This window comes from Conexibacter sp. CPCC 205762 (genome assembly GCF_030646155.1).
GTDB lineage: Bacteria > Actinomycetota > Thermoleophilia > Solirubrobacterales > Solirubrobacteraceae > Conexibacter.
On record NZ_JAUTDN010000023.1, the window covers coordinates 1 to 84,320 of the forward strand.

The following is an 84,320-nucleotide window of genomic DNA, read 5'->3' on the forward strand; positions in this document are numbered from 1 at the left end:
GCCCGGCGGTCCCGGCGGCGGTCGCGGTCCCGGTGGCGGCGGGCGCGGTCCGGGCGGTCCCGGCGGCGGCGGACGCGGTCCCGGTGGCGGCGGCGGTGGCGGGCGTGGCCCGGCCGGCGGCGGCGCAGGTGGCAATCGCGGTGCCGGAGGTCAGGGCTGATGCTCTCCCCTAAGCGTGTGAAGTTCCGCAAGCAGCACCGCGGCCGTCGCCGCGGGCTCTCGCGCGGACAGGTCAGAGTCCAGTTCGGCGAGTTCGGCCTGAAGGCGATCGAAGAGGGCTGGCTGACCAACCGTCAGATCGAGGCCGCGCGTATCGCGATGACCCGCAAGATCAGACGTGGCGGCAAGGTCTGGATCAACGTCTACCCGGACAAGCCCTACACGAAGAAGCCGGCCGAGACCCGCATGGGCTCCGGCAAGGGCTCTCCGGAGGGCTGGGTCGCCGTGGTCAAGCCCGGCCGCGTGATGTTCGAGCTCGGCGGCATCCCTGAGCCGCTGGCGCGCGAGGCGATGCGCCTCGCCGGGCACAAGCTGCCCGTGAAGACGAGATTCGTGATGCGAGAGGACGGCTGACATGACCGACGCCACTGAGCTGCGGGACATGGATGACGCCGCGCTGACCGAGCACCTGCAGACCGCCCGGCGAGAGCTGTTCGGCCTGCGCTTCCAGCACGCGACCGGCGAGCTGGAGAACACCGCCCGCCTGCGCCTCGCCAAGCGCGAGGTCGCGCGTGCGCTCACCCTCATCCGTGAGCGCGGACTGGAAGCTGACAACAAGGAACTGAGTCGCTAGCGATGGCCGACGAAGAGAACAGAACCGTCGAGGAGACCACCCCGGCGCCCGAGGCCAGCGCGGCCGCGGACACCGCGGCGCCCAGCGCGCCGGCGGGTGAGCCCGTGCCGCAGCTCGCGCCGAAGGAGCGTCGCCAGCAGGCGCGCACCGCCAAGGCCGCCAAGATCGGTACGCGCCCCGCGCAGACGATCGAGGAGCGCCAGGCCGAGCGTGCCGCCAAGCGGGCGAAGAACGCCGCCAGACGCCGGAACCTCCGCGCGAAGGCGCGCGAGGCCGCGAAGGCGACCCCCAACGGGGAGCCGACGCCGCCGCGCGAGCATGGCGAGGGCCGTCAGAAGACGCGCCAGGGGATCGTCACCTCCGACAAGGCTGACAAGACCATCACCGTGCGGATCGACGTCGCTCGTCGTCACCGTCGCTACGAGAAGATCGTCCGCAGCTCGACGACCTTCCACGCGCATGACGAGAAGAACGACGCGAACATCGGTGACACGGTGATCATTCGCGAGTCCCGCCCGCTGTCGCGTCTGAAGCGCTGGCGCCTCGTCGAGGTTGTGGAGCGTGCCAAGTGATTCAGAACGAGACTCGTCTCAAGGTCGCCGACAACACTGGCGCTCGTGAGATCCTCTGCATTCGCGTGCGCGGCGGCTCCCGCCGCAAGTACGCGGGCGTCGGCGACACGATCGTCGCGACCGTCAAGCAGGCCAGCCCGCAGGGCTCGGTCAAGAAGGGCGAGGTCGTGACCGCCGTGGTCGTCCGCACGAAGAAGACGTACGGCCGTGAAGACGGCACGTACATCGGCTTCGACGAGAACGCCGCAGTGATCATCGACGCGCAGAACAACCCGCGCGGCACGCGCATCTTCGGCCCGGTCGCGCGCGAGCTGCGCGAGCGGAACTTCATGAAGATCGTCTCGCTCGCGCCGGAGGTCCTCTGATGCCCGCGCGTATCCGCAAGGACGACCAGGTCGTCGTCATCACCGGCAAGGACAAGGGCAAGACGGGCAGAGTGCTGCGCGTCGACCCCGAGGACGACCGCGTGTACGTCGAAGGCCTGAACATCATCAAGCGCCATCAGCGCCCGACGCCGGGTCGTCCTGACTCCGTCGCCGGCGTGATCGAGCGCGAGGGCGGCATCCACGTCTCGAACGTGGCGCTGCTCGACCCGAAGGACAACAAGCCGACTCGCGTCGGCATCGAGATCCACGAGGGCAGACGCTTCCGCGTCGCCCGCCGCTCCGGCACCCGCATCGACTGAGCCCATCATGCCCGCACGACTCAAAGAACGCTACGTTTCAGAGATCCGCCCCAGACTGGTGGAGCAGTTCGGCTACTCGACTCCGATGCAGGCGCCGAAGATCACCAAGATCACGCTCAACATGGGCGTTGGTGAGGCGAAGCAGGACAGCAAGCAGCTGGAGCAGGCGGAGCAGCAGCTCGCCGCGATCGCCGGCCAGAAGCCGTCGATCCGCAGAGCTCGCAAGTCGATCGCCGCCTTCAAGCTCCGTGAGGGGATGACGGTCGGGCTCAGCGTCACGCTGCGCGACGACCGCGCCTACGAGTTCCTCGACCGTCTGCTGTCGGTCGCGATCCCGCGTATCCGCGACTTCCGCGGTCTGAACCCGAGATCGTTCGACGGCCGCGGCAACTACTCGATGGGTGTCCGCGAGCAGGTCATCTTCCCCGAGATCGATTACGACAAGGTCGATCAGGTCCGCGGTCTGGACATCACGTTCACGACCACCGCGGAAACCGACGACGAAGCCTTCGCATTGCTGACTTCGTTCGGCATGCCGTTCGCGAAGGACGGGCGCCCTGGCGGGGCGGCCGTGACGACAGGGAGCTAACTCCATGGCGAAGACCTCACAGCGTGTCCGCCAGCTGCGGACTCCGAAGTACAGAACGCGCGCGTACACGCGCTGCCGCCGCTGCGGCCGCCCGCGCGCGGTGTACCGCAAGTTCGGCATGTGCCGTATCTGCCTGCGCGAGCTGGCACACAACGGCTACATCCCCGGCATGACGAAGAGCTCCTGGTAAGGGTGGCTGTCGAATGTCGATGACAGACCCCATCGCCGACTTCCTCACGCGTGTGCGCAACGGCGCGCGGGCTTCGCACGAGACCGTGCTGATCCCGTCGTCGAAGCTCAAGCGCGAGCTGGCCCGCATCCTCAAGGAGCAGGGCTACATCGAGGGCTACGAGATCGTCGCTCCCGGCGCGCACAGCCCGGCTGAGCAGATCCAGATCAAGCTGAAGTACACGGGCAACCGTCGTCCCGTCATCCAGGGCATCCAGCGGGTGTCGCGTCCGGGCCAGCGCACGTACGTCGGCCATGGCGAGATCCCGAAGATCCAGGGTGGACTCGGTACGGCGATCATCTCGACGTCCCAGGGCGTCATGACCGGTCACGAGGCGCGCAGCAAGGGCGTCGGTGGCGAGGTCGTGGCGAAGGTGTGGTGAGGCTGGCATGAGTCGTATCGGCCGCAAGCCCATCCCCGTCCCCGCCGGCGTCCAGGTCGCGATCGAGCCCGAGCGGGTCACGGTCAACGGTCCCAAGGGCGAGCTGTTCGAGCGCATCCACCGCGACATCACGGTGGAGCAGGTCGACGGCGAGCTGATCGTCACGCGCCCGACCAACCGCGGCGAGCACCGTGCGCTGCACGGCCTCACCCGTTCGCTCGTCGCGAACATGGTCGAGGGCGTCACGAATGGCTTCGAGAAGAGACTCGAGATCCAGGGCGTCGGTTACCGCGCCCAGCTCAAGGGCAGAGACCTCGAGCTCGCCCTCGGCTACTCGCATCCGGTGCCGATCAAGGCGCCCGACGGCATCGAGTTCGAGGTTCCGGTCCCGACCAGAATCACGGTCAGAGGCATCTCGAAGCAGCTCGTCGGCGAGGTTGCCGCGAACATCCGCAAGCAGCGCAAGCCGGAGCCCTACAAGGGCAAGGGCATTCGCTATGAGGGCGAGTACGTCGCCCGGAAGGTTGGCAAGCGCGCATGACCGTTCTCAGCAAGCCTGCGAAGCGCCTCAAGCGCCGTCGCCGTGTCCGCGCGAAGGTCGTGGGCACGGCCGAGCGGCCGCGCATCTCGGTGTTTCGCTCGAACAAGGGCATCAGCGCCCAGCTCATCGACGACGATCGCGGCCACACGGTCGCGGCCGTCAACTGGATCGAAGCCGACGTGCGCGACCTGCGCGCGACCGAGCAGGCTCGCCGTGTCGGCGAGCTGCTCGCCGAGCGCGCGAAGGCCGCCGGCGTCGAGACCGCGGTCTTCGACCGCGGCGGATACCAGTACCACGGCCGCGTGAAGGCTCTCGCGGAGGGCGCCCGGGAGGGCGGCCTCGCCTTCTAAGTGGCGCCCGACCCGACTCACCAGCTACCTTAGGACCCCATGGCCATCGACCGTTCCGTATCAGCATCCGGACTCGACCTGCAGGAGCGGGTCGTCGAGATCAACCGTGTCGCGAAGGTCGTCAAGGGCGGCCGTCGCTTCTCCTTCACCGCGCTTGTCGTGGTGGGTGACGAGCGGGAGATCGTCGGCGTCGGCTACGGCAAGGCGAACGAGGTCCCGGTTGCGATTCAGAAGGGCGTCGAGCGCGCCAAGAAGAATCTCATCCGGGTCCCCAAGCACGGCTCCACGATCACGCACCCGACGCTCGGCATCTTCGGCTCGGGCCGCGTGCTGCTGAAGCCCGCCTCGCCCGGTACCGGCGTCATCGCCGGCGGCGGCGTGCGCGCAGTGCTCGAGCTTGCCGGCATCCACGACATCCTGTCCAAGAGCCTCGGCTCGCAGAACCCGATCAACCTCGTCAAGGCGACGATGGCCGGCCTCGAGTCGCTCCGTCGCCCCGAAGAGGTCGCGCAGCTGCGCGGTCTCTCGATCAACACCGTCCTCGGCCTGCACATGGGCGAGCCGGTGGGCGAGGATCTCAGAGAGGGCGACGAGGCCGAAGCGGCCGTCGGCGCCACGTCGGAGAGCTAGTTCCATGAGCACCCTGAAGATCACCCAGATCAAGTCGAGAAACGGCTCGAACCAGAGACAGCTCGACACGCTCCGCTCGATCGGCCTGCGCAAGATCGGCCAGACGGTGGAGCAGCAGGACTCCCCGCAAATGCGCGGGATGGTCCATGCCGTCCGTCATCTCGTAAAGGTCGAGGAAGCCGCATGACCCCGCTGAAGGACGAGGCCGAGCGCGAGGAGCGCATCGGCCTCCACAACCTGAGACCCGCTCCGGGTCACCGCAAGCCGCGCAAGCGCGTCGGCCGCGGCGAGGGCTCGGGGCTCGGCAAGACCTCTGGTCGCGGCCAGAAGGGCTACGGCTCGCGCTCCGGCGCGAAGGACCGTGCGCGCTTCGAGGGCGGCCAGATGCCGATCCACATGCGGATGCGCAAGCTGCGCGGCCCGCACATGAAGAAGTCGATGCCGTTCGAGCCGTTCCGGACGCACACCCAGCCGGTCAACCTGACCGACCTGGATGAGCGTTTCGAGTCCGGCGCGGAGGTCACCCTGGACGCGATGCGCGCCAAGGGCCTGGCCACCCGCAAGGGCATCCCGGTGAAGGTGCTCGCCAAGGGCGAGATCACCAAGCCCCTTACCGTCTCCGCCCACGCCTTCAGTGCAGCTGCGCGCGAGCGCATCGAGGCTGCCGGCGGGTCGGTTCAGACGCTCGACGCCTGATCGTCGAGGCGAGCCGTGCTGTCGACGATTCTGAGCGCCTTCACGGTCGGTGAGATCCGCAAGAAGCTCGCGTTCACCGCGTTGCTTCTTGCGCTCTACCGACTCGGCTCGCACATCCCCGCCCCGGGGATCAACTCGAGAGCCGTCGAGGAGATCCAGCAGAACTTCTCCAACGGCGGCATCCTCAACTTCCTCAACCTCTTCTCCGGCGGCGGCCTCTCCCGCATCGCGCTCTTCGCGCTCGGGATCATGCCGTACGTCACCGCGTCGATCATCCTGCAGCTCCTGACGGTCGTCGTGCCGTCGCTGGAGAGACTGCAGAGAGAGGGCGAGGTCGGTCAGCAGCGGATCACGCAGTACACGCGCTACCTGACCGTCGGGCTCGCGTTCGCGCAGTCCATAGCGTATGTCTTCCTGTTCCGCTCGTTCCAGAACGAGGCGGGCACCTCGGTGATCGACAACTTCTCGCTCGCCAAGGTGATGCTGATCGCGATCTGCCTCACGGCAGGCTGCATGCTCGTCATGTGGATGGGCGAGCTGATCACCCAGCGCGGCATCGGCAACGGCATCTCGCTGATGATCCTCGCGTCGATCGTCGCCCGGCTGCCGCAGGGCATCCAGGCGTGGTGGACGAGCCCGGACCCGGTCTTCAAGGTGATGATGCCGTTCCTCGCGCTCGGCGTGATCGCGGCGATCGTCTTCGTGCAGGAGGGTCAGCGGCGGATCCCGGTGCAGTACGCGCGCCGCGTGATCGGTCAGCGGATGACGCAGGGCGGCCAGACGTACCTGCCGCTGCGCGTCAACATGGCCGGCGTCATCCCGGTCATCTTCGCCGCGTCGATCATGGCCTTCCCGCCGACGATCGGCCAGCTGATCAACAAGCCGTGGGCGACCGACCTGGCGAACTTCTTCGACCCGTCGGACTGGGCCTATCTGGTCGGCGAGTCGTTGTTCATCATCATATTCACGTACATGTACACCGCGATCACGTTCAATCCGGTGGAACAGGCGGACAACCTCAAACGCTACGGCGGCTTCATCCCCGGCGTGCGACCAGGGCGACCGACGGCCGAGTTCCTCGACCGCATCCTCGCCCGCCTGACGTTCCCGGGCGCGATCTTCCTTGCGCTCGTGGCGCTGCTCCCGACGATCCTGATCAACCAGACGAACGCCAACTTCTTCTTCGGCGGCACGTCGATCCTGATCGTCATCGGCGTCGCGCTCGACACGATGAAACAGCTCGAAGCGCAGCTGATGATGCGCAACTACGAGGGCTTTTTGAGATGACCCACGGGCCCTTCGGGGCCCGTGAGCGTTCCGGCGCCTGGGGGAGGGCGCCGGATTGCGTTCACATCCTGTAAGTTCCGCTCCTCGTGCGTGAGCTGAACCTCATCCTCTTCGGCCCTCCGGGGGCCGGCAAGGGCACCCAAGCGGCCCGTCTTCAGGACGACTTCCGCCTGCCCTACGTCGCCACAGGCGACATCCTCCGTGCCGCCGTCAAGGACGGCACCGAGCTCGGCAGAGCCGCCAAGGCGTACATGGACGCCGGCGATCTCGTGCCCGACGACCTCGTGATCGATCTGATCGTCGAGCGTGTCAGCGCCGACGACTGCCTCGACGGCTTCATCCTCGACGGCTTCCCGCGCAACCGGCCGCAGGCCGATGCGCTGTCGGCCGCCTTCGAGAAGCTCGACCGGCGGATCACGGCGGTGCTGTTGATCGACGTGCCTGACGAGGATCTCGTCAGACGGATCACCGGTCGGCGCGTGAGCGCGAAGACCGGTCGGCCGTACCACGTCGAGACGGACCCGCCGAAGCATGAGGGCCGTTGCGACATCGACGGCTCGCGGCTGATCCAGCGGGACGACGACAAGCCGGAGGTCGTCACGAAGCGGCTCGAGGTCTACCACCGTGAGACCGAGCCGCTGATCTCCTACTTCGACGAGAAGGGGCTGCTGCGCCGCGTCGACGGCACCCGCAGCCCGACCGAGGTCCACGACCACATCCGCGCCGTGCTCGCGACGCTGCGGCTCGAAGAAGACCTGTGATCGTCAAGAAGACACCGGAGCAGATCGACAAGATGGCCGCGGCGGGGGACATCCTCGTCCGCACGCTCAACCTGCTGCAGGGCAAGATCCGCCCCGGTGTCACGACGCTGGAGCTCGACGCGGCGGCGGAGACGTTCATCCGCTCGCAGGGCGCGACACCGGCGTTCAAGGGTTACCGGGGCTTCCCGGGCTCGATCTGCGCCTCGCCGAACGACATGGTCGTCCACGGCATCCCGGGTCCGTACAAGCTCGAGCGCGGCGACGTCATCTCGGTCGACGTCGGCGTCGTCTACGACGGCTGGGTGGCGGACGCCGCCCGCACCTTCCCGGTCGGCTCGATCTCCGCGATGGCGCAGAAGCTGCTCGACGTGACCGAAGGCTCGCTCTTCCACTGCGTCCCGTTCGTCAGAGCGGGCAACCGCCTCGGCGACGTCTCGCACGCGATTCAGACCTTCGTCGAGGCCGAGGGCTTCTCGATCGTCCGCTCGCTCGTCGGTCACGGCATCGGCCGCGAGATGCACGAGGATCCCCAGATCCCCAACTACGGACCGCCCGGCAGGGGTCCGCTGCTGGAGGAGGGGATGGTGCTCGCGATCGAGCCGATGGTCAACGCCGGCAAGCACCAGGTGCGGATGGCCGACGACCACTGGTCGATCTTCTCGCAGGACGGCTCGCTCGCCGCCCACTTCGAGTTCACCATCGCCGTCACCAGAGACGGCCCGCGCGTGCTGACGCCCTGGCACGAGAGCGGCCGGCAGGCCGCTGCCTGAGCTGCGACGTGCCAGTCGGGGCGAGCCCCGCGGCACCGCCGCGTGAGCGCCCCGGCGCCCTCGACGTCACGGCGCGAGGTCCTTCCGCAAGGTTTGGTACTATCCACCGTCGCGCTCGGCACCGTGACCCGGTTGGCGTGCGTGCTTCGTCCTCGATGCGGTAGCGGCGGCCGACACGGCAGCCAGAGCCGAGTCGATTGGAATCAGCCGAAAGGGATCATGAAGGTACGACCGTCGGTCAAGCCGATGTGCGAAAAGTGCAAGATCATTCGCCGCCACGGCCGCGTGCTGGTCATCTGCTCTAACCCGCGCCACAAGCAGCGTCAGGGCTGACCATGGCTCGTATTGCAGGCATCAACATCCCGCTCAACAAGCGCGTTGAGATCGGGCTGACCTACATCTACGGGATCGGCCGCTCGAGATCGAACGAGCTCCTCGCGAGACTCGGCATCTCGCCCGATACGTACGTTCGCGACCTGACCGAGGACGAGGTCGGCAAGCTCCGCGACGAGATCGACGGCATCACGGTCGAGGGCGATCTCCGGCGCGAGCGTTCGCAGAACATCAAGCGTCTGATGGAGATCGGCTGCTACCGCGGCCTCCGTCACCGTCGCGGCCTGCCCGTGCGCGGCCAGAAGACCAAGACCAACGCGCGTACGCGCAAGGGCCCGAAGCGGATGTCCGTGGCCGGCAAGAAGAAGGCGGGGAAGAAGTAACGTGAGTCCAGCTCCGAAGCGTCCGCAGCGCGGCCGGCGCAGAGTTCGCAAGAACATCCCGGTCGGCCAGGCCCACATCAAGACGAGCTTCAACAACACGATCGTCTCGCTGACTGACCGCGAGGGGAACGTGATCGCGTGGGAGTCGGCCGGTGGTGCCGGCTTCAAGGGCTCCCGCAAGTCGACGCCGTTCGCTGCGCAGGTGACCGCCGACGCGGCTGCGCGCAAGGGCATCGAGCACGGCCTCCAGAAGGTCGAGGTCTTCGTGAAGGGCCCCGGTTCCGGCCGCGAGACCGCGATCCGCTCGCTCCAGGCCGCCGGCCTCGAGGTCACGGGCGTCAAGGACGTCACGCCCCAGGCGCACAACGGCTGCCGGCCGCGGAAGCGGCGGCGGGTCTGAGGTCAGAGGGAGCGGGCGTGTCCGCTGTCGCCGGCGCCGATTCTCCGCGGCTGCCGGCGCCGCACGCCCAGCACCCCTCGAAATAAGTCTTGCTCCGTCGCCGGGCCGGCGCCCTCCGGCCCGCGCGACGCCCGGAAGACCGCCCCGCGGCGGGCGGCGCTCACGACACGACACGATTGGAACCGAACCCGAATGCTTGACTTCCAAGTCCCCCGTATCACCTCAGAGACCGTCGAGGAGAACCGCGGCTCCTTCACGATCGAGCCGCTCGATCGCGGGTTCGGCTACACGTTCGGCAACTCTCTTCGCCGCGTCCTGCTCTCCTCGCTCGCCGGCGCCGCGGTCACGAGCGTGCGGATCGAGGGCGTCGCGCACGAGTTCTCCACGATCGCAGGCGTGAAGGAGGACGTGACCGACATCGTCCTCAACCTCAAGGGCATCGTCTGCCGCATGCACTCCGACGCGACGGAGATCGAGGCGCCGCTGGTCGTCACCGGCCCCGGCGAGATCACCGCCAAGGACATCGACCTGCCCTCCGGCGTCGAGATCCTCAACCCGGACGCGCACATCGCGACGCTCGAGAAGAAGACGAAGCTCGAGGTCTACCTGACGATCGGCCGCGGCCGCGGCTACCGTCCGGCCGAGGAGAACAAGTCGCCCGACCAGCCGATCGGCGTCATCCCGATCGACTCGATCTTCTCGCCCGTGCGTCGTGTCGCGTACGCGGTCGAGCAGGCGCGCGTCGGCCAGAAGACGGACTTCGACAAGCTCACGCTCGACATCGAGACCGACGGCTCGATCGACCCGCAGGCCGCGCTCCGCGAGGCCGCCGAGATCCTGATCTCGCAGCTGGCGATCTTCACCGACGCGGACCGCGTCATCGAGCTGCGCGACACGGGCGGCCTCGGCGCGCTCGAGCCGGGCCTCGCCGGCGGTGTCGGCGGCGTGGGCGCGGCCGGCGGCCCGGGTGGCCGTCCCGCGAACGCGATGGACGACATCCTCATCGAGGAGCTGGAGCTCGGCGTCCGTTCGTACAACTGCCTCAAGCGCGCGGGCATCCAGACGGTCGGGGACCTGATCTCCAAGACCGAGAACGAGCTCAACGCGATTCCGAACTTCGGCAAGAAGTCGATCGACGAAGTCATCGAGACGCTGGAGGCCCGTGGCCTCCACCTGCGTCAGGACTAACGACCAGGTACCCTTACCGATCCCATGCGTCACCAGCGAAACCGCTATCAGCTCAGCCGCTCCTCCGCCCATCGGAAGGCGCTGCTCGCGAACCTCTGCAAGGAGGTCATCGCGCACGAGCGCATCAGAACCACCGAGACGAAGGCGAAGGCGGTCAAGCCGGAGCTGGAGAAGCTGATCACGCTCGCCAAGCGCGGCGATCTGCACTCCCGCCGCCAGGCGCTCTCCGCGCTCGGCCAGGACAAGTACTCGGTCTACAAGCTGTTCGAGGAGATCGCGCCCCGTTACACGGAGCGCCCGGGTGGCTACACCCGCATCCTCAAGCTCGGCCCGCGTCGTTCCGACGCGACCGAGATGGTCTTCCTCGAGCTGGTCTGATCCAGCCCGGGGGCTTGCCTCCGACGAGCGTCACGGTGGCGTGGTGAGCACTGCCCACGTCACCCGGCTGACGCTCGAATACGACGGCACCGGCTTCGCCGGTTGGGCGCGACAGCCCGGCCGGCGGACCGTCCAGCAGGAGCTGGAGCGGGCGCTCGCCGTCGTCCTCCGCCGCGAGCTCGCGGTCACCGTCGCCGGTCGCACCGACACCGGCGTCCACGCGCTCGCGCAGGTCGTCTCCTACGAGGGGGCGCTGGTCGCGCCGCACAAGCTCAACGCGCTGCTGCCCGACGACGTCGCGGTGCTCGACGCGTGCACGGCGCCGCCCGGCTTCAGCGCCCGCCACGACGCCACCAGCCGCGCGTATCGCTATCGCGTGCTGGCGCGCCGCAGCCGCAGCGCCCACCTGCGCGGCCGCGCGCTGCACTGGCCCCACCAGCTCGACCTCGACGCGCTCGACGGCTGCGCGGCCGCGCTCGTCGGCCTGCACGACTTCACCGCCTTCACGCCGACCGAGACCCACCACACGCGCTTCGAGCGCGAGGTGAGGACGGCGCGCTGGGAGCGCCGCGGCGAGCTGCTGGAGTTCGCGATCGAGGCCGACTCCTTCATGCGCAACATGAACCGGGTGCTGGTCGGGACGATGCTGGAGGTCGCCGGCGGCCGCGGGACGGTCGCGCAGTTCGCGGCGCTGCTTGACGGCGCGCCGCGCTCGGCCGCCGGCAAGACGGCGCCGCCGCACGGCCTCTACCTCGCCGGCGTCGGCTACGACGGCCGCCCGGTGCTCGCGCTCGCGGCGGCGCAGGCGGGCGTGGGACGCGGCGCGGCGGACGCGGCCAATACGATGGACTGACGATGAAGATCCTCCTCACCAACGACGACGGCATCCACGCCGAGGGCATCAACGCGCTGCGCAGAGCGCTGGCGGCGCTGCCGGGCGTCGAGCTGCAGGTCGTCGCGCCCGACGGCAACCGCTCGGCGACCGCCCGCTCGATCACGACGCGGCGGCCGCTGTGGGTCGAGGAGGTCGACTTCGAGGACGGCACGGTCGGGCACGCGACCGACGGCACGCCGGTCGACTGCGTGCGGCTGACGATGCTCGGGATCGTCGACGGCTTCACGCCCGACCTCGTCGTCTCCGGCATCAACCACGGCCTCAACATCGGCGACGACGTGACCTACTCGGGCACCGTCGCGGCAGCCTTCGAGGCGCTGTTGATGAGAATGCCGGGGATCGCCGTCTCGCAGCAGTCGACCGCGCGCGAGACCGACTTCCGCCAGGGCGTCGTGTTCGACTTCGACGCCGTCGCGCGCTTCACCGCGCGGCTCGTGCAGGAGCTGGATTCCGTCCCGCTGGAGCCGGGAACGCTCCTCAACGTGAACGCTCCCGGCAGCCATCCGACCGGCGTCGAGGTGACGCGGCTCGGCAAGCGCTTCTACCGCGACGCGCTCGAGCTGGCCGACGAGGAGCATCCGCGCCGCCGCCTCTTCCGCATCTACGGCGACGCCGCGGAGCTCCTCGACGACGAGGGCACCGACATCGCCGCCGTCGCCGCCGGCAAGATCGCCGTCACGCCGATCCACTTCGACCTCACCAGCCATGACGGGCTCGAGCCGCTGCGCGGCGCCGAGCTGGAGCGGCTGATCGCGCCGGCGGCCCACGACGTCGAATGAGCGACGGCGCGGCTCAGGAACCGGCGGCCCGTGCCGCTGAGCTGCGCAGACTGCTGGAGTACCACGGCCGCCGCTACTACGAGCTCGACGACCCCGAGATCGGCGACGACGCGTACGACGCGCTGCTGGACGAGCTGCGCGCGCTCGAACGCGACCAGCCCGAGCTGCTGACGCCGGACTCGCCGACGCAGCGGGTCGGCGGCCAGGTCGTCTCGGAGCTGAGCAAGGTCAGACACAGACGGCGGATGCTGTCGCTCGCCAACGCGCGCAGCGAGGAGGAGCTGCTGGCGTGGGTCGAGCGGATGCGCTCCCACCTCGCGCGCGAGGGGATCGCCGACCCGAGCTTCGACTACGTCGTCGAGCCGAAGGTCGACGGGCTGGCGATGTCGCTGCACTACAGAGACGGCGTGCTGGAGCGCGGCGTCACGCGCGGCGACGGCGAGACCGGCGAGGACGTGACGCACAACATCCGCACGATCGAGGCGATCCCGAAGCGGATCGACGACGCGCCCAGATGGATCGAGGTGCGCGGCGAGGTCTACATGTCGCTGGCCGACTTCGAGGCGCTCAACACGCGCCGTGCCGAGGCCGGGCTGTCGACCTTCATGAACCCGCGCAACTCGGCGGCCGGCACGATCCGCCAGCTCGACGCGCGGCTGGCCGCCGAGCGGCCGCTGTCGATGTGGTGCTACCAGGTCGGCGAGACCGACGGGATCTCCTTCTCCAGCCACCACGAGGCGCTCGACTGGCTGAGCGCGCGCGGCTTCCCCGTCAACCCCGACATCAGACGCGTCAGAACCGCGGCGGCGGTCGTCAGACGCTGCCTGCAGTGGCAGGAGCGGCGCGGGGCGCTGCCGTTCGAGATCGACGGCGTCGTCGTCAAGGTCGACGACACCGAGCTGCAGCGGCGCCTGGGCGTCGTCGGGCGCGACCCGCGCTGGGCGATCGCCTGGAAGTTCCCGCCGACGACCGCCGTCACGAGACTGCTCGGCGTGATGTGGAACGTCGGCAAGTTCGGCACGCTGCATCCGTTCGCGAGACTGGAGCCGGTCCACGTCGGCGGCGTCACCGTCAAGCTCGCGACGCTGCACAACGAGGAGGACCTCGCGCGCAAGGACGTCCGCCCCGGCGACGACGTGATCGTGCTGCGCGCGGGGGACGTGATCCCGCAGGTGATCTCGCCGGCGCCGCACGTCGCCGAGCGCAGCGACCGCGCGCCGGCGCCGAGACCGCCGGCCAGATGCCCGATCTGCGACACGCCGACGGTGAAGGACTCGGGCGTCTTCACGAAGTGCCCCAACCGCGCCTGCCCCGGGCGCCGCTGGCAGCAGCTGCAGACGTTCGTCGGCCGCGCCGGCATGGACGTCGACGGGATCGGCGAGAAGCAGGTCTCGGCGCTGATGGAGGCCGGACTGGTCAGCAGACCGGGCGACTTCTACCGCCTCGACGCCGAGCAGCTGACGAGACTGGAGCGGTTCGGCGAGACGTCGGCCGCCAACGCCGTCGCGGCGATCGCGGCGACGAGGGAACGGCCGTTCGGGAGAGTCCTGTTCGCGCTCGTGATCGAGGGCGTCGGCAGCGTCACCGGCCGCAGCCTCGCGCAGCGCTTCCGCACGATCGAGGCGCTGCGCAGAGCGGATGCCGAGGAGATCAGCGCAACCCCCGGGATCGGGCCGATCGTCGGCGCGCTGATCCACGACCAGCTGCAGGACGAGCGGCTGACCGAGGTGATCGACGACCTGCTCGCGCTCGGCGTGCGGATGGAGGAGCAGGGGCCGGCGCCGGGGGAGGGACCGCTCGCCGGCAAGGCGGTCGTGCTGACCGGCACGCTGCCCACCCTCACCCGCGAGCAGGCGACCGAGCTGGTGCTGGCGGCCGGCGGCCGCGTCACCTCGTCGGTGTCGAGAAGAACCGACTGGGTCGTCGCCGGCGACAGCCCCGGCACGAAGCTGGAGAAGGCCGAGCGGCTGAGAGTGCCGGTGCTCGACGAGGACGGCCTGCAGGCGCTGCTGCGCGGCGAGGGGACCGAAGATCGAAACAACTGAGCATCGGTACCGTTTGGACTCGGCATGGGAACCGGGCTGATGCAGGGGACGGCCGCCGCGCGCTGGCAGCGCGCGCCGGCGAGATGGCAGATCGCGGGGCTGCTGGCGCTGCCGTACCTGCTGACGGTCGCCGTGCTGCGCGGGCTGACGGTCACGATGCCGACCTACCACGGCGGCGACGAGCTCACCTACCACCTGCCGACGATCGATCAGTTCCACGATCAGCTGCCGGGGGTGGACCTGGTCGACTACCCGGCCGCGCAGACACCGCTCTACCACCTGCTGACGGCGCTGTGGGGCTCGCTCGTCGGGATGGAGCTGTGGCGGCTGCGGATCGTCGGCGTCGTCGCCTCCTACGTCGCCGTGCTGGTGCTCTACCGACTGCTGCGCCGCCACGCCGCGCTCGACGCCTGGCCGGCGGCCGGGCTGGCGCTCGTCTTCGCGCTCTCGCCGTACGTCTTCGGGCAGTCGTTCATCCTCGTCACCGACAACCTCGGGCTGCTGTTCTGCCTGCTGGCGATCGAGCGCTTCCTCGCCTTCTCGCGCGGCGACGGGCTGCCGCTGACGCCGTTCGCGCTCGCCTGCCTGTGGCTCTGCCTCGCGCTGCTGACGCGCCAGTCGTACGTCTGGCTGGGGCTGTTCGGCGGCGTCTGGCTGCTGAGCCGGCCGGGGATCGACCGCCGCCGGATCGCGCAGGGGATCGGGCTGCTGGCGCTCGCGGCGGTCCCCTTCGCGGCGCTCGTGATCGCCTGGAGAGGGATCGTGCCGGTCGGCGGCGACCCGGCCTCGTGCGGCCTCTGCGCGCCCGAGCAGGGGCGGCTCGGCTGGCGTGACGCCTCGCCGCTGCGGGCGCCGCTGTTCACGCTCGCGGTGCTGGCGATCTACGGCCCGCTGCTGTTCTGGCGGCCGGCATGGGACGCGCTGCGCGCTGCCGACCGCGCGACGCTGCGCTCCTGGGCGCGGACGGCGCTGATCGGCTTCGGCCTCGCACTGCTCGTGCTGCTGATCGTGCCGCTCTCCTACGGCAAGGGCGACGAGGGCTTCCTCTGGCGCGTCTCGCGCAGCGGGCCGCTGCTGCTGGACAGCTCGTGGCTGTTCTGGCTGCTGGTGCCGCTCGGCAGCGCCGTCGCCGCGCTCGGCCTTCGCCGCGCCGGCTGGCGCTCGCTGCCGGCGGTCCTGTTCGTCACCTTCCTCGTCGCGCAGCTGGCGACGCGGCTGCCGTACCAGAAGTACTTCGACCCGTTCGTGCTGCTCGTCTGCCTGCTGGCGCTGCGCCGCAGCGACCTGCGCTCGTGGCGTGACGCGCTCGGGCCGGTCGCGATCGTCGCGCTGTCGCTGCTGTACGTCGGCGCCTTCGCCGCCGGGCTGATCCTGGTCGAGTCGTAGGCCGCGGGGCCGCGCCGTCAGCTGGCGCCGGCGGCGGCGATCGCGCCGCCCTCGGCGACGACGAAGGCGCGAAACGCCTCGACCGCCGGCGCGCGCCAGCGGGTTCTGTCCCAGGCGAGCCCGAGCTGCCGCGCGGCGCCTCTGTCGGCGACCTGCAGGTGCGGCGTCGCCGGGTGCAGCTGCTCGGTGCCGCCGGCGTGCGGCGGCGGCAGCAGGCCGACGCCGAGGCCGGCCTCGACGAGGCCGCGGAGCGTCGCGACGTCGTCGCCCTCGAAGGCGATCTGCGGCGCGAAGCCGGCGGCGGCGCAGATCTCGTCGGTCACGCCGCGGATGCCGTACGCCGGCTTCATCGCGACGAACCGCTCCTGCGCGACCTCGGCGAGGCGCACGCGTCTGCGGGCGGCGAGGCGGTGGCCGGGCGGGACCGCCAGCCGCAGCGGCTCGCTCGTCAGCACGTGCCAGGCGATCGACGGGTCGTCGGGGCGCGGGCTGGTGACGACGAGATCGGCGCTGCCGTCGCGCAGCGCGGTCAGGATCGCGCTGGCGGAGTCCTGCGCCAGCTCCAGCGTCACCTGCGGGTGGACAGCGGCGAAGGCGCGCAGCAGGGCCGGCACGAGCCAGGTGCCGAAGGTGTGCAGGAAGGCGAGCGCGACGGTCCCGCTGCCGCTGGCGCCGGTCTCCTGCTCCAGCTCGGCGCGGCCGGCGTCGAGCTGGGCGAGCGCGCGGCGGGCGTGCTCGAGGTAGAGGCGGCCGTAGCGGTTGAGCCGCAGGCGGCGGCCGTCGCGGTCGAACAGCGGCACGCCGACGTCGGCCTGCACCCGCGCGAGCGCGCGCGACAGCGCCGACTGGCTGACGTGCAGTCTCGTCGCGGCGGCGGTGACGTGCTCGCACTCGGCGACGACGACGAACCAGTGCAGCTCCTCGAAGGTCATCGCCGCGGAGTCATCTCACAGATGCTGCTCACGCATCGGATTGTATTGAATCATGCATTGGACGAATCCTTCGTGCGGGCCTATCGTCGCCTGCCATGAGTGAACCGCCCCGTCATCGCGCCGGCGAGCCCGGCTTCCGGCGCGCCGCGGTCGCCCTCTTCGCCGCCGGCCTCGCGACCTTCGCGCTGCTGTACTCGCCGCAGGGGCTGCTGCCGCTGCTGTCGGAGCGGTTCGACGTGACGCCGGCCGCCGCCGCGCTCGTGCTGGCGGTGACGACGGCCGCGCTCGGGCTCTCGCTCGTGCCGGCCGGCTGGCTCGCCGACACCTACGGCCGCACGCGCGTGATGGGCTGGTCGCTGCTCGTCTCGGCGCTGCTCGGGGTCGCCTGCGCCGCCGCGCCGAGCTTCGCCACGCTGCTGCTGTTGCGGACGCTGCAGGGAATCGCGCTGGCAGGGTTGCCGGCGGTCGCGATGGCCTATCTGGCGGAGGAGATCCACGGCTCCTCGCTCGGCCTCTCGATCGGGCTCTACATCGGCGGCAACGCGATCGGCGGCATGTCCGGCCGGGTCCTCTCCGGCGTCTTCGCCGACACGGGCGGCTGGCGGCTCGCGTTCGCCGGCGTCGGTGCGCTCGCGCTCGTGTGCGCGTTCGTCTCGATCAAGCTGCTGCCGGCCTCCCGCCACTTCCATTCGCGGCCGTTCAAGCCGGCGCGGCTGGTGCGCGGGATGCGCGTCCACCTGACCGAGCCCGGCCTGCTGCGGCTCGACGCCGTCGGCGCGCTGCTGATGGCGACCTTCGCCGCCGTCTACAACGGCCTCACCTTCCGCCTCGAGGACGCGCCCTACGGCTTGAGCCACGCGGCCGTCGCGGCGATCTTCCTCGTCTACCCGATCGGCTCGTTCAGCTCCGCCTGGGCCGGCCGCCTCGCCGACCGGATCGGCCGTCGCCCGGTGCTGCCGCTGGCGATCGCGCTCGCCGGCGTCGGCCTCGCGCTGACCGGCGCCTCCTCGCTGCCGCTGATCGTGCTCGGCGTCGCGACGCTGACCGCCGGCTTCTTCGCCGGTCACTCGGTCGCCTCCTCGTGGGTCGGCCGCCGCGGCAGCCGCTCCGCCGGCTCGGCCGCGCAGGCGTCGGCGTTCTACCTGTTCGCCTACTACGCCGGCTCCTCGCTCGGCGGCGTCGCCGCCGGGGCCGCCTGGAGCGGCGGCCACTGGACGGCGGTGATGGGCGTCGGCGCGGTCCTGCTGACCGGCGCGCTGCTGATGTCGCTGCGCCTGCGCCGCACGCCGCCGCTGGCCGAGCCGGCGGCGGCGCCCGCGGTCGCTGTCGCGGCCTGAGCCGCTACGCCTGGACGGGCGCCGGCGGCGTCGCCGGGCCGATCACCGACGTGCAGTACATGCAGCGGTTCGCGTCGGTCGGGATCAGCGAGAGGCACTCGGGGCAGGCGCGCACGTTCGTGTCGCCCTCGGCCTCCGGCTTCTTCAGCAGCCGCTCCAGCGGCAGCACGACGAGGAGGTAGATCGCGGCCGCGAGGATCAGGAACGAGATCACCGCGTTGATGAAGTGGCCGTAGGCGAACTTGCTGTCGTTGATCGTGAAGCTGAGGTCGCCGAAGTCCGGCTGGCCGCCGATCGCGGCGATGATCGGGGTGATGAAGTCGGACACGAGCGCGGTCACGACCGCCCCGAACGCGGCGCCCATCACGACCGCCACCGCGAGGTCGATGACGTTGCCGCGCGATATGAACTCCTTGAAGCCCTTCAGCACTGCGTGCCTCCCGTCTGGAACTGGACGGGGGACGAAGCTAGCGCTCGACGCGGACTGCACCGGCGACCGAGCCGCTCGGCGCGCCGGTCGTCGTTCTGCCCGGGCTCGTCGCGGGCGCTCTGGCGGCCGGCTTGGAGGCGCGGATCGCGCCGCCCGGCTTCTGCCGCGCGAGCAGCTGCACGATGCGGTCCTCGGCGGCCTTCGCGTAGTAGGTGCTGACGCTGTTGAACATCAGCGAGAACGCGATCGTGTGGCCGTTGCTCGTCGTGCAGTAGCCGGCCAGGCCCGAGACGTTGGAGAGCGTGCCGGTCTTCGCCTGGCAGCGGTCCTGCGCGACCGTGCCGCGCATCCGCTTCGCGAGCGTGCCGCTGCGGCCGGCGACCGGCATCCCGGAGCGGAAGCCCTGCTGCTCGCGGAGGCCGTCGAGCAGTGTCACGACCTGCCGCGGCGAGGTCGCGTCGGCGCGTGAGAGCCCGGAGCCGTCGGCGATCCGCGGGCTGATGTCGAAGCGCTGCAGCGTCTGCCTGACGACGCTCGTGCCGGCGGTCGTCGAGCCGCTGCCGCCGGACTGGGCGCCGACGACCTTCAGCAGCTGCTCGGCGAAGAGGTTGTCGGACGGGACGAGCGTCAGCTTCACCAGCCGCGACAGCGGCGGCGAGGCGACGTAGGCCAGCTCCTCGGCGGCCTCCGGCGCGGTCCCGAGCGCGGCCGCTCTGGCGACCGGCACGCCCGCTCTCTTCAGCGCCGCCGTCAGCTGCTGGGCGGCGAACTGCGCCGGCTGCCTGGCGAGCGCGCTGCCGTTCTCCTTCGCCAGCCCGCGGTTGTAGAGCAGGGCGGACAGCGGGCCGCCGATCCAGACGTCGAAGCCCCAGTTGGTCGAAGGGCCGCCGCGGCGCAGGTCGAACCTCGACTCGTCGCCGTAGACGCGGCCGGTGACGCGCGTGATGCCGGCGTCGGCGACCGCCTGCGCGAGCGCGTCGACGCTCGTGCCCTTGGCGCCGTCGTACTGGGTGAAGGTCGAGCTGCCGAAGGTCGGGTCGCCGCTGCCGCGCAGGTAGAGGTCGCCTCTCCAGACGCCGCCGCCGGTCAGCGTGCCGCGGCCGAGCACCTGCGTGTCGAGCGTCGCGTCGGCGCCGAGCTGCAGCAGCGCGGTCGCGCTCGTGTAGAGCTTTTCGACCGAGGCCGGTATGCGTGGCGTGTCGGCGCGCACCGACGCGAGCACGCGGCCGGTCGAGACGTCCATCACGTAGGCGCCGTTGGCACCGCCTCCACGCGCCAGCTCGCGCGAGATCGATCCGTCCAGCGGGGCGGCGCCGGCAGACGCGGCGGGGACGGCGAGACCGAGGGCGGTGGCGAGCAGAGCGAGACGGCGCATGACTTCTCAGAACAGGCTTCGCGGGGGAAAGTCGCGCTCCTGCGCGGACGCGACCGGTTTCGCCTGCGGAACGTCGCCGTACACTATGGGACAGATATGGGCAGCGTGGTCAGACTGGAAACAGCCAGAGCGGCGAGAACGACGCGCAGACGGCCGGCGAGGCCGTCGAAGACGGCGCTGGTGCTGGGCGGCGGCGGCTTCACCGGCGCCGTCTACGAGATCGGCGCGCTGCGCGCGCTCGATCTGCTGTCGGTCAACAGGTCGGTGACCGACTTCGACGTCTACGTCGGCACCAGCGCCGGCTCCTTCGTCGCCGCGATGACGGCGAACGGGATCACGCCCGAGGAGATGATGCGCGTCGTCAACAGACAGGTGCCGACGCCGTTTCCCGACATCGACCTCAGAACGGTCCTGTCGCTGAACGCGCGCGAGCTGCTGTCCGCCGCCGTCGCCTTCCCGTTCCGCGCCGCCCGGCTGACCGCGCGGACGCTCGGCCAGCTCGGCCAGGTCTCCGCGCTCGACGTCGTGCTCGGGCTGGCCGAGGGGATGCCGTCCGGCCTCTACTCCGGCGGCGGGATCGAGGGCTACGTCCGCAGGGTGCTCGACGACGCCGACCGCAGCGACGACTTCCGCGCGCTCGCGCACGAGCTGTATCTGACCGCGACCGACCTCGACACCGCCGAGCGGGTCGTCTTCGGCCGCGACGGCTTCGACGACGTGCCGATCTCGACCGCCGTGCGCGCCTCGACGGCGCTGCCGATGGTCTACAAGCCGGTCAAGGTCGGCGGCCGCGAGCTGGTCGACGGCGGGATCGTCTCGACCACCAACCTCGACATCGCGGTCGAGGCCGGCGCGAGATTCCTCGTCGTCGTCAACCCGCTCGTGCCGTACGTGCGCTCCTCCGACGACGAGCCGCGGATCTCCGAGATGGGCTTCCCGCAGGTCGGCTACCAGACCTTCAAGCTGATCGCCCACAACCGCCTGCACGAGATGAAGCGGCAGTGGGAGCAGCGCTACCCGGGCGTCGACATCATCCTGATCGAGCCCGACGCGGGCGACGAGCTGATGTTCCGCACGAGCGTGATGGACTACCGCTCGCGCGTCGCGATCGCCCGCCACGGCTTCCGCTCGGTGACGGTGAAGCTGTCGGAGGACTACGGCAGGCTGCGCCGCGTCGCCGCCCGCCACGGGATCCAGATCTCGGCGACGCGCGTCAACAAGGTCGTCAAGCACTTCGCCGCCTCCGAGGCCGACGAGCCGGCCCGCTGGCGCGCGATCCTCGAGCAGACCAGAAGCACGCTGCTGCGGCAGTCGGCCGGCGACTAGAAGGCGGTCCGCGCCGCCTGCACGAGGCGGTCGAGGTGGGCGCTGGACTGGATCGTCGCGCGCACGTGCTCGTCGTCGCCGACGCTGGAGCCCGGCATCACGATCGCGCCGCCGCGGCGCAGGCGGGCGGTGAGCTCCTGGTCGCTGAGGCCGGGGGAGCGCAGCCAGAAGAAGTTCGTCTCGGTCGGCGGCGCGTCGAGCGGCAGCTCGTGCAGCGCCTCCTCCATCCGCGTCCGCTCGGTCAGGACCGCTGTGCGCCGCTGCAGCAGCTGCGGGTCGCAGACGCGGATCGCCTCCAGCACGCCCGCCTGCACCGGCACGCCGACGCCCAGCTCGGGCGCCAGCTGCGCGACCAGCTGCTCGGAGCCGGCGCCGCCGAAGACGTAGCCGCAGCGGAGGCCGCCGAGGCCGTAGATCTTCGAGAAGGAGCGGAACACGAGCAGTCGCGGATGATCGTCCAGCAGCGCCAGCGAGGCGGCGGCGGCGCGCTCGTCGGCGACGAAGTCGACCAGCGCCTCGTCGAGCAGCAGCGAGACGTGCTCCGGCAGCGCGTCGAGCAGCTCCCGCAGCCGCTGCGGCGGGATGTAGGCGCCGGTCGGGTCGTTCGGGTTGCAGAGCGCGATCGCGCGCGTTCGCGGCGTGATCGCGGCCAGCAGCCGCTCCGGGTCATGCCCGCCCGGCACCGGCACCGCCTGCGCGCCGGCGCGCTGCGCCATCAGCGGGTAGAGGCCGTAGGAGGGCCACGGGATCAGCAGCTCCTCGCCCGGCTTGACGAGCGCACGGGTCGCGGAGGAGAGCAGCTGCGCGGCGCCGTTGCCGACCGCGATCCGCGCCGACTCGATGCCGTTGCGGCGGCTGAGCGCGCGGCGGACCTCCTCGGCGGTCGGGTCGGGCGCGAGGTTGAGCGTGCCGCGCGAGGCGAAGGTGACGGCGGCGACGACGTCGGGATGCGGCAGCTCGTGCCAGGTCGTCTGCGACAGGTCGACCGCCTCGACCTTCGCAAGCGCCTTGCGGCGCGCCTCCGCCGAGCGCTCCTTCAGCTCCTCGGTGACCTCTTCGTCGGTCATCCCGGCGAACTGCTTGTAGTACCCCCGCAGGCCCATCGCGGCGATCCGGTCAGAAGCCCATGTTGCCGGCGCCGGACAGCTGCGCGCCGCTGAAGCCGAACAGCCAGACGAAGAAGATCGGCGCGCCGATCGCGCAGCAGATCATGAAGATCCTGCCGATCACGCCCTGGCGCTGGTCCTTGCCGGCGGCGCGGCGGACGAGGATCCATGCCAGGTCGAGCCGCTTGAGCGCCATCAGGCCGAGCAGCAGGCCGCCGATCAGCGTGCCGAAGGAGGCGAACAGGCCGACGCCGATGCTGTCGGTCAGATGCTGCAGGCGGCCGCCGACGAACAGGCACAGCAGCGGCAGCGGACCCCAGAAGCAGAGGTTGATCAGCACCATCAGGAACAGCAGGAAGGCGGCGAAGGCACCGTCGGCGCGGCGGCGCGCCTCGCCGGCCGTCTCCGGCAGCTCTCTGTACTTGGTGGGTCTCGTCCCGGGGCGGCGTGTGATGAACAGGCCGCCGGTATCGCTCGGATCCGTGCGCATCTCTCTCAGATGAGGTTACGCGTTCATTCGTCGTAGAGCGAATCGAACTGCGCCCGGTACTTCTCGTTGACGACCGCGCGCTTGACCTTCAGGGTCGGCGTCAGCTCGCCGGTCTCCTGCGACAGGTCGTGCGGGAGGACGAGGAACTTCTTCACCTGCTCGACCTGCGCGTACTTCGCGTTGGCGGCGTCGAGGTCGGCCTGGATCAGCTCCAGCACGCGCGGTTCGCGCGCCAGCTCCGCGATGTCGTGCGGCAGGCCCTCCTGCTGCTGCGCCCACGGCACGACGACCTCGGCGTCGAGCGTCAGCAGCAGCACGGGGAAGGGGCGCCGGTCGCCGTGCATGACCGCCTGCGAGATCCAGCGCGACTGCTTCATGTCGTTCTCGATGTTCGCGGGCGTCAGGTTCTTGCCGCCGGCCGTGATGATGATGTCCTTCTTGCGGCCGGTGATCGAGAGGAAGCCGTCGGCGTCGAGCGAGCCGAGGTCGCCGGTGTGGAGCCAGCCGCCCTCGACGACGCCGAAGGCCGCGTCGTCGCGCTTGTGGTAGCCGGCGAAGATGTTGGCGCCCTTGACGAGGATCTCGCCGTCCTCGGCGATTCTCAGCTCGACGCCCGGGAACGGCTTGCCGACGGTGCCGAACTTGTGCTCCTCGGCCGACTGGAAGGTCGCCGCCGTCGAGGTCTCGGTCATGCCGTAGCCCTCGAACACCGGCACGCCGCAGGCGTAGAAGAACTCGAGGATCTCTCTCGCGATCGGCGCCGCGCCGGAGACCGCTTGGCGGACGCGGCCGCCGAAGGCGCCGCGGACCTTGCTGAACAGCTCCTCCTCGGCTCTGTCGAACGCCTGCTGGAGGTCGGGCGGGACCTCCTGGCCGCTCAGCTGGAGGTGACGGACGGTGACGCCGACGCTCGACGCGGCGGCGATCTGCTCCTTCGGGTAGTTGCCCGTCACGAGCGTGTAGATCTTCTCGAAGATGCGCGGGACCGACGGCAGGTTGGTCGGGTGGACCTCGTTCAGCTCGACGACGATCTGGAGCGGGTCGTTGGACCAGTACGCGATCGCCGCGCCGACGTCGAACGACAGCAGCTGGATCAGCAGCGCGTAGGAGTGCGCGAGCGGCAGGTAGAGGTAGGTCAGCTCCTCCTCGAGCATGCCGTTGCCCTGCTCGACCATGCTCAGCATCGCGCGGTAGTTGCCGTGTGTGAGGACGCATCCCTTCGGCGGGCCGGTCGTGCCGGAGGTGTAGATGAAGGTGTACGGGTCCGCGGGGCTGACCTGTGCGTAGCGCTGGGCCAGCTCGTCGCGGTCGCGCGCCGCGCCGCGGGCGCGCAGGTCGTCGAGCGTGAGGGTGCCGCCGGCGGCGTCGAGGCGGCCCGGGTCGACGTCGGCCGGGTCGAGCACGATCACGTGGCGCAGGTGCGGCAGTCTGTCGCGGATCTGCTCGATCTTCGCCAGCTCGCCCGCGTTCTCGGCGAAGACCGCGACGGCGTCGGAGTCGGACAGGACCCACTCGCACTCCTGCGGCGAGTTGGTCTGATAGATCGGCACGACGACGGTCCCGGCCTGGGTCGCGCCGAAGTCGGCGTAGGTCCACTCCGGGCGCGTCCGCGCGAGGATCGAGACGCGCTCGCCGGGCTCGATCCCGAGGTCGATCAGGCCGAGCCCGATCTCGTCGGCGATCGTGCCGACCTCGGCGAAGGTGACGTCGGTCCAGGCGCCGTCGCGCTTGACCTTGACGGCGACGCGGTCGCCGTAGCGCGCGACCGCGAGCGACAGCAGGTCGGCGATCGTCTGCGAGCCGGTCGATGCCTCGGCGGCGCTGTGCGTGGCGCTGGCCTCCATCGGTCCTCTCCTCCTGCCGGTTCTGGTGCGGAACTGGGGCGAGGACGATTCTATGCCGGTGTTCTGAGCCGCGCGCGGGTTCCTGGCCGTGTGGCCAATCCCGGCCGTGCGGGCGGCGCGCGGCGATGGCGCGCCGAGCCGCCGGCGGGTGTGCGACCTATCCGGTCGCCAGCGGTGTGGGCGAGGCGGTGACTTGGTACTGCTCGTCGAGGCTGGCGGAGAAGAGCGTTCTGTCGATGCGCCCGTTGTAGATGGGGACGCCCATCTCCAGGCACTTCATGATCACGTCCCGCCGGTCCAGGCCGGCTTCGCGTGCGAGCTCCGTGGGCGTCAGATGATTTGCCATCGGTCCGAGGACCTCCCGTGTGGATGCCGTTGCTCGGTTATACCTCCGCCGGGGGACGGCACCAAACCTGCGTGTCCGAACGGCCGAGGTTGGCACCTAGACGGGGTTTGGCAGGTCGACGAAGCGGTGATCCACGCCGAATCGCTCCGCGACGAGCTCGCCGATCCGCCGGATTCCGAACGTCTCGGTCGCGTAGTGGCCGGCCGCGATGAAGTGGATGTAGTTCTCGCGCGCCTGCGCCATCACGTGCTCCTTCGGCTCGCCGGTCAGGAACGCGTCGAGGCCCAGGTCGATCGCCTCGTTGAGGTCGTTGGCCGCCGAGCCGGAGACGATCCCCAGCTTGCGCACGTAGGCGGGGCCGGCGTCGAAGACGAGCGGGTCGCGGTCGGTCAGCGTCGCGACGCGCGCGAACAGCTCCGCGGCCGCGATGCCGTCGGCGCCGTGGTCGTCGAAGTGGGCGATCGTGCCGATCATCGCGCCCCTGTGGCTGAACGCCGGCTCGATCACGTCGGCGCCGAGGCCGGCCGCGATCAGCGCGTTGTTGCCGACCTCGGGATGGCCGTCGAGCGGCAGGTGGTAGGCGGCGAGGCCGATGTCGTTGCCGAGCAGCGTTCTCAGCCGCTTCGCGTGCGCCGCGCCGATCCGCCGCGGCTCGAAGCCCCACAGGATCCCGTGGTGGGCGATCACCAGCTGCGCCTCCTCGGCGAGCGCGCGCTCGAACAGCTCGAGCTGCGCGGAGACGCCGGTGACGATCTTCGAGACGTTGATCGCGCCGGGGACCTGCAGCCCGTTCGGGCCCATGTCGCGGTAGCGGTCGATCTGGAGCAGGTCGTCGAGGTAGGCGACGATCTCGGCAGCGGGGGCGGACATGGGGGGGAACGTAGCGCGCGCCGCGGGCGCGCGCGAGGCGGCTCTCGGTCCCGGGCGGGCGGTGGGGTCGGCGAGCGCTCGCGGGCGCCGCTGTGGAATACTCCCTTGGGTAGTCATCGGGGCGTGGCGCAGCCTGGTAGCGCGCTCCGTTCGGGTCGGAGAGGTCCCGAGTTCAAATCTCGGCGCCCCGATTACAGAAAAGCCCCGCGAGAGCGGGGCTTTTCGCGTTTTCGGGGAGTGCAGGCGCCATATTGGTCCTGCGGAGCTTGCGCTGGGGCGGCTCAGGAGGTGCCTGCTGGCGGAGGGCTCGATGCCAGATGTCGACCGCCATGTTCAGGTGGGGGTTGAAGACTGGCCCCTCGATCGTCATTCCGACCTTCGCGGCGACGCGTTGTGACCGCTCGTTGTCCGGATGGATGATCGAGATGAGATCGTCGAACCCCAGTCGAGTCGCGGCATCGTCTCGTGCAGCGACGGCTGCTTCGGTCGCATAGCCAGCGCCCCATGACTCGCGGGCGAGTCGCCATCCGAGCTCGGGTCGTTGGGCCAGCTCGGGCAGGAACGTCGGATATGCGACGCCGACGAAGCCGACGAACCTTCCCGCGAGCGGTCCCACGCGGGGCTCTATGGCCCAGAACCCGAAGCCGTGCTGATCCCAGTGCGCGGTGACCGTGGCGAAGAACCCGTTCACTGCATCTGGGTCGACGGGGCGGTTCAGATGCCGGACGACCTCGGGGTCGCGGTTGATCGTCGCCATCGGCTTTTCGTCGCCTGCCTGCCACTCGCGGAGGAGCAGACGCGAGGTGGTGAGAGTCCCGATGCGTTCCACGCCCACAAAGGTAATGCGTTGGCGGTGTCGCTTGTGCGTGAACGGGCTGCGCGCGGGCGTTGATCGAATGAGGATGTTTGTGCGCGAACAGCGGTTGAATACGTCGCAACGGTTCAAGGTAGAATGAAATACAGAATTGCATTTGAACGTCACGGTACGTCAGTTTGTGTGTCGACGTGACGGACAATTGATCTCGAGTCTCAGGGGGATTTCAATGTCGGGCGTTGAGAAGCGTTTGCGCGCTGCTCTGCTTGCGCTGCTGCTGGCGGCAGCGGTTGCCTGCGCGCTGTTCGTCACCGCTCCGAAGGCGTCGGCCGATCGAGCCGACTGCCCTGGGCATGCGGTCTGCATCTGGTCGGGGCCGACCTTCGGCGGCCAGTTGTCGTGGTTCTCCGAGAACGACATAGGCTGCCACCCGCATCCGGACAACACGCCCATACGGTCGGCGTTCAATCGCTCGACGTGGGACGTGCGCATCGGTGGCTGGGGCTACCTGCAGGAGAGCAACTTCAAGGACAACCTCCCCAACATCACCGGAGAGGTCTGCTGGGGGATCTGACAGGGGAGGCGGTCGTATGGCTTCGATTGGGTCGTTGGTCAAGCTGGTGTTCGGTCTTGCGGTGGCGATCGGCGCGGCCGTCGTGCTGGCGGCGCCGGCCGCGGCGGTCGGCGCCGGCGACACCTGCCCCACGCCGGACCCGAACAAGAACCTGATCAACAGCGACGCCGCCGTGATCTACGGAACGGCGAGAAGTGACTTCATCTGCGGCGGACCGAGCGCCAACTTGATCATCGGCGGGGAGCTTGACGACGACATATACGGCGCTGGTGGCAACGACATAATCATCGGCGGCCACGGCACCGACCTGATGGACGGCGGCAGCGGCAACGACTGGCTGCGCGGCGGCACCAACCGTGACTGCTACATCGGCGGTGACGGCAACGACACGGCGAGCTTCGCCGACATGACGCCGGAGTTCGGCGCCTCCAACGTCGGCATCACCGCCGACCTGTCCGCCGCCGACGGCACCGTCAACGGCGTCGCGCCCTCCTGCGACGGGCTGCCCGGGCCGGGCCGCGCCGACGGCCAGGGCGCCAACGAGGAGCTGGCCGACGTCGAGAACGTCGTCGGCTCGGCGTTCGACGACACGATCACCGGATCGGCGACCGGCGCCAGCCACCTCTCCGGCGGCTGGGGCGACGACGTGCTCAACGGCCGCAGCACGGGCACGCAGGACGACCCGATCGACGGTGACGAGGGCAACGACAGCTGCCTCAACAACGGCGCCGCCGTCTCCTGCGGCGCGGGCGGGCAGACGCATCGCCCGTCGGAGGCGTTCGCCGCGGTCGACTCGCACAGTCCCGACGCGGGCGTGATCGCGCTCGGCGCGGAGGGCACGCACACCGACAGCCTCACGCTGACGCGTACCGGCTCGTCGCAGATCACGCTGACCTCCGGCGACCTGCTGGGCGGCACCGCGACCTGCCCGGCCGCCTCGGGACCGCCCTCGACGGTGCTGAACTGCAGCATCGCGGCGCCGCGTTTCATCGTCCTGTGGGGTGGTGACGGCGACGACACGCTGACGCTCGGCAGCAGCTTCCCGGCGGACGAGAGCTTCGATCTCAACGGCGGCCCCGGCAACGACCACATGATCGGCTCCGCGACTGGCGAGGTGCTCTACAGCGGCGCCGGCGGCGGCAACGACACGCTCGACGGCAACGGCGGCGACGACGCGCTGATCAGCGAGGGCGACCCGATCGGCTCGGGCGGCGACACGCTCAACGCCGGCGGCGGCGACGACCAGATCGTCGTCGACAACGCCTGCTCCGGCCACACGCTGTGGGGCGGCCCGGGCAACGACATCATCGGCTTCGCGCGCCAGACGACGCTCGGCGTCGCCGGCGGCACGCCGCGCGGCGTCAACGCCAGACTCGGCGACGCCAGCGGCAACGGGCCGGCGTACGCGATCGACGCTGTCGGCGTCGAGGTCGCGGGCTGTCTCGCCTCGTCGATCGTGGCCGGCGGCGAGACGCTCGAGGGCACCCAGCAGAACGACATCCTCTCCGGCAACAACGCCGGCAACACGATCTGGGCGCGCGCGGGCGACGACACCGTCTTCGGCAACGGCGGCGACGACCTGCTCAAGGGCCAGAACGGCGACGACACGATCCACGGCGGCGACGGCGCGGACAACATCGTCGCCGGCCCCGGCGACGACACGCTCACCGGTGACATCGGCGCCGACACGATCGACGGCGAGGGCAACAACGACACGATCTACGGCGACGCCGGCGACGACATGCTGTTCGGCCTCGACGGCGACGACACGATCAACGGCGACGACGGCAACGACACGCTCAACGGCAACGCGGGCAACGACACGCTCACCGGCGACGCCGGCGTCGACTCGCTGTTCGGCGGCGACAACGCCGACAGACTCCACGCCGCCGACGGCACCAGAGACAGAGAGATCAACTGCGGCGGTAACAGCGATCCCGGCGCCGAGCGCGACAGCCTCGACCCGCTCGCGGTCGGCTGCAACGACTGAACTCACCACCCACCTTCTTGCCACATCCCCAACAGAAGGGTTGCTGCAATGCGCAACGCACCCGCTGTACGAAAGCTGTTCATGAGCGCGCTGGCGGCAGCGGCGCTGCTCGCAGGCGCTCTGGCGATGACGGCCCCGACGGCCTCGGCCGCGCTAAGCGACTGCCCGAGAAACGCCGTCTGCATCTGGTCGGGAACGCTTGGCGGAGGCCAGATGTCGTGGTTCGGCGAGGGCGACACGGGCTGTCACCCGCACCCCAACAACACGCCGATATGGTCCGCGTACAACAGAACGAGATGGGACGTCCGCCTCGGTGACAAGGGCTTCGTCCACGAGGGCCAGTACGTGCCCGAGACGCCCGGCGGCGTCTACGGCGACATATGTTTCGGCGTCGGCTAGCCGGCCGCTGACGGGCGAGCGCGAGAGCGTCATCGCCCGTCACGTGCGCAGCGCGGCGACGGTGCGCGAGGCGGCCAGCAGCGCCACTCCGCCCGCGACGAGCGCCAGCCCGAGCCATACGAGCGGCGCGCGGCTGCCCCACTGCTCGCCGCCGCTGATGCGGCCGGCGAGCACCGGCACGACGACCTGCAGCACGAGCACCGGCGGTCCGATCCGCGTCGCCGGCAGCCGTCGCAGCGCCGACATCTCCGCGAGGAAGCCGGCGGCGGCTGCTGCGGCGGCGGCCAGCGCCCACAGCGCGGCGAGCGCGAGCGCGTCGTCGAGCAGCCGCGCCGCCACCAGCGCCGCCGCGATCGCGGCGAAGGCGTCGCCGGCGCCGGCCGCGACCACGAGCGACCACGGCGCCACCGCGCGGCGCAGCGCCTGCTGCACCCACGGCGCCGCGACCGCCGCCACCAGCGCCGCCGCGAGCAGCAGCAGCGCGGCGCCGTGCATCGGCTGGTCGGATCGCTGCGGTGCGGCGATCGCGATCGCTGCGACGCCCGCGACGATCAGGCCCGTCGCGACGACCTCGCGCCGGCCGACCGCCTCGTGCAGGTAGAGGCGCCCGAAGGCGAGCAGCAGCAGCAGGCCGAGCGCGAGCACCGGCTGCACGAGCGCCAGCGGCGCCAGCGTCAGCGCCGCGACCTGGAGCGGGTAGCCGGCGAGCGACAGCGCGGTGCCGGCGAGCCAGCGCCGTCTGCGCGCGAGCTGGCCGGCGAGCGACAGCCTCAGCGCGTGGTGGCGCTCGACGGCGCGCGCCTCGATCGCCTGCAGCGCGTAGCCGCCCTCGTAGCAGCAGGCCGCGACGCTCGCGAGCGCCATCCCGAGCAGCTCCTGACCCATCGCCTGAGACGATACGGCGATGACGTCCGCGCGAACAGCCGGAAATGGGATCGGGTGCGCCGCGCTGGCCGCGGCGGCGTGGTCGGCGCCGGCCCTGGCGCCGGTCGTCCCCGCCGTCGCGCGTGGGCTGCGGCTGCCGCGCCGCGGCGCCGCGGGCGGGGTCGCGCTGACGTTCGACGACGGACCGCACCCGCTCGGCACGCCGGCGGTGCTGGAGCAGCTCGCGGCCGGCGGCGCGCGCGCGACCTTCTTCGTCGTCGGCGAGCAGGTCGAGCGCCACCCCGAGCTGGCGCGGCGGATCGTCGCGGAGGGCCATGCGCTCGCGCTGCACGGCCACCGCCACCGCAACCAGCTGCGGCTCGCGCCCGCGGTCGTCGCGCGCGACGCGCTGCGCGGCCGTGACGCGGTCGAGCGCGCGACCGGCATCCGCTGCGACGTCTACCGCCCCGCCTACGGGATCGTCTCGGCCGGCAGCCTGCCGGCGCTGCGCCGTGCGGGCCTGCGCGTGCTGCTGTGGTCCCGCTGGGGGCGCGACTGGCGCCGCTCGACCGGCCCCGAGCGGATCGCCGCGCTGACCGCCGCGGCGGCGACCGCCGGTGACGTGCTGCTGCTGCACGACTCCGACGCGTACTCGGAGCCGGGCAGCTGGCGCGACACCGCCGCCGCGCTGCCGCAGCTGCTCGCGCTGCTGGCGGCGAGCGGGCTGCGCGCCGACACGACCGTCGGCGCGCAGCGCGCCTGAGCCCGGCCGCGCTCAGGCGCCGTGCACGAGCCCGCGCGCGATCAGGAACGCGCCGAACGTCGCACTGACCCCGATCGCCAGCTCGCGCCCATGGGCCGACAGCCACCCGTTGCCGCGCTCGACCAGCTCGCGTGTCCGCGCCGGCGCGATCAGCAGGCCGGCCAGCGGCACCTCGGCGAGCAGGAACATGATCAGGTTGAAGACGACGATCAACGCGATCTCGGTCGCGAGCGAGTGGTCCGCGGCGGCGATGTCCTTGAGCGCGATCAGGTATGCCGCGCCCGGCAGGTTGATCGCCATCGCCGCGAGGAAGACCAGCGGCGTCGAGCCGCGCGCGAGCAGTCGCTGCGACCACGGCTCGCGCCGTCCCGCGTCAGGCGGCGGCGCGCTGTGGCGGCGGGCGCGGACGCGCTCGTCGGCATGGGCCGCCAACGCCACCGCCGCCATCACCGCCAGCGCGCCGATCGTCAGGTCGGCGGCGACCGACAGCCCCGATCGGCTCGACGCGAGCGCGCTGCTGCCGCCGAGGCCGGCGACGATCGCGATGCCGAGCGCGACGCTGATCGTCAGCCCGCCCGCCAGGTACGCGGCCAGCAGGCGGACGGGCCGGTCGAGCGTCAGCAGCAGCACGACCACAGCCAGCAGCGTCGGGTAGAGCGCCGCCTCCAGCGCGAGCAGGAGCAATGACATCGTGTCCACCGTTGCACGCGCGCCGCGGCACGGCAAGGCGGCGCACCTGCATCCGGGGCGACGCGCGCTGCGCGCGGGCGCGATACTGAGGACCGATGAGCGAGCCGCGCGTGCTGATCCTCACGGCGTCGGTCGGCAGCGGGCACGACCTGCCGGCGGAGCGGCTGCGGGCCGCCCTCGCCGACCGCGGCGCGAGCGCGGAGGTGGTCGACGCGCTGCGCGCGGTCGGCGGCCCGTTCGAGCGGCTCGTCATCGGCGGCTCGCGCTTCCACACGACCGCGGGCAACGTCGCCTTCGACGTCGAGTACGCGTTCGCCGCGCAGCTGCCGCCGACACGGGCGTTCGCGCAGGCCGCGACCGCGCGGATGGCGGGCCCGGGCCTGCTGCGGCTGATCGCGCAGCGGCGGCCGCAGGTCGTCGTCTCGACCTACCCGGGCGTCAGCGAGGTGCTCGGCCGGCTGCGCCGGCGCGGACGGATCGGGCAGCCGGTCTGCTCGGCGATCACCGACCTCGCGGCGCTGCGCTGGTGGGCGCATCCGGCGATCGACCTGCACCTCTGCATCCACCCCGAGTCGCGCGGCGAGATCGCGCGGATCGCGCCGCGCTCGCGGATCGTCGCGGTGCGCGGCTTCTCGGCGCCGGCCTTCTCCGACCCGCCCGACCGCGCGACGGCGCGGGCGGCGCTGGCGCTGCCGGCCGACGGCCCGGTCGTCGTCGTCTCCGGCGGCGGCTGGGGCGTCGGGGACCTCGGCGGCGCGGTCGCCGAGGCGCGCGCGGCGGGGGCGTTCGCGATCGTCGTCTGCGGTCACGCGGAGGCGGTCCGCGCCGCGCTCACAGACCGCTTCGCCGCCGATCCCGGCGTGCGCGTGCTGGGCTTCAGCGAGCGGCTGCCGGAGCTGTTCGCCGCCGCCGACGCGCTCGTCCACACGACCGCCGGGCTGACGATCCTGGAGGCGATCATGTGCGGCTGCGCGCCGATCTCCTACGGCTGGGGCCGCGCGCACCTGCGTGCCAACGACCGCGCCTACCGCCGCCACGGCCTCGCCCGCGTCGCGCGCGACCGGTCCGCGCTGCGGGCCCAGCTGCGCGCCGCGCTGGCGGCGCCGCCGCCCGCCCGCGACGCGCTCGCCGCGCTGCCGCAGGCCGCTGACGAGCTGCTCGCGCTCGCCGGTCGCTAGTCGCCCGGCGCGGCCGCCGGCGCCGCCGCCCGGCGGTGCCTGACGCCCTGCACGAGCGCGGTCAACGCGACCGCGAGCGCCGCGCCGGAGAGGCCGACGAGGACGGTCAGCGCGTCACCGCGGCTGATGCCGAAGCGGTGCCGCGTCCACGGCAGCGCCAGCGACAGCAGGTAGGTGGCGGCGACGATCCAGAGCCCGTGCAGCAGCACGCCGCGCAGGCGCCGGCCGGTCTCCAGCGTGAGCGCGCCGGCGAGCGTCAGCACGGCGGCGATCGTCAGCACGCTGGCCCCCGGCTCGAGGTCGACGTCGACCGTCCCGACGACCAGCAGGTAGGCCACCAGCGTGCCGAGCAGCGCCGTCATCAGCAGCAGCGGCACCGCCAGCCTGACCGTCGCCGACAGCAGCCGCGCACCCAGTCGCGCCGGCGCGAGGGCGGGCTCCTCCTGCTGCTGCTCCAGCCGCCAGGCGACGTAGCGCCGCACACCCTCCTCGAAGCTCGTCTGCGGCCGCCAGCCGAGCTCGTCCGCGGCCCGTTCGCCGGAGACCGCGACGCCGCCGAAGTCCGCGGCGCGCGCCGGCACGTAGGTGATCTCGCCGTCCCCGACGACCTCGCAGACGGTCTCGGCGACGGCGCGGATCGAGACGTCGCGGTCGCCGACGAGGTTGTAGACGCGGCAGCCGTCGCCGGGCCGTTCGAGCGCGCGCACGACGCCGTCGGCGAGGTCCTCGACGTAGACGAAGCGGCGCGACTGGGCGCCGTCCCCGGCGATCGTCAGCGGCTCGCCGCCGAGCGCCCGCTCGACCATCGACGGCACCACCGCGGCGGCGCGCGCACGTGGGCCGTAGGGGATCCCGAAGCGGAGGATCGTCGTGCGCAGGCCGTACAGCTCAGCGTAGGAGCGGCAGTACATCTCGCCGGCGAGCTTCGTCGCCGTGTAGAGGTGGCCGGGCAGCCCGAGCTGCTCGCGCTCGTCGACCTGCTCGGCAGCGCAGTCGGAGTAGACCCAGATCGTCGAGGCGTAGACGACGTGGGCGACGCCGGCGGCGCGCGCCGCCTCCAGCACGCACAAGGTCCCGCTGGCGTTGAGCCGCTCGGCGGCGGCCGGCTCGCGCACGACCGCTCCGACGTCGGCGGAGGCCGCCAGGTGGACGACCGCGTCGCAGCCCTCCATCGCGGCCCGCAGCTGCGCCGGGTCGAGCAGGTCGCCGAGCACCGTCTCGATCTCTCCGGGCGGGTGGAACGGCGACGCACGGCGGTCGAAGCAGCACGGCGTCAAGCCGGCCGCGGCGGCGCTGTCGAGCACGTGCGAGCCGATGAATCCGGCACCGCCGGTCACGAGCACTCTCATCCCGTCTCCTCGGGCTCTGCTGCGGGGCGGTAGTAGAGCGGCGCGCACCAGTGGTTGGCCGCGACCCAGTCGCTCGTCGGCAGGTCGACCGGATCGCCCAGCAGGCGATGGCAGGGCTGGTCGTAGACCTTCCCGGTCGAGCGCTCGAGGCGGTCGAAGACGACGTACTTGTAGTAGCCGGACTCCATCCCGTCGGGCAGTCGCAGCCGGCCGGGGTGGAGCGGGTCCAGCAGCTCGCGGGCGACGCGGCGCTTCCAGGCGACGATCTGCTCCATCCGCTCGGTCTGGACGACGCCGAGCGCGGCGGTGAACTCGCTGAGGCGGAAGTTCAGCCCTGCGACGACGTGGTCGGGCTTGCCGTAGTTGCGGAAGGCGCGCGCGAACGCGCGCAGGTCGGCGTCGCGCGTGACGAGCATGCCGCCCTCCCCGGTCGAGACCGTCTTGGTGGCGTAGAACGACCACGCGCCGGCGTCGCCGAAGCTGCCGGCGCGGCGGCCGCCGAAGGTCGCGCCGTGGGCGTGCGCGCAGTCCTCCAGCAGGAAGATGCCGTGCGCGCGGCAGTAGCCGGCGATCTGCTCGACCTCGAAGGCGATGTGACCGCCGATGTGGACGAGCACGGCGGCGCGCGGTCTGGTCGCGGCGGCCTTGCGCTCGAAGTCGGCGAACGACATGCAGAGGTCGTCGCGGTTGCAGTCGACGAAGACGACCTCGCCGCCGGAGGCGCGGATCGCGGCCGGCGTCGCCATGAACGTGTTCGAGGGGCAGAGCACGCGCTCGCCGCGGACCCCGGCGTAGGCGAGCGCGGCCAGCGCCGCGCCGCTCCAGCTCGCGAAGGCGACCGCCGGCAGGCCGTTCGACGCCGCCCAGGCGGCCTCGAACCGCTCGGTCATCGAGCCCTCGGTCCACTGCTGCGAGTCGATCACCTCGTCCCACAACGCGTGCAGCCGCTCGCGGTCGCGATGGTCGAAGCCGATCGCGAAACGAGCGTGGTCGCCGACGGGGGCCTCGTCCTCCACGCGCCGAACGTACCAAGCGTCTGCTTTCCGGTCTCCCATGCTTGGCGCGTCGCCGTCATCCAACTGCTCCAACGGCGGCGCGCCCATCGGAGCTGGCGCGTCTGCGCGCTACTGCAGAGCGGCGCCGGTCACCGCGCGCCGCGGCGGAAGGCGACCTCGACGCGGCGGCTGGCGAAGCGCCAGCCGTCGTGAGTGCGGCGGAAGCGGTCGTGGCATTCGCCGACGTACTTCGGCAGGTCGGCGGGGAGCGGCGGGGCGGGGTCGCCGTCGCGGCGGTCGCGGCGGTAGTTGACCATGTAGCTGAGCGCGCGGGCGGTGTCCGGGCCGTCGGCTCCGACGTCGACGGCGACGTTGGTGAAGACGTGGCGGGAGAGGCGTCGCGCGAGCTGCTCGCGTCTGGTGAACCAGGTGCGGATCTGCTCGCGCCCCTCCAGCAGCAGCTCGGTGCCCTCCCAGCGCCCGTCCGGGGTGAAGAGGTCGGCGATCTCGCTCGCGCGGCCGAAGTCGACGAGCTGGGCGTAGACGACGATCAGCCGCTCGCAGGCGCGCTCGTCCAACAGCCGCCCCAGCTCGTCGCCGCGCTCGTCCGCAGGCGGCAGCGGTCGCGGCGCCGTCATCCCGCGCGTCCCGCGGCGAGGTGGGGGACGCCGGCGAGGTGGGCCACGTCGTTGAAGCCGCGCAGCGCCCAGCGCCCGCTGGCGAGTCGCAGCAGGCGCGTGATCGAGCCGTTCTCGGCGTAGAGGAAGGCGAACGGCTCGCTGCCGGTCGCCTGCCGGCAGGCCTCGGCGATCACGCCGCCGTGGACGACGGCGACCGCGGCCGCGTCCGGCCCGGTCTCGCGCGCGACGTGCTCGAGGCCGTCGCGCACGCGCGCACGGAAGCGGTCGTCCGGCTCGGCGTGCGGGATCACGTCCCAGCGCTGGGCCGCGAACAGCTCGCGGACCAGCGCGTCGCGCGCGGCCAGCCGGTCCGCGAACGCCCCCTCCCAGCTGCCGAGGTGGACCTCGCGCAGCTGCGGGACGACCGTCGGCGCGACGGCCAGCCGCGCCGCCAGCGGCGCCGCCGTCTCCGCCGTCCGCCGCATCGGCGTGACGAACAGGCGCGCGGGGGACTCGGCCGCCAGCCGCGCGCAGACGGCCTCCGCCTGCGCGCGGCCGTCGAGCGTCAGCGACGGGTCGGCGTGGCCGTCGAGCGGCGCTCCGGCCTCCGCGGCGGCGGCGGAGCCGTGCCGCACGAGCAGGACCTCGACGGCCCCGGCAGGGCGCGCGAACGGGCGTTGGAAGTCACGTGCCATCGTGCGACGACTCTACGGCCGCGGCCCCGCCGGCCCGATTAGCGGTAGCGCTAGTAGCTGCGGACAGGCCCCGTGGAGAAGATGGTGCGGACCTTGAGAGGAGAGGGAGCGTGATGGGATCGCACGCAGGTGCGCCGCACGGGAGGGATGACGCATGTCCGAGCATCTGACGGCCTCGGCCCAGTCCGCCGCCGTCGACGGTTCGGTGCAGACGGGCGGGACGGGCGGGCAGCCCGACCCGGCCCCTGCCGGCCGCGCCACCGCCGCGAGCTCGCCCGTGCGCGATGCGGCGGCCGCGTTCGCGGCCCGCTACGGCCTGCTCGTCGCCTTCCTGGCGACCGTCGTCGTCTTCAGCGCGGTGCGCTCGTCGACCTTCCCCACCTGGCGCAACGCGGAGTCGATCCTGACGCTCGCGGCGCCGTCGCTGATCATCGCCGTCGGCCTGACGGTCGTGCTCGTGATGCAGGACTTCGACCTCTCCTTCGGCGGCATGATCGGCCTCGCCGGCGGCGCCGCGACCGCCTTCATGGTCAACCACGGCTGGGCCTGGCAGCTCGCGGTCGTCGTCGTGATCGGGCTCGGCGTCCTCGTCGGCGTGCTGAACGGCTTCATGGTCGCCTACCTCGGCGGCAACTCGTTCATCATCACGCTCGCGATGGGGACGGTGCTCGCCGGCGTCGAGTTCGGCCTCACCGACCAGGCGACCGTCTACGACGGCATCCCCGCCGGCTACGTCCAGATCGCCAGCGGCGAGCTGCTCGGGCTCAGCAACCAGATCTGGATCGCGGCCGTGCTGGCGATCGTCGTCTGGGTGCTGCTGGAGCGCAGCGAGATCGGCCGCTTCATGTACGCGATCGGCGGCAACCCGGAGGCCGCGCGGCTCTCCGGCGTGCGCGTGCTGCGGCTGCGGCTGCTCGGCTTCGTCGTCGTCGGCGTCGCTGCGGCCGTCGTCGGGATCCTGCTGACGTCGCAGAGCGCCTCCTACGCGCCCAACGGCGGCACCGCCTACCTGCTGCCGGCCTTCGCCGCCGTCTTCCTCGGCGCCGCCGTCTTCCGGCCCGGCGAGTTCAACGTGCTCGGGACGATCGTCGGCGTGCTGTTCCTCGGCGTGATCCAGACCGGCCTGACGATGCTCGACCTCGAGACCTGGGTGATCAACCTCGTGCAGGGCGGCATCCTCATCACCGCGGTGCTCGTCAGCCGCATGGGGATGGCGCGACGATGAGAGCGCTGGAGCGCGTCGAGGCGCGCGGGATCGTCAAGACCTACCCGGGCGTCGTCGCGCTCGACGGCGCGAACGTGGCCGTCGAGGGCGGCTCGATCCTCGGTCTGCTGGGCAAGAACGGCGCCGGCAAGAGCACGCTGATCAAGCTGCTCGCGGGCGTGATCGCGCCCGACGCCGGCGAGCTGCTGCTCGACGGCGCGCCGATCGAGCTGCACGACCCGCACGCCGCGACCGCGCACGGCTTCGCCTTCGTCCATCAGGAGCTGGCCGACGTGCCGAACCTGACCGTCGCCGAGAACGTCGGCCTCGGCCTCGGCTACCCGACCCGCGGCGGGCTGGTGCGGCGCCGCGCGCTGCGCGCGCAGGCCGCCGCGGTGCTGGCGCGGCTGGAGGCCGAGATCGACCCGGAGACGCCGCTGGCGCGGCTCAGCATCGCGCAGCGGCGGCTGGTGATGATCGCGCACGGGCTCGCCGCCGACGCGCGCCTGTTCGTGCTCGACGAGCCGACCGCGTCGCTGACCGACGACGAGATCGCCCACCTCCACAGAGTCCTGCGCACGCTGCGCGCCGACGGCGTGGCGATCGTCTACGTCAGCCACCGGCTCGACGAGGTCTTCGCCGTCACCGACCGCGTCACCGTGATGCGCGACGGCAGAGACGTCTTCCACGGCGCGACCGCCGACGTCGACAAGCCGCGCCTGATCGAGCAGATCACCGGCACCCGCGGAGCGGTCGAGGCGCGCCCGCGGCGCGTCGCGCCGGCCGGCGGCGAGGAGCTGCTGCGGGTCGAGCGGCTGACGCTGCCCGGGATCGTCGAGGGCGCCGACCTGCGGCTGCACGCCGGCGAGGTGCTCGGCATCGCCGGCCTCGTCGGCGCCGGCCGCAGCGAGCTGGTGCGGCTGATCTGCGGCGCCGACCGCGCCGCGTCGGGCCGCATCGTCGTGCGCGGCAGCGAGCGGCGCATCCGCTCCCCGCGCGACGGGATGGAGGCCGGGATCGTGCTGCTGCCCGAGGACCGCAAGACGCAGGGCGCGGTGCTCGGCTTCTCGGTCCGCAAGAACATCACGCTGCCCGCGATGGAGCGGTTCCGGCTCGCGAAGCCGCTGCCGCTGCCCAGCCAGCGGCGCGAGCGGGCGGCGGCCGGCGACCTCGTGACGCGCCTGCGGATCAAGGTCGCCGACGTCGAGCAGCCGGCGCTGCACCTGTCCGGCGGCAACCAGCAGAAGGTCGTGCTGGCGAAGTGGCTCGACTCCGATGCCGACGTCTTCGTCTTCGACGAGCCCACGCACGGCATCGACGTCGAGGGCAAGGAGGAGGTCTACGACCTCATGGCCGAGTTGGCCGACCAGGGACGGGGAGTGATCTTCATCTCGTCCGAGTTCACCGAGCTGGTGAGCAGCTGCAACCGCGTCGTCGTGATGCGGGACGGACGGCTGGTGGAGGAGTTCGAAGGAGAGGCGATCAGCGACGCCGCGCTCGTGGCGTCCTGTTACAGCCACTAAGTCGCTCAGGCGACGGAGGAGAGGACGATGAGAGGACTCGCGCATTGGCGCCGCGGGCTGCTGCTCGCGGTGGCGGCGCTCTGCGCCGTGACGCTGCTGGCGGCATGCGGCAGCAGCAGCGACGACGGTGACGGTGGAGGGTCGGGCGGCAGCTCGACGCAGACGAAGGGCGAGGGCATCCGCGCCGGCTCCGGCAGCGCCGCCGACAGAGCGGCCGAGGCCGGCGCGCAGGCGGCGAGAGAGACCGGCGAGCCGGTCGAGCTGCCGCAGAAGACGATCGGCATCGTGAACTTCCTGAACGGCATCGAGTCCTCCGACCGGCTCGTCTCGACCAACGAGCTGGCGGCCAGAATGCTCGGCTGGAGAACGCTCACCTGCGACGGCAGAGGCACGCCGACGCAGTTCGTCGCGTGCGGCAACCAGATGCTCGACCGCGGCGTCGACGGGATCGTGATGATCGCGATCGAGCCCGGCCAGGTGCAGCAGGTGCTGACGAAGGCGAGAGCGGCCGGCGTGCCGGTGATCCAGACCGGCGGCGGCGCCGTCCCGGACGGCTACGACGGCAACTACGGCCCGGACGAGTACAAGGCCGGCGAGGTGCTGACCGAGGCGCTGCTGCCGAGACTGGACGCGCTGCCCGGCGACGAGGTCCCGATCGCCGTGCACGACTTCCCGGCCGGCTGGGCGAGAACCCGCACCGACGCGCTGCGCGACGCGCTCAGATCGCAGAGCAAGGTGAAGATCACCGCCGACACCGTCACCGACGGCGCCAACCTCGTGCCGTTCACGCGCAAGACGGTCGCGGACCAGATCACGCAGAACCCCGACCTGAAGACCTTCTGGGTCTCGTTCGACACCGCCGGCCAGGTCACCGGCCAGGTCGTCACGTCGAGATACAAGGGCAGAGCGTTCCCCGACCGTCCGCTGGTCGTCACCTTCCACGCCGACCTCGGCACGATCGAGCTGATGCGCAAGGGCGACATCGACATGACCTCGGAGGTCAACTACGACGCCGGCGTCTGGATCGGCGCCGACAACCTCGCCGAGTTCTTCGCCCGCAGAACGCCGATGATGCAGGAGAACCAGCCGACCTACCCGGTGATCGGCGACCCCTTCACGTACAGAGTCGTGACGAAGGACGAGCTGCCGCCGAGAGGCGAGTACGTCGCGCCGGCCTGGGACATCCCGGCCTACTTCGAAGCGAAGTGGAGAGCGGAGTTCGGGCTCTAGCCCGTCACTGGTGATCCGGTGCTCGCGCTCGTCTACAGCGGAGCGGGGGCGCTCGCCGTCGAGACGACGGCGGCGCCCCTCCCGGATCCCGGCGAGGTGCGCGTGCGCGTCCACTCGTGCGGGATCTGCATGTCCGACGTCTACGGCGTCGCCGGCGTCAACGAGCGGCGCGACGCGGTCCTCGGCGCCGGCGAGACGCTCGTGATGGGCCACGAGGTCGTCGGCGTCGTCGACGACCTCGGCGCCGGCGTCGCGGGGGTCGCGCGCGGCGCGCTCGTCGCGGTCGACCCGATCTGCGGCTGCGGGCGCTGCGCCCGCTGCGCCGCCGGCGAGGAGAACGCCTGTGCGCGGCGGACGATCCGCGGCTGCGTGCCGGCCGCTCCCGGCGGCTACGCCGAGGCGCTCGCCGTGCCGGCGCGCAAGCTGCATCCGCTGCCGCCCGGCACCGCGCCGGAGCTGGGGGCGCTCGCCGAGCCGCTCGCGGTCGGCGCCCACGGCGTCGCGCTCGCCGACCCGCCGGCCGGCGGAGCGGCGCTGGTGATCGGCGGCGGGATCGTCGGGATCGGCGCGGCGCTGGCCGCGCGCCGCCGGCTCGGCGCCGGCGCCGAGATCGTCGTCGCCGAGCCGCGCGCGCACCGGCGCGCGCTCTGCGAGCAGCTCGGCCTCGTCGCCGCGACGCCGCAGCAGGCGCTCGCGCACGAGCAGCGCTTCGAGCTCGTGCTCGACTGCGTCGCGCGCCCGGAGACCTTCGCGGGCGCGGTCCGCGCCGCCCGCCGCGGCGGCGAGATCGTGCTCGTCGGGATCTGGCAGGACGAGATCCCGCTGCCGGTCAGCGAGGTCGTCGCGCGCGAGAGCCGGATCCGCGGCTCGTTCGGCTACACGCACGCCGACTTCGCCGGCGTCGTCGCCTGGCTCGGCGACGGCGGCGGCCGCGACGAGCTGCTGGCGCTCGTCGAGCACCGCGTCGGCTTCGACGGCCTGATCGCCGCCCTGCGCGGCCACGCCGACGGCTCGCTGACGGCCGTGCGGACGCTCTTCCACCCCGACCTCGACCTGGAGCGCACGTGAACTTCGACCTTCCCGACGACGTCAGACAGCTCGTCGCCGTCGCGCGCGACTTCCGCGTGCAGGTGCTCGACCCGCTCGAGCCGGCCTTCCTCGCCGACGGCAACGTGCCGTGGCCGCTGCGGCCGAGACTGCAGCAGCAGGCGCGCGAGCGCGGCCTGTGGGCGATCGACGTGCCGCGCGAGCACGGCGGCCTCGGGTTCGGGCAGCTGGCCGTCTGCGCCGTCCACGAGGAGCTGAACAAGCACCCGATGATGTTCGAGGCCGGCGGCGCGCCCGAGCCGGTCCTCTACCACTGCGGCCCGCACCAGTGGGAGCGCTACTTCGCCGCGGTCGTCGCGGGCGAGCGGCGCAGCGCCTACGCCTTCACCGAGCCCGGCACCGGCTCCGACCTCGGCGCGATCGAGACGCGCGCGGTGCGCGACGGCGACGAGTGGGTGATCGACGGCAGCAAGCTGTTCATCGGCCTCGCCGAGCGGGTCGAGTTCCTGATCCTGTTCGCCGCGACCGACCCTGCCAGAGGCGCCCACGGCATCACCGTCTTCCTCGTCGACTCCGGCACGCCCGGCTACGAGGTCGTGCGCACGATCCCGACGATGGGCGACGCGTGGGAGCCGTGCGAGCTGCGCTTCGAGCAGTGCCGGATCCCCGACGCGCAGCGCCTGGGCCCGGTCGACGAGGGCTTCGCGACCGCCGACGAGCAGCTCAGCCACGGCCGCCTCAAGATCGCCTCCTACCAGCTCGGGATCGCGCAGCGCTGCCTCGACGAGGCGGTCGCGTGGGCGCGGCAGCGGACGACCTGGGGGCGGCCGATCGCCAGCCGCCAGGCGATCCAGTTCATGCTCGCCGACAGCGCCGTCGAGCTGGACGCGGCGCGGCTGCTGGTCTACCGCGCCGCCTGGCGCGCCGACCGCGGCGAGGACGTCCGCGTCGACGCCTTCAAGGCGAAGCTGTACGCGACCGAGATGGCGCAGCGCGTCAGCGACCGCTGCCTGCAGGTGCTCGGCGGGCGCGGCTACGCGAGAGACTCGCCGCTGCAGAGCTTCTTCCGCCAGACGCGGCTGTGGCGGATCGGCCACGGCACCGCCGAGATCCACCGCTGGATGATCGCCCGCGACCTGCTCGGCGCGGCCGCCTCCGAAGGCGGCTCGCGATGAGCGCGGAGGGCGTGCTGGCGGGCAGAGCGGGCGTCGTCACCGGCGGCGCGCGCGGGCTCGGCCGCGCGATCGCGGAGGCGTTCGCCGCCGCCGGCGCGCGCGTCGCGATCGTCGACGTCGCGGGCGCGCAGGAGGCGGCCGCCGAGATCGGCGCCGGCGCGCTCGGGCTGACCGGCGACGTGACCGACCCCGACGGCGTCCGCGCCGCCTTCGCCGAGGTCGCGGAGCGGACCGGCCGCTTCGACTTCCTCGTCAACAACGCCGGCGTGCGCGTGCAGGCGCCGTTCCGCGACCATCCGCTCGACGCCTGGCGGCGGACGCTCGACGTCAACCTCACCGGCAGCTTCGTCTGCGCGCAGGCGGCGGTCGCGCTGATGCTCGCGCGGGGCGGCGGCCAGATCGTCAACCTCGCCTCGATCGCCGGCGCGATCTCGCTGCGCGACCGCGTCGCCTACAACGCCTCCAAGGGCGGCGTGATCGCGCTGACGCAGTCGATCGCCGCCGAGCTGTCCGCGCAGGGGATCCGCTGCAACGCGATCGCGCCGGGGATCGTCGAGACGCCGCTGAGCGCGCCCTACTTCCGCGACGCGCGGATGGTCGGCGCGATCACGTCGAACACGCCGCTGGGACGCTGGGGCCAGCCGCACGAGATCGCCGGGCCGGCGGTCTTCCTCTGCAGCCCGGCCGCCGCGTTCGTCCACGGGCAGACGCTGTTCGTCGACGGCGGCTGGACGGCGCACAAGGGCTACTGAGCAGGGACGGGAGAGAGCGATGTTGGAGAGCGGATTGGGCGGGCGCGTCTGCCTCGTCACCGGCGCGGCGAACGGGATCGGCCGCGCCTGCGCGGAGCTGCTGGCCGGCGAGGGGGCGCGGCTGGCGCTGTGCGACCTCGACGGCGAGCGGCTGGAGGAGGTCGGCGGCGACGCGGCACTGCGGGTCGCGGCCGACCTCTCCAGACGGGCGCAGGTGACGCGGCTGCTGGCGGCGACGCGCGAGCGCTTCGGCCGCCTCGACGTGCTGATCCACTGCGCCGGGATCTACCGCGTCACGCCGCTGCCGCAGGTGACCGACGCCGAGTGGGACCAGCTGCTCGACGTCAACCTGCGCAGCGCCTTCCTGCTGGCGCAGGGGGCGGTCGAGCTGATGCGCGAGGGCGGCGACGGCCGGATCGTGCTGGTCGGCTCGTTCGCCGCCCGCACCGGCGGCCTGCGCGCGAGCGCGCCGTACGCGGCCTCGAAGGCCGGCGTCGAGGGGCTGACGCGCCACCTGGCGCAGTACGCCGGGCCGCTCGGCGTGCGCGTCAACTGCCTCCATCCCGGCTTCACCGAGACGCCGATGACGTCGATCCTCGGCGAGGAGGCGCGTGAGGAGGCGCTGCGGCGGACGCCGCTGCGGCGCCACTGCGGCCCGGCCGAGCAGGCGAGCATGGCGGTCGTGCTCGCCTCCGACCTCGCCGCCTTCGTCCACGGCGCGACGCTGGACGTCAACGGCGGGATGTACATGGCATGAGCCGAGGAGACGAGGACGCGATGCTGCACCCGACCGGCGACCGCACGCTGACCGACCTGCTGCGCGAGCGCGCCGAGGCCGAGCCGGCGCGCACCTTCCTGACGTTCGAGAGCGCCGCCGGCGAGCTGGAGGAGCTGACCTACGCCGCCTTCGCCGCGCAGGTCGAGCGCTGCGCGCGCGGCTTCGCCGACCGCGGGATCGGCCACGGCGACGCCGTCGTCGTGCATCTGCGCAACTGCCCGCAGGTGCTGATCGCGTGGTTCGCGCTGGCGCGGCTGGGCGCGGTCTTCGTGCCGGCCAACGTCGCCTCGACGGTCGCGGAGCTGGAGCACGTGCTGTCGTTCGCGCAGGCGCGGCTGGCGATCACCGAGCCCGGCCTGCTGGAGACCGCGGCCGGCGCGATCGCCGCCGGCGGCCGTCCGCTGCCGCTGCTGGTCGCGCGCGGGGAGGTCGCCGGGCAGGAGCGCTTCGAGGCGCTGCTGGAGGCGGCCGGGCCGCCGCCGGAGCCGGCGGCGCGGGCTGCCGACGTCGCCGAGCTGATCTTCACCTCCGGGACGACGCGCAAGCCGAAGGCGGTGATGCTGACGCACGCCAACTGCCTGCGCGCCGGCCTCGACGCCGTCCACTGCCTGTGGCTGCAGCCGGGCGAGCGCTGCCTGACCGCGCTGCCGCTGTTCCACGTCAACGGCCAGGCGATGTCGGTGCTGGCGGCGCTCACGACCGGCGGCACGCTGGTGCTGCTGGAGGAGTACCGCGCCTCGCGCTTCTGGGCGCAGGTGCGCGCCCACCGCGCGACGCAGACCTGCGTCGTCGCGATGCAGCTGCGGACGCTGCTGGCGCAGCCGCCGGACCCCGCCGACCGCGACCACGAGCTGCGGCGGCTGTTCTACGCGATCAACGTCGCCGACGAGGAGAAGGCCGCCTTCGAGCGCCGCTTCGGCGTCGAGCTGATCAACGGCTACGGCCTCTCGGAGGCGATGACGCTGCTGGCGGTCGCGCCGATCGCCGGCCCCCGCCGCTGGCCGTCGATCGGGCTGGCGTCGCCGGGCCGGCGGCTGCTGCTGCTCGACCCGCAGGGCGAGCCGGTCGCGCCCGGGGAGGTCGGCGAGATCGTCGCCGAGGGCACGCCCGGCCGCGACCTGATGCTCGGCTACTACCGCGACCCGCAGGCGACCGCGGCCGCGCTGCGCGGCAACCGGCTGCACACCGGCGACAACGCCTGGGCCGACGAGGCCGGCTACCTGCACTTCTTCGACCGCAAGAAGGACATGATCAAGCGCGCCGGCGAGAACGTCTCGGCAATCGAGGTCGAGGGCGCGCTGGCGGCCCATCCCGGCGTCGCCGAGGCGGCCGTCGTCGGCGTGCCGGACGCGATCCGCGACGAGGCGGTCGCGGCGGTCGTCGTGCCGGTGGCGGGCAGCGGGCTGACGGCCGAGGAGGTCGTCGCGCACTGCCGCGAGCGGCTCTCGCGCTTCAAGGTGCCGACGGTCGTCGTCTTCGCGCAGGAGCTGCCGAAGACCTCGATCGGCAAGGTCCGCAAGGACGCGCTGCGCAGATCGCTGGCGGGCGATGGGGCCGGCGAGGCGGCGCGCTGACGGCGGGCCGCGCGCCTCAGCGCACTTCGAGGCCGCGCAGCGCGACCGTCGCGAAGGTGTCGGCGACCGCGTCGGCGCTGAGCGGCCCGTCCGGCTGGAACCAGGTGTAGCCCCAGTTGGCCATCGCCAGCACCGCCTTCGTCGCGATCGCCGGGTCGACCGCGACGAAGTCGCCGGCGGCGCTGCCCTCGGCGACGATCCGCGTGACCATCTGCTCGTAGAAGTCGCGCTTGACGACGAGCGCGTTCCAGCGCTCGCCGCTGACGGCGCTGCGCTCCTGCAGGAAGACGGTGACGCCGTCGCGGTGGCGCGCGACGAAGCCGAGCGCGACGCGCAGCGCGCCGCGCAGCTTGTCGGCCGGCCGCTCGGAGGTCGAGACGACCGCCAGCGTCTCCTCGATCAGCTCGTCGATCAGCTGCTCGTGGATCGCGAAGAGGAGGTCCTCCTTCTTGCGCACGTGGTGGTAGAGGCTCGGCTTGCGCATCCCGAGCGCGTCGGCGATCTCGCTCATCGAGGCGGCGTGGTAGCCGCGCTCGCTGAAGATCCGCGTCGCCGCTTCGATGATGTCCGGGCGGACTCTCGGCGGCGCGCTCTCGGATGGCGGCGGGGTCGGGGCGGTGCGGGACACGTCGGCAAGCCTATCGCCTCCCGGCAGATCGACCGGTCGGTAGGGAGCTTGCCTTGTGATGGCGTTAAGGCTAGGCTGGCCTACCGACCGGTAGGACGGTTGGTTCGCTGTCGGAGAGAGAGGAAACGGATGCCGGAGGTCCACGTCCCAGTGGCCCGCGGGGACGGCGCGCTGCGCACCGCCGCCGGGCGCTACCGCCTGATGCGGCTGAGCCGCCGCTTCGAGGAGACGGTCCATGACCAGCACGGGGAGGGCCAGGTGCCCGGCCCGCTGCACCTGTCGATCGGCCAGGAGGCGGTCGCGGTCGGCGCCTGCGCCGAGCTGCGCCGCAGCGACGCCGTGCTGTCGACCCACCGCGGCCACCACCACTGCCTCGCCAAGGGCGCGCGCGCCGATCGGCTGATGGCCGAGCTGCTCGGGCGCGAGAGCGGCTACTCGCGCGGCCGCGGCGGCTCGATGCACGTCGCGATCCCGTCGATCGGCCTGCTCGGCACGAACGGGATCGTCGGCGCCGGCCTGCCGATCGCGACCGGCGCCGCCTACGCGATGCAGGCGCAGGACCGCGACGACGTGACCGTCGCCTTCTTCGGCGAGGGCGCGACCGGGACCGGCGCCTTCGGCGAGGCCGTCAACATCGCGGCGCTGTGGGCGCTGCCGCTCGTCTTCGTCTGCGAGAACAACCAGTACGTCGAGCTGACGCCGCAGGACGTCCACGTCGCCGGTGAGATCTGGCGCCGCGGCGAGTCGCACGGGATCCCCGGCGTGCGCGTCGACGGCAACGACGTCGAGGCCGTCCGCGAGGCCGCCGCGACCGCGATCGCGCGGGCGCGCGGCGGCGGCGGGCCGACGCTGATCGAGGCCGTCACCTACCGCTGGTTCGGTCACTACGCGGGCGACCGCGCCGCCTACCGCGACTCGCGCGAGGTCGACAGCTGGCGCGCCCGCGACCCGCTCGTCGCCGCGCGCGCCGCGCTCGACGACGCCGAGGCCGATGCGCTCGACGCCGAGGTCGAGCGCGAGATCGCCGATGCGCTCGCGTTCGCGCAGCGCAGCGCCGTCACCGGCCCCGGCGCGCTCGCGATCGACCACCTGAAGGAGACGGCATGAGCACGACCGCGACCGAGACGAAGCCGCTGAAGATGTGGCAGGGGATCAACCAGGCGCTGGTCGAGGAGATGGAGCGCGACGAGCGCGTCGTGCTCGTCGGCGAGGACGTCGGCCGGCCCGGCGGGCCCTACGGCGTCACGCGCGGGCTGCAGGAGCGCTTCGGCGAGCTGCGCGTGCGCGACACGCCGATCAGCGAGCAGGTGCTGGTCGGGCTCGGCGTCGGCGCGGGCGCCGTCGGCCTGCGGCCGGTGGTCGAGCTGATGTTCTTCGACTTCGCGCTGATCGCGATGGACCAGATCGTCAACCAGGCGGCGAAGTTCCGCTACTTCTCGGGCGAGTCGCTGCCGCTCGTGATCCGCACGATGTGCGGCGCCGGCGGCCCCAACGGCGCGCAGCACTCGCAGAACTTCGAGGCGTGGTACTGCGCCGTGCCCGGCCTGAAGGTCGTGATGCCCTCCAACGCCGCCGACGCGAAGGGGCTGCTGAAGGCCGCGATCCGCGATGACGACCCGGTCCTCTTCATCGAGACGCTGGGGCTGCTGACGGCGCGCCGCGAGGTGCCGCAGGGCGAGGAGTTCCTGCTGCCGATCGGCGTCGCCGAGACGCGCCGCGCCGGCGACGACGTCACCGTCGTGGCGATCGGGCGGCTGGTCGACCGCGCGCTGGAGGCCGCCGAGACGCTCGCGCAGGAGGGGATCTCGGTCGAGGTGATCGACCCGCGCACGCTCGCGCCGCTCGACGCCGAGACGATCGTCGCCTCGATCGCGCGCACCGGCCGCCTCGTCGTCGCGCAGGAGGCGACGGCGCCGTTCTCGTTCGCCTCCGAGGTCTGCACGCTCGCCGCCGAGCGCTGCCTGCCGCAGCTGAAGGCGCCGCCGGTGCGCGTCGCCTCGCCGTTCGTCAACGTGCCGACGCCGGTGCCGCTGGCGGAGTCGCGCGCGCCGGGCGCCGACGCGGTCGTCGCCGGCATCCGCCGCGCGCTGGAAGGGGCGTGAGCGCGATGGCGATCGAGGTCGTCGTCCCCGATCCGGGCGACCACGAGGAGTTCGACGTCGTCGAGATCATGGTCGAGGTCGGCGAGCGGGTCGAGGCCGGCGACGCGCTGCTGGAGATCTCGACCGACAAGGCGAACATGGACGTCGAGGCGCCGGCCGCCGGGACCGTCGCGGAGGTGCGCGTCAGCGAGGGCGACACCGTCCCCGTGACGACCGTCCTGATGGTGCTCGAGCCATGACCGCGGGCGCCGCGCTCGGGCGCTTGGTGGCCGCGCTGGGCCGTCCGGGCGCGGAGCTGCCCGAGCCGCTGCTGGAGCGGCTGCGCTGCGGCCTGCTGCACGACCTGACGGTCGCGCTCGCCGCCCATCCCGTCGGCGGCGCGATCTGGCCGCTGGTGCGCGACCGCGGGCCGGCGGAGGCGACGCTGCTGGTCGACGGCGGCCGCGTCGCGGCCGAGGCGGCGGCGTTCGCGAACGCGCAGCTGATGCACGCGCGGGCGCAGGACGACACGCACTTCGCGGCCAAGACGCACGTCGGCGCGGCGGTGATCCCGGCGGCGCTCGCGCTCGCGGAGCGGGAGGGCGCCGACGGCGGGCGCCTCGCCGCCGCGGTGATTGCCGGCTGCGAGGTCGCGGCGGCGGTCGGCGAGCGCCACGCGGCGGCCGCGACGGCGCGCGGCTTCCGCGCCTCGCCGGTCTTCGGCACGCTCGGCGCGGCGGCGGCCTGCGCGGTCGTGCTGGGGCTCGACGAGGAGCGCGCCGCGCACGCGCTCGCGATCGCCTCCAGCTGCTCCGGCGGCCTCAACCAGACGTGGGTCGACGGCTCCTCCGAGTACCGCCTCCAGCTCGGCTTCGCCGCGCGCGACGGCCTGCTGGCGGCGCGCCTGGCGGCGGCCGGCGAGCGCGGCGCGCGGCACTGGTACGAGGGCGAGGCCGGCTTCGCGCGGGCCTTCGGCGGCGGCGCGCCCGGCGGCGGTCCGTCCGGCGGCGAGCCGCTCGGCGGCGAGGCGTTCGGCGCGGGCGAGGCCTGTTGCGACGACGACTGGCAGCTCGGCGTCCGCTGGCGGCTGCTCGATGTCACCTACAAGCCGCATCCCGTCTGCGCGATCCTGCAGAGCGCGGTGACCGTCGCGGCGGGGCTCGCGCGCGAGCACGACCTCGACGCGAGCGCGGTCACGGCCGTGCGCGTCGCGCTCGACCCGCGCGACCGCGCCTACCCCGGCACGCTCGACCCGGGGCCGTGGGACCACGTCGCCGCGACGCTGATGAGCGCGCAGTTCTGCACCGCGCTCGCGCTGCGCGACCGCGGCGCCTCGCTGGCGGGGCTGCACGACTTCGACGACCCGCTGCTGGCGCGGCTGGCGGCGGCGACGACGGTGCTCGCCGACGAGCGGATCCCGCCGCTGGGCGCGCGCGTCGAGGTCGACACCGCCGCCGGCGCGACCGTCGCCGCCGAGCTGCTGCCGGACGCGCGCACGTATGGCTGGGACTGGGAGGGCGTGCGCGGCAACGCGCTGCGGATGCTGCCCGAGCTGCCCGTCGACGCGGCCCGGCTGGAGCGGCTCGCCGCCGTCGTGCGCGAGCTGACGGCGCTGCCGACGCTCGCCCCGCTGCTGCGGGAGTGCGTCGCATGAGCCCGCTCGATCCGCGCGAGGACGGCGTTCACCGCCCCGATCCCGCGCGTGAGCGCTGGCGCGAGTCGTGGTACTTCAAGTGGTGGGACTTCGCGCACGCGATCGGCGGCGACACGACGATCGGCTACCGCCCCGCGCGCGGTCACTCGGGCGCCTTGAACGTGCTGTGGGGCGACGCGCTGCCGACGCTGGTCGCGGCCGAGCTGGACCACGCGCCCGACCATGCGCGGCCGCATCCGGTCGCGGGCCTGGCGTACGAGCAGGAGGAGCCGTTCGGCGTCTGGCGGATCCGCTTCGACGGCCGCCTCAACGACGGCGGCGCGCTCGCCGCCTGCGACCCGGCGGCGGTCGTCGCGGCCGGCGACGCGGCCGTGCCGGTCTCCTACGACCTCCGCTTCACGCCCGACCGGCCGGCCTACCGCTACCGCGAGGACCCGGAGTGGGACGGCCTCTTCGACGGCCACGTCGACGAGGTCGGCCGCGTCACCGGCACGGTCACGATCGACGGCGCGACGCACGCGATCGACGGCCGCGGCTGCAAGGACCACTCGTGGGGCGTGCGCGACTGGGCCCGCCCGCACGGCTGGCGCTGGGTCGACATGCTGTTCGGCGACGGCGGGCCGGAGCTGTCGCTGTGGCGGGCGACCTTCGACGGCGAGCGCTGGCGCCAGGACGGCGCGATCTACGCCGGCACGGGCGCGGCGGCCGTCGCCGAGCCGATCGTCGCCTTCGAGGAGACGGTCAGCTGGGCGGAGCGCCCCGGCGCGCCGCGCCCGGCGCGCTGGGAGTTCGCGGCCGCCAGCGCCTCCCACCGCCTCGCGGGCAGCGCGGAGATCGTCTGCGCGGTCCCGCTGCGCTACCCGATCCGCGACGAGCACGGCCGTCGCACGACCGCCTGGATCGACCGCTGCCGTTACGAGGCGCTGCTCGACGACGGCCGCCGCGCCGTCGGCACGGTCGAGTTCCAGCGCCGCGTCTGAGTTGCCGGGCGCTACGGCGTCGCGCCGCGCGGCGCGACGCCGGGCGCGACGATCCCGCCGCCGATCAGCGCCGTGACGTGGTCGCTGTAGGACTCGACCAGCTCCGCGTCCAGGGTCGCGCCGAAGCCGCGCTCCAGCAGCGGGCGGGCGGAGAAGAGGAACTCGCAGAGGCCGACGACGGAGAAGAAGAAGAGCGTCGGGTCGAGCTCGCGCCAGCCCTCCTCGGCGCGGCCCTCGGTGAGCAGCTCGGCGTACCAGTCGCGCGCCGGCAGCGCGAAGCTGCGCGCGATCGCCTCGACGGCGTCGGGCTCGGCGGCCAGCAGGCGCTCGCCCATCAGGCGGTTGACGTAGGGGTAGCGCAGGTAGTTGCGGACGATCCCGGCGACGTGGCGGCGCAGCTTCTCCGACGGCGGGATCGCCAGCGCGGCGAGCCGCTCGATCTCGTCCGAGAGCCCTTCGAGCACGCGCTCCAGCAGCGCGTCGAGCAGGCCGTCCTTGGAGCCGAAGCAGTACTTCACCATCGCGACGTTGACCTCGGCGCGGGCGCAGATCTCGCTCACGGAGGCGATCTGCCCGGCGCGGTCGAGCAGCAGCTCGTGCGCCGCCTGCAGCAGCTTCTCGCCAGTCGCCTCTGCGCTGCCGCGGGGCATGCGCGGCATCTTCGCAGGTCGCTTCCTTGACATCAACTAAACGCTTATTTAGTGTCGCTGGGCATGAGAGAGACCGTCCGCCTCGGCTGCTGGGCAGCCTTCTGGGGCGATACCAGCGCTGCCGTCGACCAGCTGCTCGACGGCGCCGACGTCGACTATCTCGTCGCCGACTACCTGTCCGAGATCACGATGGCGCTGCTCGCCCGCGCCCGCGCGAAGGATCCCGAGGCCGGCTACGTGCCCGACGCGGTCCGCGTGCTGGCGCCGCGGCTGGCGGAGATCAAGGCGCGCGGCATCCGCATCGTCACCAACGCCGGCGCGCTCAACCCCAGCGCCTGCGCGCACGCCTTCCGCGAGGCGGCGGCCGCGGCCGGCGTCGAGCTGCGCGTCGCCGCCGTCGAGGGCGACGACCTCTCGCCGCGGGGCGAGGAGCTGCTCGCCGGCGCGGCGCGCGACATGTTCACCGGCGAGCCGCTGCCGGGCCGCCCGATGACGATCAACGCCTACCTCGGCGCGCGCCCGATCGCCGCCGCGCTCGACGCCGGCGCCGACGTCGTCGTGACCGGCCGCGCGGTCGACTCGGCGGTCGTGCTGGGCCCGCTGATGCACGAGTTCGGCTGGGCCGACGACGACTACGACCTGCTCTCGGCCGGCACGCTCGCCGGCCACGTCGTCGAGTGCGGGCCGCAGTGCACCGGCGGCAACTTCACCGACTGGGACGAGGTCCCCGGCTGGGACGAGATGGGCTTCCCGGTGATCGAGGTCCGCGCCGACGGCAGCGCCGTCGTCAGCAAGCCGGCCAACACCGGCGGGCTCGTCTCGCCCGCGACCGTCGGCGAGCAGATCGTCTACGAGATCGGCGACCCCGGCGCCTACGTGATGCCCGACGTCGTCTGCGACTGGCGCGAGGTGACGCTGGAGCAGGTCGGGATCGACCGCGTCCGCGTCGCCGGCGCGCGCGGCAGCAGACCGCCGGCGACGTACAAGGTCACAGCCACCCACGCCGACGGCTTCCGCGTGATGGCGACGGCGATGTTCAGCGGCCTCGACGCCGCCGGCAAGGCGCGCCGCGCCGGCCAGGCGCTCGTCGCGCGCACCGAGCGGCTGATCGCGGCGGCCGGCCACGGCCCGCTGACGGAGACGTCGGTCGAGGTGATCGGCGCCGGCGACACGCACGGGCCCGATCACCGCGACGACAGCGCGACCGAGGCGGTCGTGAAGATAGCCGCGCGCCACCCCGAGAAGGCGGCGCTGGAGCAGTTCGCGCTGGAGTACGCGCCGATGGCGCTGGTCGCGCAGGGGATGACCGGCTTCTTCGGCGGCCGCCCGCGCCCGGCGCCGGCGATCTCCGTCTACCACCTGCTGCTCGACAAGGCGAGCACGCCGGTGCGGGTCCAGCTCGACGACGACGAGCCGTTCGCGGTCGCGATCGCCGCGGGCGATCCGGAGCTGCAGATCGGCACGCCCGCATTGCGGGACGGCGACGCACGCCTCTCGCTGACCGACGGCGGCGTGACCGTCCCGCTGCGGCGGCTGGCGTGGGCGCGCAGCGGCGACAAGGGCGACCAGGCGAACATCGGCGTGATCGCGCGCCGGCCCGAGTTCCTCGCGCCGATCCGCGAGCAGCTGACCTGCGCCCGCGTCGGCGACCGCTTCGCGCAGTACCTGACCGGCGGCGTGCGGCGCTGGGAGCTGCCGGGCCTGCACGCGCTCAACTTCGTGCTCGACGGCGCGCTCGGCGGCAAGGGCGGGACCTCGACGCTGCGCTTCGACCCGCAGGGCAAGAGCTTCGCCGCGATGCTGCTGGAGCTGCCGATCGCCGTCCCGGCCGAGTGGGACCGCGACGGGCGCCTGACGCGCGGCGCCGCGGCGGCGCCGGCGCGAGCCGCGCGATGAGCCTCCCGCAGAAGGTGCTGGTCGCCAACCGCGGCGAGATCGCGGTGCGGATCGTCGCGACGCTGCGGCGGCTCGGGATCGCCAGCGTCGCCGTCTACCACGCCGAGGACGCCGGCGGGCGGGCGGTGCGCGAGGCCGACGAGGCGGTGCAGCTGTTCGGCGAGACGCCGGTCGGCGCCTACCTCGACGGCGCCGCGATCGTCGCCGCCTGCGAGGCGACCGGCGCGACCGCCGTCCATCCCGGCTTCGGCTTCCTGTCGGAGAACGCCGACTTCGCCGAGCGGCTGGCCGCGGCCGGGATCGTCTTCGTCGGCCCGCCGCCGGCGGCGATCCGCGCGATGGGCGACAAGATCGAGAGCAAGCGGATCGCGCAGGAGGCCGGCGTGCCGACGCTGCCGGGCTCCGACGGCGCCGTCGAGACGGCCGCGGAGGCGACCGCGATCGCCGCCGAGATCGGCTTCCCCGTGCTGCTGAAGGCGAGCGCCGGCGGCGGCGGGAAGGGGATGCGGATCGCGCGCGACGCGGCCGACTGCGCGGAGGCGTTCGAGCGCGCCTCCAGCGAGGCGCTCGCGAGCTTCGGCGACGGCCGCGTCTTCGTCGAGCGCTACATCGAGCGCCCGCGCCACATCGAGGTGCAGGTGCTGGCCGACGGCCACGGCGCCGTCGTCCACCTCGGCGAGCGCGAGTGCTCGATCCAGCGCCGCTACCAGAAGGTCGTGGAGGAGTGCCCGTCGCCGTTCGTCGACGCCGCCACGCGCGCCGAGATGGGCCGCACGGCGATCGCGCTCGCGCGCGCCGTCGACTACCGCTCCGCCGGCACCGTCGAGCTGATCGTCGACGAGCAGCGGCGCTTCTACTTCCTCGAGATGAACACACGCCTGCAGGTCGAGCATCCCGTCACCGAGCTGGTGACCGGGATCGACATCGTCGAGCAGCAGCTGCGCGTCGCCGCCGGCGAGCCGCTCGCGTTCGACCAGCAGCAGGTCCGCTTCGACGGCCACGCGATCGAGTGCCGCGTCTACGCCGAGGACGCCGACGCCGGCTTCGTGCCGGCGACCGGACCGCTGGCGCTCGTGCGCTTCCCGGCCGGCGAGGGGATCCGCGTCGACCACGGCGTCGTCGAGGGGCAGGAGGTCAGCTCCGCGTTCGATCCGATGATCGCCAAGCTCGCCGTCCACGCGCCGACGCGCGCGGAGGCGATCGCGCGCGGCCGCGCGGCGCTGCGCGAGACGGTCCTGCTCGGCACGATCACCAACACCGCCTTCCTCGAACGGGTGCTGGCGCAGCCGGCGTTCGCCGCGGGGGAGACCCACACCGGCTTCATCGACGAGCACGCCGCGGCGCTGCGGTCGCCCGCGCCGAGCGCCGAGCAGGAGCGCTGCCTGGCGGCCGCGGCGGCGCTCGCGAGCCCGCGCTTCGACCGCCGCCACGCCGTCCCCGAGCCGCTCGCGGCGATCGGCGCGTGGAGCAGCTGATGGCGGCCTGCGAGATCGCGCTGGAGGGCGGCGGCACGCACACCGCGACGCTCGCGCAGCTCGGCGCGCGCACGGCGGTGCGGCTCGACGGCGTCGACCGCCCGGCCGCGCTGACGCGCGCCGGCGACGGGTACGAGCTGCGGCTGGAGGATCGCGTCGAGCGCGTCTGGGTCGCGGTCATCGGCGATGTCGTCCACGTCCACGCCTTCGGGCGCGCCTGGACGCTGACGGTGATCGACCCGGTCGAGCGCGCCCGCGGCGGCGGCCCCTCCGAGGAGCTGGCGACGGCGCCGATGCCGGGCGCGGTGATCGCGGTCGCGGTCAGCGCCGGCGACGCCGTCGCGCAGGGCCAGCGGCTGCTGGTGATCGAGAGCATGAAGATGCAGAACGAGATCGTCGCCGCGCGCGACGGCGTCGTCGAGCGGGTGCACGTCGAGGTCGGCGAGACCTTCGACCGCGGCGCCCCGCTCGTCGCGCTCGCGCCGCTCGCAGACGACGACGGCGACGGAGACGAGGACTGATGCAGCGGCTGGAGACCCACGTCGACACGACCTCGCCGACGTACAAGGCCTATCGCGAGCACAACCTCGCGCTCGCCGCCGAGCTGCGCGAGACGCTGCACGCGGCCCGCCACGTCCGCCCCCAGCGGGCGCTCGACCGGCTCGCCGAGCAGCAGAAGCTGACCGTGCGCCAGCGGCTGGAGCTGCTGCTGGACCCCGGCGCGCCGTTCCTGGAGCTGATGTCGCTGGCCGCCAACCGCCACTACGACGGTGAGGCGCCGCAGGCGCTGCTGGTGACCGGCATCGGCGTCGTCAACGGCCGCGAGGTCGTCGTGATCGCCAACGACTCGTCGCTGAAGGGCGGCGCCTGGTACCCGATCACGACGCGCAAGATCGTGCGCGCGCTGACGGTCGCGCGCGAGAACCGCCTGCCGGTCGTGCACATGCTCGACAGCGGCGGCGCCAACCTCCACCTGCAGGACGAGATCTACGCGACCGCCGGGCACATCTTCAAGCAGCAGTGCCAGCTCAGCGCCGCCGGGATCCCGCAGCTGGCGGTCGTCTTCGGCTACTGCACCGCCGGCGCGGCCTACACGCCGACGCTCTGCGACCAGACGATCATGGTGCGCGAACGGGGCGCGATCTTCCTCGCCGGCCCGCCGCTGGTGAAGGCCGCGACCGGCGAGGAGGTCAGCACGGAGGAGCTGGGCGGCGCCGACATGCACACGCAGGTCTCCGGCGTCGCCGACTACGCCGTCGACAGCGAGGCCGAGGCGCTCGCGCTCGCGCGCGACATCGTCGGCGTGTGGGCGCGGCGCGAGAAGGCCGACAGCGACCGCCGCGCGCCCGAGCCGCCGTTCCACGACCCGGCCGAGCTGTACGGGATCGTCCCCGACGACGTCAAGAAGCAGTTCGAGATGCGCGAGGTGATCGGGCGGATCGTCGACGGCAGCCGCTTCCACGAGTTCAAGCCGCACTACGGCGAGACGCTCGTGACCGGCTGGGCGTTCATCTGGGGCTTCAAGGTCGGGATCCTCGCCAACGACGGCGTGATCTTCAGCGAGGCCGCCAACAAGGCGACGCAGTTCATGCAGCTGTGCGACCGCGACGGCATCCCGCTGCTGTTCCTGCACAACGTCACCGGCTTCATGGTCGGGCGCGACTACGAGCGCGGCGGGATCACCAAGCACGGCGCGAAGATGCTGATGGTCCAGGCGAACGTGACCGTCCCGAAGCTGTCGGTCCTCTGCCATGCCTCCCAAGGCGCCGGCAACTACGCGATGGCAGGCCGCACGTGGGACCCGCGCTTCGTCTACGCGTGGCCCAACTCGCGCTCCTCGATCATGGGCCCCGAGCAGGCCGCCGACACGCTCACGCAGGTGCGCGTCGCCGGCCTCAGACGCCGCGGCGAGGAGCCCTCGCCCGACGAGATCAACGCGATCAAGCGCGACGTCACCGCCTACTTCGAGCAGACCTACCACTCGTACTACCTCACCTCCGACCTGCGCGACGACGGCCTGATCGACCCGACCGACACGCGCAACGTGCTCGGCATGTCGCTGTCGGCGGCGCTCAACGCCCCGATCGTGCGCGCGCCCGGCGGCGTGCTGCGGATCTGACCCTCTCTCGACGAAGGAGAACGCTGTGAACGACGTGGTGACCTACGAGGTCTCCGACGACGCGGTCGCCTGGCTGACGATCGACCGCGAGGAGGCCCGCAACGCGCTCTCGCAGGCCGTCCGCGACGGCCTCTGGGCCGGCTTCCGCCGCTTCGCCGCCGACGACGACGCGGCCGTGCTGGTGCTGACCGGCGCGGGCGAGAAGGCCTTCTGCGCCGGCGGCGACCTGAAGGAGATGTCGCAGAACGCGATGCAGGTGCCGCCGCCCGACTTCCTGCCGTACCTGCAGCGGACCGTCAGAACCGACAAGCCGGTGATCGCCGCCGTCAACGGCGTCGCCTTCGCCGGCGGCTTCCTGCTCGCGCAGATGTGCGACCTCGTGATCGCCGCCGAGCACGCGACGTTCGGCATCACCGAGGTCAGAGTCGGCCGCGGCTCGCCGTGGGCGGCGCCGCTGCCGTGGCTGGTCGGGCCGCGTGCGGCGATGGAGATCATGCTGACCGGCGCGCCGCTGAGCGCCGCGCGCGCCTACGAGCTGGGCCTCGTCAACCGCGTCGTCCCGGCGGCCGAGCTGCGCGCGCAGGCGCAGCAGCTCGCGGCCGGGATCGCCGCCAACGCGCCGCTGTCGGTGCGGGCGGCGAAGCAGCTCGTCTACCTCTCCGCCGAGCACGGCTGGTCGGCCGCGCTGGACGCGGCCGACGAGCTGTACGAGCCGGTCTACCTCAGCGACGACGCGCAGGAGGGACCGCGCGCCTTCAAGGAGAAGCGGGCTCCGCGCTGGACGGGGCGCTGAGCGACGCGCGCAGCTCGCCGCGGCGGATCTTGCCGGAGACGGTCTTCGGCAGCTCCGTCGCGAAGCGGATCTCGCGTGGGTACTTGTACGGCGCCGTCAGCCGCTTGGCGTGCTCCTGCAGCTCCCGCGCGAGCGCCTCGCTCGGCTCGTGGCCGGCGGCGAGCACGACGAAGGCGCAGACGATCTGCGTCCGCTCCGGGTCGTCCTTGCCGACGACCGCGGCCTCGACGACGGCCGGGTGCTCGATCAGCGCCGACTCGACCTCGAACGGGCCGATGCGGTAGGCCGAGGAGGTGATCACGTCGTCGTCGCGGCCCTCGAACCAGAGGTAGCCGTCGCCGTCGCGCCAGGCCTTGTCGCCGGTGTAGTACCAGCCGTCGCGGAAGGCAGCGCGGTTGGCGTCCTCGTCGCCGAGGTAGCCCCCGAACAGCCCGACCGGGCGCTCCCGCGGGTCCTCGCCGACGCGCACGGCGATCGCGCCGACCGTGTCGTCGGGCGCGGGGCTGCCGTCGTCGCCGAGCACCTCGACCGTCCAGCCCGGCACCGGCTTGCCCATCGAGCCGGGGCGCACCTCCAGCGAGCGGTAGTTGGCGACCAGCACCGTCGTCTCCGACTGGCCGTAGCCGTCGTAGACGGTGAGGCCGCCGGTGCCCTCGCGCCAGGCGCGGATCACCTCCGGGTTGAGCGGCTCGCCGGCGCTCGTGCAGTGGCGCAGGGCGGACAGGTCGTGGGCGCCGAGGTCGGCCTGCACGAGCAGGCGGTAGAGCGTCGGCGGGGCGCAGAAGGAGCTGATCCGCTGCTCGCTCAGCAGCCGCAGGATCGTGTCGGCGTCGGGCTTGCCGAGCGCGACCTGGACGACCGTCGCGCGCTCGTGGAACTGGCCGTAGAGGCCGCCCCAGGCGGCCTTCGCCCAGCCCGTGTCGGTGACCGTCCAGTGGCGGTCGCCGGGGCGCAGGTCGTGCCAGAAGCGCGCGGTCGCGACGTGGCCGAGGCCGTAGCCCATCGTGTGCAGCACCATCTTCGGGTAGCTGACGGTGCCGCTGGTGAAGAAGAGGATCATCGGATCCTCGCGCGCGGTCGGCTGCTGCGGCAGGCCGTCCGGGTCGGCCTGCGCCAGCAGCGTGTCGAGATCGAGCCAGCCGGCCGCGCCGCCGCCGAGCGCGATCCGGTGGCGCAGGTCCGGCAGCGGCTCCTCGATCGCGTCGAGCTTCGCGACGCCGGCCGCGTCGGTGATCGCGGCGACCGCCTCGCCGGCACGGATGCGGTAGGAGATGTCGCGCGCGGTCAGCTGGTTGGTGCCCGGCATCGGCACCGCGCCGATGCGGATCGCGCCGAGCACGGCCGCGTACCAGGCGGGCACGCGCGGCAGCATCACGAAGACGCGGTCGCCGGGGCCGATCCCCAGCTCCAGCAGCGCCCGCGCCATCCGCCGCGCGGCCTCGGCGAGCTGCGCCGCGCTCTGCTCGGCGACCGTCTCGCCGGCGGGGCCGAGCGACAGCAGCGCCAGCGCGTCGGGCGCCTCGGCCGCCCACCGCTCGACGATGTCGACGGTCGGGTTGAAGCGCTCGGGCACCTGCGGCCGGTAGTCGGCGCGCGCCTGCTCGTAGGAGCTGAGGTTGGGCGGCGCCGAACGGCCGGGCAGCGGCGGCTGGGTCATCGTGCGGTCTCCTCGCATCGCGTGATCCCGCGACGGTAGCGCGCGCGTGCCAGGCCCGCATTGGCGGAATCGACAGTGGCCTTCGGCGCGCCGCTGGGATGGAGTGATCGCATGAGCGAAGCGGGAGCGAGCGAGGGGCCGGCGCGCGACGCCGGCGGCGGGCGCCGGCCGGTCGTGACGACGGTCGAGGAGGCGGTCGCGACGATCGCCGACGGGGCGGTCGTGGGGATCGGCGGCGCCGTCACCGCCGACCATCCGATGGCGCTGGTGCGGGCGCTGGCGCGGCGCGCGCCGCGCGAGCTGACGGTCGTCGCGCCGACCGGCGGGATCGAGGTCGACCTGCTGATCGCCGCCGGCTGCGTGCGCACGGTCGTCGCCTCCTACGTCGGGATCGAGGGGCTCGCCGCCGTCGGGCCGGTCTTCCGGCGCGCCGTGCAGGAGGGCAGCGTCGAGGTCGTCGACCTCGACGAGGCGCACTGCGTCCAGGCGCTGCGGGCGGCGGCGCAGCGGCTGCCGTTCCTGCCGTGGCGCGGCGGGGTCGGGACCTCGTTCCCGCAGCTGAACCGCTCGCTGGTCGCGTTCGACGATCCCGTCAGGGGCGAGCCGCTGCTGGCGATCCCGGCGCTGGAGCTGGACGTCGCGCTGCTGTACGCGGCGGAGTCCGACGCATACGGCAACGCCCAGGTCGCCGGCACCGGCCACATGGACGCGCTGCTCGGCGCGGCCGCCAGACGGGTCGTGCTGCAGGTCGACCGGATCGTGACGAACGAGCGGATCCGGCAGGCGCCCGAGCGGACCTGGTTCTGGGGCGAGACGACGGTCGCCCGCGCGCCGTTCGGCACCCATCCCTACTCGAACGCGGCGCTGACCGCCGACGAGCAGCACCTGCGCGAGTTCGCGCGCGTCGCGCGCGCCGGCGGCGACGAGCTGAGCGACTACCTCGACCGCCACGTGCGCGAGGCCGACCACGACGACTACCTCGAGCAGGTCGGCATCCGCCGGCTCGTCTCGCTGCTGGTGTGACCATGACGACCGAACTCCACGCCGCGCCGCCGTCGACCGACGAGCTGTTCGCGATCCTGCTGGCGCGCGACCTGCGCCCCGAGGACCGCACGATCATGGTCGGCGCGAACATGCCGATGGCGCGCGCCGCCGCCGTGCTCGCCAACCTCACGACGCACCCCGACGCGCGCATCCTGATCGGGCTCGGCGTGCAGTCGCTCGGCGGCGGCGTCCCGCCGCCGGCCGTCCACCCGTTCGTCTTCGACCCGCGCACGCTCGCGGCCGAGGCGCTGATGTTCCAGGGGCGGATCTTCGACGACGTCAGCCGGCCGGACGTCTTCTTCGTCGGCGGCCTGCAGCTCGACCGGCGCGGCAACCTCAACCTCTTCGGGATCCCCGACGGCAACGGCGGCTGGAAGATGCGCGGGCCGGGCTCGATCGCGCTGGCGACGATGAGCACCAACTGCCGCGGCTACTACGTCGTGATGCCGAGCCACGACCCGCGCACGTTCGTGGAGAGAGTGGCGCTGATCTCGGCGCTCGGCGACCGGACCGAGCGGGCGCGGCTGAGACTGCCCGGCGGCGGGATCCGCCTCGTGCTCTCCCCGCTCGGCGTCTTCGCGTTGGACGAGGCGGGCGAGCTGCAGGTCCGCAGCCTCCACGCGGGCGTGACGCCGGAGCAGGTGCGCGCCGCGACCGGCTTCCCGCTGGAGGTCCCCGACGACGTCCCGACGACGCCGCCGCCGACGGCGGCCGAGCTGGCGACGCTGCGCGAGCGGGTCGACGTCGACGGCACGCTGCGGGCGTGAGCGGCGCGCGGCGTCCCGTCGGCGAGGCGGCCGGCGCGCCCGGCGCGGCCGACGCGCCCGATGCGGCCGATGCGGCCGATGCGGCAGACGCGCCGACGCGCCGCCCCCGGATCGCGCCGGTCGCGGCGCCGGACGCGGAGCAGGCGGCGGCGCTGGCGAAGGCGCTGCCGCGCACCGACGGCAGCCCGCTGAACGTCTTCGCGACGCTCGCGCACGCGCCGCGCCTGCTGAGACGGGTCAACGCGCTCGGCGGCTACTTCGCCGTCCACGGCCGCATCTCGCCGCGCGACCGCGAGCTGGTCGTGCTGCGCGTCGCCGGCCGCACCGGCAGCGCCTACGAGGCCGCCCACCACCGCGCGATCGGCGCCTCCGCCGGGCTCGTGCCGGCGGAGGTCGAGGCGGCGCTCGACGGCGACAGCGCGCACCCGTGGGCGCCGGCCGACGCCGCGCTGCTGCACGCGACCGACGAGCTGGTCCTGCGGCGCACCGTCGGCGACGCGACCTGGACGCGGCTGCGCGCCACGCGCGACGAGCACGAGCTGCTGGAGCTGCTCGTGCTGGCCGGCTTCTACGCGCTGCTCGCCGGCGTCATCGACGCCGCCGGCATCGAGCTCGATCCGCTGCCGCCGCGCACGGGGTGAGCGGCGGCGGGGCTCGGGTGCGCGCCGAGTCGTCGGTCAGGCTGGCGGCGGAAGCGGGATCTCCGGCGCCGGAGACGTGTGAGGACGGAGCACGATTCCGAACTCTGCTCTCAGCGCCTCGGCGACGGCCCAGAGCTGCCCGACGGTCGGGTTCGTGCGGCCTGCCTCGAGGTTCGAGATGTACGGCGCGGTGACCTGAAGCCGCTCGGCGAGCTGCGCTTGGGTCACGCCGGCGGCCACACGAGCGGCCCTGATCGCTTCTGCGGCGACCTGGCTCGCGGCGGCGCTGCTGCTCGTCCGCGGCAACGCGACTAGGCCGCCGACGTGGTGCTCGCGCCGCTGATCCTGGTGAAGGGCGGCGGGGCTGGGATGGAGGGACGAGCAGCCGTGGGCGTCGCGGGCGGCTGCTCGGCGGGATTCGTATCCGCGAGCACGTGCGCGACGAGGTCGCCCGCACGGAACGCGCCCGGCAGGTTGCGTGCCCACGCCTCAGCATCGTCGGCCAGGTGGATCTGGCGTCCGGTGACCGCGTCGACGACTGGCAGCTGGTGGTCGAGGACTCCGTGCTTGTCGACGATCGAGACCGTGCGGCGTCCATCGGCGAAGACCATGGCGCACACCGCCCAGCCAGAGCGACCGGACTCTTCGTCGTACACGGGGGTTCGGATCTCGACGACCACCACGCTCGGTGCCTCCTTCGGCTGTCCATCTGATCGGCGAGCTCCCCTCGTCGACCATTAGCTCTTGAGTAAACTACCCGAAATCGGGTCTCATCGTGCGCCGCTCAGAAGTCGCCGGGCAGCGGAAGTACGCGCTTGGACAGCATCTTGCGCGCTCGATCGCTGAACGCTGCGAACCGATCTGCCGCAAGGAAGTCCTTGAGTCCGTGGAACGCGTCGCCGTCGACGAGCGAGTCGAGCGTCATCTGCTCGCCTCTCGTGAGGCTTGTCTCATTGCAGCGGCGACGGTGCGCGAGGAACTCGGACGCGTTGGAACGGTCGTTCGGTCGTGCGAACGCGAACGCGTTGTCGATCAGCGCGAGCCGGCGTCGTCTCGGGTCGAAGCGAAGATTGGCGCGATGGCGGTCCTGCTGTCCGATGAGGGCGTCCCAGAACGCCGCGGCATGCGCCTGGTCCTTCGCCTCGATCGCCCCGGCCCAGTCGGGCCAGCCGTCGCGCCAGTTGACGAGGACGCCGCCACCGACGCCGGGGACGTCGCGCAGGACGGCTGTGGGCACCATGCGTTCCCAGCGATCGCCGAGCGCATAGGCGAGGCGCCAGGCGACCACCTCGTGAACGGGTGCCTCTGATGGATCTTGCTGGTAGTGGCCGCACGTCGGGGAGGACTGGCCCGCGAACGGCTTGAATATCGCCTGACGCCCTGACTCGAACGTCACATGGAAGGTCAGGCTGGCACCTGGGTTGCTGGTGCTGTTGGGAGAGGCGGCTTCGATCGGCTCTCGCAGCATCGACTGCACGCGATGCGGCCGCTCAATGTACTGCTCACGACCGACGCTTCCGAACGCAAACGTTTTGAGCATATGCAGCTACGTCCTGCCGGTGGATCCGGGCTGCTCTAGTCGAAGCTGAGCACCAGCTTGCCGGTCGCCTGACGCGACTCGATCAGCTTGTGCGCGCGGGCGGCCTCGGCGACCGGGAGGATCGTCACGCGCGGGCGCAGGCGGCCGTCGAGCAGGCGCTCCTGGATCGCGTCGAAGGCGCGCTGCGGCTCGGCCGGGTCCTGCTCGGCGACGCGCGCGACGACGAAGCCGCTGATCGTCTGGCCGCGTGGCATCAGCGCGCGCGTGTCGAGCGTCGCCGGCTGCTGGCTGGCGGAGCCGACGACGACGTAGCGGCCGTTGAAGGCGAGCGCGCGCAGGCTGGCCGCGAACAGCGGGCCGCCGACGCCGTCGAGCACCACGTCGGCGCCGCGACCGCCGGTCGCCTCCCGCACCGCCGCGGTCAGCGCCTGCGGGTCCGGCGCCAGCGCGAGCGCGGCGCCGTGCTCGCGCGCGACGGTTCGCTTCGCCTCCGTCGAGGCGGTCGCGATCACCGTCGCGCCGGCCTCGGCGGCGAGCTGCACGCAGAGGCCGCCGAGACCGCCGCCGGCGGCGTGCACGAGCACCGTCTCGCCGCGCGCGAGACGGCCGTAGCGGTGGACGGCGTACCAGCCGGTGACGCCCTGCGTGAAGAGCGCCGCGGCGTCGTGCAGCGAGACCCCGTCGGCGACCGCGTAGACGCGCTCGCGCGGGACGACGACGTGGTCGGCGTAGCCGCCGCCGTGCTCGGTGAAGGCGACGACGCGGCTGCCCGGCGGCGGCCCGCCGGCGGGCCCCGCGACGACGCGGCCGGCGACCTCGAAGCCGGGCGTGAACGACAGCGGCTGGTCGCGGCGGTACTCGCCGCGGCGCACCATCGTGTCGGCGAAGTTGACGCCGATCGCCGCGACCGCGACGTGCACGTCGTCGTCGCCGCGCGGCGGCAGCGGCCCGGTCGTCCAGCGCAGCTCGGCGGGGGCGCCGAAGCGGCGCAGCGCGACGAGCCGGCGCTCGGCCGGCCCGCTGGTCGTCGTCTCGGCCATCGTGGGATCCACCCTCGCAGAGGCGGCCCGCCGCGACGACTAGCGCTCCCGACAGGTCGCGCGCGGCGCGATCCCGGCGATCCTGACCGGCGAGCTGCACGACGAGCGGGAGGAGCGAGATGACGAGCGCCAGTGACGACGCAAGCGGGCCGGCGACGGCGATCGACGTCAGCTCGCTGCACGGCCGCCGTGCGCTGCAGCGGTGGGAGCGGGTCAGCGTCGGCGACGTCTTCGAGCGGCTGACGTGGAGCTATCCGGAGAAGGACGCGATCGTCGCGTGGGAGGGCGCGTGCGCCGACCCGGCGCTGCGGCGCGTCAGCTACCGCGAGGCCGACGCGCTCGCCAACCGGATCGCCAACGCGCTGCTGGCGCGCGGGCTGCGGCGCGGCGACCGCGTGCTGCTGTTCTGCGAGAACTCGGTCGAGGCCTACCTGACGAAGTTCGGGATCGCGAAGGCGGGGCTGACCTGCGTCCCGGTCAATCCGCTGATGGCGCCCGACGTCGTCGCGCACCTGATCGAGCGGACCGAGCCGCGCTTCACGCTCGTCGACGCCGAGCTGTGGCCACGCGCCGCACCGGCCTTCGCGGCGCGCGGCCTGACGCCCGACGTGACGATCGAGATCGGCGGCGCGGCCGTCGCCGGCAGCATCCCGTTCGCCGCCTTCCACGCCGATGCGCCCGCGCACGAGCCGCAGGTCGAGATCCACGGCGACGACATCTGGGAGATCGTCTTCACCTCCGGCACGACCGCGCTGCCGAAGGGCGTGATGGTCTCGCACAGCTACAGCCACCTCGCCGCCTACTCGTTCGCGCTGACGCTGACGCGCGGGCTGCGGATCGAGTGCGACCTGAAGCTGTGCGCCTTCCTGCCGCTGATCTACCACATCGCCGACCAGATCTTCAGCCTGCCGGCGTTCCTCTCCGGCGGCACGCTCGTGATCGGCCGCGGCTACGACCCGCGACAGGTCGCCGCCGCGATCACGAAGGAGCGCGCGACGGCGCTGTGGGCCGGTTCGCCGGCGATGCTCGGCGAGCTCGTCGGCGTGCTCGAGCGCGAGCCGCTGACGCACGACCTGCGCAGCCTCACGACGGCCGTCTACGGCTGGACGGCGGCGCCCCCCGGCCTCGTCGCGGCGCTCAAGCGCCACTGCGGCGAGCAGCTGGTGCTGTGCGAGATCCTCGGCCAGACCGAGGCGATCTCCTGCCACCGCTTCTGGCCGGACAAGTGGCTGGACCTCTTCCACCGGACGGCGCCCGAGCACAACTACGTCGGCGTGCCGAACCCGCTGCTGGCGGCCGACGTCGTCGACCACGAGGGCCGCTCGCTGCGCGACCGTCCCGGCGTCCCCGGCGAGGTCGTCTACCGCTCGCCGGTCGTGACCGCCGGCTACTACCGCGACGAGGAGGCGACGCGCGCCGCCTTCCGCGACGGCTGGTTTCACTCCGGCGACGTCTGCGTCTACGACGACGACGGCCTGCGGATCATGGTCGACCGCTCCAAGGACATCGTCAAGTCGGGTGGCGAGAACGTCTCCAGCCTGCGCGTCGAGGCGGTCCTGCACCAGCATCCCGGCGTCGCGAAGGCGGCCGTCGTGGGGCTGCCGCACGAGCGCTGGGGCGAGGCCGTGACCGCCTTCGTGGTCCCCGCCGCCGGCGCCGAGCTCGACCCCGAGGCGCTGATCGCCTGGAGCCGCGAGACGCTCGCCGGCTTCGAGGCGCCCAAGCGCGTCGTGCTGGTCGAGCAGCTGCCGGTGACCGTCGGCGGCAAGGTCCTCAAGTACGCGCTGCGCGCCGAGAACAAGGAGCTGTACGCATGACGGACGCGATCGACGACGCCCCCGCCCTCTCCGCGATCACCTACGACGAGCTGGTCGTCGGGAAGCGGATCGGGCCGTTCGAGGAGCGGGTGACGGCCGACCTGGCCGGGCGCCTCGCCGGCCCGATCGGCGAACCGAGGACGGTCGCGGCGGCGCCGCCGGCGGTCTTCCCGGTGCTGTTCCTGCGCGCGCTGCGGCGCGGGCTCGGCGGCATCCCCGCGGGCGGGATCCTCGCCAAGCAGGAGCTGGAGTTCCACGCGCCGCTGGCGGTCGGGACGACGGCGCAGGTGACGATGTGGATCGGCGCCAAGGAGGTCCGCCGCGAGCGGCCGTTCGTGACCGTCGAGTTCGACGTGCGCGACGCGCACGGCGTCCAGGCGGTCAGCGGGCGCAAGGTGATCGTGTGGCCCACGGGCCCCGGACAGGAGGCGGGCAGATGAGCGCGCGCGGCGAGTTCCCGAACGTGTCGGAGACGGTCACGCAGGCGTCGATCGACGCCTACGCCGAGCTGTCGGGCGACTTCAACCCGCTCCACGTCGACCCGGTCGCGGCCGCCGCCTCCGAGTTCGGCGGGATCATCGCGCACGGCCCGATCGCGCTCCACGCCTTCCTGCGCGCGGCGACCGACTGGCTCGGCGTCGAGGCGCTGCCGCCGGGCAGCCGCGTCGCGGTCACCTACCGCGCGCCGACCCGCCCCGGCGACACGATCGGCTGCGCGCTGACCGGCGCAGCCGACGCCGACCCGCTGGAGGCGGCCTGCGTCAGCCAGGACGGCACGACGGTCGTGACGGTGCGGGCGACGCTGCCGTAGGCGGCGCGACCGCAGCACCGTCACTAGCGCTTCCGACGATGGCCGCGGGCGGCCGGCGGTCATAGGCTCGCGGCGGGAGCACGACCGAGGAGAGCGCAGACCGTGGAGTTCGAGCCGACAGATCGCTGCAAGCAGCTGCTGGAGCGCGTGCGCGCCTTCATGCAGGAGCACGTCTATCCGCAGGAGCGGGAGGCGGAGGAGGCGCTCGACCGCGAGGTCGCGGCCGGCGCTCCCTACCCGGCGATCCTGCTGGAGCTGCGCGCGCGGGCGAAGGCGGAGGGGCTGTGGAACCTCTTCCTGCCCGACCCGCGCTACGGCGCGGGCCTGACGAACGCCGAGTACGGCGTCATCTGCGAGGAGCTCGGCCGCGCGACGCTCGTGGCGCCCTACGTCTTCAACTGCGCGCCGCCCGACAGCGGCAACGTGGAGATCCTCGCCGAGCACGCGACCCCGCTGCAGCGCGAGCGCTGGCTGGAGCCGCTGCTGGAGGGCGAGATCCGCTCCTGCTACGCGATGACCGAGCCCGAGACGGCCGGCTCGGACCCGACCGGGCTCGCCTGTCGCGCCCGCCTCGACGGCGACGCGTGGGTGCTCGACGGGCGCAAGTGGTGGACGACCAACGCGCTCGGCGCCCAGGTCGCGATCGTGATGGCGGTCACCGACCCCGACGCCGCCAAGCACGCGCGCGCGACGATGCTGCTGGTCCCGACCGACACGCCCGGCTTCGAGTACGTGCGGCCGCTGGCCAACCACGGCCACACCGCCGGCCCCGGCCACTGGGAGATCGCCTTCGACGGCTGCCGCGTGCCGGCCGAGACGGCGACGCTCGGCGCCCGCGGCAGCGGCTTCAAGATCTCGCAGGACCGGCTCGGCCCCGGGCGCATCCACCACTGCATGCGCCTGATCGGGGTCGCCGAGCGGGCGCTGGAGCTGATGTGCCAGCGCGCCGCCGGGCGCGAGATGTTCGGCACGCCGCTGGCCGACCGCCAGTTCGTGCAGGAGTTCATCGCGACCTCGCGGATCGAGATCGACGCGGCCCGCCTGGTCACCTGGAACGCCGCCTGGAAGCTCGACCAGGTCGGCAACAAGCTCGCGCGCGAGGAGCTGTCGATCACGAAGGTGCTGGTGCCGAGCATGGCGCTCGCCGTCGTCGACCGCGCGATCCAGGTGTGGGGCGGCGCCGGCGTCTCCGACGACACCCCGCTGGCGAGCATGTACCGCTACAACCGCATGCTGCGGATCGGCGACGGCGCCGACGAGGTGCACAAGCAGGTGATCGCGCGGATGGAGCTGCGCAAGGCCGCGCAGCTGCCGGCCGACCACTACGTCCGCGACGCCTCCCAGCCGGTCGGGAGCGCGGCATGAGCGGCGGCTACCGCACCTTGCTCGTGGAGCGCCCGCGCGAGGGCGTCGTGCTGGTGACGCTCAACCGCCCCGCGCGGATGAACGCGATCACCTTCGAGATGTTCGACGAGCTGCACGACCTGACGCGCGCGCTGACGAACGACCGCGAGGCGCGCGTCGTCGTCGTGACCGGCGCCGGCCGCGGCTTCTGCGCCGGCCTCGACCTCGACGACGCGGAGACGCTGCCGGCGCTGAGCCCGCACGAGATGATGCTCGGCCAGCAGCACTGGGCCGGCGCCTTCGTCGCGCTGCACGAGCTGCCGCAGCCGGTGATCGCGGCCGTCAACGGCGCCGCCGCCGGCGGCGGGCTCGGGCTGGCGCTCGCGGCCGACGTGCGGCTCGCCGCGCCGGCGGCGCGCTTCAACGCCGCCTTCGTGAAGATCGGGCTGTCGGCCGGCGACGTCGGCGTGTCGTGGTCGCTGCCGCGCGTCGTCGGGCTCGGCCACGCCGCCGAGATCATGCTCAGCGGCCGCTTCGTCGAGGCGGAGGAGGCGGCGGCGATCGGGCTCGTCAACCGCGTCGTGCCGGCCGCGCAGCTGCTGGAGGAGGCGTTCGCGCTGGCGTCGCAGATCGCCGCCAACACGCCGTTCGGCGTGACGCTGACCAAGCGCGTGCTGAACGCCAACGTCGACGCCGGCTCGCTGTCACAGGCGGTCGAGGTCGAGAACCGCGGCCAGACGCTGGCGACACGCGGCGAGGACTTCCGCGAGGCGCTCGCGGCCTTCCGCGCCAAGCGCCCGGCGACCTTCACGGCGCGCTGATGGCCGCCGCACCGACGATCGGGATCGAGGTCCAGGGCGCGACCCTGCGCGGCGCCGGCGAGATCGCCGCCGCCGCCGACGCCGCCGGCCTCGCGGCCGCCTGGACGCCCGAGCTGTACGACCGCTCCGCGACGATCACGCTCGCCGAGATGGCCCACCGCACCAGCCGCTGCACGGTCGGGACGGCGATCGCCTACGGCGTCGGCCGCAGCCCGCTGACGCTCGCGGCCGAGGCGCGCGACCTCGACGAGCTGTCCGACGGCCGCTTCGTGCTCGGCCTCGGCAACGGCACGCGGCGGATGATCTCCGACTGGCACGGCCAGGACCCCGACGCGCCCGCGCTGCGGATGGAGGAGCTGGTCCCGCTGCTGCGCGAGCTGTGGCGGCTGCACGAGCGGCCGGTCGACCACGACGGCCGCTTCTACCGCCTCAAGCTCGCGCCGACCGGCGAGCTGACGCCGCCGCGGCGGGAGCGGATCCCGATCTGGACCGCGGGCGTCAACCCGCGCATGATCGAGGTCGCCGGCCGCGTCGGCGACGGCCTGCTCGGGCACGTGCTGACGACGCCCGCCTACCTGACCGACGTCGTCCACCCGGCGATCGAGAAGGGCGCGCTGCGCAACGACCGCTCGCCGCGCGACGTCACGGTCGCGACGCTGCTGCTCGCCGCCGTCCACGACGACCCGGCGGTCGCGCGGCGCGAGGCGGCGGCGCAGCTCGCCTTCTACGCCTCGGTCAAGACCTACGGGCCGCTGCTGGAGCGACTCGGCTTCGGCGCGGCCGGCGCGACGATCCGCGAGGCGTTCGCGCGCGGCGACCACGCGGCGATGGTCGCCGCCGTGCCGGAGGCGATGGTCGACGCGCTGGCGACCGCCGGCACGCCCGACGACGTGCGCGCCGGCCTGCGCCGCTTCGACGGCCTGCTCGACCACGCGATCCTCTACGTGCCGAGCTTCCTGCTGACGCCCGAGCGGGTGCGCGACTGCGCGCTCGGGCTGATCGACGCGTTCGGCGACCGGAAGGCCCCATGTTCAACGCCCTGACCCCTCCGCAGCTGCTGGCCGGCGTCGGCCGCGTGCTGCGCGCCTCCGCCGACGCCGACGGCGCGCTGGAGGACTATCAGCGCAGCCAGGTGCTGTCGGCCTACAGCGTCACGCGCCTGCTCGCCGGCGAGCTGCAGGGAGCGGACGCGCTGCGCGCCTGGACGCGCGCCGCGCTGCTCGACGCGCTCGCCGGCGACGGCCGCCCGCCGGCCGTCGCCGCGCGCGAGCAGCTCGCCGACCCCGCCGTCGGCGGCGTGCGGATCGGCGAGCTGGTCGCCGACCTGCTGGCGGCGCTGCCGCGCGCGGGCGCCGACCCGGTGCGCGACGCGGTGCGCGCGATCCTGCGCGAGCTGGCCGACCGCGAGCAGGCCGCGCTGGCCGCGCCGCTGGACGGGGGAGCGCGCTGATGGCGGCGGAGGCGATCGCGGTCGACGCGGCGAAGGCCGCCGCGCTGCTGGAGACGATGCGGGCCGCCGGCGCGGCCGAGTCGGGCAGCGTCGTCACCTACCTGGAGCAGCTGGAGGGCGGCTGGTCGCGCCACTCCTACGCGGCGCGCGTCACGCACCCCGACCGCGGCGGCGCCGGCGACCCCGACGGCGAGCGCGCCTACATCGTGCGCGCGCGGCCCCGCGGCTCGCTGCTGGACACCGACCTGGGGGAGGAGTTCCGCGTCTTCTCGCTGCTGCAGCGGGAGTCGCCGCCGACGCCGGCGGTGCGCGGCTTCGAGCCCTCCGAGCAGACGCCGTTCGACGGGCCGTTCTTCGTGATGGACCGGCTCGGCGGCCGCGCGCCGAACGTCTGGCGCAGGCCCGAGCGCGACGAGCTGGCGGCCGACTGGGCGAGCTCGCGCGGGATCGCGCACGACCTCGTCGCGCACCTCGCCGCGATCCACGCGATCGACGCCGGCCGCGCCGCCGCGGCCGCGACCGCGCGCGACTTCCAGCGGACGGTCGACCGCTGGCAGGACGTCTACGAGCAGATGAAGCTCGTGCGCGACCCGGTCGTCGACGAGGCCTACGCGTGGGTCCGCTCGCGCGAGCCCGACCCGGTCGCCCCCTGCCTCGTGCACGGCGACTACCGGATCGGCAACTGCCTGATCGACGGCGGCCGCGTCTCCGGGATCCTCGACTGGGAGCTGTGCTCGTTCGGCGACCCGCGCTTCGACCTCGGCTACATGGCGCTCGACTACCACGCCGGCAAGTTCACGACGCCGGGCTCGTCGCTGCTCAACGCCGTCGCCGAGCGCGACTGGTTCCACGAGCGCTACGCGCTGCTGAGCGGCCGGCCGGTCGATCCCGAGGTCGTGCGCACGTTCACCGCGCTCGGCGCGCTGATGCTGTTCGCGATCATGACGACCGGGATCCGCGTCTACGCCGACGCCCGCACGCGCGACGTGCGGATGGCATGGGGCCGCTTCGTGCTGCCCGGCCTGCGGCAGGACCTGACCGCGCTGATGGGCTGGTGAGCGGTGACTGGCGGTAGTGCCAGTAGCCGCGCCGCCGGGCCGCTGAGAAGCTCGGCGGGCATGAGGACCGGGACGAGGGAGGGGGCCATGGAGGACATGGCGCTGAGCAACGTCAAGCTCGACCTTGCGGGGGCCGCGCGCTGGGACGCGCTCGCGCTCCCGTACCTGCTGGAGCGAGCCGGTCTCGACCTCGCCAAGCCGGCGATCGTGTTCGAGCAGCGCGTGCGCACCTACGGCGAGCTGCGCGACCGCAGCCGCCGCGTCGCCAACGCGCTCGTCGGGCTCGGGATCGAGGAGCTGGACCGCGTCGCGATCCTCAGCTCCAACCAGCTCGAATTCATCGAGCTGGAGGTCGGGATCGCCGCCGCGCGCGCGATCATGGTGCCGCTCAACTGGCGGCTGCGCGCCGGCGAGCTGGCCAACCTGCTGCGCCGCTGCGCCGCCCGCGCGATCTTCGTCGAGGAGCGCTTCCTCGGCACGATCCTCGAGCTGCGCCGCTCCGGCGAGCTGCCCGACCTGCGCACCGTCATCACGCTCGACGGCACCAGCGGCGACATCTCCTACGCCGAGCTGCGCGCCTCCGCCGGCGGCGAGCGGCCCGCGCGCCGCGGCCGCCTGACCGACCCGCACGAGATCATCTTCACCTCCGGCACGACCGGCAATCCGAAGGGCGTCGTGTGGACCAACGGCACGCTGCTGTGGAACGCGCTGCAGCAGGTGACCGACTTCCAGCTCGGGCCGCAGCACTCGACCTACGCGATCATCGACCTCTATTACATCGGCGGTCGCCACGACTTCACCTGGCCGATCCTGCACCAGGGCGGCACGGTCCACGTCAAGCGCTCCAGCGGCTTCGACGCCGAGGAGGTCGTCCGCTACATCGCACGCGAGCGCGTCAGCCACGTGCTGTGGGTGCCGACGATGCTGTACGAGATCCTGCGCCTGCCGACGCTCGGCGAGCACGACCTCAGCTGCCTGAAGATGATCATGTGCGGCGGGCAGCCGGTCTCGGTCGCGACGACCGAGCGGGCGCAGCAGGCCTTCCCGCAGACCGACTTCATCCAGGTCTACGGCCTGACCGAGGGCGGCGGCTCGGTCAGCTTCGTGCGCCCGCAGGACGCGCGCGCGAAGCCCGGCTCGGCCGGCAAGCCCTCCCAGCACGTCGAGATCAGACTGCTCGACCCGATGGGGCTGGAGGTGCCGGTCGGCGCCGAGGGCGAGATCGTCGTGCGCGCGCCGTCGGTGACGGCCGGCTACTGGGACGACCCGGAGCTGACCGCGCGGCTGATCGTCGACGGCTGGCTGCACACCGGCGACATGGGCCGCTTCGACGCGGACGGCTTCCTCTTCATCTCCGGCCGCAAGGGCGACATGATCATCAGCGGCGGGATGAACATCTTCCCGTCGGAGATCGAGGACGTGCTGCGCGAGCATCCCGACGTCGCCGACGCGGCGGCGATCGGGCTGCCGCACGAGAAGTGGGGCGAGACGGTCTGCGTCGTGGTCGAGCCGACGCCCGGCGCGACCGTCGACGAGGAGGACGTGATCGCGTTCTGCACCGAGCGGCTGGCCGGCTACAAGAAGCCGACGCAGGTGCGGGTGGTCGACGCGCTGCCGCGCACGGCGGGCGGCAAGGCGAAGAAGTTCCTGCTGCGGGAGCGGTTCACCGATGCCGGTGAGCCGCTCGTGCCGTAGCGCGGTTGGGCGACGAAATCGGGCGAGGAGAGACATGAGCAACAGCGTGGGCAACGGGAACGGAACCGCCCCCAGCGCGTTCATCGGCGTCGACGTCGGCGGCACGCACACCGACGTCTCGGTCGTCTACGACGGCCGCGTCGAGCGCGGCAAGGCGTTGACGACCTATGACGACTTCAGCCGTGGCGTGCTCGAGGCCGTCGGGGTGGCGGCGGGCAACTACGAGCTGGGGATGGAGGAGCTGCTGCGGCGCACGCAGCTGTTCATCAACGGCACGACGGTCGTGACGAACACGATCACGACGCTGAGAGGGTCGCGCGTCGGCGTGCTGATCACGAGCGGCTTCAGAGACGCCTTCCGGCTCGCCGGCGGACCGCGCACGACCGAGATCGACGACCACCTGCAGGTCAACGTGCCCGACCTCGTGCAGCGCCGCGCGATCGCCGAGATCGACGAGCGCGTCAACTGGGCCGGCGAGGTGCTCGTGCCGCTCGACGTCGAGCAGGTGAAGGCGCAGGCCAGATATCTCGTGGAGGAGGTCGGCGTCGACGCGCTCGCCGTCTGCTTCCTCTGGAGCCACGCCAACGAGGCGCACGAGCTGGCGGCCGAGGCGGCGATCAAGGAGGTCTACCCGGACCTGTTCGTGACGCCGTCGCACCGCGTCTTCCCGGTCGAGGGCGAGACGCGCCGCTGGACGACGGCGATCCTCAACTCGTTCGTGCAGGACCGCGCCGAGGTCTACCTGACCTCGCTGAACGAGAGACTGCGCTCGGCCGGCCTCGGCGGCGGCCTCGCCTTCTTCCAGGGCCTCGGCGGCGGCATCAGCCTCGAGAAGGCGCGCCAGTACCCGCTCGGGCTGCTCGGCTCCGGGCCGGCCGGCGGCGCGCTCGGCGCCAACGAGCTGGCCAAGCGGATGGGCAAGAGACGGGTGCTGCTCGGCGACATGGGCGGCACCAGCTTCGACACGGGGATCATCTCCGACAACGAGATCCACATCGACAAGAACCTCCAGCTCGGCCCGTTCATGACCGGCGTCAACATCGTCGACGTGATCTCGGTCGGCGCCGGCGGCGGCTCGATCGGGTGGGTCTCCGAGCGCGGCGTGCCGCAGGTCGGCCCGCAGAGCGCCGGCTCGACCCCCGGGCCGGCGGCGCTCGGCCGCGGCGGCGAGCAGCCGACGGTCACCGACGCGATGGTGACGCTCGGCTTCATCGACCCCGACAACTATCTCGGCGGGCGCGTGCAGCTGCGGCCGGAGCTGGCGCGCGCGGCGCTCGACGGGACCTTCGGCGAGCGCTTCGGCTGGAGCACGGAGCAGGCGGCCGCGGCGATCCACGACCTCGTCGTCGTCAACATGGCCAACGCCGTGCGCGAGGTCAGCGTCGGCAAGGGCCACGACCCGCGCGACTTCCTCTTCCTCGCCTACGGCGGCACGCTGCCGCTGTTCGCCTCGCAGATCGCCGAGCGGCTCTCGATCGACACGATCGTGATCCCGCAGAACAGCTCGGTCTTCTGCGCGCTGGGGCTGCTGTCGTCGGACTACGTGACGCGCAACGACCAGGGCGTCAACTGGGACCTGTCGAAGCCCGACGGCGTCGAGCGCGTCAACGCGATCGCGGCGCGGATGGTCGAGGAGGCGATCGCGCAGATGGAGTCCGAGGGCTTCGCGCGCGACCAGATCGACGTGCAGCGCAGCGCCGACCTGCGCTTCCAGGGGCAGGCGTACGAGCTGACGCTGCCGATGCCGGCGCGGCCGCTGACGGCTGACGACGCGAGCGCGATCTTCGACGACTTCCTCGCCCACTACGAGCGCACCTACGGCGAGGGGACGGCCTGGAAGGGGGTGCCGGCGTCGCTGATCAACTACAGCGTCACCGTCACCGGGCGCGGCGAGCGCCCGCAGCTGGGCGCGGTCGCGGCGGCCGGCGAGGCGGCCGGCGAGCTGGTGCGCGAGACGCGCGAGGTGTTCCTGCCGGCCGAGCGCCGGCGCGAGCGGATCCCCGTGATCGACGACGCCCGCTTCGTCGTCGGCGCGCGCGTCGAGGGCCCGGCGATCATCGACGCGGTCGACACGACGATCTACGTCCCGCCTGGCACGACCGCGGTGCGCGACGAGCACATGAACTACGTCCTGACGCGATGAGGGAGCGAGCTGCGATGAGCACTGCCGACTACGACGTGATCGCCGCCGAGGTCCATCGGAAGGCGCTGCAGAACCTCACCGACGAGATGGCGATCACGCTCGTGCGCACCTCGGGGTCGCCGATCGTGACGGAGTCGAAGGACTTCTCGACCTGCCTGCTCGACACCGCCGGCGAGCACCTCGGCTTCTCCTCCTACGTGCTGTTCCACGTCGGCTCCTCGCTGATCGGCACGAAGGCGATCATCGACCTCGTCGCCGCGCAGGGCGGCGAGCTGAAGCCGGGCGACGGCTGGGTCGTCAACGATCCGCACACCGCCGGGGCGATGCACCAGGGCGACGTCTCGATCATCATGCCGACCTTCTACGAGGGCGAGCACCTCGGCTGGTCGTTCGCGAACATGCACGTGCTCGACGTCGGCGGCGTCGGCATCTCCGGCTACGCGCCGGGCGCGCACGACGTCTACCAGGAGGGGCTGCGCTTCCCGCCGATCAAGATCATCCGCGACGGGCGGATCGACCCGGAGTGGGAGACGTACATCGCCGCCAACGTGCGCGCGCCCGGCGCCGTCCTCAACGACATCCGCTCGATGGTCGCCTCCAACCGCACCGGCGAGCGCAAGCTGAAGCAGATCATCGACGAGTTCGGGCTCGAGCACCACAAGCGCTACTGCGAGATCAACAAGGACCTCAGCGAGCAGGTGCTGCGCGAGCGGATCGCGAAGATCCCCGACGGCGTCTACGAGGCGGTCGACTGGAACGAGTTCGACGGCCACGACGGCCCCGACCGGCTGCTGGAGCTGCGCGTCCGGCTGGAGGTCGACGGCACCGACCTGCGCTACACGTACTCCGGCGTGCCGCAGATCGACGCCTTCGTCAACTCGACCGAGGGGCCGATGTTCGGCCAGGCGATGACGGGGCTGATGACCGTCCTCGTCTACGGCGACCTGCCGGTCAACGGCGGCCTCTGGCGGCCGATCAGCGTCGACATCGGCGAGCCCGGGACGATCGTCAACTCGATCCCGCCGGCGCCGGTCAGCAACGCCCACTCCGAGGTCGGCATGCGCGCCTGCAAGCTCTCCAAGGACGTGCTCTGCCAGGCGCTGGCGCTCAGCGACGACCCGCTGCTGCGCAGCCGCATCGCCGGCCAGCACCAGGACGGCTTCCCCGGCAACGCGCTCTTCGGCACCAACCAGCACGGCGGCGTGTCGGTGATCTTCTACCCCGACAACGCGATCGGCTCCGGCGGCGGGGCGCAGACGATCAACGACGGCCAGGACGCCTACGGCCTCACCTGCACGACCGGCGGCGGCATCCCCGACATCGAGAACCACGAGGGCGCCGACCCGGTGCTGTTCCTGTGGCGGCGGCTGGTCGCCAACTCCGGCGGCCCCGGCCAGATGCGCGGCGGCCAGTCGCTCGACCAGGCGTACGCGATCACCGACGGCAGCGGCATGTCGGGCCCGTGCTTCAACGCCTGCGCGCAGGTCCCGCCGCACGGCGTCGGCGGCGGCTACCCCGGCTCCGCCGGCAGCTTCCACCCGGTGCGCGAATCGAACGTGCCGGCGCTGCTGGCCGCGCGCACGCTGCCGACGATGGAGCGGCTCGACGGGCGCGAGGAGAGAGTGCGCTCGAAGCTGACGCACATCAACCTCGCCGTCGGCGACGTCTTCGTCGCGACCGCGGGCGGCGGCGCCGGCCTCGGCGACCCGCTGCTGCGCCCGCCGGCGCTGGTCGTGCGCGACGTGATCGACGGCTACGTCACCGCCAGACACGCCGAGCACGTCTACGGCGTCGTGCTCGCCGGCAGCGAGCTCGACGCGGCCGCGACCGACGCCACGCGCGCGCGGATCCGCCGCGAGCGGATCGGCGCCGAGCCCGGCAGAGCGCTGCGCGCCCCGGCCAGCATCGGCGTCTCGCTGGTGCGCGACGCGGAGTGGTGGAGCTGCGCCTCCTGCGCCGAGCAGCTGGCGCCGGCGAGCGGCAACTGGCGCGAGGGGGCGGTGCTGCGCGAGCTGCCGATCGCCGAGCGCTACGAGCAGCTGGAGATGATCGTCCGCGATCGCCTGGAGGAGCCGCGCGTCACGACGCGCGAGCACTTCTGCCCGGGCTGCGCGGCCAGCCTCGGGGTCGACGTGGCGACCTCGGAGCTGGAGACGCTGCCGGCGGCCAGCGCATTGCGCGAGGCGGTCGTCGTGTAGGGGAGCGGTCGAGGGCGGCGCGGGATTTTTCCCGCGCCGCCCGTTCCGCGATGTAAGGTCGAGATCGAACCGACCCAGCGGTAGGTTGCGCGCCGGGAACGGGCATGGCACGAGGAGAGAGCGATGCGGGTGATGATCGTCGACGATCACGAGATCGTCCGTGAGGGCGTCCGCGCGACGCTCTCCAACGACGCGCGGATCGAGGTCGTGGGCGAGGCCGCGACCGGGAGAGAGGCGCTGCGGCTGGTGCGGCGCACGCTGCCCGACGTCGCGCTCGTCGACCTGCGGCTGCCCGACATGCGCGGGGAGGACCTGACGCGCGAGCTGACGCGCGACTTCCCCAGCACCGCGGTCGTGATCCTGACGACCTACCTCAGCGAGGAGACCGTCCGCGGCGCGCTCGACGCCGGCGCAGCCGCCTACGTCACGAAGGCGGCCGGGCTGCCGGAGCTGATGGCGGCGCTGGAGCGGATCATGGAGGGCGGCGCGGCGCCCGGAGCCGCCGCCGGCCCGCAGATCGTCAAGCAGCTGCACGCGCTGGTCGAGAGCCGCATGAGCGGCGCGCGGCCGACGCCGCAGCAGGAGCGCGTGCTGGAGCTGGCGGCGCAGGGCTTCACCAACCAGGAGATCGGCAACCGCCTCTTCATCTCCGAGTCGACGGTGCGCTTCCACGTGCAGAAGCTGAAGGCCAAGTTCGAGGCGCGCACGAAGACCGAGCTGATCGCGAAGGCGATCCGCACCGGCTTCATCGCGCCGGCCGGCGAGGCCGCGGCGGCTGGGCCGGAGACGTGACCGCGCTCGCGCCGACCGTCGCGCAGCAGCCGCCGGCCGCCGTCGTCGCGCTCGTCGCCGCCGCCCGCAGGACGCTCGGCAGCGAGGCGGTCATCGTGCTCGCCGAGCGCGCGGACGGGATCCCCGCGGTGCTCGCGGCCGAGGGATTGCGGCGCAGCGAGCTGAGCGGGCTCGAGCGCGGGCTGGCCGAGCGCGGCACGGCCCACCTCGCCCGTGCCTTCGAGGGCGTGCTCGGCGCCGACGCGCTGCTGGAGGGCGAGCGGCTCGGCGCGCTCTACGCGCTCAAGCGCGACGCCAGCCCGTTCGAGCATCCCGAGCTGGTCGCGACCTTCGCCGCGCAGCTGGCGCTGGCGCTCGGGCTGGCCCGCCGCCCGAGCGCGGCGGGGCGCGAGGAGCCGCTCGGCGAGCTCGAGCGGCTGGTCCTCTCCGCGCACGACCTCGAGGAGCTCAGCACCGAGCTGGCGGCGGTCGTCGGGCCGCGCTTCGGCGGCGCGCTGTGCGGCGTGATGGTCGCCGACCGCCAGCGCAACGTGCTGCAGATGATCCCCGGCTCATTCGGCGCGGAGGCCGCGGTCGCCGCCTCCCACCAGGTCTCGATCTTCGACCCCTGCAGCAACTCGGCGCGCGTCTTCACGACCGGGCAGGCGCACCTCAGCAACACCTCCGAGGGCGACGCCGGGATCCGGCAGCAGTACGTCGACGTGTTCGGGATCCGGCGGCTGCTGTCGGTCCCGCTGCCGGACGTCGGCGTGCTGCACATCGCCAACGCGCCGCGGCCGTTCGCGCTCGCCGACGTCGAGCGGGCGCTGGCGCTGGCGCCGCGGATCGCGAGCGTCGTCGAGCTGGCGACGACGATCTTCCGCCTGCGCGCGCAGCAGCGGCTGGAGGGGATCCTCGCGCGCGTGGCGGTCGCCGTCGCCTCCGGCGACGACGCGCAGGGCGTGCTCGTGCCGGCGCTGGAGGAGCTGTGCGAGGCGACCGACGCGAACCTGCTCGCGATCGTCGACGACGACGGCACGCCGCTGATCGCGCGCCGCGGCCCGCGCGACCACGCGCGCGAGGGGACGGTGCTGGAGGAGGCGGGCGACGAGCCCGGCATCCGCGCCTACGTCGTCGGGCCGACCGGTGCCGGCGACCCCGGCTGGGCGGCCTTCTACGTGCCGGTCCTGCTGAGCCGTCAGCGGATGGGGACGCTGGCCGCCTACCGCCGCCGCGGCCAGCCGTTCGCGCGCGCCGAGCGGCGCGCGCTCGCGCGCATGGCCAACCTCGTCGCGCTCGCCGGCGCGACCGAGCGCTACCAGCGCCAGCGCGCGGAGCTGGCGAAGATGCAGGAGCGCCAGCGGATCGCCGACGACCTCCACGACGACGTCGCGCAGATCCTCTTCGCCGCGCAGCTGAGCCTCGACGCGATCCTGCAGCGGGACGACCTCGACGACGGCGCCGCCGAGGCGATCGCGCGGGCGCGCGGGCTGCTGATCCGCGGCGACACGGCGATCCGCGCCGTGATCCACCGCCTCTCCAGCCAGCCGGCGGCCGACATCGCGACGCGGCTGGCCTCGATCGTCTCCAGCGTCGAGGACGAGTTCGCGATCAGCGCCCGGCTGCAGGTCGCCGAGGATGCGGCGGCGCGGGCGCACGACCTGCGCCGGCCGCTCAGCGACGCGCTCGTGAAGGTCGCCCGCGAGGCGCTCGTCAACGTCGCCAAGCACGCCGGCCCGTGCCGCGCGAGCGTGCGCCTGGAGCTCGTCGGGGGCGAGCGGCTGCGGCTGACGATCGAGGACGACGGCTGCGGGCACGCGAGCGCGCCGGAGCGCCCGCAGCACGGGCTCGCGGCGCTGCGGCGGACGGTCGGCGAGCAGGGCGGCACGCTGCGCGTCAGCGCGCGGCCGGGCGGCGGCACGCGCGTCGTCGCGAGCCTCGCCGCGGCGTGAGCGGGACTGTCGGACGCGACAGTCCCGGCGCGGCCGGCGCCGGCCTAGCGTTGCGGCCATGGCCACCACATCCCCCTCGCTCGCGCTCGTCGAGAGCGACGAGCATCGCCTGCTGCGCGAAGCGGTCGCCGCGATCGCCGGCGACTTCGGACACGCCTACTTCCGGCGCGTGACCGACGCCGTCGAGCCGCCGCGGGAGCTGTGGAAGGCGCTCGCCGCGCACGGCTACCTCGGCGTCAACATCCCCGCCGAGTACGACGGCGGCGGCCTCGGCCTGGTCGAGCTGGCGATCGTCGGCGAGGAGCTGGCGGCGGCCGGCTGCCCGCTGCTGCCGCTGCTCGTCTCGCCGGGGATCGCCGGCACGCTGCTGGCGCGTCACGGCAGCCCGGCGCAGAAGCAGCGCTGGCTGCGCGGCCTCGGCGACGGCAGCGCCCACTACGCCTTCGCGATCACCGAGCCCGACGCCGGCTCCAACTCGCACCGGATCGCGACCCGCGCGCGGCGCGCCGACGACGGGCGCGGGTGGCTGCTGCGCGGCACGAAGACCTACATCTCCGGCGTCGAGGACTGCCAGGCGCTGCTGGTGATGGCGCGCACCGGCGACGGCGACGAGCAGGGCCGCGGCGGCCTCTCGCTGTTCATCGTCGACGTCGACGCGCCGGGCCTGGAGCGGCAGGTGATCGAGACCGTGATGCGCGCGCCCGAGCGTCAGTGGACGCTCTTCTTCGACGACGTCGAGGTCGGCGAGGAGCGGCTGCTGGGCGGCGTCGGCGAGGGGCTGCGGGTCGGCTTCGACGGCCTCAACCCCGAGCGCGTGCTGGCGGCCGCGACCTGCAACGGGATCGGCCGCTACGCGCTCGCGAAGGCGTCTGCCTACGCCTGCGAGCGGGCCGTCTGGGGCCAGCCGATCGGTGCCCACCAGGGCGTCGCGCATCCGCTCGCGGAGGCGAAGATCGCGCTGGAGGCGGCGCGCCTGATGACGGCGCAGGCGGCGGCGCTGCACGACGCCGCGGCGCCGGCCGGCGAGGCCGCCAACATGGCCAAGCTGCTGGCGGCCGACGCCGGCGCGCTGGCGCTCGACCGCGCGATCCAGGCCCACGGCGGCAACGGGCTGTCGGTCGAGTACGGCCTCGCGGACCTGTGGTGGATCGTGCGCCTGCTGCGGATCGCGCCGGTCTCGCGCGAGATGGTGCTGAACTACGTCGCCCAGCACTCGCTCGGGCTGCCGCGCTCCTACTGAGCGGGCGAGCCGCCCGCGCTCAGCGCGGGCGCAGCCGGCCGAGCCGGCGCAGCCGCTCGCCGAGCGCCTCGACGACCGGCGGCTGCTCGCCCTGCCCGAGGATCAGCATCACGCCGCTCCAGCCGTCGGCCTCCAGCGCGTCGAGGGTGGCGGCCCAGCGGTCCTCGTCGCCCCAGACGCAGAGGCTCTCGATCAGGTGCGCGGTCAGCCGCGGGGAGACGAGGCCGGTGTTGCGCGGGCGCGTGTTGTCGGCGTGGTAGCCGTAGTCGTAGACGCGCCGCATCTCCAGCACGTCCGCCTGCACCTCCGGCGGCACGCCGCGCTCGTCGAGGTCGCCGCGCATCGCCCGGTTGGCCATCGCGATCACCATCGCGCCGAGGTCGTCGCGGACGTCGTCGATCGCTTCCCGCAGCGACGCCGTCGGCGCGATCCACGCCGGCCGCCGCGGGTCACGCGCACGCGCCGCGGCGAGCCGCCGCCGACGCACCGCGGGCGCCATCGTGCCGCCGTAGAGCAGCCCGTCGCCGGCGCGGCCGGCCAGCTCGGCGCCGTGCTGCCCGTCGGCGGCGATCAGCAGCGGGCAGCCGCGCCGTCTGATCCCGCTCGGCGGGATCGCGCTGTCGCGGTAGGCGCCGCCCTCGCCGCGCCAGTAGCCCTCGATCGCGGTCGTCGCCTGCTCCAGGTCGCTCAGCCGCGCCGGCTTCATCCCCAGTCCGCGCGCGGCGCTGTTGCCCGTCGCCAGCGTGCCGATCGCGCGCCCGCCGGTGAACTCGTTGAGCGTCGCGAGCTGGTTGCCGACGATCACCGGATGGCGCGCGACGACGTGGCTGACCATCGGGCCGACCTTCACCGACGGCGCCGCGCGCGCGATCTCCAGCTGGTGCAGGTACGAGTCCTGGTAGACGGTCGGCGAGTCGGCGGCGCTGATCCAGGCGAAGCCGAGCCGCTCGCCGAGCACCGCCGCCGCCCGCGTCTCCTCCAGCGAGCGCGGCAGCAGCATGAATCCGATCTCCATCGGGCCAGCCTCGTGCATCCGACCGCCGCGGGCGACTGGCGTTTGCGCCAGCGCGCACCCGCTGGTCGTCCTGCGGCCGCGGCCTGCCGCTCACGCGGCGACGCGCAGGATCCGGAACGTCTCGGCGTTCAGGATGCCGAGGCCCGACACCGGCGAGACCTGCACGATGTCGCCGGCCGCGAGCGACCGCAGCTGCTGGACCGCGACCTGGCTGTCGCTCGACTCGACCAGCGGCTGCTGCGCGACGCCGTTGATCGTGATCGCGTAGTAGACGTCGGTCTGCGTGGATGCGAGGAAGTCGAGCTGGTAGACGCCGGGCTCGCTGACGGTGAAGGCGTCCTTCGCGCTGTTCTGCGTGATCCCGCTCCCGTTGAAGGTCGAGAACGGCACCCCGCCGCCGGACAGGACGACGTCGGGGACGATGACCGTCGACGAGGAGACCGCGAAGCCGTACGACGACGTCACGGGCGGGCCGGCGGGGCCCTCAGGGCCGTCGGGGCCTTGCGGGCCGGTCGCTCCTCTGGCGCCGTCGGCGCCGGTCGGGCCAGGGTCGCCGGGATCGCCGGCGGGACCCGTCGGGCCGCGCTCGCCGGTCGCGCCGGTGGCGCCGGTGGCGCCGGCGGGGCCTTCCGGACCCGGGTCGCCCTTCGCGCTGGCGGGGCCGGCGGGCCCGGCCGGGCCCGCCGGGCCGACGGCGC

Annotated in this window: 88 protein-coding genes, 1 tRNA gene and 2 pseudogenes; 68 read left to right on the forward strand and 23 right to left on the reverse strand. The window is 72.9% G+C overall.

Going from position 1 to position 84,320, the window contains the following annotated elements; all coding sequences use genetic code 11:
• Window positions 1-159 precede the first annotated feature (159 nt).
• The 25 genes and pseudogenes from rplP to Q7L73_RS17375 all read left to right on the forward strand — a co-directional run bounded on the left by rplP (window position 160) and on the right by Q7L73_RS17375 (window position 16,072).
• On the forward strand, window positions 160-573 hold the full coding sequence (gene rplP, locus Q7L73_RS17255) for a 50S ribosomal protein L16 (protein ID WP_304694347.1): 414 nt from the start codon (window positions 160-162) through the stop codon (window positions 571-573).
• A gap of 1 nt (window position 574) precedes the next feature.
• Complete coding sequence (gene rpmC / locus Q7L73_RS17260) at window positions 575-793, forward strand: 50S ribosomal protein L29 (RefSeq protein ID WP_304694349.1); 219 nt, start codon at window positions 575-577, stop codon at window positions 791-793.
• A gap of 332 nt (window positions 794-1,125) precedes the next feature.
• Window positions 1,126-1,365: pseudogene (gene rpsQ / locus Q7L73_RS17265) on the forward strand (30S ribosomal protein S17); the annotation flags it as partial.
• On the forward strand, window positions 1,362-1,730 hold the full coding sequence (gene rplN / locus Q7L73_RS17270) for a 50S ribosomal protein L14 (protein ID WP_304694351.1): 369 nt from the start codon (window positions 1,362-1,364) through the stop codon (window positions 1,728-1,730). The pseudogene rpsQ and the gene rplN, both read left to right, overlap by 4 nt.
• Window positions 1,730-2,050, forward strand: a complete 321-nt coding sequence (gene rplX, locus Q7L73_RS17275) for a 50S ribosomal protein L24 (RefSeq protein ID WP_304694353.1) — start codon at window positions 1,730-1,732, stop codon at window positions 2,048-2,050. The genes rplN and rplX overlap by 1 nt, the downstream gene beginning before the upstream one ends.
• A 7-nt stretch (window positions 2,051-2,057) precedes the next feature.
• Entirely contained in the window at window positions 2,058-2,639 is a 582-nt protein-coding gene (gene rplE, locus Q7L73_RS17280; RefSeq protein ID WP_304694355.1) for a 50S ribosomal protein L5, read from the forward strand.
• Between the two features lie 4 nt (window positions 2,640-2,643).
• Window positions 2,644-2,829 (forward strand): type Z 30S ribosomal protein S14, encoded by a 186-nt coding sequence (locus Q7L73_RS17285; RefSeq protein WP_304694357.1) that lies wholly within the window; start codon window positions 2,644-2,646, stop codon window positions 2,827-2,829.
• Window positions 2,830-2,842: 13 nt separating this feature from the next.
• A complete protein-coding gene (gene rpsH / locus Q7L73_RS17290; protein ID WP_304694359.1) occupies window positions 2,843-3,250 on the forward strand; it encodes a 30S ribosomal protein S8 in 408 nt (135 codons plus the stop codon).
• A gap of 7 nt (window positions 3,251-3,257) precedes the next feature.
• A complete protein-coding gene (gene rplF, locus Q7L73_RS17295; protein ID WP_304694361.1) occupies window positions 3,258-3,791 on the forward strand; it encodes a 50S ribosomal protein L6 in 534 nt (177 codons plus the stop codon).
• Window positions 3,788-4,141: a 50S ribosomal protein L18 gene (gene rplR, locus Q7L73_RS17300; protein WP_304694363.1), complete on the forward strand. Its 354-nt coding sequence runs from the start codon at window positions 3,788-3,790 to the stop codon at window positions 4,139-4,141. Before rplF ends, rplR begins: the two co-directional genes overlap by 4 nt.
• Before the next feature lie 39 nt (window positions 4,142-4,180).
• The gene (rpsE, locus tag Q7L73_RS17305) at window positions 4,181-4,771 is read left to right on the forward strand and encodes a 30S ribosomal protein S5 (protein ID WP_370552448.1); all 591 of its coding nucleotides are present in this window, start codon (window positions 4,181-4,183) and stop codon (window positions 4,769-4,771) included.
• Window positions 4,772-4,775: 4 nt separating this feature from the next.
• A complete protein-coding gene (gene rpmD / locus Q7L73_RS17310) occupies window positions 4,776-4,958 on the forward strand; it encodes a 50S ribosomal protein L30 (protein WP_304694365.1) in 183 nt (60 codons plus the stop codon).
• Window positions 4,955-5,467, forward strand: coding sequence for a 50S ribosomal protein L15 (gene rplO, locus Q7L73_RS17315; protein WP_304694367.1), 513 nt, complete (start codon window positions 4,955-4,957; stop codon window positions 5,465-5,467). The genes rpmD and rplO overlap by 4 nt, the downstream gene beginning before the upstream one ends.
• Window positions 5,468-5,482: 15 nt before the next feature.
• On the forward strand, window positions 5,483-6,754 hold the full coding sequence (gene secY, locus Q7L73_RS17320) for a preprotein translocase subunit SecY (RefSeq protein WP_304694369.1): 1,272 nt from the start codon (window positions 5,483-5,485) through the stop codon (window positions 6,752-6,754).
• 95 nt (window positions 6,755-6,849) lie between these two features.
• Window positions 6,850-7,515, forward strand: coding sequence for an adenylate kinase (locus Q7L73_RS17325; RefSeq protein ID WP_370552449.1), 666 nt, complete (start codon window positions 6,850-6,852; stop codon window positions 7,513-7,515).
• Window positions 7,512-8,285 carry a type I methionyl aminopeptidase gene (map, locus tag Q7L73_RS17330; RefSeq protein WP_304694373.1) on the forward strand — a complete coding sequence of 258 codons (774 nt, stop codon included), beginning with the start codon at window positions 7,512-7,514 and terminating at the stop codon, window positions 8,283-8,285. Before Q7L73_RS17325 ends, map begins: the two co-directional genes overlap by 4 nt.
• A 219-nt stretch (window positions 8,286-8,504) precedes the next feature.
• On the forward strand, window positions 8,505-8,618 hold the full coding sequence (rpmJ, locus tag Q7L73_RS17335; protein ID WP_012932843.1) for a 50S ribosomal protein L36: 114 nt from the start codon (window positions 8,505-8,507) through the stop codon (window positions 8,616-8,618).
• 2 nt (window positions 8,619-8,620) lie between these two features.
• Window positions 8,621-9,001: a 30S ribosomal protein S13 gene (gene rpsM / locus Q7L73_RS17340; RefSeq protein ID WP_304694376.1), complete on the forward strand. Its 381-nt coding sequence runs from the start codon at window positions 8,621-8,623 to the stop codon at window positions 8,999-9,001.
• Window position 9,002: 1 nt separating this feature from the next.
• Window positions 9,003-9,401 (forward strand): 30S ribosomal protein S11, encoded by a 399-nt coding sequence (rpsK, locus tag Q7L73_RS17345; RefSeq protein ID WP_012932845.1) that lies wholly within the window; start codon window positions 9,003-9,005, stop codon window positions 9,399-9,401.
• Between the two features lie 192 nt (window positions 9,402-9,593).
• Window positions 9,594-10,589, forward strand: a complete 996-nt coding sequence (locus Q7L73_RS17350; protein WP_304694378.1) for a DNA-directed RNA polymerase subunit alpha — start codon at window positions 9,594-9,596, stop codon at window positions 10,587-10,589.
• A gap of 24 nt (window positions 10,590-10,613) precedes the next feature.
• A complete protein-coding gene (gene rplQ / locus Q7L73_RS17355) occupies window positions 10,614-10,967 on the forward strand; it encodes a 50S ribosomal protein L17 (RefSeq protein WP_304694380.1) in 354 nt (117 codons plus the stop codon).
• A 43-nt stretch (window positions 10,968-11,010) separates the two neighbouring features.
• Complete coding sequence (gene truA / locus Q7L73_RS17360; protein WP_304694382.1) at window positions 11,011-11,820, forward strand: tRNA pseudouridine(38-40) synthase TruA; 810 nt, start codon at window positions 11,011-11,013, stop codon at window positions 11,818-11,820.
• Between the two features lie 2 nt (window positions 11,821-11,822).
• Window positions 11,823-12,641, forward strand: a complete 819-nt coding sequence (gene surE / locus Q7L73_RS17365) for a 5'/3'-nucleotidase SurE (protein ID WP_304694383.1) — start codon at window positions 11,823-11,825, stop codon at window positions 12,639-12,641.
• The gene (gene ligA, locus Q7L73_RS17370) at window positions 12,638-14,686 is read left to right on the forward strand and encodes an NAD-dependent DNA ligase LigA (protein WP_304694385.1); all 2,049 of its coding nucleotides are present in this window, start codon (window positions 12,638-12,640) and stop codon (window positions 14,684-14,686) included. The genes surE and ligA overlap by 4 nt, the downstream gene beginning before the upstream one ends.
• Before the next feature lie 24 nt (window positions 14,687-14,710).
• Window positions 14,711-16,072, forward strand: coding sequence for a glycosyltransferase family 39 protein (locus tag Q7L73_RS17375; RefSeq protein ID WP_304694387.1), 1,362 nt, complete (start codon window positions 14,711-14,713; stop codon window positions 16,070-16,072).
• Window positions 16,073-16,089: 17 nt separating this feature from the next.
• Here Q7L73_RS17375 and Q7L73_RS17380 read toward each other — a convergent pair whose 3' ends face one another.
• Window positions 16,090-17,004, reverse strand: coding sequence for a LysR family transcriptional regulator (locus tag Q7L73_RS17380; RefSeq protein WP_304694389.1), 915 nt, complete (start codon window positions 17,002-17,004; stop codon window positions 16,090-16,092).
• Window positions 17,005-17,099: 95 nt separating this feature from the next.
• Between Q7L73_RS17380 and Q7L73_RS17385 the strand changes: the two genes are divergently transcribed.
• Entirely contained in the window at window positions 17,100-18,341 is a 1,242-nt protein-coding gene (locus Q7L73_RS17385; RefSeq protein WP_304694391.1) for an MFS transporter, read from the forward strand.
• 4 nt (window positions 18,342-18,345) lie between these two features.
• Here Q7L73_RS17385 and mscL read toward each other — a convergent pair whose 3' ends face one another.
• Together mscL and dacB are read right to left on the reverse strand one after the other, a co-directional pair.
• The gene (gene mscL / locus Q7L73_RS17390; RefSeq protein ID WP_304694393.1) at window positions 18,346-18,771 is read right to left on the reverse strand and encodes a large conductance mechanosensitive channel protein MscL; all 426 of its coding nucleotides are present in this window, start codon (window positions 18,769-18,771) and stop codon (window positions 18,346-18,348) included.
• Window positions 18,772-18,808: 37 nt separating this feature from the next.
• Window positions 18,809-20,146: a D-alanyl-D-alanine carboxypeptidase/D-alanyl-D-alanine-endopeptidase gene (dacB, locus tag Q7L73_RS17395; protein WP_304694395.1), complete on the reverse strand. Its 1,338-nt coding sequence runs from the start codon at window positions 20,144-20,146 to the stop codon at window positions 18,809-18,811.
• Between the two features lie 96 nt (window positions 20,147-20,242).
• On the opposite strand from dacB, the gene Q7L73_RS17400 reads away from it, so the two are divergent.
• Window positions 20,243-21,472 carry a patatin-like phospholipase family protein gene (locus Q7L73_RS17400; RefSeq protein WP_304694397.1) on the forward strand — a complete coding sequence of 410 codons (1,230 nt, stop codon included), beginning with the start codon at window positions 20,243-20,245 and terminating at the stop codon, window positions 21,470-21,472.
• Here Q7L73_RS17400 and Q7L73_RS17405 read toward each other — a convergent pair.
• The 4 genes from Q7L73_RS17405 to Q7L73_RS17420 all read right to left on the reverse strand — a co-directional run bounded on the left by Q7L73_RS17405 (window position 21,469) and on the right by Q7L73_RS17420 (window position 26,128).
• On the reverse strand, window positions 21,469-22,575 hold the full coding sequence (locus Q7L73_RS17405) for a histidinol-phosphate transaminase (RefSeq protein ID WP_304694399.1): 1,107 nt from the start codon (window positions 22,573-22,575) through the stop codon (window positions 21,469-21,471). The genes Q7L73_RS17400 and Q7L73_RS17405 overlap by 4 nt on opposite strands.
• Before the next feature lie 13 nt (window positions 22,576-22,588).
• Window positions 22,589-23,068, reverse strand: a complete 480-nt coding sequence (locus Q7L73_RS17410; protein WP_304694401.1) for a hypothetical protein — start codon at window positions 23,066-23,068, stop codon at window positions 22,589-22,591.
• 23 nt (window positions 23,069-23,091) lie between these two features.
• Window positions 23,092-24,912 carry a long-chain fatty acid--CoA ligase gene (locus tag Q7L73_RS17415; protein ID WP_304694403.1) on the reverse strand — a complete coding sequence of 607 codons (1,821 nt, stop codon included), beginning with the start codon at window positions 24,910-24,912 and terminating at the stop codon, window positions 23,092-23,094.
• Between the two features lie 442 nt (window positions 24,913-25,354).
• Complete coding sequence (locus Q7L73_RS17420; RefSeq protein ID WP_304694405.1) at window positions 25,355-26,128, reverse strand: Nif3-like dinuclear metal center hexameric protein; 774 nt, start codon at window positions 26,126-26,128, stop codon at window positions 25,355-25,357.
• Between the two features lie 117 nt (window positions 26,129-26,245).
• On the opposite strand from Q7L73_RS17420, the gene Q7L73_RS17425 reads away from it, so the two are divergent.
• Window positions 26,246-26,319: transfer RNA gene (locus tag Q7L73_RS17425), tRNA-Pro, on the forward strand.
• Here Q7L73_RS17425 and Q7L73_RS17430 read toward each other — a convergent pair.
• On the reverse strand, window positions 26,301-26,957 hold the full coding sequence (locus Q7L73_RS17430) for a GNAT family N-acetyltransferase (RefSeq protein WP_304694407.1): 657 nt from the start codon (window positions 26,955-26,957) through the stop codon (window positions 26,301-26,303). The genes Q7L73_RS17425 and Q7L73_RS17430 overlap by 19 nt on opposite strands.
• A 214-nt stretch (window positions 26,958-27,171) precedes the next feature.
• Between Q7L73_RS17430 and Q7L73_RS17435 the strand changes: the two genes are divergently transcribed.
• Genes Q7L73_RS17435 through Q7L73_RS17445 form a run of 3 tightly spaced genes read left to right on the forward strand, consistent with a single transcriptional unit; the run spans window position 27,172 to window position 29,905 of the window.
• A complete protein-coding gene (locus Q7L73_RS17435; RefSeq protein WP_304694409.1) occupies window positions 27,172-27,516 on the forward strand; it encodes a peptidase inhibitor family I36 protein in 345 nt (114 codons plus the stop codon).
• A gap of 16 nt (window positions 27,517-27,532) precedes the next feature.
• Entirely contained in the window at window positions 27,533-29,506 is a 1,974-nt protein-coding gene (locus tag Q7L73_RS17440) for a calcium-binding protein (RefSeq protein WP_304715595.1), read from the forward strand.
• Between the two features lie 48 nt (window positions 29,507-29,554).
• Window positions 29,555-29,905: a peptidase inhibitor family I36 protein gene (locus tag Q7L73_RS17445; protein ID WP_304694413.1), complete on the forward strand. Its 351-nt coding sequence runs from the start codon at window positions 29,555-29,557 to the stop codon at window positions 29,903-29,905.
• Window positions 29,906-29,944: 39 nt separating this feature from the next.
• Here the strand turns inward: Q7L73_RS17445 and Q7L73_RS17450 are convergent, their stop codons facing one another.
• The gene (locus Q7L73_RS17450; protein ID WP_304694415.1) at window positions 29,945-30,790 is read right to left on the reverse strand and encodes a hypothetical protein; all 846 of its coding nucleotides are present in this window, start codon (window positions 30,788-30,790) and stop codon (window positions 29,945-29,947) included.
• Between the two features lie 19 nt (window positions 30,791-30,809).
• Here Q7L73_RS17450 and Q7L73_RS17455 point away from each other — a divergent pair, with 19 nt between their 5' ends.
• The gene (locus Q7L73_RS17455; protein WP_304694417.1) at window positions 30,810-31,532 is read left to right on the forward strand and encodes a polysaccharide deacetylase family protein; all 723 of its coding nucleotides are present in this window, start codon (window positions 30,810-30,812) and stop codon (window positions 31,530-31,532) included.
• Window positions 31,533-31,544: 12 nt separating this feature from the next.
• Here Q7L73_RS17455 and Q7L73_RS17460 read toward each other — a convergent pair whose 3' ends face one another.
• The gene (locus Q7L73_RS17460) at window positions 31,545-32,222 is read right to left on the reverse strand and encodes a GAP family protein (protein WP_304694418.1); all 678 of its coding nucleotides are present in this window, start codon (window positions 32,220-32,222) and stop codon (window positions 31,545-31,547) included.
• A 95-nt stretch (window positions 32,223-32,317) separates the two neighbouring features.
• On the opposite strand from Q7L73_RS17460, the gene Q7L73_RS17465 reads away from it, so the two are divergent.
• Window positions 32,318-33,400 (forward strand): glycosyltransferase, encoded by a 1,083-nt coding sequence (locus Q7L73_RS17465; RefSeq protein ID WP_304715596.1) that lies wholly within the window; start codon window positions 32,318-32,320, stop codon window positions 33,398-33,400.
• Here Q7L73_RS17465 and Q7L73_RS17470 read toward each other — a convergent pair.
• From Q7L73_RS17470 to Q7L73_RS17485, 4 genes are all read right to left on the reverse strand, one after another.
• Entirely contained in the window at window positions 33,397-34,749 is a 1,353-nt protein-coding gene (locus tag Q7L73_RS17470; protein ID WP_304693011.1) for an NAD(P)-dependent oxidoreductase, read from the reverse strand. The two genes, Q7L73_RS17465 and Q7L73_RS17470, sit on opposite strands and share 4 nt — an antisense overlap.
• Window positions 34,746-35,765: a DegT/DnrJ/EryC1/StrS aminotransferase family protein gene (locus Q7L73_RS17475; RefSeq protein ID WP_304693009.1), complete on the reverse strand. Its 1,020-nt coding sequence runs from the start codon at window positions 35,763-35,765 to the stop codon at window positions 34,746-34,748. The genes Q7L73_RS17470 and Q7L73_RS17475 overlap by 4 nt, the downstream gene beginning before the upstream one ends.
• 128 nt (window positions 35,766-35,893) lie before the next feature.
• Window positions 35,894-36,382 carry a nuclear transport factor 2 family protein gene (locus Q7L73_RS17480; RefSeq protein WP_304693007.1) on the reverse strand — a complete coding sequence of 163 codons (489 nt, stop codon included), beginning with the start codon at window positions 36,380-36,382 and terminating at the stop codon, window positions 35,894-35,896.
• On the reverse strand, window positions 36,379-37,059 hold the full coding sequence (locus Q7L73_RS17485) for a histidine phosphatase family protein (RefSeq protein ID WP_304693005.1): 681 nt from the start codon (window positions 37,057-37,059) through the stop codon (window positions 36,379-36,381). Before Q7L73_RS17485 ends, Q7L73_RS17480 begins: the two co-directional genes overlap by 4 nt.
• Window positions 37,060-37,213: 154 nt before the next feature.
• Here Q7L73_RS17485 and Q7L73_RS17490 point away from each other — a divergent pair, with 154 nt between their 5' ends.
• From Q7L73_RS17490 to Q7L73_RS17525, 8 genes are read left to right on the forward strand one after another with little or no spacing between them, the layout of a single operon-like run.
• Complete coding sequence (locus Q7L73_RS17490; RefSeq protein WP_304693003.1) at window positions 37,214-38,284, forward strand: ABC transporter permease; 1,071 nt, start codon at window positions 37,214-37,216, stop codon at window positions 38,282-38,284.
• A complete protein-coding gene (locus tag Q7L73_RS17495; protein ID WP_304693001.1) occupies window positions 38,281-39,786 on the forward strand; it encodes a sugar ABC transporter ATP-binding protein in 1,506 nt (501 codons plus the stop codon). Before Q7L73_RS17490 ends, Q7L73_RS17495 begins: the two co-directional genes overlap by 4 nt.
• A gap of 27 nt (window positions 39,787-39,813) precedes the next feature.
• Window positions 39,814-41,016 carry a substrate-binding domain-containing protein gene (locus Q7L73_RS17500; protein ID WP_304692999.1) on the forward strand — a complete coding sequence of 401 codons (1,203 nt, stop codon included), beginning with the start codon at window positions 39,814-39,816 and terminating at the stop codon, window positions 41,014-41,016.
• A gap of 18 nt (window positions 41,017-41,034) precedes the next feature.
• Window positions 41,035-42,084 carry a zinc-binding dehydrogenase gene (locus tag Q7L73_RS17505; RefSeq protein WP_304692997.1) on the forward strand — a complete coding sequence of 350 codons (1,050 nt, stop codon included), beginning with the start codon at window positions 41,035-41,037 and terminating at the stop codon, window positions 42,082-42,084.
• On the forward strand, window positions 42,081-43,238 hold the full coding sequence (locus tag Q7L73_RS17510) for an acyl-CoA dehydrogenase family protein (protein WP_304692996.1): 1,158 nt from the start codon (window positions 42,081-42,083) through the stop codon (window positions 43,236-43,238). The genes Q7L73_RS17505 and Q7L73_RS17510 overlap by 4 nt, the downstream gene beginning before the upstream one ends.
• Window positions 43,235-43,990, forward strand: a complete 756-nt coding sequence (locus tag Q7L73_RS17515) for an SDR family NAD(P)-dependent oxidoreductase (protein ID WP_304692994.1) — start codon at window positions 43,235-43,237, stop codon at window positions 43,988-43,990. Before Q7L73_RS17510 ends, Q7L73_RS17515 begins: the two co-directional genes overlap by 4 nt.
• A 19-nt stretch (window positions 43,991-44,009) precedes the next feature.
• Window positions 44,010-44,747 (forward strand): SDR family NAD(P)-dependent oxidoreductase, encoded by a 738-nt coding sequence (locus Q7L73_RS17520; protein ID WP_304692992.1) that lies wholly within the window; start codon window positions 44,010-44,012, stop codon window positions 44,745-44,747.
• Window positions 44,744-46,342 (forward strand): AMP-binding protein, encoded by a 1,599-nt coding sequence (locus tag Q7L73_RS17525; RefSeq protein ID WP_304692990.1) that lies wholly within the window; start codon window positions 44,744-44,746, stop codon window positions 46,340-46,342. The genes Q7L73_RS17520 and Q7L73_RS17525 overlap by 4 nt, the downstream gene beginning before the upstream one ends.
• A 16-nt stretch (window positions 46,343-46,358) precedes the next feature.
• On the opposite strand, the gene Q7L73_RS17530 is transcribed toward Q7L73_RS17525, so the two are convergent.
• Window positions 46,359-46,970 carry a TetR/AcrR family transcriptional regulator gene (locus Q7L73_RS17530; protein WP_304692988.1) on the reverse strand — a complete coding sequence of 204 codons (612 nt, stop codon included), beginning with the start codon at window positions 46,968-46,970 and terminating at the stop codon, window positions 46,359-46,361.
• Window positions 46,971-47,120: 150 nt separating this feature from the next.
• On the opposite strand from Q7L73_RS17530, the gene Q7L73_RS17535 reads away from it, so the two are divergent.
• From Q7L73_RS17535 to Q7L73_RS17555, 5 genes are read left to right on the forward strand one after another with little or no spacing between them, the layout of a single operon-like run.
• Window positions 47,121-48,077 (forward strand): thiamine pyrophosphate-dependent dehydrogenase E1 component subunit alpha, encoded by a 957-nt coding sequence (locus Q7L73_RS17535; RefSeq protein WP_304692986.1) that lies wholly within the window; start codon window positions 47,121-47,123, stop codon window positions 48,075-48,077.
• Window positions 48,074-49,072, forward strand: a complete 999-nt coding sequence (locus tag Q7L73_RS17540) for an alpha-ketoacid dehydrogenase subunit beta (RefSeq protein ID WP_304692984.1) — start codon at window positions 48,074-48,076, stop codon at window positions 49,070-49,072. Before Q7L73_RS17535 ends, Q7L73_RS17540 begins: the two co-directional genes overlap by 4 nt.
• Window positions 49,073-49,077: 5 nt before the next feature.
• Window positions 49,078-49,311 (forward strand): biotin/lipoyl-containing protein, encoded by a 234-nt coding sequence (locus tag Q7L73_RS17545; protein ID WP_304692982.1) that lies wholly within the window; start codon window positions 49,078-49,080, stop codon window positions 49,309-49,311.
• Window positions 49,308-50,705 carry an MmgE/PrpD family protein gene (locus tag Q7L73_RS17550; protein ID WP_304692980.1) on the forward strand — a complete coding sequence of 466 codons (1,398 nt, stop codon included), beginning with the start codon at window positions 49,308-49,310 and terminating at the stop codon, window positions 50,703-50,705. Before Q7L73_RS17545 ends, Q7L73_RS17550 begins: the two co-directional genes overlap by 4 nt.
• Complete coding sequence (locus Q7L73_RS17555) at window positions 50,702-51,685, forward strand: hypothetical protein (protein ID WP_304692978.1); 984 nt, start codon at window positions 50,702-50,704, stop codon at window positions 51,683-51,685. Before Q7L73_RS17550 ends, Q7L73_RS17555 begins: the two co-directional genes overlap by 4 nt.
• 11 nt (window positions 51,686-51,696) lie before the next feature.
• On the opposite strand, the gene Q7L73_RS17560 is transcribed toward Q7L73_RS17555, so the two are convergent.
• Complete coding sequence (locus tag Q7L73_RS17560; RefSeq protein ID WP_304692976.1) at window positions 51,697-52,335, reverse strand: TetR family transcriptional regulator; 639 nt, start codon at window positions 52,333-52,335, stop codon at window positions 51,697-51,699.
• Between the two features lie 63 nt (window positions 52,336-52,398).
• Between Q7L73_RS17560 and Q7L73_RS17565 the strand changes: the two genes are divergently transcribed.
• Genes Q7L73_RS17565 through Q7L73_RS17585 form a run of 5 tightly spaced genes read left to right on the forward strand, consistent with a single transcriptional unit; the run spans window position 52,399 to window position 58,618 of the window.
• The gene (locus Q7L73_RS17565) at window positions 52,399-54,231 is read left to right on the forward strand and encodes an acyclic terpene utilization AtuA family protein (RefSeq protein WP_304692974.1); all 1,833 of its coding nucleotides are present in this window, start codon (window positions 52,399-52,401) and stop codon (window positions 54,229-54,231) included.
• Entirely contained in the window at window positions 54,228-55,706 is a 1,479-nt protein-coding gene (locus tag Q7L73_RS17570; RefSeq protein WP_304692972.1) for an acetyl/propionyl/methylcrotonyl-CoA carboxylase subunit alpha, read from the forward strand. Before Q7L73_RS17565 ends, Q7L73_RS17570 begins: the two co-directional genes overlap by 4 nt.
• Window positions 55,694-56,227 carry a biotin/lipoyl-containing protein gene (locus Q7L73_RS17575; protein WP_304692970.1) on the forward strand — a complete coding sequence of 178 codons (534 nt, stop codon included), beginning with the start codon at window positions 55,694-55,696 and terminating at the stop codon, window positions 56,225-56,227. The genes Q7L73_RS17570 and Q7L73_RS17575 overlap by 13 nt, the downstream gene beginning before the upstream one ends.
• Complete coding sequence (locus Q7L73_RS17580; protein WP_304692968.1) at window positions 56,227-57,825, forward strand: acyl-CoA carboxylase subunit beta; 1,599 nt, start codon at window positions 56,227-56,229, stop codon at window positions 57,823-57,825. Before Q7L73_RS17575 ends, Q7L73_RS17580 begins: the two co-directional genes overlap by 1 nt.
• Before the next feature lie 25 nt (window positions 57,826-57,850).
• On the forward strand, window positions 57,851-58,618 hold the full coding sequence (locus Q7L73_RS17585; protein WP_304692966.1) for an enoyl-CoA hydratase/isomerase family protein: 768 nt from the start codon (window positions 57,851-57,853) through the stop codon (window positions 58,616-58,618).
• Here Q7L73_RS17585 and Q7L73_RS17590 read toward each other — a convergent pair.
• Entirely contained in the window at window positions 58,581-60,275 is a 1,695-nt protein-coding gene (locus Q7L73_RS17590) for an acyl-CoA synthetase (RefSeq protein ID WP_304692964.1), read from the reverse strand. The two genes, Q7L73_RS17585 and Q7L73_RS17590, sit on opposite strands and share 38 nt — an antisense overlap.
• A gap of 111 nt (window positions 60,276-60,386) precedes the next feature.
• On the opposite strand from Q7L73_RS17590, the gene Q7L73_RS17595 reads away from it, so the two are divergent.
• From Q7L73_RS17595 to Q7L73_RS17605, 3 genes are read left to right on the forward strand one after another with little or no spacing between them, the layout of a single operon-like run.
• A complete protein-coding gene (locus Q7L73_RS17595) occupies window positions 60,387-61,298 on the forward strand; it encodes a CoA transferase subunit A (protein WP_304692962.1) in 912 nt (303 codons plus the stop codon).
• Window positions 61,299-61,300: 2 nt separating this feature from the next.
• Window positions 61,301-62,086 (forward strand): hypothetical protein, encoded by a 786-nt coding sequence (locus Q7L73_RS17600; protein WP_304692960.1) that lies wholly within the window; start codon window positions 61,301-61,303, stop codon window positions 62,084-62,086.
• A complete protein-coding gene (locus Q7L73_RS17605; protein ID WP_304692958.1) occupies window positions 62,083-62,727 on the forward strand; it encodes a carboxymuconolactone decarboxylase family protein in 645 nt (214 codons plus the stop codon). The genes Q7L73_RS17600 and Q7L73_RS17605 overlap by 4 nt, the downstream gene beginning before the upstream one ends.
• A gap of 36 nt (window positions 62,728-62,763) precedes the next feature.
• Here Q7L73_RS17605 and Q7L73_RS28775 read toward each other — a convergent pair whose 3' ends face one another.
• The 4 genes from Q7L73_RS28775 to Q7L73_RS17620 all read right to left on the reverse strand — a co-directional run bounded on the left by Q7L73_RS28775 (window position 62,764) and on the right by Q7L73_RS17620 (window position 65,307).
• Window positions 62,764-63,033: a helix-turn-helix domain-containing protein gene (locus tag Q7L73_RS28775; protein WP_370552434.1), complete on the reverse strand. Its 270-nt coding sequence runs from the start codon at window positions 63,031-63,033 to the stop codon at window positions 62,764-62,766.
• Between the two features lie 5 nt (window positions 63,034-63,038).
• Window positions 63,039-63,410 carry a hypothetical protein gene (locus tag Q7L73_RS17610; protein ID WP_304692956.1) on the reverse strand — a complete coding sequence of 124 codons (372 nt, stop codon included), beginning with the start codon at window positions 63,408-63,410 and terminating at the stop codon, window positions 63,039-63,041.
• Between the two features lie 101 nt (window positions 63,411-63,511).
• Window positions 63,512-64,204: a hypothetical protein gene (locus Q7L73_RS17615; RefSeq protein WP_304715597.1), complete on the reverse strand. Its 693-nt coding sequence runs from the start codon at window positions 64,202-64,204 to the stop codon at window positions 63,512-63,514.
• A 98-nt stretch (window positions 64,205-64,302) separates the two neighbouring features.
• A complete protein-coding gene (locus Q7L73_RS17620; protein ID WP_304692953.1) occupies window positions 64,303-65,307 on the reverse strand; it encodes a zinc-binding dehydrogenase in 1,005 nt (334 codons plus the stop codon).
• Between the two features lie 119 nt (window positions 65,308-65,426).
• Here Q7L73_RS17620 and Q7L73_RS17625 point away from each other — a divergent pair, with 119 nt between their 5' ends.
• From Q7L73_RS17625 to Q7L73_RS17690, 14 genes are all read left to right on the forward strand, one after another.
• Window positions 65,427-67,124 (forward strand): class I adenylate-forming enzyme family protein, encoded by a 1,698-nt coding sequence (locus Q7L73_RS17625; protein ID WP_304692951.1) that lies wholly within the window; start codon window positions 65,427-65,429, stop codon window positions 67,122-67,124.
• Window positions 67,121-67,564: a MaoC family dehydratase gene (locus tag Q7L73_RS17630; protein ID WP_304692949.1), complete on the forward strand. Its 444-nt coding sequence runs from the start codon at window positions 67,121-67,123 to the stop codon at window positions 67,562-67,564. The genes Q7L73_RS17625 and Q7L73_RS17630 overlap by 4 nt, the downstream gene beginning before the upstream one ends.
• A complete protein-coding gene (locus Q7L73_RS17635) occupies window positions 67,561-67,935 on the forward strand; it encodes a MaoC family dehydratase (protein ID WP_304692946.1) in 375 nt (124 codons plus the stop codon). The genes Q7L73_RS17630 and Q7L73_RS17635 overlap by 4 nt, the downstream gene beginning before the upstream one ends.
• A gap of 102 nt (window positions 67,936-68,037) precedes the next feature.
• The gene (locus Q7L73_RS17640; protein ID WP_304692944.1) at window positions 68,038-69,300 is read left to right on the forward strand and encodes an acyl-CoA dehydrogenase family protein; all 1,263 of its coding nucleotides are present in this window, start codon (window positions 68,038-68,040) and stop codon (window positions 69,298-69,300) included.
• Complete coding sequence (locus Q7L73_RS17645) at window positions 69,297-70,100, forward strand: enoyl-CoA hydratase/isomerase family protein (RefSeq protein WP_304692942.1); 804 nt, start codon at window positions 69,297-69,299, stop codon at window positions 70,098-70,100. The genes Q7L73_RS17640 and Q7L73_RS17645 overlap by 4 nt, the downstream gene beginning before the upstream one ends.
• Window positions 70,100-71,143 carry an LLM class flavin-dependent oxidoreductase gene (locus tag Q7L73_RS17650; RefSeq protein WP_304692940.1) on the forward strand — a complete coding sequence of 348 codons (1,044 nt, stop codon included), beginning with the start codon at window positions 70,100-70,102 and terminating at the stop codon, window positions 71,141-71,143. The genes Q7L73_RS17645 and Q7L73_RS17650 overlap by 1 nt, the downstream gene beginning before the upstream one ends.
• Window positions 71,128-71,550 carry a hypothetical protein gene (locus tag Q7L73_RS17655; protein ID WP_304692937.1) on the forward strand — a complete coding sequence of 141 codons (423 nt, stop codon included), beginning with the start codon at window positions 71,128-71,130 and terminating at the stop codon, window positions 71,548-71,550. Before Q7L73_RS17650 ends, Q7L73_RS17655 begins: the two co-directional genes overlap by 16 nt.
• Complete coding sequence (locus Q7L73_RS17660) at window positions 71,550-72,608, forward strand: phosphotransferase family protein (RefSeq protein WP_304692935.1); 1,059 nt, start codon at window positions 71,550-71,552, stop codon at window positions 72,606-72,608. Before Q7L73_RS17655 ends, Q7L73_RS17660 begins: the two co-directional genes overlap by 1 nt.
• Window positions 72,609-72,695: 87 nt before the next feature.
• The gene (locus tag Q7L73_RS17665) at window positions 72,696-74,303 is read left to right on the forward strand and encodes a class I adenylate-forming enzyme family protein (RefSeq protein ID WP_304692933.1); all 1,608 of its coding nucleotides are present in this window, start codon (window positions 72,696-72,698) and stop codon (window positions 74,301-74,303) included.
• Window positions 74,304-74,337: 34 nt separating this feature from the next.
• Window positions 74,338-76,446, forward strand: a complete 2,109-nt coding sequence (locus Q7L73_RS17670) for a hydantoinase/oxoprolinase family protein (RefSeq protein WP_304692931.1) — start codon at window positions 74,338-74,340, stop codon at window positions 76,444-76,446.
• A gap of 14 nt (window positions 76,447-76,460) precedes the next feature.
• Window positions 76,461-78,644, forward strand: coding sequence for a hydantoinase B/oxoprolinase family protein (locus Q7L73_RS17675; RefSeq protein ID WP_304692929.1), 2,184 nt, complete (start codon window positions 76,461-76,463; stop codon window positions 78,642-78,644).
• 123 nt (window positions 78,645-78,767) lie between these two features.
• Complete coding sequence (locus tag Q7L73_RS17680; RefSeq protein ID WP_304692927.1) at window positions 78,768-79,436, forward strand: response regulator transcription factor; 669 nt, start codon at window positions 78,768-78,770, stop codon at window positions 79,434-79,436.
• Window positions 79,433-81,367 carry a GAF domain-containing protein gene (locus tag Q7L73_RS17685; RefSeq protein WP_304692925.1) on the forward strand — a complete coding sequence of 645 codons (1,935 nt, stop codon included), beginning with the start codon at window positions 79,433-79,435 and terminating at the stop codon, window positions 81,365-81,367. The genes Q7L73_RS17680 and Q7L73_RS17685 overlap by 4 nt, the downstream gene beginning before the upstream one ends.
• A 58-nt stretch (window positions 81,368-81,425) precedes the next feature.
• A complete protein-coding gene (locus Q7L73_RS17690) occupies window positions 81,426-82,607 on the forward strand; it encodes an acyl-CoA dehydrogenase family protein (RefSeq protein WP_304692923.1) in 1,182 nt (393 codons plus the stop codon).
• A 19-nt stretch (window positions 82,608-82,626) separates the two neighbouring features.
• Here the strand turns inward: Q7L73_RS17690 and Q7L73_RS17695 are convergent, their stop codons facing one another.
• Both Q7L73_RS17695 and Q7L73_RS17700 read right to left on the reverse strand, forming a co-directional pair.
• Window positions 82,627-83,622, reverse strand: coding sequence for an LLM class flavin-dependent oxidoreductase (locus Q7L73_RS17695; protein WP_304692921.1), 996 nt, complete (start codon window positions 83,620-83,622; stop codon window positions 82,627-82,629).
• Between the two features lie 90 nt (window positions 83,623-83,712).
• Window positions 83,713-84,320 (reverse strand): annotated as a pseudogene (locus Q7L73_RS17700) (collagen-like protein); the annotation flags it as partial.

What these genes read in the sequence shown, in the direction of transcription:
- rpmJ (WP_012932843.1), top strand. Translation starts at nt 8,505, where the DNA reads ATGAAGGTACGACCGTCGGTCAAGCCGATGTGCGAAAAGTGCAAGATC.
- Q7L73_RS17570 (WP_304692972.1), top strand. Translation starts at nt 54,228, where the DNA reads ATGAGCCTCCCGCAGAAGGTGCTGGTCGCCAACCGCGGCGAGATCGCG.
- Q7L73_RS17680 (WP_304692927.1), top strand. Translation starts at nt 78,768, where the DNA reads ATGCGGGTGATGATCGTCGACGATCACGAGATCGTCCGTGAGGGCGTC.
- rplR (WP_304694363.1), top strand. Translation starts at nt 3,788, where the DNA reads ATGACCGTTCTCAGCAAGCCTGCGAAGCGCCTCAAGCGCCGTCGCCGT.
- Q7L73_RS17635 (WP_304692946.1), top strand. Translation starts at nt 67,561, where the DNA reads ATGAGCGCGCGCGGCGAGTTCCCGAACGTGTCGGAGACGGTCACGCAG.
- Q7L73_RS17350 (WP_304694378.1), top strand. Translation starts at nt 9,594, where the DNA reads ATGCTTGACTTCCAAGTCCCCCGTATCACCTCAGAGACCGTCGAGGAG.
- Q7L73_RS17490 (WP_304693003.1), top strand. Translation starts at nt 37,214, where the DNA reads ATGTCCGAGCATCTGACGGCCTCGGCCCAGTCCGCCGCCGTCGACGGT.
- Q7L73_RS17600 (WP_304692960.1), top strand. Translation starts at nt 61,301, where the DNA reads ATGACGACCGAACTCCACGCCGCGCCGCCGTCGACCGACGAGCTGTTC.
- Q7L73_RS17560 (WP_304692976.1), bottom strand. Translation starts at nt 52,335, where the DNA reads ATGCCCCGCGGCAGCGCAGAGGCGACTGGCGAGAAGCTGCTGCAGGCG.
- ligA (WP_304694385.1), top strand. Translation starts at nt 12,638, where the DNA reads ATGAGCGACGGCGCGGCTCAGGAACCGGCGGCCCGTGCCGCTGAGCTG.
- Q7L73_RS17410 (WP_304694401.1), bottom strand. Translation starts at nt 23,068, where the DNA reads ATGCGCACGGATCCGAGCGATACCGGCGGCCTGTTCATCACACGCCGC.
- Q7L73_RS17485 (WP_304693005.1), bottom strand. Translation starts at nt 37,059, where the DNA reads ATGGCACGTGACTTCCAACGCCCGTTCGCGCGCCCTGCCGGGGCCGTC.
- Q7L73_RS17595 (WP_304692962.1), top strand. Translation starts at nt 60,387, where the DNA reads ATGAGCGAAGCGGGAGCGAGCGAGGGGCCGGCGCGCGACGCCGGCGGC.
- Q7L73_RS17515 (WP_304692994.1), top strand. Translation starts at nt 43,235, where the DNA reads ATGAGCGCGGAGGGCGTGCTGGCGGGCAGAGCGGGCGTCGTCACCGGC.
- rpsE (WP_370552448.1), top strand. Translation starts at nt 4,181, where the DNA reads ATGGCCATCGACCGTTCCGTATCAGCATCCGGACTCGACCTGCAGGAG.
- dacB (WP_304694395.1), bottom strand. Translation starts at nt 20,146, where the DNA reads ATGCGCCGTCTCGCTCTGCTCGCCACCGCCCTCGGTCTCGCCGTCCCC.
- Q7L73_RS17555 (WP_304692978.1), top strand. Translation starts at nt 50,702, where the DNA reads ATGAGCCCGCTCGATCCGCGCGAGGACGGCGTTCACCGCCCCGATCCC.
- Q7L73_RS17660 (WP_304692935.1), top strand. Translation starts at nt 71,550, where the DNA reads ATGGCGGCGGAGGCGATCGCGGTCGACGCGGCGAAGGCCGCCGCGCTG.
- Q7L73_RS17690 (WP_304692923.1), top strand. Translation starts at nt 81,426, where the DNA reads ATGGCCACCACATCCCCCTCGCTCGCGCTCGTCGAGAGCGACGAGCAT.
- Q7L73_RS17380 (WP_304694389.1), bottom strand. Translation starts at nt 17,004, where the DNA reads ATGACCTTCGAGGAGCTGCACTGGTTCGTCGTCGTCGCCGAGTGCGAG.
- rpmC (WP_304694349.1), top strand. Translation starts at nt 575, where the DNA reads ATGACCGACGCCACTGAGCTGCGGGACATGGATGACGCCGCGCTGACC.
- Q7L73_RS17650 (WP_304692940.1), top strand. Translation starts at nt 70,100, where the DNA reads ATGGCCGCCGCACCGACGATCGGGATCGAGGTCCAGGGCGCGACCCTG.
- rpsM (WP_304694376.1), top strand. Translation starts at nt 8,621, where the DNA reads ATGGCTCGTATTGCAGGCATCAACATCCCGCTCAACAAGCGCGTTGAG.
- Q7L73_RS17580 (WP_304692968.1), top strand. Translation starts at nt 56,227, where the DNA reads ATGCAGCGGCTGGAGACCCACGTCGACACGACCTCGCCGACGTACAAG.
- Q7L73_RS17465 (WP_304715596.1), top strand. Translation starts at nt 32,318, where the DNA reads ATGAGCGAGCCGCGCGTGCTGATCCTCACGGCGTCGGTCGGCAGCGGG.
- Q7L73_RS17495 (WP_304693001.1), top strand. Translation starts at nt 38,281, where the DNA reads ATGAGAGCGCTGGAGCGCGTCGAGGCGCGCGGGATCGTCAAGACCTAC.
- rplO (WP_304694367.1), top strand. Translation starts at nt 4,955, where the DNA reads ATGACCCCGCTGAAGGACGAGGCCGAGCGCGAGGAGCGCATCGGCCTC.
- Q7L73_RS17590 (WP_304692964.1), bottom strand. Translation starts at nt 60,275, where the DNA reads ATGACCCAGCCGCCGCTGCCCGGCCGTTCGGCGCCGCCCAACCTCAGC.
- surE (WP_304694383.1), top strand. Translation starts at nt 11,823, where the DNA reads ATGAAGATCCTCCTCACCAACGACGACGGCATCCACGCCGAGGGCATC.
- Q7L73_RS17450 (WP_304694415.1), bottom strand. Translation starts at nt 30,790, where the DNA reads ATGGGTCAGGAGCTGCTCGGGATGGCGCTCGCGAGCGTCGCGGCCTGC.
- Q7L73_RS17565 (WP_304692974.1), top strand. Translation starts at nt 52,399, where the DNA reads ATGAGAGAGACCGTCCGCCTCGGCTGCTGGGCAGCCTTCTGGGGCGAT.
- Q7L73_RS17675 (WP_304692929.1), top strand. Translation starts at nt 76,461, where the DNA reads ATGAGCACTGCCGACTACGACGTGATCGCCGCCGAGGTCCATCGGAAG.
- rplE (WP_304694355.1), top strand. Translation starts at nt 2,058, where the DNA reads ATGCCCGCACGACTCAAAGAACGCTACGTTTCAGAGATCCGCCCCAGA.
- Q7L73_RS17415 (WP_304694403.1), bottom strand. Translation starts at nt 24,912, where the DNA reads ATGGAGGCCAGCGCCACGCACAGCGCCGCCGAGGCATCGACCGGCTCG.
- Q7L73_RS17630 (WP_304692949.1), top strand. Translation starts at nt 67,121, where the DNA reads ATGACGGACGCGATCGACGACGCCCCCGCCCTCTCCGCGATCACCTAC.
- Q7L73_RS17520 (WP_304692992.1), top strand. Translation starts at nt 44,010, where the DNA reads ATGTTGGAGAGCGGATTGGGCGGGCGCGTCTGCCTCGTCACCGGCGCG.
- rpsH (WP_304694359.1), top strand. Translation starts at nt 2,843, where the DNA reads ATGTCGATGACAGACCCCATCGCCGACTTCCTCACGCGTGTGCGCAAC.
- Q7L73_RS17525 (WP_304692990.1), top strand. Translation starts at nt 44,744, where the DNA reads ATGAGCCGAGGAGACGAGGACGCGATGCTGCACCCGACCGGCGACCGC.
- Q7L73_RS17670 (WP_304692931.1), top strand. Translation starts at nt 74,338, where the DNA reads ATGAGCAACAGCGTGGGCAACGGGAACGGAACCGCCCCCAGCGCGTTC.
- Q7L73_RS17445 (WP_304694413.1), top strand. Translation starts at nt 29,555, where the DNA reads ATGCGCAACGCACCCGCTGTACGAAAGCTGTTCATGAGCGCGCTGGCG.
- Q7L73_RS17625 (WP_304692951.1), top strand. Translation starts at nt 65,427, where the DNA reads ATGACGAGCGCCAGTGACGACGCAAGCGGGCCGGCGACGGCGATCGAC.
- Q7L73_RS17695 (WP_304692921.1), bottom strand. Translation starts at nt 83,622, where the DNA reads ATGGAGATCGGATTCATGCTGCTGCCGCGCTCGCTGGAGGAGACGCGG.
- rpmD (WP_304694365.1), top strand. Translation starts at nt 4,776, where the DNA reads ATGAGCACCCTGAAGATCACCCAGATCAAGTCGAGAAACGGCTCGAAC.
- rplP (WP_304694347.1), top strand. Translation starts at nt 160, where the DNA reads ATGCTCTCCCCTAAGCGTGTGAAGTTCCGCAAGCAGCACCGCGGCCGT.
- Q7L73_RS17385 (WP_304694391.1), top strand. Translation starts at nt 17,100, where the DNA reads ATGAGTGAACCGCCCCGTCATCGCGCCGGCGAGCCCGGCTTCCGGCGC.
- Q7L73_RS17460 (WP_304694418.1), bottom strand. Translation starts at nt 32,222, where the DNA reads ATGTCATTGCTCCTGCTCGCGCTGGAGGCGGCGCTCTACCCGACGCTG.
- rplQ (WP_304694380.1), top strand. Translation starts at nt 10,614, where the DNA reads ATGCGTCACCAGCGAAACCGCTATCAGCTCAGCCGCTCCTCCGCCCAT.
- Q7L73_RS17375 (WP_304694387.1), top strand. Translation starts at nt 14,711, where the DNA reads ATGGGAACCGGGCTGATGCAGGGGACGGCCGCCGCGCGCTGGCAGCGC.
- Q7L73_RS17435 (WP_304694409.1), top strand. Translation starts at nt 27,172, where the DNA reads ATGTCGGGCGTTGAGAAGCGTTTGCGCGCTGCTCTGCTTGCGCTGCTG.
- Q7L73_RS17455 (WP_304694417.1), top strand. Translation starts at nt 30,810, where the DNA reads ATGACGTCCGCGCGAACAGCCGGAAATGGGATCGGGTGCGCCGCGCTG.
- Q7L73_RS17655 (WP_304692937.1), top strand. Translation starts at nt 71,128, where the DNA reads ATGTTCAACGCCCTGACCCCTCCGCAGCTGCTGGCCGGCGTCGGCCGC.
- rplX (WP_304694353.1), top strand. Translation starts at nt 1,730, where the DNA reads ATGCCCGCGCGTATCCGCAAGGACGACCAGGTCGTCGTCATCACCGGC.
- Q7L73_RS17665 (WP_304692933.1), top strand. Translation starts at nt 72,696, where the DNA reads ATGGAGGACATGGCGCTGAGCAACGTCAAGCTCGACCTTGCGGGGGCC.
- Q7L73_RS17470 (WP_304693011.1), bottom strand. Translation starts at nt 34,749, where the DNA reads ATGAGAGTGCTCGTGACCGGCGGTGCCGGATTCATCGGCTCGCACGTG.
- Q7L73_RS17540 (WP_304692984.1), top strand. Translation starts at nt 48,074, where the DNA reads ATGAGCACGACCGCGACCGAGACGAAGCCGCTGAAGATGTGGCAGGGG.
- Q7L73_RS17550 (WP_304692980.1), top strand. Translation starts at nt 49,308, where the DNA reads ATGACCGCGGGCGCCGCGCTCGGGCGCTTGGTGGCCGCGCTGGGCCGT.
- Q7L73_RS17405 (WP_304694399.1), bottom strand. Translation starts at nt 22,575, where the DNA reads ATGGGCCTGCGGGGGTACTACAAGCAGTTCGCCGGGATGACCGACGAA.
- Q7L73_RS17500 (WP_304692999.1), top strand. Translation starts at nt 39,814, where the DNA reads ATGAGAGGACTCGCGCATTGGCGCCGCGGGCTGCTGCTCGCGGTGGCG.
- Q7L73_RS17420 (WP_304694405.1), bottom strand. Translation starts at nt 26,128, where the DNA reads ATGTCCGCCCCCGCTGCCGAGATCGTCGCCTACCTCGACGACCTGCTC.
- Q7L73_RS17440 (WP_304715595.1), top strand. Translation starts at nt 27,533, where the DNA reads ATGGCTTCGATTGGGTCGTTGGTCAAGCTGGTGTTCGGTCTTGCGGTG.
- Q7L73_RS17620 (WP_304692953.1), bottom strand. Translation starts at nt 65,307, where the DNA reads ATGGCCGAGACGACGACCAGCGGGCCGGCCGAGCGCCGGCTCGTCGCG.
- Q7L73_RS17545 (WP_304692982.1), top strand. Translation starts at nt 49,078, where the DNA reads ATGGCGATCGAGGTCGTCGTCCCCGATCCGGGCGACCACGAGGAGTTC.
- Q7L73_RS17480 (WP_304693007.1), bottom strand. Translation starts at nt 36,382, where the DNA reads ATGACGGCGCCGCGACCGCTGCCGCCTGCGGACGAGCGCGGCGACGAG.
- Q7L73_RS17645 (WP_304692942.1), top strand. Translation starts at nt 69,297, where the DNA reads ATGAGCGGCGGCTACCGCACCTTGCTCGTGGAGCGCCCGCGCGAGGGC.
- Q7L73_RS17285 (WP_304694357.1), top strand. Translation starts at nt 2,644, where the DNA reads ATGGCGAAGACCTCACAGCGTGTCCGCCAGCTGCGGACTCCGAAGTAC.
- rplF (WP_304694361.1), top strand. Translation starts at nt 3,258, where the DNA reads ATGAGTCGTATCGGCCGCAAGCCCATCCCCGTCCCCGCCGGCGTCCAG.
- Q7L73_RS17400 (WP_304694397.1), top strand. Translation starts at nt 20,243, where the DNA reads ATGGGCAGCGTGGTCAGACTGGAAACAGCCAGAGCGGCGAGAACGACG.